We start from the raw sequence: 115,343 nt of genomic DNA, 5'->3' as shown, positions 1-115,343 counted from the left end.
ACCATCGTCCTTGCCGCCACCGACAAGCCGGAGGCCGGCGGCCTTGCCCATGCCGCCAATGCCGGCATCCCCGTGGCGGTGGTCGACCGCAAGGCCTATGGCGACCGTGCCACCTTCGAGGCCGCGCTCGACAAGGCGGTCCGCGCGTCAGGCGCCGAGCTTATCTGTCTCGCCGGCTTCATGCGCATCCTGTCGGGCACCTTCGTCGCTGCCTGGGTGGACGCCATTCTCAACATTCACCCGTCGCTGCTGCCAGCATTCCGGGGGCTCGACACCCACGCCCGCGCGCTTGCCGCCGGTGCCAAGATTGCCGGAATTACCGTCCACATCGTGACCGAAGAGCTGGACGACGGCCCGATCCTCGCCCAGGCCGCTGTCGCCGTGCGGCCCGACGACACGCCCGAAACCCTCGCCGCGCGGACGCTTGCCGCCGAACACAGGCTCTACCCCGCCGCGCTCGCCCAGCACCTGATGCCGCGCGAGGCAACCGACTACGGCAAAACCCTGTTCAGCCCGCCACTGCCGGACGAAGGCTGACGCGGCTGTCGTGAAATGCGGCCCCGCCGTGCGGCGCAACAGGGTCCGCCCCGATCAGCGTGTTGATCCCCTTCCCGCCCGCAAAGTCGGCATTCTGGAACAGGCCTTCTGAAACCACCGTGCCGCGCTGCACACCGTCAAACAGCCGCGCGGTCAGCGTTACCGCGCCCCGGTGGTTGGCCAGCGTCACGGCCATGCCATCGTCGATACCTTCGGCCGCGGCGTCTTCTGGGTGGACCAGCACAAGCGGCGCCCCCTCTTTCCTGCGCGAACCCTCGGTCTCGTTGAAGCTCGAATTGAGGAAGGAGCGGGCCGGTGCCGTCACCAGCCGGTAGGGCTCGGCAGCACTCGCCCCTTCGGTCACGTCCCACTGGTCCGGAAAACGCGGCATCGCTGCAACCGGCCCCATGGCAACGCTGCCCCCCGTCGGCACCGCCCCCCAGTCCGGACTGAAGCGAAAACGCCCGTCCGCATAACCGAACCCGTCCAGAAAATGCGCTTCGGCAAAAGGCGGCTGCAGGTCGACGAACCCTTCGAGCCACAGCGCCTCCCCGTCCAGACCTGAAGCGTCCACCAGCCAGTCCACATGCTCGCGTGCGCTCATCTCGAAGCCCGGATGGGTCGCGCCCACCCGCCGCGCAATCTCGGTGTTGACCCAGTGGTTCTCCCGGCACTCGCCCGGCGCCTCGACCAGCTTCGGGCCGATCAGCACATGCTGGTGCCCACCGCCGCGGTAGATATCATCGTGCTCCACAAACATCGTCGCCGGCAAGACGATGTCAGCCATCCGCGCCGTTTCGGTCATCACCTGCTCGTGCACGGCAACAAACAGGTCGTCGCGCGCAAAGCCCTCGCGAACGCGTGCCTGTTCCGGCGCCACCACCATGGGGTTGGTGTTCTGAACCCACAGCGCCTTCACCGGCGGCCCGCCCGCCAGCGCGTCGGCATCCCCGCACAGGACCGCACCAATGCGCGACTGGTCGAGCTGGCGCACGGCCGGGTCGCGCATGTCCTGCCCCTCGATCATGCTCTTGTCGAGCTTGTAGATCGCGCCGTTGTTGTGGAAGGCGCCGCCGCCCTCGTGCTGCCAGCTCCCCAGCACCGTGGGGATCGAAAGCGCCGCGTGCATTGCCGTGGTCCCGTTGCGGGACCGGGTGAACCCGTAACCGAGGCGAAAATACGTGCGCGCCGTGCGACCCACCAGCGCCGCAAAGGCCTCGATCTCGTCCACCCCCAGCCCGGTGATCCCCGCCGCCCATTCAGGCGTCCGACTGACCAGGTGCGCCTCAAGCCCAGCCGGATCGTCGGTGAACCTGTCCATATAGGCGCGGTCGGCATAGCCATCGCGGAAGGCAATGTGCATCACCGCGCAGGCCAGTGCCGCGTCGGTGCCCGGCCGCAGGATCAACGCCATGTCGGCCTGCCGCGTCGTGTCGTTGTGGTAGACGTCCACCACCACAATCTTCGCGCTGCGGTTCTTGCGGGCGGCAATCGCGTGGGTCATCACGTTGACCTGCGTGGCCACCGCATTGGTGCCCCAGATCACGAGGCAATCCGTCACCCGCATCTCGCGCGGATCGACACCGGCCAGCTTGCCCGTGCCGGCAACGAAGCCCGCCCAGGCCATGTTGGTGCAGATGGTGTCGTACTGCCGCGAATAGCCCTTGGCGTGGCGCAGGCGGTGGATGCCATCGCGCTGCACAAGCCCCATCGTGCCGGCGTAGTGGTAGGGCCAGACGGCTTCGGCGCCATGGCTCGCTTCGGCCGCCAGCAGCGCCTCGGCAATCCGGTCCAGCGCCTCGTCCCAGCCGATCTGGCGGAAATCGTTGCCGCCCTTGGGGCCGGTGCGCAATAGCGGCGTCAGGAGCCGGTCCGGATTGTTCACCCGTTCGGCATAGCGCGCCACCTTCGCGCAGATGACGCCGGCGGTATAATCGTTGGCGGCGGACCCGCGCACGCGCCCGATCCGCCCATCTGCCACCTCAATCTCAAGGGCGCAGGTGGAGGGGCAATCGTGCGGGCAGGCAGAGCGGTGGCGGACCGGCGCGTTCATCGAGGTGAGTTCCAGTGTTGCGGTGCGCCAGCCTAACCCATCATCCCAGCGATGAGAACGCCGGGGCGTGGGCAACCTGTCCGCCGCCGGCAAGCCCCTCGGGCCGCAACGCCAGCGCCAGAAAATACGGCCCCTCATAGGGGGAGGAAAACGGCGCGGCCGCCGCTGCCGAAAGCCCGAACCGCGCATAATAATCAGGATCGCCAAGGATGAAGAGGCCGGCAAACCCTGCCTCCGCCGCCCCCGCAATTGCCGCGCGCACCAGAGCTGCGCCAATGCCGCGACTGCGCCACGCCGCGTCGACGGCAACGGGCGCCAGCGCGCAAAATCCTCCCGTCATCGGGGAAATTGCCACATGCCCGATGACCCGGCCGTCGGCCCGCGCGACCAGCGAGAGCGCAAGGTCACCATCGGCGCGCAGGGCATCCACCAGGTCCGCCTCGGCCGAACCGCCGAACGCCTCTGTCACCACTGCCCTGATGGCGTCTTCGTCACCGGGGCCCTCCGGCGCGATCGCCGCATTGTCCTTTGGCATCACTCTACGCTAGGTCTCCTTGCAACCGCTTCCCACCCAAGGCCCTCGCGTGACCGACCTTCCCCAATCCATCGACGCGACCGAAACCATGCTGGCCGAGGCCGACTATGTGGCCGACCGCTCGCTCGCAACCGTCCTCTTTCTGGCCATGCGCCTCAAGCGCCCGCTCTTTCTGGAAGGTGAGGCCGGCGTCGGCAAGACCGAGATTGCCAAGGTCCTGTCCACGGCGCTGGGCCGCAGGCTGATCCGGATGCAATGCTACGAGGGCCTCGACACCGCGTCCGCCCTTTATGAGTGGAACTACCCGGCGCAGATGCTCGCCATCCGCCAGGCCGAAGCCGGCAGCACGGCGGCCGACGTCTTCGACCCCCGTTTCCTCATCCGCCGCCCCATTCTGGAAGCGCTCGACACCCCGCCCGAAGGCGCCCCCATCCTGCTGATCGACGAGCTGGACCGCGCCGACGAGGCCTTCGAGGCCTTCTTGCTGGAGGTGCTCTCGGACTTTCAGGTGACGATCCCGGAGCTTGGCCCCATCAAGGCCGCCGAACCGCCCATCGTCATCATCACCACAAACCGGACGCGCGAAATTCACGACGCGCTCAAGCGCCGCTGCCTCTATCATTGGGTGGACTACCCCTCCATGGCGCGGGAACGCGAGATCGTCCGCCGCAAGGCGCCGGGCGTCGGTGAGCGGTTGGCCGACGAGATTGTCGCCTTCGTGCAGGAGCTGCGCAGTGGCGACCTCTTCAAGCCCCCCGGCGTTGCCGAGACGCTGGACTGGGCACAGGCGCTGGTGGAGCTGGACCAGATGGTGCTGGAGCCCGGCACTGCGGACGACACCCTCGGCGTCCTTCTCAAGTATCAGGACGATATTGCAAAGGTTCGCGGCTCGACCGTGCAGCGGATGATCGACGAGATCCGCAACCGCCGCCCGCCCATGTAGCGGCGCGGCGTTCGCGTCAGGCGCGCATTTTGCCCCGCCGCAATCAGGCGGCGGAGTTTGGCGTGTGGGTGCCGTTGATGCGGCGCAGCGGAATGATCTTGGCGCAGGCCTGCTGGGCCTCGTGGTCACGCACCGCAGTCAGCGCCTTGGCGTTGATCGACGGCAGTGCCTCAAATGCTGGCTTGGCAAACAGGTCGCCCTGAAAGAGGCGGACCCCGAAGCCCGCCAGCGCCTTGAACACCGGCACGCTGTCAACGCCCTGCCCCACCAGCTCGATGTCGAGCTCGCGCGCCATTCGGGCAATGCTTGCCACAATAGCCCGGCGCCGATGGTCGGTGTCGATGTCGCGGACCAGATGGCGGTCGAGCTTCAGCATGTGGGGGGCAACGTCCACAAGGGTGGCCAGATTGGCGTCGCCGACACCGAAATCGTCAATGGCGGTGGTGAAGCCGACCGCTGCGTAGTGGCTCATCGTGTGCGCAAAGCGTGCAGGCTCGGCCACCCGGTCGTAGCCCGATGCTTCCAGCAAAAGCCGCTTGTGGCCGAAATTCATATGCCGTGCGGTTTCCAGAGTCGAGCGCAGGCCGCGCACCGGGTCTTTGACCGCATCGGGCATGAAGTTGATGGCGAGCGCCGGCCCCGCCTCACCCGGCATCAGCGATGCCGCAAGCTCCACCGCGCGGATCCGCAAGGCCTGGTCGAACGCCGAGCGGTCCACCGGATCAACCTTGGACAGGACGCTGATGGCCGGCTCACCGTAGGCCCCGCGCACCAGAGCCTCGTAGGCAAAAGGGGTCCCGGCCTTGATGTCGAAGATCGGCTGGAATGCGAACGAGAAGCGAAGCCCGGCGTGTCCTGCGTCCGGATCTCTGGCGCACGGCGGGGTGGCGAACGTGTCCTCTGGCATTGCGAACTCCAGTACAACTTGTCCGGAGATTACCAATTTCACGGACCGCGCATAAGGCAGCGGGATCCGCGGGGGCCAGCCCCGCGCAAGTTTTGTGCGTCGGCGCCTTGCCTTCAGCGGGGCGGAACGAGTGCGCCTGCAGCGTCTTCCAGAGCCCGTGCCAGCGGCATCAGCCCCGCTTCGTCGAACGGGCGGCCGATCAGCTGAAGCCCCAGCGGCAAGCCCGTGTCCGACAGGCCCGCCGGTACCGAAATGCCCGGCAAACCGGCCATGTTGATCGGCACCGTGAAGATGTCGTTGAGGTACATTTCCACCGGGTCGAGATTGGCACCGAGGCCGAACGCCGGACCCGGCGTCGTCGGCGTCAGCAACGCATCAATGCCATCTGCAAACACGGTTTCAAAGTCGCGCTTGATGAGAGTGCGTACTTTTTGCGCTCTCAGATAGTACGCATCGTAGTAGCCGGCGGAGAGCACGTATGTGCCGATGAGGATGCGCCGCTTCACCTCGTCGCCAAAGCCGGCCGCCCGCGATTCCTCGTAAAGCCCCGCAATATCCTCGGCCGGCACCCGCAGCCCGTAGCGAACGCCGTCGTAGCGGGCAAGGTTGGACGATGCCTCCGCAGGCGCCACAATGTAGTAGGCGGGCAGCGCGTACTGGGTGTGCGGCAGAGACACCGGCACGATCTCTGCTCCCGCCGCCTTCAGCCAAGCCTCGCCCTGCTGCCAGAGCTTGGCCACGGCTTCCGGCATCGGGTCGACGCTGTATTCCTTCGGAATGCCGATGCGCTTGCCGGCGACACCGCCCTCAAGCGCTGCCTCATAGTCGGCCACCGGAAGGTCCACCGAGGTGGAATCCTTCAAATCGACCGACGCCATGTGCCGCAGCATGATCGCGGCATCGCGCACCGTGCGGGTGATCGGCCCCGCCTGATCCAGCGAGGATGCGAACGCCACCGTGCCCCAGCGCGAGCAACGCCCGTAGGTGGGCTTCAGACCGACCGTGCCGGTCAGTGCTGCCGGCTGGCGAATGGAACCGCCTGTATCGGTGCCGGTTGCCGCTGCGCAAAGCCGTGCAGCCACCGCCGCAGCCGATCCACCGGACGACCCGCCCGGCACCAGCTTCTCGCCCCAGGGGTTTGTCACCGGGCCGTAGGCGCTGGTCTCGTTGGATGAGCCCATGGCAAATTCGTCGAGGTTGAGCTTGCCGAGCAGCACTGCGCCCGCCGCCCACAAATTGGCCGTGACGGTGGATTCGTAGGGCGGCACGAAGTTGCCGAGGATCTTCGATCCCGCCGTGGTGCGCACGCCATCGGTGCAGAACAGATCCTTGATGCCGAGCGGCACACCGGCGAGCGGACCCGCCGTGCCCGCAGCAACCGCGTCATCCGCAGCGCGCGCCATGTCGCGCGCCTTGTCCGGCGTCACGGTGATGTAGGCGTTGAGGCTGGAGGCCTCGATGGCCGCAAGATAGGCGTCGGTCACCTCAAGGGCGGTGACGTCCTTGGCGGCGATCCGGTCGCGCGTCTCGGCAACCGTGAGATCGGTCAGCGCGCTCATTCCACCACCTTCGGCACCACGAAGAAGCCATCGTCGGATTCGGGCGCATTGGACAGCACCTTCGCCGGCACGCCGCCGTCGGTCACGACGTCCTCGCGCTGGCGCAGTGCGGTTTCCACTGCCGACGTCATCGGCGCAACGCCGTCGACGTTCACCTCGTCGAGTTGCTCGACGAAGGCCAGAATCCCGTTCAGCTCATTGGCGAGGCGTTCGGCCTCCCCCTCACCCACCTTGATGCGGGCAAGGTGCGCCACGCGGCGCACCGTGTCGATATCGACAGACATTGGCTAGATCGCTCCAATCGGATGTCGCCCGCCTAGCATCGCCGCCGCCATCTGCGCAACGCTGTTGGCCTCAGGCGGGACAATCCGGCGTCAGTTCTTGTAGGGGTCCGCAGCGTCGCGCAGCCCGTCGCCCAGGAAGTTGAACGCCAGAACCACGATCACGATCGGCACAACAGGCGCCATCAGCCACGGATAGATCGTCACCACCGTGATGTTCTGCGCCTCGTTGAGAAGCACGCCCCATGAGATCGCAGGCCGTTGAAGCCCGAGGTTGAGGAACGACAGCGCCGTTTCGCCCAGGATCATCGAAGGAATGGACAATGTTGCGGACGCGATGATGTGGCTGGAAAAGCCCGGCAGGAGATGTTTGACGATGATCCGCCGCGGCGGCGCCCCCATCAGGACGGCGGCGCGTGCATAATCCTCTTCGCGAAGCGAGAGGAGCTTGGAGCGTACCGCGCGCGCAAGCCCCGGCCAGTCCAGGAGGCCGAGAATCACCGTGATGCCGAAATAGATCCACAACGGCGACCAGGTGACCGGCAGCGCCGCCGAAAGCGCCATCCACAACGGAAGCTCCGGCAGCGAGCGCAGGATCTCGATCAGCCGCATGATTGCGCCGTCCACCAGCCCGCCCACGTAGCCCGCAATGCCGCCGAAGAACATGCCGAGCAAGATCGAGATGGTGACGCCCACCAGCCCCACCGTCAGCGAAATTCGCGCGCCATAAATCAGGCCGGACAGCTGGTCGCGGCCGAGCCGGTCGGTGCCGGCGAGGAACAGCGTGCCATCCTGTGCGGGACATACCAGATGGAAGCGCCCCGGAATGAGGCCCCAGAAGTCGTATCCGTCGCCAAGGCAGAAGAAGCGCAGCGTCTGCACCTCATCCCTGTCGGTCACATACTCCCACTGCAAGGTGTCAAGGTTGATCTCGGCGCGGCTGCCATAGACGAACGGCGCCCGGAGGCTGCCCTCGTGGAAGATGTGCACCATCTGCGGCGGGGCATAAAGATGGTCCGAATGGCGGGCGTTGGGGTCGTAGGGCGCAATCACCTCCGCGAACGGAACGCAGAGGTAAAACAGGATCAGGATCACCCCGGACCACAGCGCCAGCTTGTGCCGGCGGAAGCGCCACCAGATGATCTGCCACTGCGACGCCTGGAAATATCGTTCCTGCTCGGGCGTCAGCCGTTCGGCCTCGCTAGGATCGAACGGCGCGTTGTCGATATAGTGGTCTTCGCCGGTGATGTTGGCGTTGGTGGCGCCGGGCTCGCGGGCGGGGTCGGTGCGGGTTCTCTCGTTCATGGTGCCCTCCTCAGCCCGCAGCCTGCTTGCCGAGCCTGATCCGCGGATCGAGCAGGGCAAGAAGAAGGTCGGACACCAGCATACCAAACAGAGTGAGTACGGCGACGAACAGCAGGATGAACCCGGCCAGATACTGGTCCTGCGACTGGAGCGCCGACAGGAGGATCGGCCCCACAGTCGGCAGGTTGAGCACGACCGACACGATGACCGAACCCGAGACCAGCGACGGGATGAGGTTGCCGATGTCGGCGATGAACGGGTTGAGTGCCATCCGCAGCGGATATTTCAGCACCACCCGCCGCTCCTTCAGCCCCTTGGCCCGCGCCGTCGTCACGTACTGGCGGTGAAGTTCGTCCAGAAGGTTGGCGCGCAGGCGGCGGATCATCGAGGCAGTGCCCGCCGTGCCGATCACAACGGTCGGCACGATGAGGTGGGACAGGATCGACAGGAACTTGTCCACGCTCATCGGCGCGTCGATGAATTGCGGCGCCATCAATCCGCCCACCGAAACGCCGAAATACTCGTTCATCAGAAACAGCATCACGAGGCCGAGCAGGAAGTTCGGCACGGCAAGGCCAATGTAGCCAAGGAAGGTGAAACCGTAGTCCCCCCACGAATATTGCCGTGTGGCCGAGTAGATCCCGATGGGAAACGACACGATGTAGACAAACAGAATGGTCGCGAAGTTGAGAACCACGGTGAGAAGCAGCGAGCCGGACACCACGTCGCCCACCGGCTTCTGGAACTCGAACGACCACCCCCAATAGCCCTGCAGGATGCCGTTGAAGCCGTTGGGGCCCGGATAGGCCCCGAGCCAGATCGCATAACGCTCCAGGAGCGGGCGATCCAACGCGAACTCGCGGCGCATGAACTCCAGCTTCGCGATTGAGGCGGTTTCGCCCTGAGCGCGCAGCTGCTCCATCTGGTTGGACAGATAGTCCCCCGGCGGCAGCTCGATGATCAGGAAGATCAGGAACGATATCACCAGAAGCGTCGGGATCATCCCGACGGTCCGACGCAATACATAGGTGATCATCGCTCGCCCAACCCTTGTCCGCTCATGGCGCCGCCCCTGCCCTACTGGCCGGCTTCGAAGTAGAACTCATCGGGATGGTAAAGGCCGAACTGCGCACCCGGATCCCAGCCGTACACAGCCTCTTCCGGCACGTTCTTCAGCGTATCACCCACAACAACAGGCTGAACAACGCCCTGCACGGTGCCGATGGTCAAGACCTCATCGGCATGGACCTTGAGAATTTTCTCCCAGATCGCCCCCCGCTCTTCCGCGGTCGCCGTGTGCATCCAGTCGTCAAACAGCTGCATCAGCTCTACCGCAGGCGGATAGTCCGGCTGTTCGCCGCTGTCACCGCCGCTCATCGACCAGGCGCCCCAGGCCGGCCCGGTGAAGAACATGGTCGACACCGGGACGCGTTCGTCAGGCGGCATGTTGGCCGAAGGCAGACCGTTGTCGTAACCGGCCCAGACGCTGAGCGCCAGATCGCCGGAGAAGGCACGGTTGCGCAGCACATCGCGCTGCGACGGGCGCGGGTAAAGGTCGATGCCGATCTCGTTCCAGGTGTCCTTGATCAGCTCCAGCGCATCAATCTCGATCGCCCGCTCGCCTGCGGTTTCCGCAATCAGCTCCAGCGGCCGCCCGTCGGGCATGAGACGGATGCCGTCGGAATTGCGCTCGGTCAGTCCCATCTCGTCCAGCAGCGCGTTGGCCTTGGCAATGTCGAACGGCATGACCGTGTTCTCAAAACTCTCCGAAAGCGGGCTTTCCGGCAGAACCAGGTTGGCTGAAGGCTGCCCCAGTCCGAAATAAAGCACCTTGTTCAGGAGTTTGCGGTCCACGGCCAGAGACATGGCCTGCCGGAACCGCCTGTCGCGGAACAGCTTGCGCAGCTCGGGATCGTTGACGGTGAGGTTCGGGTAAAGCGCGATCGCGGCAGCATTGGCCTGCGGCCACAACCGCACCGAATAATGCCGCTTCTTTTCTCCGCGCTTCAGCACCGGCAGATCGCCGAACACAAGCCCGCGTGCCTGAAGGTCCGCGTCGCCGGCCTGCACCTTGGTGGCAATCAGCGAGCCGTCGACGACGCTCATGATCACCCGGTCGATGTAGGGAAGCTGGTGGCCGGTGCTGGTCACACGGTGAAAGTAGGGATTGCGGGCCATCACGAACCGGCGATCGGTGGCATTTTGCGTCGCCACCCACGGCTGCAGCGAAGGCAGGTCCGGGTTGGTGGCGTCGTACATCTCGTCCTTGAGATTGTGCAGTGGCGCCCAGGAGCGCACCCGCGCCTCTTCCACCATCGCAGCAATCTTCGCCTCATCGCCGTACTTGGGATTGAACTGCTTCAGATAGTGGGACGGGCGATAGATGAACGGCGGCGAGGCCTGCGCCAGCGTCGGCAGGAACCGCGGGTTCGGCTCGGCAAACGTGTAGCGCACCGTTACCTCGTCCAGCACCTCAAAGTCCGGCAACATGTTGCCGCTGAGCAGAAATGGCGGCGGTGTTGGCGACAGCTCGGTGTTGGTGGCAACCTCGTCGAAATAATAGCGGAAGTCTTCAGCGGTGAACGGCGCCCCGTCAGACCATTTGTGGCCCTCGCGCAGATGGAACGTGAAGACGCGGCCATCCTCCTCCTCGACATCTTCGAGAATGTCCGGCACCAGCATGAATTCCTTGTCGAAGCCGACAAGGCGGGCGTAGCCCCACACGTTGATGAGGCGCACGTCCTTGGATCGCCCGATCATCGTGCGCAGATCGCCGCCGTAAACGCCTTCGCTGCGCCCCTCTGCGGCAAGGTCCACCACCAGCGGCTGCAGCGGAATCCGCTCGGCGACCGGCGGCAACCCTTCGTGGGTGTTCGCAAGTGTCGGGATTTCCTGCATCTGCGGGACGTCGCCGGACTGCGCAAAGGCCGACGAAACCCCCGCCATCGCAATCAGGGCAACAAGGGCTGTGCGGATCATCAGGCAGCTTCCTTCGAACTCGTGCCTTCACCGGGCGCACACACGAAATGCCCCTGCGAGACCTCTATCATTGTTGGAATGGCGCCCGGTTCGAGCCGGTACGGCTCAGGCCAGGCGGTCGGCGTCGACGCACGCCCTTCGGCCAATCTGGCAAAATCCAGCGGCCGGTCGAGGTTGGCATCCGGCACCGCCGCCAGAAGCGCCTTGGTGTAGGGATGCTGCGCGTTGTCGATCACCTCACGCGTGGTGCCGAGTTCCACCAGCCGCCCCTTGCACATCACCGCAATCCGGTCGGCAAGGTAGTCGACCACGGCAAGGTTGTGGCTGACAAACAGATAGGTCAGCCCCAGCTTGTCCTGCAGGTCCCGCAACAGGTTGAGCACCTGCGCCTGCACCGAAACGTCGAGCGCCGAGACCGGCTCGTCGCACACCAGAATATCGGGTTTGAGCGCCAGCGCCCGCGCAATGCCGACGCGCTGGCGCTGTCCGCCGGACAGCGAATGGGGAAAGCGGCGCAGCATCTTGGGGTCGAGGCCGACGAGCCCCATCAGGTCGCGCACCTGTGCATCCCGGCTTTCCGTCGTGCCGATCTTGTGGATCACCAGCGGCTCCCGCACGATCTGGTTCACCGACATGCGCGGATTGAGGGACGAGAACGGGTCCTGGAAGACGAGCTGGATGCGCCGCCGGTAGGCCATCAGGTCATCGCCCTCAAGCTCGGCAATATTGCGCCATTCGTTGCCCTGGCGGATTTCCACCTGGCCCGTGGTGGGGGGATAGGCGCGCATCGCCATCAAGGACACGGTGGACTTGCCGGATCCCGATTCGCCCACAAGGCCGAGGCACTCGCCTGCATTGAGGGTGAGGCTCACCTGATCCACCGCGGTCAGCATGTTGGGCTTGCCGAGGAGGCCGCCTTTCTTCAGGCGGAAGCTCTTGGTGAGGTTGTCGATCCGCAGGAGCGGCTCGCCGCGCGCAACATCACAAGGCGCGCCGAAGGCCGAGAGCTGCGGCTCGATGGGCCGGATCGGCTCCAGCCGCTCGCTCATGTCGAAGGTTGGCACGGCATGCAGCAGCGCCTTGAGGTAGGGATGCTCGGGATGCCGGAAGATATGTGACGAGGAGCCGCGCTCCATCACCCGCCCCTGGTAGATCACCACCACCTCATCCGCCACGTTGGCCACAACGCCGAAATCATGGGTGATCAGCAGGATGCTCATCCCCAGTTCCTGCTGAACCTCGCGCAGGAGCTTCAGGATTTCCGCCTGGATGGTCACATCGAGCGCGGTGGTCGGCTCGTCGGCAATGAGAAGCGCAGGCTTGCACATCATCGCCATGGCGATCATCGCGCGCTGGCGCAGCCCTCCCGACAGCTCGAACGGGAACTGGTCCACCGCCCGCGCCGGATCGGGAAAATGGACGAGCCGCAGCATCTCGATGGTCGCTTCGCGCGCCTCTTCCTTGCTCATCCCGCTGTGCAGGCGGCCCGATTCGCCAATCTGATCGCCGATCGTGTGGAGCGGCGACAGGCTCGTCATCGGCTCCTGAAAGATCATTGCAATGCGGTTGCCGCGAATGCGCCGCATGGCCTTGCTGTCACGCTTCAGCGATGCAAGGTCGGTTTCCAGGCCGTCGGCCGGATCGCGGAAGATTATCCGCCCATCGGCAACCTTGGCGGCTTCCGGCAACAAGCCCATGACGGCCTGACTGATGGTGGACTTGCCGGAACCGGACTCGCCCACGACCGCAACAGTCTTGCCCTTTGGCACATCGAACGAAATACCGTCGACGGCGCGAGTAACGCCTTCGGCATGATATTCGACCACCAGATTTTCGACGCTGACGACGTTCATTCGTCTCCTGCTGTCCTGGATGGTGCCAAGCTCTTCTGCTGATTGCATGTTTCGTTCATAACCACAACGCGAAAGGTCCACGGAACGCGGCGCCACGGACAGACCAATTGTCAGAGCCCATCGGACGAGATGTTGGCCACCCGCGTCAAGTGCACTTGACGGAAGGAAAAGCGAAAGACGCTCTTTCGTCACCAAAGTCGGAGCCGACCCGTGGTCCTTTCACACCTGCCGGGAACAGGAATAACGTCACACTATGCTGACTGGAGACCCCGAAGCCACCGTTCGCCTCGGCCAGCTCTGATACCAGCAATTGCGTGACATATTTTCGTCAGTCGTGACCTGTTTGCGCGCCACTGACCTCGAAAATGAAAAAAAGCCGCTCCGGCGGACCGGAGCGACTCATCATTTTACCAGCGCTGCTTCAGCATCCTTTCAGAGCGATCAGAAGAACGCCTGAATGCCGGTCTGGGCCCGTCCCAAAATCAGCGCATGAACGTCGTGCGTTCCCTCGTAGGTGTTTACGGTCTCGAGGTTCACCATGTGGCGCATCACATGGTATTCCTCGGAGATACCATTGCCGCCGTGCATGTCGCGGCTCACACGGGCAATATCCAGCGCCTTGCCGCAATTGTTGCGCTTGACGAGAGAGATCATCTCCGGCGCCATCTCGCCATCGTCGAACAGGCGTCCGACACGCAGCGACCCCTGGAGGCCGAGCGCGATTTCGGTCTGCATGTCGGCGAGCTTCTTCTGCACCAGCTGCGTCGCGGCCAGCGGCTTGCCGAACTGCTTGCGGTCCAGCGTGTACTGGCGCGCGGCGTGCCAGCAGAATTCGGCCGCGCCCATCGCACCCCACGAAATGCCGTAGCGTGCCCGGTTGAGGCAGCCGAACGGCCCCTTGAGGCCCGAAACATTCGGCAGGAGGTTTTCCTCCGGCACGAACACCTCGTCCATCATGATCATGCCGGTGATGGACGAGCGCAGCGAGATCTTGCCGTCGATCTTCGGTGCATCCAGCCCCTTCATCCCCTTTTCCAGCACGAAACCGCGGATCGCCCCGTCGTGCGCCTCGCTCTTGGCCCAGACCACAAACACGTCCGCGATCGGCGCGTTGGAGATCCACGTCTTGGAGCCAGACACCATGTAGCCGCCGTCCACCTTCACGGCGCGGGTCTTCATGCCGCCGGGGTCGGAACCGGCATCGGGCTCGGTGAGGCCGAAGCAGCCGATGAACTCGCCGGTCGCAAGCTTTGGCAGCCACTTTTTGCGCTGCGCCTCGTCGCCGTAGGCGTAGATCGGGTACATCACCAGCGAGGACTGGACACTCATCATCGAACGATAGCCCGAATCGACCCGCTCCACTTCCCGCGCAACCAGCCCGTAAGACACGTAGCTGGCGCCAACGCCGCCGTACTCTTCCGGCACGGTGATCCCGAGAAGCCCCAGCTCGCCCATCTCGTTGAAGATCGAGCGGTCGGTGGTCTCGTTGCGCCAGGCCTCCAGGACGCGGGGCTGCAGCTTCTCCTGTGCATAGTCGTGCGCAGTGTCGCGGATCATCCGCTCGTCTTCGCTCAACTGGTCGTCCAGCCGGAACGGATCGTCCCACTGGAAGGCCACTTTCTTGTCCTTGACGTTGTGCAGTTCAGCGGCAACCGACATGCCCACTCCCACTTCGAGATGTTTTACACCTCAAAGATAGCGCGACCGCTCCGTGAGAGCAAAGTGCCTGCCCTATCCGGCAGCTGGCGCCGATTGCCGCTTCCAGATCTGTACCGCCCCGGCACTGTCGACACGGGTGAGCCCGGCCGCGCTGAAGGCGCCTTCCACCTCTGCCAGGTTGTCGGGGCCGATCCACCAGTGGACCTCGACCATCACCGTATCGAACCGTTTGAGCGCGTCGCCGAAATCGCGCACGAAGTTCACCTCGCCGCCCTCGATGTCCATCACCAGCGTGTCGAACGCCACGCCGAACCGCTTTTCCAGCCCGTCAATGGTGTGCGCGGCAACCGCCTCGCCTTCCTTGCCGTGGACAATCCGGGTGCTGACGACGCTGGGAAGGCGTTTTACCCGCGCGTTCCTGCGCCTGGACACCGCCCCCGCGACAACGTGGAAGCCCGCATTGTTGCGCCTGCCGTTGGCTGCCAGGACCGTCGCAACATCGGGGTCCAGCTCCAGCACCACGTGCTGGCCCGGGTCGTCGAGGTGTCGGTTGAGCTTGCAGGCCACCACGCCGATGCACCCGCCAAGTTCCAGCACCCTGGCACCCTTCGGAACATGACGGGTGACGAGACCGCGCTCGCTCAGCTCATATTTGCCGCTTTGCAGCCGGCGGTGAAAGCGCGGCGAGGCCCCATCCGGCGCCTCGAAAACCATCCCGTCGATCTCGTAGGGGCCCCGCCCGCGGAGCAGAAGCGCGCTCCAGGCCGTTTCCGCGCGCAGCATCCATCGCCCTTTGACAATCTGCCATCTGGTGAATTTCATCCGCTGAGCGCGGTTGTTCTGATGCGGCTGCGGCTCGGAAGACAATGAGATCTCTCGCTGGTCGGGTCGAACGTCTCATAGCAGGTCATGCCCGGCAATCGGCGTTCCGTGTCGCCGCCACTCCCGTCTCGGCGCGGGGATGGCGCGACAAGTCTGATCAAACTGGCTGCCATTCGAGCCGGGCGCTTGCGCCGTTGCGCGGCGCGGGTCAACCTGCCGGAGAAACAGGTCGATGTCCGGCCTGCCCCAAATTCCATTTCAAGGCGCCCCCATGCGAACCGACACCGGCACCACCGTCCGCCTGGAGGACTACGCGCCAACGCTTTTCGACGCCAAGCACGTCACCTTGATGATCTCGCTCCACCCCAAGGCGACCGTCGTGCGCAACTCGACCGACTATGCACCCCGCGGTGTGGTGGACGACCCGCTGGTGCTGGAAGGCGACGGCCTCAACCTCGTGGCTGCCGACCTCAACGGCGCCCCGCTCGACCCCCGCGCCTATGAGGCATCGCCCGACCGCTTCGTCCTGAAGAACCCGCCGAAAAAACCCTTCGAGCTGACGCTGACCACCATCGTCGCGCCGGAGGACAACACCGAGCTGATGGGCCTTTACCGCTCCAGCGGCATCTACTGCACCCAGTGCGAGGCCGAAGGCTTCCGCCGGATCACCTACGCCTACGACCGGCCGGACGTTCTCTCCACCTACGATGTCTGGATGCTGGCCGACGGGCCCGGAGAGCAGGTGCTCCTGTCCAACGGCAATCTCGTTGCGGAAGGCCAACAGGACGGCCGGGCCTATGCGCAGTGGCACGACCCCTTCCCCAAGCCCACGTATCTGTTTGCGCTGGTGGCCGGTGCGCTCGGCGCGGTGCGTGACACCTTTGTCACCGCCTCAGGCCGCCGCGTTGCGCTCGCCATCTACGTGGAACCGGGCAAGGAAGCCCGCGCCGGCTACGCGATGGATGCGCTCAAGCGCTCCATGGCGTGGGACGAGGAGCGCTTCGGCCGCGAGTACGATCTCGATGTCTTCAACATCGTCGCCGTGTCCGACTTCAACATGGGCGCCATGGAGAACAAGGGCCTCAACGTCTTCAACGACCGCTATGTGCTGGCCGACCCCGCCGTCGCCACCGACCTCGACTATGCCGGCATCGAAGCGGTCATCGCACACGAGTATTTCCACAACTGGACCGGCAACCGCATCACCTGTCGCGACTGGTTCCAGCTCTGCCTCAAGGAAGGCCTCACCGTCTTCCGCGATCAGGAGTTCACCGCAGACGTGCGCTCGCGCGGCGTGAAGCGCGTGCAGGACGCCAAGCGCCTGCGCCTGGCCCAGTTCCGCGAGGACGCCTCGCCGCTGCGCCACCCCGTCCGCCCGTCCACCTATGACGAGATCTCCAACCTCTACACCGCCACCGTTTACGAGAAGGGCGCCGAGCTGGTGCGGATGATCCACACGCTCATCGGCGAAGCGGCCTTCCGCAAGAGCATGGACACCTACTTCGACAGGTTCGACGGCACCGCCGCCACGGTGGAGGACTTCCTGTCCTGTTTCGCCCCGCTCGACGTGAACGCCTTCATGGCCTGGTATCAGGAGCCCGGCACGCCGAAAGTTGCCGTCGAGGAAGATTTTGCAGACGGGGTTGCCACCATCACCCTCACCCAGCATCCGGCACCGAGCGCCACCGTCAAGCCGGTGCCGATCCGCATTGCAGCGTTCGGTGACAGTGGTCAGCTGGATCTGTCCGCTGCCAAAGTGAAAGGCGCCGAGCTTGACGGCGACCTTCTGGTTCTCAAGGGCGAAACCGCCAGCCTGACGCTGCGCGACCAGGGCGCGGCGCCCATCGTGTCGGTCCTGCGCGCGTTCTCGGCGCCGGTCATCCTGGAGCGCGCCGACGCGCCGGCACGCGACATTGCACTCCTGACCCGCGAGAGCGACCCGTTCAGCATCTGGGATGCGGCCCAGCGCCTTCTGATCGGCGCGTTGCTCTCCGCCTACGCCGGGGACGAGCCGGACCTTGCCGCCACCGGCGAAGCCCTCAGCGCCGTGGTGACTGACGACGCCCACGAAGCGGCCCTCCGCGCCCTTCTTCTGGAGGTCCCGTCCCGCTTCACCCTCATCGAGGCGATCGGCACGGATGTGGACGCGGACAAGGTGGATGCCGCCCACCGCACCGTCAGCACCGCACTGGGAAAAGCCATGCAGCCCGCGCTGACCGCGCTGCATGACGCGCCCGCCCCCGCTGCGGACGATGTGTCCGCAGGCGCAGCCGGCGCCCGCGCCCTGCGCAACTGCGCCCTCACGCTGCTCGCCGCTGCTGGCGACACCGCCCGCGCCGCCAAGCAGGCGGACGAGGCCGGCAACATGACAGACCGGCTCGCGGCCCTTGGCGCCCTCGCCGGCGCCCGAGCTGACGAAACCGACGCAGCGCTGGAGACCTTCCACGATGCGTTCAGCCACGAGGCGCTGGTTCTGGACAAATATTTCGCGCTGCAGGCCCTGCGCGGCGATGGCGACCCCAAAGCCCGCGTCGAGGGCCTGATGGCGCATCCCGCATTCAGCCTCTCCAACCCCAACCGCACCCGCAGCCTCATTGGCGCCTTCTCCCAGAACGTGGCCGCATTCCATGCCGCAGACGGATCGGGCTACCGCTTTCTGGCAGAAACCGCCGCCAAGCTCGACGCGCAGAACCCGCAGGTGGCCGCACGCCTCCTCACCGCCTTCGGCGATGTGCGCCGGTTCGATCCGGCACGCCGCAGCGCGGCCAAGGCGGCGCTGGAAGCAACCTTCGCCAAGGTAAAATCCTCCGATGTGGCGGACATCGTGCGCCGGCTCCTGTCCGCCAACTGAGAGACTGCGCCGCCACCACGCATCACGCTGACGCTCCCGGAAACCCGCATTTTCCGGGGGCAATATTTACCTCTCATTAACCTTGGTTGGCTGAGGTAGATCGCAGGCGCATACTGGCGTGCGAATCGAAGGCGGGGCAGCACCTTGGCGTCCGGAACATTGAGCGCAGCGCAGCTGGAGCGTGCCGCGGCGGGGGCTGCGCAGGGACCCGTACGCCCGGACGCAGCGCCAGCGCCGCCGCCCGTGCGACCTGTCCGCCAGCGACCCGCGCGACCCGAACCGCGCCGCGCGCCCGACACCAAGCGCGCCGCCGCCCGGAGCGACCACGACCGCACTCCGCGCAAGCAGAACGAGATGAACGGCCACGTCCGCCTCTTGGCCGCCCCCGGCTACGGCCAGCTTCTGGCGCGCGAGCCGATCCTGCGCCGCGCCATCCCGTTTCTCACCATCATCTTCATTCTGGTAATCGGCGCCTACCGCATTGCCATCACGGTCGACCAGCGGGCCGATACGCTGGATGCCGCACGCAGCGAGATGACGCTCCTCGCCACCGCCATGTCCGCCGAAAGTGCGCGCATCGCGTCCGACAGCGGCGCTTCGCTCGGCGCGATCCTGGGCGAAGTCCTTCCCGACAACGCCACCCAGAATGGCAGGCAGGTCGCCCTCATCGAGGGCGACACCATCACCGCCACATTCCCGTTCCGGGGCGACCTGGTGCGCGAGGCCCCGTCAAGACTGCTCGGCCAGAATCAGCCGCTCACCACATTCGGCAAGCGTGCCGGCGTGATGGAGCTGACCGTCGGAGACGTGGCGCGTCTTGCCACCGTCCACCACATAGAGGGGACGGACGCGATGGTGGCCGTCACTCAGCCCATCGCGTCGATCCTGTCCAAGTGGCGCGAGATGCTGTCCACGTCCGCCGTCCTGTTCATGTGCACGGCCGGCGTCATCATCGTGGTGGTCTACGCGTTCTACGCCCAGTCCGCCCGCGCCAGATCCGCCGACACAATCTACACCTCGACCCAGACCCGGATCGAAACCGCCCTCGCCAGAGGCCGCTGCGGCCTGTTCGACTGGGACGTTGCCCGCGGCCGGATGTTCTGGACGGGCTCGATGTTCGAGGTTTTGGGAATGCCACCGCGCGACGAGCTGATGGGCTTTCGCGAAGTCTCGGCGCTGGTCCACCCCGACGATGGCGACCTTTACGAAGTGGCCGAACGCCAGCTCCGCTCCGGCGCCAAGGTGCTCGACCGCACGCTCCGCATGCGCCATGCGGATGGCCGCTGGATCTGGCTCTCCATGCGCGCCGAGCTGGTGAACCACGAGGAGTCCGGCCGCCCGCACCTCATCGGCGTCGCCCTCGACACCACGGAGCAGAAGCGCCTTGCCGAACTCTCCGCCACCGCCGACATGCGCCTGCGCGACGCCATCGAGACCGTGTCCGAAGCGTTCGTCCTGTGGGATGCGCAAAACCGCCTCATCATGTGCAACACCAAATACCAGGAGATGCACAACCTGCCGGACGACGCGGTCCAGCCGGGGATGCCCTACCACGAGGTCATCAGCGCAGCGCTCCAGCCGGTCGTTTCCACCCGCGCCATCATCAAGGGCCGGCAGAACGAGCACGAGCGCTCCTACGAAGCCGAGCTTGCCGGTGGCCGCTGGCTGCAGATCAACGAACGCCGCACCAAGGACGGCGGCTTCGTCTCCGTCGGCACCGACATCACCGCGCTGAAAAACCATGAGGAACAGCTCATGGACAAGGAGCGCAGCCTCAAGGCCAACGTGGTGGAACTGTCGCGCGCCCGCCGCACGGCAGAAAATCAGGCCAACCAGCTTTCGGAGCTTGCCAAGAAGCACGCCGAGGAAAAGACCCGCGCCGAGGATGCCAACCGCGCAAAATCCGAATTCCTCGCCAACATCTCGCACGAGCTCAGAACACCGCTGAACGCCATCATCGGCTTCTCCGAGATCATGAAGAGCCAGATGTTCGGCCCCCTCGGCGCGCCGAAATACGAAGAATATTGCGGCGACATCCACCACTCTGGCAGCTATCTCCTCGGCGTCATCAACGACATTCTGGACATGTCCCGCATCGAGGCTGGCCAGGTGGACCTCTCGGTCGAGACCGTCGACCTTGCCGAGCTGTTCTCCGAGGCGCTGCGGATCATGACGCCGACCTCGGCGGAGAAGAACATCACGCTGGCGTCCGCCATCTCCAAGGACATGCGCATCCAGGTCGACCGCCGCGCGATGAAGCAGATCCTCCTCAACCTCATGTCCAACGCGGTGAAGTTCACGCCCAACGACGGCTGCGTCACCACGCGTGCCTGGCTGGAGCGGGACTGGGTCGTCGTCGGCGTGGAGGACAACGGCATCGGCATTCCCAAGCGGGAGCTCGACCGTCTCGGCCAGCCGTTCGTGCAGGTGGAAAACCAGTTCACCAAGACGCACCAGGGCTCCGGCCTCGGCCTTGCCATCGCCCGCTCGCTCACCGAGCTGCACCGCGGCAAGATGGAAATCCAGTCCGAAGTCGGTCAGGGCACGACGGTGACGGTGCGCCTCCCCCGCGAGGGCTGATCGTCACCAGCCGCCCCGCTGGCATCCTGCGCCCGCCAATCACCGCTTTTGTGATCCCGGTCACATCGGCTGCGACGGCGGATCTCTATTTCAAGCTATCCAGAAACGAATTGCTGATCGCCGGGGAGATTCCACGGTTCTGCGTCATCTCCCCGCGATCGAATTTGCGCTCTGCCTGAGTGCGGCGGTGTCTGTCACCGCCGCACTCAGGGCCAATCTCAGCCTTGAGGATTGCCGTCGTCCGGCGGGTTCAGCGGACCGACGATCTTCTCGAACAACGCGCGCACCGCGGTGCGACGCTCTGCAAGATCGGCCTCAAGAAAATCCATGTCCGGTGCATCGGCGGCGCGCAGCAGGAGCGGCTTCAACGCAGCCGGCGCCTCTGCGGGACGGGCCGGAACGCCCGCAGCAGAAAACAGAAGCATCAACTTGCGCAGGAGCCGGTGGCTGTCCACCAGAAGCTCTCGCGCCGCATCATCCAGCATTCCCGCTGCGGCCAGCTCGTTGAGGAGCTTGCGCGTCATTGTGGTGCGCGTTTCTAGGCCCGATTTCAGCCGCAGAAACTGCACGATGAACTCAATGTCCACCAGACCGCCCGGCGCGTGCTTGGCATCCTGCCGGGACAGCCCGTCCAGCTTGCGGCGCATGGCCAGCACTTCGCCCGCCAGCGCATCCGACCCCTGGCATGCGGCGAGCGAACGGTCGATCGCGGCCATGGCACGGGCGCCCACCGCCTCATCGCCCGCCACAACGCGCGCCCGCGTAAGCGCCATCTGTTCCCACACCCACGCGCTTTCCGCCTGATAGCGCTCGAAGGACCGGATGTGCGTGGCCAGCGGCCCGGCCCGCCCGGTCGGCCGCAGCCGCAGATCCACCTCAAACAGCCGTCCCCGCGCGGTCGGTGCGCTCAACGCGGCGATGAAGCGTTGCGCCAGCCGCGCAAAATAGTGGCCGGGTGTCAGCGATTTGGCGCCGTCGGAGCCGTTCGATTCGTCGGCCGCATCGTAGATGAACACAATATCGAGGTCGCTGGACGGCGTCATTTCGCGGCTGCCGAAGGAGCCGAGCGCCAGAAGCGCCACGCCGCCACCCTCCACATGGCCGTGCCGTTCGGCAAAGGCATCGCGCGCAATCGACAGCGCGCAGCCGGCAAGCCGCTCCGCCAGCGTGGTGATTTCCACCCCCGCCTCTGCGCTGAGCAGCGAGCCGGTCAGAATGCGCACCTCTATCAGCAGCATCTGCTCCTGACCCACCACCCGCAGCGCGTCGAGCCGCTCCTCGTAGTCCTGCGCTGCCTCCAGCGCGGCGCCGAGCGATGCCTCCAGCGCAGCGTCGTCATGCGCTCTGCCGTAGAAGGTGGGGTCGATGAGCACGTCGAGGAGCCGCCCGCGCCGGGCAAGCTGCTCGGCAAGCCGCGGCGAGGACGCCGCAATCAGGACAATCACCCCCACAAGGTCCGGATGGCGGTCGAGCCGGGCAAGGAAATCGACGCCGCGGGTCACCGTCGCGAGAAATGCGTCGAACCGCTCCAGCGCCACAGCACTGTCGGGCGAGGACGCGATGGCGGTGCGGATGGCCGGCTCCAGCCGCGCCAGCAGCGTGCGCGCCTGTTCTGTGCGCAAGCAGCTATAGCAGCCTGCCTGCCAGGCGTCCCGCCGCTCATCAAACGCTTCGGCCAGCACTGTACTCAGTTCCGGCCGGTCGGCCTGCAAGGCGCGCAGCATCGGATTTTCCGGCATCGGCCCGTCGGCCAGCGCCATGAAGCGCGCATGGACCGCACGCAGCGTTGCCTCCAGCGTCTGGGTGAGCGCCTCGTCACGCATCATCACGGCAATGCGCTGTACCCCGGCGGCATCGGGCATGGTGTGCACATGGTCGTCGCGCACCATCTGCAGCCTGTGCTCCACCTTGCGCAGCGTCTCGTACGCATCGGTCAGGACCGCGCAGTCGGTCTCGCTCACCCAGCCCCGCTCACACAAGGCAGCCAGCATCGGCACGGTCGCGTGGCCGCGCAGCGCGAGGTCGCGCCCGCCCGCAACCCGCTGCAGGCTCTGCGCAAAAAACTCGATTTCGCGAATTCCGCCGCGGCCCACCTTCACGTTGTGGCCGGGCACGGTGATGGCGCCAGCCCCCTTCACCGCGGCAATCTGCTCGCGCAGCGCCACCGTTTCGTCGATAGCGGCAAAATCGTAGCCGACACGCCAGATGGAGGGCTCCACCGCATCCATGTAGGCGGCCGCCGCCGTCTCGTCGCCGGCCACAGCGCGGGCCTTGATCATCGCCTGCCGCTCCCACGGCCGGGCGCGCGACTGATAATATTTGATGGCAGCCGGCGTGGAGACCGCAAGCGCAGTGGCGCCAGGGTCCGGCCGCAGCCGCAGATCCACGCGGAAAACATAGCCGTCCGCCGTGCGATCCTGCATCAGCTGCACAAAGCGGCGCACCAGCCGGACGGCCGTATCCCTGGCCAGCCCGACATTTTGCGCCCGCACCGGGTCAAACAGGATGACGAGATCGACATCGCTGGAATAATTCAGCTCCCGCCCGCCAAGCTTGCCCATGGCAAGGACGAAGAGGCCTGCTTGCGACGGATCGTCGGTGGACACCTGCCCCTTTTCGCAAAGCTCTGCGAAGGCGGCGTTGAGGGAAGCTGCGATGGCCGCATCCGCAAAATCCGACAATGCGTTGGTGACGGCCTTGACCGTTGCGTTGCCCAGAAGATCGGCGAGCCCCACAGCCAGCGCCACCCGTTGCTTGCCGCGCCGAAGGCTTGCTGCAACGTCATCCCCGGTCACGGCGGCGGCGGCCACACTGTCATTCAGAGACGCGGCAAGCACAGCGTCCAGCATTGCCGGATCGCCCAGCATCAGGTCGGCCAGGAACGGAGATACCGCTGCGACCGTGCCGAGCGCCTCCGCAACCGGCTCCGGCAAGGGGGCAACCCCGGCCTCCGCGCGGGCATCTGCCATCTTTTCGGCAAACGCCGTGTCGGGGGCGATGGGAAGCGGCGTGAAATTTTCAGCCAGCGCGCTCATGCCGGCAGCGGCAGGGCGATTGACACGCGGAAGCCGGGGCCTGCGTCATCGAGCGTCAGGCGGCCGCCGTGGTGGCCGACCACTGCCTTGACCATCGCAAGGCCGAGGCCAGCGCCAGGCTTGGTGCGGGCGGCATCCATCCGCACGAACCGGTCCGTCAGCCGGGGAAGGTCTTCGTTTGCGACGCCGGTGCCGAAGTCGCGCACCACAATCGTCGCCTCCGCATCGGTCCGCTCCAGCACCAGGTCCACCTGGCCGGTCGGCGAAGCGCCATATTTGAGCGCGTTGTCGAGTAGATTTGCCATCATGGTGCGTAGAAGCGTCGGCTCGCCGTCAATGACAACCCCCGGCGCGATCTTTGCGACAAGACTCATCCCGGCATCTTCCGCCGCCGGATCGTAAAACTCGGCAATATCCTCGAGCAGCGCCGAAAGGTCGGTCCGCGCCAGCGCCACACCGGCGGCATTGCTTTCCACACGCGCAATGGTGAGGAGAGCCTCGAAGGTGCGAATGAGATGGTCGCATTCCTCGATGGCCGGCCCCAATATTTCGGGCGCCCGGCTCGCGGCAGGCGGGCTGCGCATCGCCTCGTCCAGGCGGTTGCGCAGCCGCGTCAGCGGTGTCTTCAGGTCGTGGGCGATGTTCTGGGAGACTTCCTGCAAGCCGGAATGCAGGCGGTTGATCTCGTCCAGCATGGCGTTGACGCTGTGGGCCAGCCGGTCGAACTCGTCGCCCGAACCGTCCACCGGCAAGCGCCGGGCAAGGTCGCCGCCAATGATCTTCTGCGAACTTGCCGCCACCGCATCGACCTTGCGCAGGACAGAGCGCGACAGGAAGATCCAGGACAAAAGCCCCAGCCCCACCACCACAATGATCGCACCGCGGATGGAGCGGCGGATGATGGTGGCGAACTCGATCCTGTCCTCAACGTCCCGGCCGACCAGCAGCCGGTAGCCGCCGCCCAGCACCGAGAGCTTCACCAGCGCGCGGTGCGCCTCCTCGTTGTTCTCCCCCTCTCCGGGCTTGAAGCGCATGTAGCGCACTGGAAAGGCCACATTCTCGCTCACCACCGCCGGGTCGTACATCAGCTCCGACACGTTGCCCGCCAGCGGGTTGCCGGAAAAATCGGTCACGAGGTAGACGCTGGCGTCCGGCTGCATGGCACGGCGGCCAATGGTCCGCATTACCTTGAAGAGGCTGGACGCCTCATACTCGGCGTTGAGTTCGGCAATTTCGCGGTCGATCGCTGTTTCGAGCTGCCGGTCGAACAACCTAGCCGTGGTCGATGAGATGTACGCGATCAGGCCCAGTGACAGGACGACGATCACGCACAGGTAGGCGAGAGAGAGCTTGAATGCCGTGGTGCGGAAGAGCCTAGTCGGCGTCGGCACGGATCACATAACCCGCGCCGCGCACCGTGTGCAGCAGCGGTTTGTCAAAGCTCTTGTCGATCTTGCCGCGCAGACGGGAGATGTGCACGTCGATCACGTTGGTCTGCGGGTCGAAGTGGTAGTCCCACACGTTTTCAAGCAGCATGGTCCGGGTCACGACCTGACCGGCGTGGCGCATCAGATATTCCAGCAGGCGGAATTCGCGCGGCTGAAGAAGCACCTTCTCGTCGTTGCGGGTCACCGTGTGGCTGAGCCGGTCGAGCACAAGGTCGCCGACCCTGTAGATGGCCTCGAATTCGGCGGTCTGCTTGCGCCGCCCCAGCGCCTCGACACGGGCCAGAAGCTCGGTGAAGGCGTAAGGCTTGGTGAGATAGTCGTCCCCGCCCGCACGAAGGCCCTTCACCCGGTCGTCCACCTGGCTGAGAGCGGACAGGACCATGATGGGCACCTGCTTGCCTGCATTGCGCAGCTCGTTGATGAGGGTGAGGCCGTCCTTCTTGGGCAGCATCCGGTCGATGATCAGGACATCGTAGTCGTTGCTGGCGGCGTAGTCGTGGCCGGTTTCCCCGTCACCCGCAACGTCGGCGCTGTGGCCGGCTTCGCCCAGACCCCGTGAAAGGTAGGCGGCTGCATCCACATCATCTTCAACGATCAGGACTTTCATCGGGCAATCCACCAGTCATGCAAATTCTGTATCAAATCAAAGCGGTTCACTGCAACTGACAGTGCCGGAAAGAAAGAGGGCCGGACGGTCACGCCCGGCCCCCTCTCCCGCGTCCGATCGGTGGATCAGCCGCGGTCTTCTTCAACCGGCAGCGCGACGAACCGGGTGTTCTCGCCGGACTGCAGCTTCAGGAGCACGTTCTTGCGCCCTTCGCCGGTGGCCGTGTCCACGCCGGTCTTCAGGTCGCCGGCCGAGGCAACGTCCATGCCCGAGGCCTGCAGGATCACGTCGCCGACGCGGATGCCGCTCCTGGCCGCAGCGCCATCGGGGTCAACCTCGACCACGGCCAGACCGTCACCCTCGATGCCGACTTCGCCGGCGGGAGCGAGGGTCATGCCCAGCGTTTCGGTCGAGTCCTGCTTGGCGGGTTCTTCCTCGTTGCCCCGCGTGCTGCTGGCGGCCGCAGTGTCGGTCAGCTTGCCGAGCTCCACCTTCACGTCCATCGCCTTGCCGTCGCGCCAGACCTGGAGGGTGACCTCTTCGCCGGGTGCACGGGTGGAGATGGTGCGCGCCAGATCGCGCGGGCCGTCGACATCTTCGCCGTCCACGGAGATGATGGCATCGCCCGCCTTCACGCCGGCCTTGTCGGCAGGGCTGTCGCTCTGCGGATCGGTCACCAGAGCACCGACAATGTTGTCGCGGCCAAGGCTTTCGGCAATTTCCGGCGTGATCGGCTGGATCTGAACGCCAAGCCAGCCGCGGGTGACGTTGCCGTCATCCTTCAGGTCCTCGATCACGTCCTGCGCGATGGAGGCCGGAATGGCAAAGCCGATGCCCACCGAGCCGCCCGACGGCGAGTAGATGGCGGTGTTCACGCCGACCACGTTGCCGTTGAGGTTGAACGTCGGGCCGCCGGAATTGCCACGGTTGATGGGCGCGTCGATCTGGAGGAAATCGTCGTAGGGGCCAGCACCGATTTCGCGGCCGCGTGCCGAGACGATGCCCGCGGTGACCGAACCGCCGAGGCCGAACGGGTTGCCGACAGCCATCACCCAGTCACCGACGCGGGTTTCCCTGCTGGCGAACGTGACGAACGGGAATTTCTTGCCGTGCTCGACCTTCACCAGAGCAAGGTCGGTCTTGTCGTCGACGCCGATCACTTCGGCGTCCAGCGTTTCGCCGTCACCCATCACCACGGTGACTTCCTCGGCACCGTCGACCACATGGCCGTTGGTGACGATGTAGCCGTCATCGGAGATCAGGAAGCCGGACCCCTGACCCATGGAGAAGTTGCGACGGTTGGGGGTGCGCTGGCGGGGCTCGTCGTTCTGGCCGAAGCGTTCGGCAAAATCGTCAAAGAACTGCTCGAAGGGAGAGCCGCGCATCCCCTCCATGCTGGAGAGCTGCTTGCGTGCCCGGCTCTTGACCTGGATCGAGACGACGGCGGGAGAGACACGATCCACAATGTCGGCGAAACCCGGTGCGTTCTGGCTTGCGGCAGCGGGCACCTGATCGGACAGGTTCTGCGCGTAAGCCGGGGTCACCGTGCGTCCGTCGAGGAAATTGGCGCCAACCGCGCCGGCAAGGAACGTGCCCACGAGGAGGACCGCTGCCCGTCCGCGCGACTTCTTCAGCGTGAGTGCCATGATTACTCCTGTTGGCAGTGGCCGTTCAAAGGCCTCGAATGCCAAGATAGGAGCCGTCACATTACGTTGCGCTTTCTGCGGTGTGACAATTTGGTAAGCTCGCCGGACGTCCACAGCCCCGTGCCGGGCAGCGTCGCTTCGCGTCAGCTCTGGCGTTTGCGCGCATCCAGCATCGCAGCCAGCGCCTTTTCCTCGTCGGCCGAAAGCGCGGGGGTGTCGGCCACAAGGCGCCGCCGACCGCGCAGGTAGACCGCGGCCCCGATCCCCGCAATCAGCACCACCACCAAGGGTGCCGCCCACAGGGCAATGGTTGCAGCATTCATGGGCGGGCGCAGGCGCACGAAGGCGCCGTAGCGGTCTGTCAGATAGGAAAGCACCGCCTCGTCGCTGTCGCCGGCCGAAATGCGTTCGCGGACCAGCAGGCGCAGGTCCTTGGCAAGTTCGGCGTCAGACGCGTCGATGGACTGGTTCTGGCAGACGAGACAACGCAGCTCCTGCCCCAGCGCCCGCGCCCGCGCCTCCAGCGCCGGATCGGCCAGCTGCTCGCTGGGGTTGGCCGCCAGCGCCGCACCGCCCACAAGAAGCCCCAGCGTGAGGAGCGCTGCAACAACGCGCCTCATTCGCCCGGCTCCGGAACCAGACCTTGCGGCGGGGACCGCCGGGCCGGCGCCGGCAGCCCGATCCGCAACCGCCGGTCGAGCAGCGACAGCAGCCCGCCGAAGGACGCAATCACGGCCCCGAGCCAGATCAGAAGCACCAGCGGCTTGTGGAACATGCGCACCACAATGCCGCCGTTTTCGACCGCGCCCAGCGTGACGTAAAGCTGCGTCATGCCGGTTGTGTAGATGGCGGCTTCGGTGGTGGGCATCTGCCGGGCGGGGTAAAAGCGCCGCGCCGGCGACAAGGTGGTGACCACCTTGCCGTCCACCGTCACCGTGAAGTTGGCGATGGCGTCGTTGTAGTTCGGCCCCTCGGCTTCCGCCGCGCTGTCGAATGTTACGGTGTAGCCTGCAATCTCGATGGCATCGCCGGGCTTCATGTCGGCAATCCGTTCGGTCTCGAAGGCGGTGAGAGAGACGATCCCCAGCGCCGTCAGGCCGACGCCAAGGTGCCCGAAGGCACTCCCCCACATGGAGCGCGGCAACCCGGCCGCCCGCCGGATGCGTCCGGAGACCGTTTTTGCCGATGCCGTGCGCAGCGCAATCTCCGCAAAGGCGCCGACAATGAGCCAGACCGAGAGTGCGAGGCCAAATGTTGCCGTCAGCCGCGTTTCCTCTCCGGCCAGCCATGCCCCGAGCCCGCCGGCAAAGATTGCCACCACCCCAACGGCCACCAGACGCTCGGCCGCGGCGGCAATGTCACCCCGCTTCCAGGCCAGAAGAGAGCCGAAGGGAATGGCAAGGAGCAGCGGAACGGTCAGAGGAATGAAGGTGAGGTTGAAGTAGGGCGGGCCGACGGAGATCTTCTCGCTGGTCAGCGTCTCCAGCACCAGCGGGTAGAGCGTTCCCACCAGCACCGTGACGCAGGAGGTGGTAAGGAACACATTGTTGAAGACCAGCGCCCCCTCGCGGCTGATGGGCGCAAACGCGCCGCCCGCCTTCAGGGAACCGGCCCGCATCGCAAACAACGTGAACGCGCCGCCGATGAAGATCGACAGGATCGCGAGAATGAAGAGCCCGCGCGTTGGGTCGGAGGCAAAGGCGTGGACGGAGGTCAGCACGCCGGAGCGCACAAGGAACGTGCCGAGCAGCGACAGCGAAAATGTGATCAGCGCCAGAAGCACCGTCCACACCTTTAGCGCATCGCGCTTCTCCATCACCGCGGCGGAGTGAAGGAGTGCGGTGCCTGCCAGCCACGGCATGAACGAGGCGTTCTCCACCGGGTCCCAGAACCACCAGCCGCCCCAGCCCAGCTCATAATAGGCCCAGTAGCTCCCCATCGCGATGCCGAGCGTCAGGAAGATCCAGGAGATCAACGTCCACGGCCGGACCCAGCGCGCCCAGGCCGCGTCGATCCGCCCCTCGATCAGCGCCGCCACCGCAAACGCGAACACGATGGAGAACCCGACGTAGCCGAAATAAAGCAGCGGCGGATGGATCGCGAGACCCACGTCCTGCAGGAGCGGGTTGAGGTCCCTGCCCTCGATGGGCGCCGGCAACACGCGCGCAAACGGGTTGGACGTGAGGATGATGAAGAGGAGGAACGCGCTCGCCACCCAGCCCTGCACGGCAACGGTGGTTGCCCTGAGGCTGGCGGCAATGTTGCGCCCGAAGGTCGCCACCAGCATGCCGAAGACCGAGAGGATCAGCACCCACAGGAGCATCGACCCCTCGTGGTTCCCCCAGACGCCGGAGATCCGGTAGATCATCGGCTTGGCCGAGTGCGAGTTCTCGAACACGTTGAGGACCGAGAAATCAGACCGGACATAGGCCGCAGTCAGCGCTGCAAAAGACAGCGCAATGAGCACGAACACCATCAAGGCGGCCGGGGCGGCCAGCGCCATCAAGCGCGCGTCGCGCAGCTTGGCGCCGGCAATCGGCAGGGTGGACTGTATGAGCGAAACGCCCAGCGCCAGCACCAGGGCATAATGGCCCAGCTCATTCAGCATGGCCGGCCTCCGTCATCTGTCCATCTTTCCAGCGGCCCTGCGCCTTCAGGCTGTTGACCACTTCCTTGGGCATGTAGCGTTCGTCGTGCTTGGCAAGCACCGTGTCGGCGTCGAGCACGCCGCCGGCCGTCATCACGCCCTCGGTCACAACGCCCTGCCCCTCGCGAAAGAGATCCGGCAGAAGGCCGACGTAGGTGACCGGAATGCGGTTGGCCGTGTCCGTCACCGCAAACGACACCAGCCCGTCCGCGCCCCGCTGCAGCGAACCAACTTCCACCAGGCCGCCAAGACGCACCCGTGTGCCGACGGCATGGCTGCCGGATGCAAGCTCGGTGGGTGTCGGCGCATAGGTGATCCGGTCGCTGAGCGCATAAAACACCAGCGCTGCCGCCCCGCCGAGAGCAACGCCGGCCAGAGCGATCAGCGACAGGCGGCGCGTCTTGCGCGCGCGGCGATGGGGCGACGTCATTGCGCGGTCTCCTTCACCTCTGGCGATGCAGCGAATGCTGCGCGATCCGAGCCATCGAGCGCGGCCAGACCGTCGCGCACAGCCTGCTGTGCCTCGTCCGTACGGCCGAGAACGTTGAGCGAGCGCACGAGCCGCGTCCACTCGTCCACCGTGCCGCCGCTCGCGGCAAGCCGCGCGGCAAGGCCCTCAACCATCGCCACCACAGCCGGCGGCGGCGCACCGCCCGGAAAAGTCCCGCTCGGCGCAGCAGCAGTTCCGGCGCCGGAGGGCGTCGCCTGCGTTGGTGGCGCAGTGCCGATGCGCGGGCCGCCCTGCGGTGCAGGCGCGTTGATGCGCGGACCGGCGTCCACCGAGGTCGGCGCGCCGCTTGCCTCTGCAATGCGCATGAATTCCGCATTGGCGATCTGAAGCCAGGGCTCCGTGCCATCGCTGCGGGCCAGAATGTGGCGCCAGCGCTCGCCCGCTTCCATGAAGTCGCCCGCCTGACGCGCGGCGATGGCAAGGAAGATTGCCGGCCGCAGCGCCTGCGGGTCCAGTGCCAGCGCCCGCTCGAACAGCGCTGCCCCCTCGGCGGACACTTCACCGCCTTGCGCAAAGGCGAGGTTCTCGCCCTCCGCGGTCAGCCATTCGGTCCGCTCGCCCAGCAGATCGTTGACCTTGCCGTAAGCCTTGGCACTGTCGGCAAAGCGCCCGAGCCGTTGATAGACCGGCGCAATGGCAAGCCACCCCTCGGCGTCATCAGGCTCGGTTGCAAGTCTTTGCTCGGCCTTCGCCAGCATCTCCTGCAAGGTGTCATCGTCAATGGGCGCGAGGCGGGCGGCAAGCGGCTGGTCGCCATATTGCGGCGTCCCCAGCCAGACATATGCACCAACCGAAAACACCGGCACGAACAGGGCAACGGCCAGTGCCACTGCCGTGAGCCGGCCGCGCGACGGGCCAGACCCGCGCGCATCGCGCGAGCGCAGGAGGCGGCGCGCAATTTCGGTGCGCGCGGCGGCAGCTTCCTTGTCGGCAATCAGGCCGCGCTCGACATCAGCCTCGAGTTCGGTCAGCTGGGCGGCGTAGACCTCGCGGTCATCGCCGCCGCCAACCTCAACGTTGCGTGCCAGAAGGGGCCGCAGCAGTGCAACGACGGTGAGCGTGGCCAGAACGGCAAGTGCAATCCACAAGATCATGGCGTGCAGCGTTCAACTTTGCGCGGCACGGTCCTGACGGACCCCGCCAATCCGGCCGCAAACCATCGCATCCCTCGACGCCATCTCGCCCCCAAAAACAATTCCCGCGCCACTGTAACAGCCGCGGCTTGTCCATTGGGTTTCTAACTGCGCCCCATGGCACAGCAGCGCAAGAGTTTGACCGCTCGGCCGGCGCGGCTCAACAGCGCAGCCCGCAAGCCGTTCAGCGTCCGCGCGTGCTCACGCGCTCGATTTCCTGGCGAACCTGCCGCTCGACGATTTCGCCGAGATTGGCCTCCAGCCATTCGCGCAGGAGCGGCCGCACCATGTCGCGCACCAGATCTTCCACGGTGCGCGGATTGTTGGTGAGGACGGTGCGGGAGAGGCTGTCGAACGCCTGATTCACGTTGGCGCGCGTTTTCTGGCTGGTCAGCCCCTCGTCAGCCGCTTCGGGCCGGACGGCCTGAGGCTGCGGTGCGGGCGCACGGCGGAACGCGTTGCCCTGTGCATCGGCATGAACCTGCGCGTCTGCGACGGTCTCGCTCATTTCGGTGGTCCTTTGATCAGGGTCCAGGCGGTAGACGTTTGATGGCAGCGATTCGGCCGTCACGGCCGATGGTGCGGTCTTTTCCGGAGGTTTGGTCGCAGCAGCCTCGCGGCCGGGATCAATGACACCGTCCGACGACAGCCGTTGTTTCAGCGCCGCCAGCCGTTCCAGCGGCGAATTGCCGGCAACGGCAACCTCGGGGGACGCGGCACGGGGCTGGCGCGCGGGCGCATCAAGCCCCGGTTCGGTCAGGACAACTGGCGACCAGCTCGCTTCAGGCGGTTCGCTCAGCGAGTTCGCAACGCTGCGCTGCGCTGCAATCGCACTGGCGATGGAGCGCATGATTTCGTTGTGGTCCGTGTCGTCCTCGTCCAGGCCGTCAGCCGGCGGGTCGGTGTCGTCGTCGCTCACCGGCTCATACTCGCCATAGTCGTACGGGCCGGGATCGGGCTCCACCGCCCCTTGCGCAACCGAGTCGAACGCCCTGGCGACAGCGCCGGACACCTGCGCGTCCATTTCCGCGTCAGCGTCGAGTTCACTGTACACCGGCCTGTGACGCGGCGGCGTTCGGGTCTCTGAACCGGCACGCTCCGGCTGCGGCTTTTCGCCGAAATCATCTGCGATGATCTTGCGGATCGATGCCAAGAGGTCGTCCATCGCATGTCTCCCCCCGGCCACTCAGGGCCGCGAATCATCCTCAACACACACGATGGTATCATCCGGGTCCGGCAAACCGCCCTTGTAACAGGCCAAAAGCGCCGCCGTTCACAGCTTAAACGTCGATTAAATCACAGAAGAGAGGTCAGAGCGCCGGGGAAGGTCCGCGCCACGCCGCCCGCAGGTCACCGCCGCGGCATGGGTCGCAAAGGCCAGCGCCTCACGCGCGTCATCTGCGGTGAGCGCACCAAGAGCCGCGCTGTTCGCCTTGCCGGCATCGACCAGATGCACCAGAAGCGCGGCCAGAAAACTGTCGCCGGCGCCCACCGTGTCCACCACGGCAACCTTGTCGGCGGCAACGGTTACATCCACGCCGGCAGCAAAGAGCCGGACACCGTCTCCGCCGTTCGTCACCACCACAACGGCAGTGCCGCCGTCCCGCCAGGCCGCGGCCCGCGCCTCCACCGTCTCCCCCGGATACAGAAACGCCAGATCCTCCGCACTCACCTTGATGATGTCGGCGTGCTGCGCGAAGGCATCCACGCGGCTGCGCCATACGTCTGCATCCGGCTCCACGGTCGGCCGCACATTGGGGTCCAGCGCCACCAGCTTGCCGGCCTCCGCCGCCCGGCCCGCCAATGTCAGAAAACTGTCCCCCGTCGGCACCGTCAGCAGCGAGAAGCAGCCGAACACCGCCACGTCGAACACGTTCACCGGCGGAAGATCGGCCAGCGTCACCGCTCGGTCGGCTGCGCCTTCGCCATAGAACTGGTACTGCGCGGACCCGTCCGCCTGCAGCGAAACCATGGCCAGCGTGGTGGTGGCGTCCTTGCGCGCCAGAAATCCGGTGTCCACGCCCTCGGCGTCGAGGGTCGACACCAGCTTCTCTCCAAGCCGGTCGCGGGACATGCCGGTCAGAAGGCCAACGCGCGCACCAAGCCGCGCAACGCCCACCGCCACGTTGAAGCAGGAGCCGCCGATCCGCGCATCGAGGGTGAACCCCTCCGGCCGCTCGCCATCAAAGAAAACGTCGTATAGCGCCTCGCCGCACACCAGGATTGTCATCCCCGCCCCCGCTTGTCATCGGCCCGAAGGGTGAGCCGGATTCTCGGCCCGGCGCAAGCCGGTTGAAACCTTGCCGCCGCTGTCGCACCGTCCGCCCAAACACGAACGGGAGGATTTCGCAGTGGAGTTTTCGGGCAGGACAGCGCTGATCACCGGCGGCGCCACGGGCATCGGCCTTGCTACCGCACGGCTTCTGGCACGCGGCGGCGCAACGGTGGCGCTCATCAACCATCAGGAAAGCGACCTTGACGCCGCACGCAAGACGCTGGCCGGCGAAGGCCTCGACGCCATCGCCCTCGTCGCCGACGTGTCCGACGAGGCCTCGATGACAGAAGCCTTCCAGACGCTGGACGCCAGGGCCGGCCCCTTGCGGATGATGGTCTGCAGCGCCGCAATCCAGCCCTTCGGCACCGTGGAGGCCATGGCGCCGGCCGAATGGGACAGGGTCCAGTCCATCAACCTCAACGGCGCCTATCTCGCCTCCCACCTTGCCGTGCCGCGGATGCGCGCGGCCGGCGGCGGCGCCATCGTCCATCTGGCTTCCGTACAGGCAACGGCAACGCAGGCCCGCATTGCCGCCTACTCCACCTCCAAGGCCGCCATCCTCGGTCTCGTCCGCGCCATGGCGGTGGACCATGCGCCGGACAACATCCGCGTCAACGCCGTCTCCCCAGGCTGCATCGACGCGCCGATGACCCGCTACAGCGCCTCCCAGAACGCCGCCCCCGAAGACCAGGACGCGCTGGTCGCCCATTGGGGTGCGGCCCAGCCGCTCGGCCGCCCCGGCCGCCCCGACGAAGTGGCCGAAATGATTGCCTTCCTCCTCAGCGACAAAGCAAGCTTCTGCAGTGGCGCCGACTACAAGGTCGACGGCGGCCTCCTCGCCAAGCTCGGCGTTGTCCTGCCCGACTGAGCACCGTCCGGCACGGCCGCCGGTGGGCGGGCGGGTCAAGGGCGCCGCAGGCGGGCGCAGCCTTCACCCTTGACGCGCCCGCGCACCGGCCAAAGCTCGCCCCAGGGGATCAGAACAGCCGGTCGCGAAGCGCCCGTCTGATCTGACCCCTGCCACGTGGCGAACGGGAGGAGCGCGAGGGGGAACCCCTCGCACCGGCAAGTAACAAAAGCCGGCGCAACGCGCCGCCCGTCCCTAGTTCAGCCGCGCGCCGCTTTCGGCATCGAACAGGTGCAGCTTGGCGGGGTCGAACGCGAACCCCACGTCAGCCCCTTCGGCAAAGTCGGGACGATCCAGCGTCAGCGCAGTGACCCGCACCCCATTCGCCTCGCCGTGGACGAGGCTGGTGAGCCCGGTGTGCTCCACCAGCGTGGCCGTTGCGGCGATGACGCCGTCTGCGCCCGGCTCGGCGAGGGTCACGTCCTCCGGCCGCACGCCTACCGTCACAGTTTTTGCAGCGGGGAGCGCTTCCGCCAGGGTCAGCACTGTGCCGGAAGCCAGCCTCAGCGTTTTACCCTCGACCGTCCCGCCGATGAAATTCATCATCGGTGCGCCGATGAAGCCCGCCACGAAGGTGTTTGCCGGCCGGTCGTACAGCTCCAGCGGCGTGCCGACCTGCTGGACGATCCCGTCGTGCATCGCGACGATCCGGTCCGCCATGGTCATCGCCTCGATCTGGTCGTGCGTCACGTAGATGGAGGTGGCGCCGAGCCGCTTGTGGAGCTGGCGGATCTCCGCGCGCATCTCTTCACGCAGCCGCGCATCGAGGTTGGAGAGCGGCTCGTCGAACAAAAAGGCGGAGGGTTCGCGCACGATGGCGCGGCCCATGGCGACGCGCTGCCGCTGCCCGCCCGACAGTGCCTTCGGCCGCCGCGCCAGATAGGCGTTCAGCCCCAGAATGCGGGATGCGCCGGCCACCGCCGTCTCGATGGTCTCCTTCGCGGCGCGCTTGAGGCGCAGCGAATAGCTCATGTTATCGGCGACATTCATGTGCGGGTAGAGCGCGTAGGACTGGAAGACCATGGCGATGTCCCGCTCGCGCGGCGCCAGGTCGTTCACGATGCGCTCGCCGATGCGGATGGTGCCGGCGGAAATCTCCTCGAGCCCCGCGATCATCCGCAAAAGCGTGGACTTGCCGCAGCCGGACGGGCCGACCAGCACGATGAACTCCCCGTCCGCCACATCAAGGTCGACGCCATGGAGCACATCGACGTTGCCGTAGCGCTTGCGCGCGCCTTCGATTGCGATGGTTGCCATGGATCTATCCCTTCACGGCGCCGGCCGTCAGGCCCTGCACCAGGTAGCGCTGGATGAATGCGAAAAAGAGACACGCCGGGATCAGCGCCAGCACGCCCGCCGCCATCATCTGCCCGAAATCGACCGAGAATTTTGACACGAACGAGAGGAGCCCCACGGGGAAGGTCATCGTGTCGGTGGAGTTGATCAGCATCAGCGCGAACAAAAGCTCCGACCATGCCGCGGTGAAAACGAAGCCCAAGGTTGCCGCGATCCCCGGCAGGGTCAGCGGCAGGACGATGCGGCGGAACGCGCCGAAGCGGGTGTCGCCGTCAATCATCGCAGCTTCTTCGAGGTCCTTGGGGATGCCGTCGAAGAAGGACTGCATCAGGAAGGTCGCGAATGGTACGTTGAACGCCACGTAGACGATGATGAGACCGGTGAGCGTGTCGGTGAGCCCGAGCGGCTGCATCAGGCGGAACATCGGTGCGATCAGCATGACGATGGGGAACATCTGCGTCATCAGCATCAGCGCGGTGATGATGAGCTTGCCGCGGAAGCGGAAGCGCGAGAACGCATAGCCCGCCGCCGCCGCCACAACGGTGACGATCAGCGCCGTGGAGCCCGACACGATCACCGAGTTCAGGAAGAACAGCGGAAAATCGCTTTTTGTCAGCACGAAGACGTAGTTGGCCCAGGTGGTTGCCGACGGCCACATGCGGATCCCCTCCGAATAAAGGAGATCGTTGGGCGTGACCGACACTTTCAGGAGCCAGAACAGCGGAAACAGCGCAAAGCCGAGATAGAACGCGATCGCGGTGTATTTCAGCGACCAGAACAGCACCCGGCCGGGCAGTGAGCGGCGTCCTCCGATCATGACGGCTCCCTCAGCATCATCCGGCGCAAGGTGATGATCGCCAGCGCGTAAAGCATCAGGAGGACGAGGAGCACCAGCGCGATGGCCGACGCATAGCCGAAGTCGAGCCGCCGGTAGGCCTGCGTGAAGATGTAGCTCGCGACGATCTGCGTGGTGTCCGCCGGCCCGCCGCCGGTCATCACGACAATGAGGTCGGCGAAATTGGCGATCCAGATGGTGCGCAGCATCACGGTGATGGCGATGGTGGGCGCCAGGAACGGCAGCGTGAGGTCGGTGAAGCGGCGCCAGGCGCCTGCCCCGTCGATGGCGGCGGCCTCGTAAAGCTCGTCCGGGATCGACTGGAGGGCGGCCAAGAGCGTGATCGCAAAAAACGGCACGCCGTACCAGACGTTGGCGGTGATCGGCCCCCACATGGCAAGGTCGGGGTCCGCAAGGATGTTGCGCGGCGTGTCGAGGATGCCGAGTGCTGCCATCCAGTGCGGCAGCGGGCCGACAACGGGGTTGAACAGCCACGCCCAGTCGAGGCCGGTGAGGAATGTCGGCACCGCCCAGGGCAGGAACACCAGCGCCTGGACGATCTTGCGGCCCGGAAACGCGTCGCGCAGCAGGAGCGCAAGGCCAAGGCCCATCAGGAACTGGATGAACACCGAGCCGAACGTCCACCACACGGTGTTGACGAGGGCCCGGCCGAAGTTGGCGTCCCCGGCAAGCTCGCGGAAGTTTTCAAGGCCGACGTAGCCGCCGGAAAACGGGTTGAGAAGTTCGATGTTGCGGAAAGCGTAGGAGACGCCCACCGCAAGGGGCACCAGCATAACCGCCACGATGAGGATGACTGCAGGCGCCGTATAGAAATACGCCTCCAGCCGGGTGAACACCCCGCGCCGCCGACGTGGCAGCGGCGCGGCATTGGCGGCGGCGGTCAACGCCGCCGCCTCATCGTGGCGATGGTCATGTCAGTCCTTACTTCGACGACTGGTACTGCTGCTGCGACTTGGTGAGCGTCTCGGCCCACTCCTTCGCCATGTCCTCGACCGTGCGGCGGCCAAGCAGAGCCTCCTGGCTGGTGCGCGGTACGATGGAGTCGGCAAAGAACGCGAACTCCGGCAGGTAGGTGGGCATGGAGGTCGGGCTGACGTCGGGGTCGGACAGCTCCTCGAACCAGCCGGCGAACTGCGGGCCGGAATAGAACTCGTCGCTCTCGGCGGCCGTGTAGATCGGCAGCGCGCCGATCCGCTTGTTCCAGGTGATGTTGGCCTCTTCGCTCTCAAGGTGCTGGATCAGCTTCCAGGCGAGGTCCTTTTCCTCGCTGTCGGCGAACATCGACCAGCCGGCGTAACCGATGGTCGGGAACGCCTTGCCGTCCGGCCCCTTGGGGAACGGCGCGACACCGAAGGCATCGCCGTCCATCCGCTCGGCAATGGCGATCAGCGCATCGGGGTCCTGGTCCAGCATCGCGCAGGTGCCGGAATAGAAGCCGCCGACGATCTCGTTGAAGCCCCAGTTGATGGAATCCTCAGGGGCGAGCTTGTCCTTGTAGAGGTCGGCCAGGAAACTCATGCCCTTCACCCAGCCCTCGCTGTCGAGGTTGGAGGTGCCGTCCTCGGCAAAGTAGTTGTCCGCGCCGTTCATGGTGGCGCCGAACATCATCCAGCCGTTAAGACCGCCGGGGCCACCGCGCAGGCAGTAGCCGTACTTGCCATCGAGTGCGGAAACCTTCTCGGCGGCGGCGCGGAATTCTTCCAGCGTCTTGGGCGGACCGTCGACGCCGGCCTCCGCGAACAGCTCCTTGTTGTAGAACATTGCGCGCAGATAGAAGCCGTAGGGCAGCATGTACGCGGTGTCGTCGTAGGCGCGGGCGAACTCAAGCGCCCGGTCGTTAAGGCCGGAGGCGGCGTCCCAATCCTTGATGTAGGGTTCGAGGCTCTCCAGCGCGTTGTTGCTGGCGTAAAGGGAGAGCCAGCGGTCGGGCATTTCCACCACGTCGGGGGTCTGCCCGGCGGACACCATCGTGGCGAACTTCTCGAACGCCTGGCCCCATGGCAGCGAGGTGATTTCCACCGTCACGCCGGGGTTGGCTGCCTCGAACTCGTCCACCATCGTCTGCAGCGTCTCGGTGCGCTGCGGGCTGGTGATGACTTCCACCAGCTCCAGCGTCTGCGCCGAAACTGCGGCGGTGCCGGCGCCCAGCGCAAGCGCTGCTGCGGCGGTAAGCGTCAGAAATTTCATGATCTCTCCCCTTTTGTTGATTGGGTGATGGTCGCGCCTTCGAGCGCCTGCGACAGGTCGGCCCAAAGCGCATCCGTGCCTTCGAGGCCGATGTGCAGGCGCACCATCCGCTCCGGCACGCCGAAGGCGAATGTCGGGTTCGGCCCGCCCACCTGAACGCGGGTGACAAGCGCCGGACACACAAGGCTCTCGTGCCCGCCCCACGACACGCCGAGCTTGAAGAGCCGCAACCCGTCGCAGAACGCCTTGATGTCCACGGTCTCCTCCAGCTCGATGGAGAAGAGCCCGGATGTGCCTTCCAGCCCCGGCGACAGCGGCCCGGCCAGACGCGGGTGGTGCACACGGCTGACCGCAGGGTGCGCTGCCAGCCGCTCCGCGATGGTGAGGGCGGCGCGCTCATGCTCGGCAAGGCGGGTCGGCAGCGTGCGCAGGCCGCGCAGGAGCAGCCACGCCTCGAACGGTCCGAGCTTGGCGCCGAGATAAGGCAGGATCTCGCCGCGCACCTTGTTGATGCGCGCGGTCGGCCCGGCAATGACGCCCGCAACCGTATCGCTGTGGCCGGAGATGTATTTGGAGGCGGAGTGGACCACCATGTCGACGCCTAGGTCCAGCGGACGCTGGAACACCGGGGTTGCCCACGAATTGTCGGCGATGGTCACGGCACCCGCCGCCCTTGCGATGTCGGCAAGGCGGGCAAGGTCGTGGGTTTCCATCATCCAGCTGTTGGGGCTTTCAAGGTAAAGCACCTTGGCGCCGTGGACGGCCTCGGCCACGGCCCCCTCGTCCCGCCCGTCCACGTACGAAACGCTGACGCCGAAATTGTCGAGAAACGTCTCGAAGAAGCGGTAGGCGTCCGGGTAGACGTGGGTGACGCTGACGAGCCGGTCCCCCGGCCGCACGATGGAGAGGACGGCGGACGAGATCGCCGCCATGCCACTCGCCGCCGCCAGCGCGTCCTCCGCTCCCTCCAGCGCCGCGATCTTTTCTTCAAAGGCGCGCACCGTGGGGTTCATCCCGCGCGAATAGACCGGACGCGGCGCCTTGCCGGCGTAGGTCGCCATCATCGCGTCGACGTTGGGGAAGGTGAACAGCGAGGTCTGGAAGAGCGGCGGGACCACGGCATTTTCGAGGTGGGTGTCGTCGTGGGCGACGATCTCCTGCGCACGGGCCATGTTGGGCCGGGTCTGGCGGGGGTTGGTGGGGTTCATGTCGTTCATTGCGCGGCCTCCGGCCGGCTTGCGTCCGGGAGGGCGACCAGCGCCATCTCGATGAGATCCTCGCGCACGATGTCGAGGATGAGGTGGGTCTGGCGGCGCGCATCGTCGGCATCGCGCCTTGCGATGGCCTCGAACAGGGTGCGGTGCATGGGGAAGGAGCGGCGGGCAAAGTCCTCGCGGTTGAACGGCTTTGCAAAAAGCTCGTCCAGCGCGCCGCGCATCAGCTCCAGAAACTGGCCGAACAGCGGGTTTCCGCTGGCCGCGTAGATGGAGAGGTGGAAGGCAAGGTCTTCGGGCCCCGCCGTCCCCTGCGCATGGAACGCGGCTTCCATGGTCGTCAGCTTGTCCTCGATGCCGGCGATGGTGGACGCGCTCGCCCGCTCCGAGGCCAGCGCCGCAGCCTCCGCCTCCAGCCCGCGGCGGACTTCCACGAGGCGCAGGAAATCGTCGCGCTCTGCCTCGATGGCGAGCGGCATGACGAGGGTGTGCTGGGTGATCGGCCGGCGCAGGTACGTCCCGCTGCCGTGCCGGACTTCGAGAACGCCGACCGCGGCCAGCCGCCCGATGGCCTCGCGCAGCGAAGAGCGGCCGACGGAAAGCTCGGCCATGAGGCGCCGCTCGCCGGGGAGCTGCGCACCGACGGCAAGGTCCGACGCTGCGAGGAAATCCCTCAGCGCCGTGATGCTGCCGTCCCGCTCGCCCAACGCTCTGCTTGCCACAAAGGCCCTTCCCTCAAGAGGTCAGACCAGTTTGCAAACTTCCGCGCCGCTGTCCAGCGACGCGTGCATTCATTCCTGTACGTTCACCGTGATTTTCATCTCTTCCATCGCGTGGCAGTGAATCACGAAAGTTCCCGGCTCCACGACCTTGAAGTCGTAATGGTCGCCATGCTGCATTCCGGTCAGATCGAAAGTATGCGCTTCGTCAGTGGCATAGAGGTCGTGTTTGGCGTCGGTTTCGTCCTCGTGCGTGATCTCGATAGTATCTCCGACGTGCGCTTCGATGTTGTAAACGGACGCTTTTCCTGCTTCGAGCACGATTTTATGGGAATCGGCTGCAAGTGCCGCACTGCCCACAAACATCGTTCCAACAGCTGCAATAATGATGGCACGCATTTTCAAGTTCTCCCGTTGTTAATTGCCACCGCAGGATAGCACGGGATGCAGTCACTTTCCGTCCGACCTCGGTCAATTCAGAAGCCGGGAGGCAACGACCCGAAATCAGCTTGTCTTGGAGAGGAGAAATGCCGCGGAGCCACCGCCGATTGCATCGGGCGATACAGTGTCGTCCTTCAGCGCCACGCCCGAATGGCCGCGGGACAGCGCCTCGCTGACGAGATAGTGCGCGCGGTAGGCGGCCTGTGGATAGGCGAGCCCCTCCGGCCGCACGTTGGAGATGCAATTGCGCTCCGCATCGGAGCGACCGGGCCGCGGCCCGTGAGTGATGTAGATGCCGAGGCTGTCGCTGGCCGAAAGTCCCGGCCGCTCGCCGATCAGCATCAGCACCAGATCCGCCCCCAAGGCCGCGCCGACCGCATCGCCCACCGCAACGCGCCCCTCGGTGACGATGGTGAGCGGGCCGACCGTGATGCCATCCGCCGAAAACCGCGGCAGGAGATCGGCGAGGAGCGGCGCGGCGTGCGCGGAGACGGCGCGGGCGGACAGGCCGTCGCAGATCACCACCGCGACATTGCACGGCGCGGGGGCGAGGCTCGCCCTGCCCGCCGCGCTCAGCTTGCGGCCAAGGTCCGGCCGCTTGAGGTAGGTGGTCCGGTCCGGCGCCTCGGTGGTCACGGCTGCAACGCCGGGGAAGCTCTCCGCCAGCGCCTCGGCCAATGCGTCCGCATCCAGCGCCTCGTGAACCGCTGTGCGGGCGGCGGCGTGGGCGGCCTGGAACTCCAGCGCCCGGTCGGTGGGAAGCGACACGCCGGTGCGGCCAAGGCCGATCCGTGCAGCGGTGAAACGGCGAAGGGTCCGCCAGGCATCGGGCTCGCTCATAGGCTCAGGCGGCCGCCTGCTCGATGGCCCGCGCAAAGGCGCCCTGGCGCCCGTCCGTCAGCCTGAACGCACCGTCCCCGCGCATGATCCCCGCCTCCTCCAGCCATGTCTCGAACTCGGGTGCAGGGCGCAGGCCAAGCGCGCGGCGAAGGTAAAGTGCATCGTGGAACGAGGTGGTCTGGTAGTTCAGCATGATGTCGTCCGACCCCGGAATGCCCATGATGAACGTGACGCCGGCAGCGCCCAGAACGGTCATCAGCGTGTCCATGTCGTTCTGGTCGGCCTCGGCGTGGTTGGTGTAGCAGACGTCACACCCCATCGGCACGCCGAGGATCTTGCCGCAGAAATGATCTTCAAGACCCGCCCGGATGATCTCGCGACCGTCGTACAGATATTCCGGCCCGATGAAGCCGACCACGGTGTTGACCAGAAGCGGATCGTAGGCGCGCGCCACCGCATAGGCCCGCGCCTCCAGCGTCTGCTGGTCGACGCCGTGGTGCGCGTTCGCGGACAGGCACGACCCCTGCCCCGTTTCAAAATACATGACGTTGTTGCCCACCGTGCCGCGATTCAGCGACAGCGCCGCCTCCCGCCCCTCGCGCAAGGTCTCCAGCCCGAACCCGAAGCTGCGGTTGGCCGCCTCCGTCCCGGCAATGGACTGGAACACCAGATCCACCGGTGCCCCCGCCTCGATTGCAGCAATGGTGGTGGTGACGTGAGACAGAACGCAGGACTGGGTGGGAATCGCGTAGGTGTTGATGATCTCGTCGAGCAGTTTGAGGAGGCCCGCGACAGCGGCGGTGTTGTCGGACGCCGGGTTGACGCCGATCACCGCATCGCCGCCGGCATACATCAGCCCGTCCAGCGTGGACGCTGCGACCCCGCCCGGATCGTCGTTCGGGTGGTTGGGCTGGATGCGGGTCGACAGCCGGCCCCTGAGGCCGATGGTGTCCCTGAAGGCCGTGGTCACCTCCACCTTTCTGGCGGCGAGGATGAGGTCCTGATTGCGGCTGATCTTGGCCACGGCGGCCACCATTTCCGGCGTCAGCCCCGGTGCCAGCGCGGCAAGCGTTGCGGTGTCCACCGCGTCGGACAGGAGATGGTCGCGCAGGCCGCCCACCGTGAGGCCGGCCACGGGCGCAAACGCCCCGGAATCATGGGTGTCGATGATGAGGCGCGTCACGTCGTCGTCTTCGTAGGGGACGACGGCCTCCGTCAGGAACGTGGCGAGGGGCACGTCGGCCAGCGCGATCTGGGCTGCGGCGCGCTGCTGCTCGCTTTCCGCCGCGACCCCGGCCAGCGCATCGCCGGAGCGCTGGGGCGTCGCCTTCGCCATCAACGCGGCCAGACCGTCAAAATTGTGCCGCTCGCCAGCGACCGTTGCGCGATAGCTCATTGCCACGTCTCGCCTTATGATGTGCCCGCCTTAGTTTGCCCATGACGGCAACGATGGTAAAGACGCGCGCAGCCCTGCCGTTCGGCGCCGTCACGCTCCGCTCACCTCTTTGCGTTAACCCGCTGGCGTCCGTTGCGCCGCGAAGGAAGGACCGCTGATGGCCGACGTCGCCGACCGCGCCGAGCAGACAGAGGATGAAATCGACGACGCTGTCGTCGCTGAAGTGTCCGCGCTCGTCGAGAATGGCGACGCTGAGACGCTGAAAACGCTCGTGGCTGACTTCCACGAGTCGGATGTGGCTGAGCTCATCTCCCGCCTCGGCGTCGACCTGCGGGTGGAGTTCGTGCGGCTCCTTGGCGATGCGTTCGACTTCACCGCCCTCACCGAGCTTGAAGATGCGGCGCGCAACCAGATCCTGTCGGAGCTGGAACCCAAGGCTGTCGCCGAGGGTATCGCCGAGCTGGATTCGGACGACGCGGTCTACATTCTGGAAGATCTCGAGGACGAGCAGTCCGAGGCGATCCTGGCGCAGCTGCCCTTTGCGATGCGCCACCGCCTCAAGCGCTCGCTCGACTTTCCGGAGGAAACCGCCGGCCGGCGGATGCAGACGGACTTTGTGGCGATGCCGCCCTTCTGGACGGTGGGCCAGGTGATCGACGCGCTGCGCGAAGAAGAGGACCTGCCCGACAATTTCACCCAGATCTTCGTCGTCGATGCCACCTTCCGGCTGATGGGCACCGTGGCGCTCGACCGCCTGCTGCGCACCCGGCGCCCGGTGAAGATCACCGAGATCATGGATGACGAGCCGCGGACCATCAAGGCGGAGGAGGACCAGGAAGAGGCCGCGCGCATCTTCCAGCGCTACAACCTCCTCTCCGCCGCCGTGGTGGACGAGGCCGACCGCCTCGTCGGCATGCTCACCATCGACGATATTGTCGACGTCATCGAGCAGGAAGCGGACGAGGACATCCGCGCGCTGGCCGGTGCCGGTGACGCCGAGCTTTCCGATACCCCCTTCTACGTCGCCAGGACCCGCATCCCGTGGCTGATGATCAACATGGTCACGGCGTTCCTGGCGTCGGGAGTCATTGCGCTGTTCGATGCCACCATCTCGGCCATGGTGGCGCTTGCGATCCTGATGCCGGTGGTGACGGCGCTGGGGGGCAACGCCGGCATTCAGGCAATGACGGTGACCGTGCGCGCCATCTCCCAGCGGCAGATCAACAAGCGCAACGTGCTGAAGGTGATCGGCCGGGAAATTCTGGTGGCGATGATGAACGGCACCGCCGTTGCGGTCTGCGTCGGAATTGTCGCGTTTGCGTGGTTCGGCAGCATCGACCTCGGGGTGGTGATTGCGGTTGCCATCGTCTTCAACATCATCTGCGCGGGGATGTTCGGCGCCGCGCTGCCGATGCTGCTGGACAAGCTGGGGGCCGACCCCGCCGTCGCCTCCTCGGTGTTCCTCACCACGCTGACGGACGTGATCGGCTTCTTCGCCTTTCTCGCCATTGCGCAGTGGTGGTTCGCGCTGGCCTGACGACCGCTCAGCCGAGTTCGGCGGCGGGTTGCAGCAGACCAGCGACCGCACCGCCCGGCTCCTGCACAATCGCGAACTGCCCGACACCGGCCACCTCGAACGGGGGACGGATGGTGCGCCCGCCGGTCCGGTCCGACGCTGCGACCGCGGCTTCGATGTCGTCCACCGCGAGGTACGTCATCCAGTGCGGCTCGACGCCGGGGCTGTCCAGAGCCGCAAGGTCCATGATCCCGCAGACCGGAACGTCTCCCAGCATGGCCATGGTGTAGGTAAAGCCGTCCATCGGCTGGTCGGTGAAGGTCCACCCGCAGACGGCGCCGTAGTGAGCCTTGGTGGCCGCAACGTCCCGCGTGACACACTCCGACCAGCACACTGTTCCGTGACTCATTTGACCGTTTCCCTGAAACGCCGCCCCGCGCCGGGCCGCTCCCACACAGCCTGCCTTAAATTCAGCCGCCTTGAAAGGTTCAGCGTTCTGGCCGAAGCACCTATGTATGCCCGATCGATCAAGGATGACGGCCCATGATGAAGCTGCTGCGCTTTCGCGATCTGGAGTATTTTATCGCGATTGCCGAACATGGGAGTTTTTCGCGTGCGGCGGAGGCGTGTGGCATCTCCCAGCCCACCCTGTCGGCCCAGCTGAGGCGGATGGAGGAGCTGCTCGGACTGACGCTGGTGGAGCGGCGCCATGGGGCGGCCACCGTCACCGCCGAGGGTTCGGAGGTGTTGTCCGCCGCGCGCGAAATCATGGATTCGTTTTACCGCGTGCAGCGCACCACGTCCGGCGACGGCATTCTGCTCGGCCGCCCGGTGCGCTTCGGCGTGCTGCCGACCATTGCGCCCTATTTCGCGCCGCGCTTTCTCGGGATGCTGGCCGCACTCAACGAAGACTCCAACATCGACTTTGTGGAGGACAAGACCGACGCGCTGGAGCTTGCCGTGGGCGGCGACAGCCTGGACTTTGCCATCACCGCAACGCTGCCGCGCGTGCAATCGCTCGTTGCGCTGCCGCTGGCCGAAGAGCGGCTGGTGGCGGTCTCCACCGCGCCGCTGCCCTCGCCTGCCACCGTCGACGACCTCACCGGGCCGCTCCTTCTGATGCAGGAGGGGCACTGCTTTCGCGAGGTGGTGAGCGAGGCAATCCGGCGTGCCCGCGCCCGTGACCTCGAAGCGCTGACGACGCGGATCGGCCCGTCCTCGTTCGCGACGTTGCTGTCGCTGGTGCGCTCGGGCATGGGGCAGACGATCATGCCCGAGCCGTTTGTGCGGGAGAACCACGCGGCGATGGCGGGGCTTCACACCGCGCTTCTGGAGCCGGCCGGCGAAGGGCGGCAGTTGCAGCTCATCGTACGCCGCGGCCGCGAACGCTACCGCGACGTCCAGCGCCTCGCCGACGCATCGATGCGCGCGCTTCTGCCGGACGCTGCGGCGGCGTGAGGTTTTTGGGCGAGCCAGTGCGGGCGCGAACAGGTTTCGGCGCTGTGGCCGGGCCTACTCGCAATTGCAGGAAGCGCGCGATCCGCATTGAACCCGTGCCAGCGGCGAGCCGCCGACCAAGCCATGGCAAGGCCGATGGAGGTGGTCTTCAGCGACGACCAGAGCACCGCCTTATGCAAACGGCCGCGACGTCGTTCAGCGTCGCGGCCCGTGCAGGTAGGATCAAAGTCTTCCGGTCATGTACTGGGCCTCACCATTGGCGAAACTCCAGTCGCCGACGCCGTTGGGAGTGACGGCGACGAAAAGGTCGGTCTGCGCGATGCCGCAGTTGCTCTTTAACCGGTCGGCGAGAAGGCGGTAGAATTTCTTTTTCATCTCGGGCGTGCGCGGCGAGGTGAACACATGGACGATCGTGACCTTGTCGGTCCGCTCGAATCCCAATCCCGTATCCTTGGCGATCAGCCGACCCGGCTTGTGCTCGGTGACGATCTGGTAGCGGTCGCTGTCGGGAACTTCGAATGCATCGACGGCACAGGATTGAACCGTATCCAGCATGGTTTCGATCTCGGCGTCGCTACGGCCTTCAAGGATGTCGATTCGGATGAGTGGCACAGATTTTACCTTTTTATTTAACGTATCCCGATAACGACAACTATGCTTCGTAGGTTCCGCTGTTATCAGCCATGCAAAAAGAACAGCCGGCTCGAACTCTCGGAAGCTGATTGAGAATTGCGGTCAGTGGCTGATGTATCGGAGGAGCAGGCCACCCATCGCGACATGAATCATGACGTCGACGCGCTCTTCAAGATCGTGGATGAGGCGACGCCAGCGGGTCATTCAGCTTCAGGTGCGGCCGGCCACCCGACGCCTCGGCAAGACCACGCCGGGATCACCGGCAATCCGGCGCACGATCTCGATCAAAGCCTTGAACCCCGCCTTCTCTGTCAGCTGTCATCGGCGACATCGGCGAACAAGCGCTTTAGCCCACGCCGCCGCTTGCGGATCGCATCGGGGATGTGCTGTGCGCCGGCGCTGTCCGAGATATCGGCTGGGGTGAGGTTGACCATCAACAGGCCACCGTCGGTGTCGACGGCAATGTGGCGCTCGCGGCCGGTGATCTTCCTGGCGCCATCGAAACCGCGGAAGGCGCCTGCTGCGTGACGGCTGCCGGCTGCGGCGGCTTCATATCCCATGCGCACACACTCTCCGACCGACCAGATTTTTCCGGCATGGTCGCCAGCGCTCTTCAATAACAGGCCGACTCGGGCGCTCAAGGTTGACGCTCGGACACCGTCCTTTTCGCGCGCTGTGGGATCAGCGTCCTAGAATCAAGGAACGATATGTCGGTGATCCCGTTGGTTTGGTGAAGACGAAACAAGGAGCTTACATGCGCTTTCTCACAGCCACCGCAGCCGCGCTGATCTTTGCCGCGACTCCGGCACTCTCGCAGCAGGCCGCACCGACCAGCACGACGGCAATGACGGAAGCCGACTACGCACAGCTTATCCGGACCCGCGACATCACGGGCGGCCCGATCTACACGACCAATGAAGCCCATGACGAAGGTTCCTGGGGCCGTGACGGCGACACCATCTGGGGCTGGTCCGAATATGACGGCGTTGGCGCTGACTGGAACAAGATCGGCGAAATCGAAGACATCATTCTCGATCGTTCGGGCAAGATGGTCGGCGTCGTGGCCGAAGTCGGCGGTTTCCTCGACATTGGCGACAAGCACGTGATGATCCGCGTGGGCGACCTCGATCTCGTCCCGATCGACGACGGGACCTTCAGCCTCATTACGCGCTACAACGAGGAGCAGCTCGAGGAGCTGCCGAGCGTCGACGAAGGTTTCTGGGACTGATCTGTATCGCCTGATTGGTGATGGTTCGATTTTCCAGAGAAAATTGAACCTTGATGGAAAGGCCCGCCTCGGGAAACCGGGGCGGGTCTTTTCCGTTTTCCAGCTTGATGGGCTCAGGAAGATCCCGGCCCAGTACCCGGCTGGAACTGAAAGGGCGCCGAAGTGCCTTCACAAGGAGTTTGCCTTGGCTCGACGCTTTGGACGCACGGGGGCGATCCCGCGCCGTTACCGGCCGGGCTGGGAAAGGCGGGACGCGGTTGCGGCTCGCTTGAAATTAAAAAATGAGCCGCAACCGCGTCCCATCCTTTCGGCTTTTTGCGGGTGGTGGCGGTAACGGCCGGCCGGTTTCCCGGCTGCTGCCTCCGGTGCCTTGGCTCGGGCGTCTTGTTGCCCGTCCTTGCTTTCGTCCTCCGCCCGCGACGGCGGAAACTGGACGCGCACGCGGCCTCGCGGGCCGGCCGGTTTCCCGGCACGGCAGACAGCACACCCGGTCCACCGCGAGTTGTTGGGTCCGTTAAGCCCCGTCCCTCACGGCAACCGAAGCCCCTGGCTCTCGCAGCGGACGGTCCGGCACGCCTCCCTTGAGCCAGGCGACGGGAGGGAGTTTAGGGGCGCTGTGGGGGGCGGGGATAAGTTTTCCGTGTCGGCGGCGAGCGACCGGACACAATGGCAACAAATGTTGTCAATGTGGGCGCCCGGCGCCTATGTTGACTGGACGTGCCAGAGGAGTCCGTCATGCCCCGCCTTTCGATCGACATCAGCGCCCACGAACACCACCAGCTGAAAGCGATGGCCGCGCTGAAGGGCCTCAGCATCAAGGACTATGTGTTGAGCCGTGCTCTGGTCGACATGCCTTCGCCGGAGACGATGACCGACGCCGAGGCACTGGCGGCCTTGAAGGCGCTGCTCAGCCCCCGCCTTGCCGAGGCCGATGCCGGCGATCTGGTGACGACGAGCGCCGACGACATCAAGAGCGAGGGACGACGTCCTCACGTGGTGTAAAAGCGGATCCCTTCCGATTTGGATCAATTTTGCGATAAAGAAGATCGAGGCCGGCAGCCAAAGTGAGTTAATCAAAAATGAATAATCAGTACCTCTTAAGTATATCAAAGGGCGCTGACGCAGTTACTAACATAGTCGCCCTTAAAAAATATGGACAAGACGAATCCGTTAAAATTAAAGAATCTTCTAGAGCGGTATGCGCATCGTACAACCTTTTAAAGGTCGTGAATTACCTTGATTCTAATATAGATGACTTCCATCGCGCTGCTATCGCGTTAGCCGAAAACCAGATTAGTCAAAATAATCTAGTAAGCACACAAGTTTTTGACATGGCAACAGATTTCGAAAGGATTTTACTAAATATATCAGCATCATTTTACACGCTTATTAACCAGCAATCCAAAGCAATTTCTGCAGATTTTGGCCGAGAGTCGATTGAACACAAACGTTGGCTAGAATTTAAAGACAAACTTCGTGAAAATTTTGAATGCTATGACACTCTTTGGCAAATTAGATCATACATCGAGCACGAATCGATGCCAGACATCAAGCATTCAGTGCAGATAAAAATCGGATCGCAGGTTGATATTTCCGTGGATGTGGAAAAAATACTTAGTAATAATCACCTTTCAGGACGAAAAAAACGTCGGCACTCGAGATCTTCTTCCGGATCTTATATATCTGCAATTGCGATATTTAATGAAGCCTTAGAAATATCTAACCTAATTGCCGGTTTCATTGCCGTGACCCGATCAAATACATTTGAAACGCAGGCAAATACCCTAATAGATCTACGGAAAGAGTTCAGTTTGGAGCCTTCTGATAGCGTTGCACTAGTCGATGAGAGCGAATTGCCTAGTCCCGCAGCAGGTAAATTAAACTTAAATTTGTTCAACCTACCTCTACCGTGGGCGCAACGGCTAGTAGAGTTAACAGCTGCAGGAAGGGCCAACGACTGGATAGGGGGCGCAAACTCATAGCGGTTATGAAATATGTCAACTACGCCCGCACCCGGAAACAACGCTCAGACACTTGCTTAGCCAACGGAACCCTTCTCCCTCCCACCCCGTTGATGGGGAAAGGGCCCGCACTCAGCAGGCCCCGGAAGGAGTTACATTCTATGCGTAAGTTCAGCACCATGACCGCAGTGGCCGCCCTGGCTTCCACTCTCGCGATCCCTGCCTTGGCGCAGACCGCTGAATTCACCGCCCCTCAGACCGACGTCGTCTTCACGGCGCCCACGGTCACGGTCGACGGTTATTCGGCGTACAGCTACGACGATCCGACCACGCTCGGCGACATTCTCGACGATGCGGAGCTTTTCTCCTCGATCACCAACGAAGAGATCGGCGAAGTCGAGGACGTATATCCGGGCGCGAACGGCGGCGCGACCTATGTCGAGCTTGAGATCGGTGGCTTCCTCGGCCTCGGCGAGAAGGAAATCGTCGTGCCGCTCGACCAGCTGACGATCGTTCGTGACGTCGCCGATGAAGACTATCGCGTCTACATCGCGGCCACCGAAGAACAGCTCGAAAACTACCCCGAATACGACGACTGATCGGCCTCACGGTCAATCACAAGGGAAAGGCGGTCCGAAAGGGCCGCCTTTTCTCGTACGGGGAAGGCGCAGGCTGCCACCCCCCGCCCGCGAACCGATCAGGTCGCCACTCCCCTGGCCGCGAAGCGATCAGGTCGTCGCTCCCTTTCTGGCAAGGCGATCAGGTCGCCGCTTTCCTTCTGGCGAGGCGATCAGGTCGCCTCGCTGCCCCGCGTGATCGCCGCAATTCCCGTGCGCGACACCTCGACCATCCCGACCGAGGCCATCAGCCGCACGAAGCGCTCGATGTCCCCCGTCGCGCCGGTCACCTCGAACACGAAACTTTCCAACGTCGCGTCGATGGTGTTGGCGTCGAATGCCTGCGCCAGGCGCAGCGCTTCGAGCCGCTGCTCGCCGCGGCCGGACACTTTTACCAGCGCCAGCTCGCGCTCGATGGCGTCGCGGCTGTCGGTGGTGAGGTCGGCGACGCGGTGGACCGGGACGAGACGGGCGAGCTGATGCTTGATCTGCTCGACCACCATCGGCGTGCCGGTGGTCACGATGGTGATGCGCGACAGGCTGCGCTCGTGCTCGGTCTCCGACACGGTGAGGGAATCGATGTTGTAGCCGCGGCCCGAAAACAGGCCGATGACGCGGGCAAGGACGCCGGGCTCGTTGTCGACGAGGACCGATAGGGTGTGCCGCTCCTGTGCCTCTTCGGGGCGAAGGGCGGGGGCGATGCCGATGGGCTGGTTCATGGGTCGTTTCCTAGGTCTGCCGCGCGGGCGCACAACTGGGCCGCATCGCCGGCAATCTTGATCAGTTTGAGACGGGAGGTGGTGCCGGACGCAACGGTGACGTCGCTTTTCGGCACTTTCAGGCGCTTGGCGATGAGGGCGGTGACGGCGCGGTTGGCGCGGCCGTCTTCGGGCACCGCGCGCACCTTGAGGCTGAGGGCGGGCCCGCCGGCCCCCTCGCGGATGCCGGCGAACGCGTCAGCCCTGGCATTGGGCGTGACGCGCACGGAAAGGGTGATTTCCCCCTCGCCCACCCGCAGCCAGTCCGCGCCGGTCATGGCTCAGACCAGCGCCGAGCCCACCTCGTCGATCGCGTTCTCCACCTGCTCGGCCTGCAGATCGTCCTCGGGGGTGAGGAGGATCTCGTTGTGCGCCTTGCCCGACGGGATCATCGGGAAGCAGTTGGTGAGGTTGGCGATGCGGCAATCCATCACCACCGGCCCCTTGTGCGCGATCATCTCCTCGATGGCAGCGTCCAGCTTGTCCGGGTCGGAAACCGCCATGCCCTTCACGCCATAGGCTTCGGCCAGCTTCACGAAGTCCGGCAGCGCCTCGGAGTAGGAGTGCGAGTGGCGGTTGCCGTGGTTGAGCTGCTGCCACTGGCGCACCATGCCCATGTACTGGTTGTTCATGATGAACACCTTCACCGGCAGGTCGTACTGAACCGCCGTCGACAGCTCCTGGATGTTCATCTGGATCGACGCGTCGCCTGCAATGCACAGAACCAGCGAGTCCGGATGCGCAATCTGGGTGCCGATGGCAGCCGGCAGGCCGTAGCCCATGGTGCCGAGACCGCCGGAGGTCATCCAGCGGTTGGGCTTGTCGAAGCCGAAGAACTGGGCGGCCCACATCTGGTGCTGGCCCACGTCTGTCGTGACGTAGGTGTCCTTGTCCTTCGTCAGCTCGTAAAGGCGCTCGACCGATTCCTGCGGCATGATGGTGCCGGGCCGGGTCTTGTAGCCGAGAGACTTTTTCGCCCGCCAGGTGTTGATGTCGTCCCACCACGGCTTGAGGCGCGCCTTGTCGTGCGGCCCGTTCTCGGACCAGACGCGGATGATGTCTTCCATGGCGTGGGCTGCATCGCCGATGATCGGCAGATCCACCTTGACCGACTTGTTGATCGACGAGGGGTCGATGTCGATGTGGATCTTGCGGCTGCCGGGGGAGAACGCGTCGATGCGGCCGGTGATCCGGTCATCGAAGCGGGCGCCGATGTTGATGAGGAGGTCGCAGCCGTGCATCGCGAGGTTGGCCTCGTAGGTGCCATGCATGCCAAGCATCCCCAGCCACTGCGGGTGGGTCGCCGGCAGCGCGCCAAGGCCCATCAGCGTGGAGGTGACGGGAAAGCCCGTCATGTCCGCCAGCTCCCTGAGCAGGTGCGAGGCTGCCGGGCCGGCGTTGATGAGACCGCCGCCGGTGTAGAAGACCGGGCGGCTTGCGGCCTTCATCAGCGCAACCGCCTGGCGGATGCCCGCCATCTCCGGCTCGATCTTGGGCTGGTAGGTCTTGTGGCGCGTGCCGCGGGGCGGGTTGTAGAGCCCTGTTGCGATCTGCACGTCCTTCGGCACGTCGATGACGACGGGGCCGGGGCGGCCGGACGTCGCGACGTAGAATGCTTCATGCAGGATGCGCGGCAGGTCCTCGACCCGGCGGACCAGCCAGTTGTGCTTGGTGCAGGGGCGCGTGATGCCGACCGTGTCGCATTCCTGGAACGCATCGGAGCCGATGAGGTGGGTCGGGACCTGGCCGGTGATGCAGACAAGCGGGATGGAATCCATCATCGCGTCGGTCAGCGCGGTGACGGCGTTGGTGGCGCCGGGACCGGAGGTGACCAGCATGACGCCGGGGCGGCCGGTGGAGCGGGCATAGCCTTCGGCCATGTGGCCGGCGCCCTGCTCGTGCCGGACCAGGATGTGGCGCACGAAGTCCTGCTGGAAGATCTCGTCGTAGATGGGGAGGACGGCCCCGCCCGGATACCCGAAGATGGTGTCGACGCCGTGATCCTTCAGCGCCTCGATGATCATTTGCGCACCGCTCATGCGGCCGTTGTTGCGCTCGTCCATTGTGGTGTCTCCCGAACCGCCATTTTCCAAGCGGTGTTCCCATCGGACCCGCTCAAGGTTCAGTCGGAGAGCGGGCAACAAAAAAGGCCCCAGAGGGCCTTAAATTTTCCGCGCATCATCGTTTCCGGGTCTGGTCAACAGACCCCGATGATGCGCCTTACTACGATAATAAGCTTCGTGGCCATGTGCTTGCCCGTCAGTTTGATCAGGAGCGGTTAGCATGCCCTGCCCCGCCGCGCAATCCTCTTTTGGCACAACTTCACCACCAGAAGCGGCGGGCGTGCCTTGCCGGCGCATAGCCGGCTGCTCCCGAATGTACCGATGGCTTCGGAGTCGCGCGCGCCTGCGCCCGCGCCTTGCTGGCCGATGGTAATGCCGCAGGGCTGCCGCTTTGCGCAGGTTCCGATACCCGCCAAGCCGTGCACCAGCAGATTGCGGCGCAATCAGGCCACGTGTTTCCGAGAATCTTGAGCCGCGCTGAAGGCCTTTTCAGATCGCCTGATCGGCGGCCGCATCGGCGCTTTCGTACCGCGGCCAGTCTCGAAAGCGGTTGCGGAACCAGGTGTCCTGCCGCTTGGCGTACTGGCGGCTTTCGGTGATGGCGCGGGCCATGACTTCTTCGGCGGTGAGTGCACCGGCGGCATGGGCGATGAGGGGCGCAACGCCGATCGCCTTCATCGAAGGCAGCGCCGGGTCCAGCCCGCGGGCCGCAAGGGTTGCCGCTTCCGCCAGCGCGCCGGATGCCATCATCGCCTCGAACCGGGCCGCGATGCGGGCGCGCAAAACGGTGCGGTCGGGCGCGAGGACGATTCTCGTCGACGCCGCGGGGTCAACCAGCGGCGGGCTTTTCTCGGCCTGAAATTCCAGCAGCGACCGGCCGGTGCCGTCCACCACTTCCAGCGCGCGAACGATCCGCTGAGGGTCGCCGGGGTTGAGGCGTGCGGCCATCGGCGGATCGCGACGGGCAAGCTCGGCATGGAGCGCCTCGCTCGGCGCCTCTTTCTGGCGCTGGCGCCAGAGCGCGCGCACGTCTGCCGGGACCTGCGGCGTGGGCGACAGACCCTCGGTCAGTGCTGCCAGATAAAGCCCCGTGCCGCCGACGATGACGGGGCGCTGGCCGCGCTCGCGGGCTGCGGCCAGTGCCCCCGCCACATCTGAGAGAAAAGCGGCGACGGAGTGGGCGGTGGCAGCGTCCACGTGGCCGTAGAGCGCGTGGGGCACGCGCGCCTCATCGGCAGGGGACGGGCGGGCGGTCAGGATCGCAAGGTCGCCATAAACCTGCATGGAATCGGCATTGATGACCACGCCGCCCAGCCGCGCCGCCAGCGCCATTGCCAGCGCGGACTTGCCCGAAGCGGTCGGACCGGCGATGAGAATGGGCATGGACATCGTCATCACACTCGTTGCCCCCGGGCTCCTCGATCCGCGTGCTGTGGCGCGCGTCGTTTCCACTCTCGGCGCCGATCATGCCGAGCGCCTGTCCGATCAGGCCACGGACATATTTGCAAGCGGCCTGCCGGGCCAGTTGCGCGCCGCCGCCGCCTCCGCCCTTGCCGACGAGGCGGTGGACATCATCGCGCAACCGGTCGCCGGCCGCCGCAAGCGCCTCCTCATCAGCGACATGGATTCCACCCTCATCGGCCAGGAGTGTATCGACGAGCTGGCGGCCGTGCACCACCTCAAGCCGAAGGTTGCGGCCATCACCGAGCGGGCCATGCGCGGCGAGCTGGACTTTGCCGCCTCGCTGGTGGAGCGGGTTGCGCTGTTGAAGGACATTCCTGAAGCGTCGATCGAAAGGCTGCTGGCCGAGACGATCACGCCCTCCCCCGGCGCCGCGACCATGGTCGCGACATTGAAGGCCAACGGGGTGCGCACGGTGCTGGTGTCGGGCGGCTTCACGCAGTTTGCCGAGCCGGTTGCCGAGCGGCTGGGGCTGGACGCGATGTTCGCGAACCGGCTGCTTGTGGCGGACGGCAAGCTGACCGGCGCGGTGGCCGACCCCATTTTGGGCGCCGATGCCAAGCGCGAACGGCTTCTGGCGGAATGCGACGCGCTCGGCATCGCGGCGCCCGACGCCATGGCGCTGGGCGACGGCGCGAACGATCTGGCGATGATCGGGGCCGCCGGACTTGGGGTTGCCTACCGGGCAAAACCCGCCGTTGCCGCCGCTGCGGATGCGGAAATCTGCCACGCGGACCTGACCGCGGTGCTTTATGCGATGGGGTTCAAGGCCGGTGAGTTTGTGTCCGGCTGAACGGTCGGCCTTCTACAAAAGGCCTATGCTGATGGCGAAAATGAATGCCATCGCGACGCTGACTGTAATGAACGCGGCCCGATCGCCCGCGAGCAGAGTACGAACTCGTCCCATAGCGTTCTCTCCTACGTTGTTTTTTGCCGCCACTCTCGTTGACGTAGAGGGGAGCGTATACCCGCCGCCCGGCGCTGTGCAAGCGTTTGGCATTGCTACCTGCGATGCTACAGGAGCGGCAGAACAAAAGGCCTGCCATGCGAAACTGTTACATCGTCGACTATATCCGCACCCCCATCGGCCGGTTTGGCGGGGCCCTCGCCTCGGTGCGTGCAGACGACCTTGCCGCCCTCCCCATCCGGGCGCTGATGGCCCGCAATGACGCTGTGGATTTCGCCGCTGTGGACGACGTTATCCTCGGCTGCGCCAACCAGGCGGGCGAGGACAACCGCAACCTTGCCCGGATGGCGGCGCTGCTGGCGGGACTCCCCACGGCGGTCACCGGCACGACCATCAACCGGCTCTGCGGCTCCGGCATGGACGCCGTGGCCATGGGCGCCCGCGCCATCAAGACCGGCGAGGCGGAGCTGATCGTGGCGGGCGGATCGGAATCGATGTCGCGCGCACCATTCGTGATGCCGAAGGCGGAGACGGCGTTTTCGCGCAACGCCGAAATCTACGACACCACCATCGGCTGGCGTTTCGTCCACCCGCAGATGAAGGCGCTTCACGGCATCGATTCGATGCCGGAGACCGGCGAGAACGTGGCCGAGGACTACGATATTTCCCGCGCCGACCAGGACGCGTTCGCACTGCGCAGCCAGCAGCGGGCCCTTGGCGCCCGCGACCGGCTGGCCGAAGAGATCACCCCTGTCGAGATCAGCCAGCGGCGGGGCGATCCGCTGGTGGTCGACACCGACGAGCACCCCCGCGAAACAACCCTCGAAAAACTCGCCGCGCTCAAAACCCCGTTCCGGGCTGGCGGCACGGTGACGGCGGGCAACGCGTCCGGCGTCAATGACGGGGCGGCTGCGCTGCTGCTGGCCTCCGAGGAAGCGGTGCGGAAATACGGGCTGACGCCGCTGGCAAAGGTGGTGGCTTGCGCCACGGCGGGCGTTGCGCCGCGCATCATGGGGATCGGTCCGGTGCCTGCGACGGCCAAGCTGATGGCGCTGACCGGCACGACCATCGGCGACTATGACGTGATCGAACTCAACGAGGCTTTTGCCGCACAGGCGCTTGCCTCACTGCGCGCGTTGGGACTGGCGGACGATGCGGCCCATGTGAACCGCCATGGCGGGGCCATCGCGCTCGGCCATCCGCTTGGCATGTCCGGCGCGCGGCTTGTGGGCACGGCGGCCATGGAACTTGCCGCCGGGCGCGGCAGCCGGGCGCTGGCCACCATGTGCATTGGCGTTGGCCAGGGCATTGCCATGGGCCTTGAAGCCGCGTGAGCGCATCCCCCTCCAAAGCCGAAACCGCCGCGGTGGCCCGCACCCGCTCCGGCGCCCCCAAGGTGGCGACGGAACGGCTGATGCCCCTCGCCCGCCGCTTCTGGCACGATCACCTCAAGTCGCACCGCCGCACCTTCGTGCTGGTGCTGGTGGCCATCGTGATCGTCGCTGCCTCCACCAGCCTTTATCCGCTGATCATCAACTGGGCCTTCGAGGCGTTTGCCGACAAGTCCGTCTGGGCGGTCAACACACTGCCATTTCTCATCCTGTTCACGGCCGTGCTGAAGGGGGGCTCGCTCTACGGGCAGGTCGCGCTGACGCAGACCATTGTAACCCGCGTCGAGACCGACATGCAGCGCAGGCTCTACCGCCACCTCGTTGCGGCCGACCTTGCCCAGATCGGCGCCCACAACCCCGCCACCTGGACGCAGCGCTTCACCACCGACGTCGATTATGTGCGACAGGCGCTGACCCGGCTGATCGGCGTTCTGGTGCGCGACGGGCTGACCATGGTCGCCCTTCTGGCCACCATGATCTACCTCGATCCGGTCCTCTCGCTGATTGCGCTGGTGATCCTGCCGCTGGCGCTGATCCCCATCTCGCAGATCGGCAAGCGGATCCGCACGGTGGCCCGCCGCACCCAGGAAGAGGCCGGCGGGATGGCCGCCCTCACCTCCGAAACCTTCGGGGCTGCGCGCGTGGTGAAGACCTTCCGGCTGGAGAGCTACCTCACCGCCAAGGCCGATACCGTGTTCGAGACGCTCCGGAGCCTGCGCCGCAGGGCTGCGCTCCAGCGCGCCTTGATGGAGCCCGTGACCGAGGCGCTGGGCGGGGCGGCGGTCGCGGCCATTCTGGTTGTGATCGGCTGGCGGATCCTGTCCGGCGACAGCACCATCGGCGAGTTTACCGGTTTTCTCGGTGCGCTGCTCATCGCGTCCCAGCCGCTGCGGGCGCTCGGCAACCTCAACGCAGTGGTGCAGGAGGGGCTGGCTGCCCTCTCGCGCTACTACGCCACGCTGGACGCCCCGGCCACGGTCCGCGAGGCGCCTGACGCAGTGCCCGCCACCTTCGGCGCCGATGCTCTGAAATTCGACGACGTGTCCTTCTCCTATGGCGGGTCGGATGCGCCAGCGCTGCACGGCATCTCGTTCGAGGCCGTGGCGGGCGGAACCACCGCGATCGTCGGCCGGAGCGGGGCGGGCAAATCCACTGTCTTCAACCTCATCGCCCGGCTTTACGACCCGTCCAGCGGCACCATCCGCATTGGCGGCGAAGATCTGGACGCGCTGACATTGGCCTCCCTGCGCGACCGGATTGCCGTGGTCAGCCAGGACGTTCTTCTGTTCGACGACACGGTGGGCGCCAACATCGCGCTCGGCCGCGCCGGTGCGACAACGGCCGAGATCCGCGCCGCGGCCGAAGCTGCGGGGGCGAGCGCCTTCATTGCGCGCCATCCGGACGCGTTCGACGCGCCCGTCGGGGTGCGGGGCGGCAATTTTTCGGGCGGTGAGCGGCAGCGCATCGCCCTCGCCCGCGCCTTTTTGAAGGACGCGCCGGTGCTCCTTCTGGATGAAGCGACCAGCGCGCTGGATGCCGAAACCGAAGCTGCCGTGCGCGACGCACTGGCGCGGCTTTCCACCGGGCGCACGACGCTGGTGATTGCGCATCGCCTCTCCACAGTGCGCGCAGCGGACCGGATCATCGTGATGGATCAGGGCAAGGTGGCCGAGGTCGGCACCCACAAGGAGCTTGTGGCCGCAGGCGGGCTTTATGCCCACCTCCACCGCATCCAGCTCTCGGACGACTGAGGCCTATTCGCGGCCGATCGCATCCAGAAAGCGGTCGGCCGTGCGGCTGGTGCGAAAGCCGGCCAGCAGCGCCTCGGGATCGTAGACGGTCTCCACCCACTCGGAAAAGCTCAGGCCCGCCGCCTCCCCCGTGGTGGCGTATGCTCCGATGAAGGCATCCAGAATGCCGGTCTTGCCGCGGCTGAAGTGCCCGTAGCGCAGCGACAGCGCCTCGGCTGCGGTGGCGGCGGACGCGCCCTCCACGATGATGAGATAGAGCGCGGTCGCAAGGCCCGCCCGGTCCGCCCCTGACTTGCAGTGGAAGAGGACGGGGCGCGGCAGCAGGGGAAAGCGCGCAATCGCCTCGCGCAGCATGGCGGGCGCCGGTGCCTCCCGCGAGCGCATGATGATCCGCTCGAAGTGGAGGCCTGCCTTGGCGCACGCTTCGCGCTCCAGCGGATCGCCGCCGAACGTTTCCTTGCGCAGCGAAATGACGGTCCTGATCCCGGCGCGCTTTGCAAAGCGGATGTCCGCCGGGGCAGGCTGCGAGGAGCGCCACAGATTGTCCGTCACCTTGAAGCGGTTGGAATGAACGAGGCGCAGGAAGCCGTGGTCGACCAGCATCAGGCTGAACCATGCGGCCCGCCGGTCGCCGGGGGTGGCAAGCTCACCGGCCCAGCGGGCACGCCGTTCGAAACGCCGTGCGGTGGCCGCCGGGGTCTTGCTGCGCCGCGTTCTCATGGATGGGGTTCCGTCGCCTCAATCGGCGGCCCGTGTCATCGGGTCGCCGTTCGCCGCCTGTGTCCGGCGCTTTGGGTCGCCGCGTCAAGCCCGCTCAGTTACCCGCGGCAAGCCCGCCGGGACGGCGCGGGTCGCTGGCCCCGTAAAGCAACCCGTCCGGCCCGCGCATGATCGATTGCGCGGCGCCCATGGACGACTGAATGCGCACATCGTGGCCCTTCTCTTCCAGAAGGCGGATGGTGTCGTGGGAGATGCCTTCCTCAATGCGGATATAGTCCGGCAGCCACTGGTGGTGGACGCGCGGCGCTGCCGTCGCGGTCATGATGTCGCGCTCGTGGACGGTGGCGTTGAGGATCACCTGCATCACCGTGGTGATGATGCGGCTGCCGCCCGGCGAGCCGGTGACGATGAGCGGTGCACCATCCTTCAAAACGATGGTCGGCGTCATCGAGGAGAGCGGCCGTTTGCGCGGCCCCACCGCGTTGGCCTCCCCGCCAATGAGGCCATAGGCGTTGGGGACGCCGGGCTTTGCGGAAAAATCGTCCAGTTCGTTGTTGAGAAGGATGCCCGTCCCTTCGGCTGCAAACCCAACGCCGAACGAGAAATTGAGCGTGTAGGTGTTGGCCACCGCATTGCCCGCTGCATCCATCACCGAATAATGCGTCGTCTCGTTGCTCTCGTGCGGCAGGTTTGCGGGATCGGCCATGATCTCGCTGCTGGGCGTCGTCGTCTCCATGGAGATTTTGGCGCGGATGGACTCAGCATAGGCTTCGGACAGGAGCTTTGCGACCGGAATATCCACAAAATCCGGGTCGCCGAGGTAGAGCGCACGGTCGGCGTAGGCATGTTTCGCGGCCTCCGCCATCAGGTGGATCATGGCGGCGCTGTTGAGGCCGTAGGTGCCGAACGGCGCGTCCTCGATGATCTTCAGCATCTGCACCAGATGCACGCCGCCGGAGCTGGGCGGCGGCATGGAGGCAATCTCGTAGTCCTTGAAGGTGCCGCGCGCCGGCTCCCGCACCATGGCCTCGTAGGTCTTGAGGTCGTCGAGCGTCATCCGGCCGCCCCTGTCGGCCACGGTCTTCACGATGGCTGCCGCGGTGGGGCCTTCGTAAAAGCCTGCGGGGCCGTCTTCGGCAATGCGCCTCAGGCTTTGTGCAAGGGCCGGCATGGGGAGCCGCGACCCGGCCACCGGCACCGCGCCGCCGGGGTACAAAATGGCGGCAGCTTCCGGGTCTGCCTCCAGGAGCGTGCGGGTCCGCTCGCGGCCAAGCGCGGCTTCAAGGTCGGGAGAGACCACAAAGCCGTCCGTGGCGAGCGCGATTGCAGGCGCGATCAGCTCGGACAGCGTGAACTTGCCGGAGCCGTATCGCTCATGCGCGAGTGCGAGGCCGGCCACCGTTCCGGGCACGCCGACGGCAAGCCCGCTGCGGCGCGATTTCTGCGCCGAAGCTTCGCCCGCCTCGTCCAGGAACATGTTGCGCTCGGCTGCACCGGGGGCGCGTTCGCGGTAGTCGATCGCCACGGTTTCGCCGCTGCCGGCCATGTGCACGACCATGAAGCCGCCGCCGCCGATGTTGCCGGCCCGCGGCAGGGTCACGGCCAGCGCGAACCCCGTTGCCACCGCGGCATCGACGGCATTGCCGCCTTCGGCCAGAATGCGCTCGCCCACCAGGCTGGCCTGCGCTTCTTGGCTGACCACCATGTGCGACCGGGCGGGCACCGGATGAAAGCGCTGTCCGTCCGACATGATCTGTGCCTGCGCGGCGCTGGCCACCCCACCAACCGCCAGCGCCACGGGAACGGCGAGGCTGCGGACCCGACTCAACAGCTTTTTCATGGAAACGCTCTCCTTGTCGCTCTGGCAGATTTCTGATCGACGAAACAAACAGGCTACCGCAAACCGGGCTCTCGCCAGCGGATGCAAACAGGTGGCAGCGCCAGGTGCCCACGGCCAGACGACGCCGAATTTGCGTGACTGCGCGTTTGACACGGTCTGACCACCCCTCATAATTAACGTCGCTTTTCGCACTGAAGCAAACGTGCGGTTTTGGCACTCCGGCGCCTGAAACGATGTACCGATTGCTTGGGTCCCGCTCTGTCCTTCATTTGAAAGCCGGCATGACGACAACAGGAAAACAGTTGCACGAACAGGTGCTGGACAATGCGCCGGTCTCATTTGTGGTCACCAATCCGGCCCTGGGCGACAATCCGATCGTGTTCGTCAACCACGCCTTCACCCAGATGACGGGCTACTCGGTCAACGACTGTATCGGGCGCAACTGCCGTTTCCTGCAGGGCGCCGAGTCTGATCCGGCAGCAATTGCCCTTCTGCGTAAAGCCATTGAAGACAAGGCGGAAACCGCTGTCACTCTCACTAACTACCGGGCCGATGGCACGGCGTTCGCCAACCGGGTTCACATCTACCCGCTGTGGGACGATGCCGGGGCGCTGGAATATTTTGTCGGCATCTATCAGGAGACCGCCGACAGCGAGGCGGCGGAAGCCGAAATTGCGCTGCGCGAGATCCATCACCGGGTGAAGAACCACCTTTCCATGGTGGTCGGCATGATCCGGATGCAGGCGCGCGCCAAGAATGCGGCGTCCACGGACGATTACGCCACCCTTGCCCGCCGCATCGAGACCCTTCAGCTCCTTTACCAGGAGATGACCATGGGCGGGACGGACAGCGTCAATGCTGAAGACATCTCGCTGGGGGCCTACGTCTCGCGGATTGCGTCCACCATTGCGTATCTGGACGGGCGGCAAAGCGTGCGGCTGAACGTGGATCTGGATGCGGCCCATACGGCGGTGGATACCGCGGCGCAGATCGGCCTTCTGGTGTCCGAACTTCTGACCAACACCTATCAGCATGCCTTCAAAGAGCAGACCGAAGGGCTGGTGGAAATCCGCCTCAAGGAGCAGAGCGAAGGCGGTGCGATCCGCCTTCAGGTGAGCGATGACGGCGTTGGCATCGATCCGGAGATGAACTGGCCGGACGGCGGCAATCTCGGCGGCAAGATCATCCGCTCATTGCTGACCGGGCTTGGCGCTTCGATGACCGTGGCAGGCGGCAACGGCACGGTTCTCACCATCGACATTCCGCAGCGCACGACGCCCGCAGACGCCCCGGCATAGGGTGGAGCCCGGGCCGCGACGGCCCGGCATGTTGCCTCGTGGCGGCGTGTCTGCGACAGCCGCCACGAGATCGTTGTCAGCGCGGGGTGCGCTTGGTTTCCTTCTTGGGACGGGCGGGACCGGCACGCGTTGCCGCGGCAGCATCCTTCGAAGCGCTGGAACGGCCCGACGAGAACGGACCGGTCGGCTTGGGCGTGTACGGAATGCGGCTGCGGGCCGGCTTCTTGTCCTCGGATATTTCTTCCATCACCTGGACGTAGGCAAGCACTGCAAACAGGGCCGTACCGCCGATCATGTTGCCGACCAGCGCCGGAACAATCAGCCCGTAAACGAGCCACGCGCCATCCACCTTGCCGTCGAGGTAGAGCAGGAAGCCTTCGCCGGAGCCGGCAATGACGTGGGTAAAGTCGCCAAGAGCGATGAGATAGGTGATGAAGAAGATCATCAAAAACTCGCCGCCACGCAGCGTCGGCATGCACCACACCAGGGCCGCAATCAGGAACCCGGCGATGATGCCGTAGCGCAGCGTCTCGAACGGGGTGTTCTCCATCACCTTGCTGGACACTTCCAGGATGGCATGAAGCTGGTCGGGCCGGACGATCTCGCCGTAGGTGAGCGTGAAGGCGGCCACGAACGTGCCGATGAGGTTTGCGGTGAAGACCACGCTCCACAACCGACCGGTGCGCATGAAGGCGCGCTTGGTGGGGTTGGCGAGGAGCGGCAGGACGGGGGTGATGGTGTCCTCGGTGAACAGCTGCATCCGCCCGATGATCACGATCAGGAAGCCGAATGTGTAGCCGATGTCCGCAATCAGCTCGGCGCCCTGGAACTTGGGCAGCTCGTGGTGGATGAGCCCCTCGCCAATCACCGACATCATCAAGATGAGGCCAGCGGAGATGCCGGAGCCCATGAGCGAGATGAACGGACGGTTGAGTTCTTCAAGACCCCGTGCACTGATTGAAGCATAGACAACTGGCGCGCGCGGACCCGCACGCTCCATTGCATCAATTTCTTCGCCCTTGCTCAGACTCTGGATCGCGGGATCCACGTCTTCGCCATTGTCTTTGGGGGGCGTATTCTTTTCCATTCGGCTCCGCCTATTTTATATCTTGGCACGGACCGACGGGGAAGCGCCGGCACAGCACAGTTCCGGCCACACGACTGAAAACGAGGTTTGGTTTGTTTCGTTCCGCATGACTTAGCCCTGTCGTGCCGCTGCGGCATTGTGCCATCGCTGCCGACCGCGATGGATGGCGCCGCAATTTCGCGTGTCTTGGTGCTGGTCGTCCGGGCTGGACGATGGGCCGCAGCCGTCCGCTGACAGCGGGGTCCTGCCAGCGTTCTTGCGGCGCAGCCGGGGCGTGGCTGGCGCACGGTCAATGGAAATTCCGCCCCTTGGGCAGCGCCTTGCGAACCCCGCGCTGCCCCTGTCGCGGTGCCCCCAGATTTGACAGGTCGGCGGCCGCCGAACGCGCCGTCCCCCAGACCGCGGACGGGGCCGCCCCGCCCTGCGCCAGGGCACGGTTTTCCGCCAGAAGAGCCGCCACATCGTCGGTGAGTTCGGGAACATCAGTGGCAAGACGCGCCAGCTTGGAGCGCGGTTTCACCACCGTGCGCATGTCGACACTCGGGCGCTTCACCTCGTCGGCCCGGTCCAGAACGTCGATCTCCGCGCTGCCTTCCACCATCTCGTTCAGGAGCGGCGTGCAGTCTTCCAGCGCACTTGCAACAATATGGACGACCCCGTCCTGGCTCTGCACACGTCCCGTCACCTTGATGAAGCGCGCGCCCAGCACAACCTGCCGGTGCGCCTCGAACACCTTCGGCCAGATGATGGCATTGGCGATGCCCGTCTCGTCCTCCAGCGTCATGAAGATCACGCCCTTGGCCGACCCCGGCCGCTGACGGACGAGCACAAGCCCGGCCACCTGGAGCGTGCGCCCGGCCGCCCCCCGGCGCGACAGGACCTCGGCCGGTACCACGCGGCGCTGGCGCAGCGCATCGCGCACGAAGGATGCCGGGTGTGCCTTGAGGGAGAGCGACAGGAAGCGATAGTCGTGGATCACCTCTTCTCCGGGCGGCATCGGCGGCAGGACGGCTGCGGCTTCCTTCTGGAGGTCGTGCCATTCGGCCGCTGCAAAAAGCGGCAGGTCCTCTGCCCGGCCGGCCTTGTCGAGCCCGTGGGCGGCCCACAGCGCATCGCGCCGCGAAAGGCCGAGCGAGCCGAACGCGTCGGCATCGGCCAGCCGCTCGATGGCGGCACGCTTGAGGCCGGTGCGCAGCCACACGTCGCGCACGGAATCGTAGCCCCGCCCACGCCGTTCCACCAGCACGGCCATGTCCGTCTCGGCCAGCCCCTTCACCTGCCTCAACCCCAGGCGGACCGCCCGCCGCGAGCGGATCGCCTTTTCCATGGAGAGGTGGTCGCGGGCAAGGCGCGTTGCCGCTGGGGGTCCTGGTTCAAGCGTGCAGTCCCAGTCGGAGTGGTTGATGTCGACCGGGCGCACCGCGACGCCGTGCTGGCGCGCATCGCGCACGATCTGCGCCGGGGCATAAAAGCCCATGGGCTGGCTGTTGAGGAGCGCTGCGCAGAACACGTCCGGATAATGGCACTTCAGCCAGCACGAGGCGTAGACCAGCAGCGCAAAACTCGCCGCATGGCTTTCGGGAAAACCATATTCGCCAAACCCCTCGATCTGCTTGAAACAACGCTCGGCAAAATCGGGATCGTAGCCCTTGGCCTTCATGCCCTCGACCATCTTGGTCTGGAAGGTGCCGATGGTGCCGACCTTCTTGAAGGTGGCCATGGCCCGGCGGAGCTGGTCAGCCTCGCTGGGGGTGAAGCCTGCCCCGACGATCGCAATGCGCATGGCCTGCTCCTGGAAGAGCGGCACGCCCAGCGTCTTGGACAGCACCGCCTCCAGTTCGCGCGAAGGATAAGTGACCTTCTCCAGCCCTTGCCGGCGCCTCAGATAGGGGTGCACCATGTCCCCCTGGATCGGCCCCGGCCGCACGATCGCCACCTCGATAACGAGATCGTAGAAGGTGCGCGGCCTGAGACGCGGCAGCATGGTCATCTGCGCGCGGCTCTCGATCTGAAAAACGCCCAGCGTGTCGGCCCGGCAGATCATGTCGTAGACTTCTGGGTCTTCGGGCGGGATGGTCGCCAGCGTCACCGGCCAGCGGCGGTATTGGGGCACGCCCTCGCCGTCCGCCGGCGGCGGGGCGTCGTTTTCGTAGTCCGGCGCAGGCTCGCTAGCGTTTGCCGGCGTTTCCATGGTGCCAGCCGGCACGGCACGGCTGAAGGGCGCCGCGTGATCTGCGGCCACGATGTTCGGAAAATCGCTCGCATAGTGCTTGGCAAGGAGGGTGAGGCCCTTGCGCAGACAGGTCAGCATCCCGAGGGCAAGCACATCGATCTTCAGGATGCCGAGGGCGTCGATGTCGTCCTTGTCCCATTCGATGTTGGTGCGCCCATCCATCGCTGCTCTGGTGATGGGCACCAGCTCGTCAAGCCGCCCGCGCGTGATCACGAAACCGCCCACGTGCTGGGAGAGATGCCGCGGAAAGCCTGCAATTTCGTGAGTGAGGCGCACCAGATGCCGGATCCGGCTGTCGTGCGGAGAAAGGCCGGCGCGCGCGGCATCCTGCGCCGCCACTCCCTGGCTCGACCAGCCCCAGATCGTGCCCGACAGGGCCGACACGGCGTCTTCCGAAAACCCCAGCGCCTTGCCCACCTCGCGTGCTGCCGAACGGGCGCGATAGGTGATGATGGTGGCTGCGATGCCGGCCCGTTCGCGGCCATATTTCTCGTAGATGTACTGGATCACCTCCTCGCGCCGCTCATGCTCGAAATCGACATCGATGTCCGGCGGCTCGCGCCGCTCGGGCGAGATGAAACGCTCGAACAGGAGATCGCCGCGCACGGGGTCCACCTCCGTGATGCCAAGGCAGAAGCAAACGGCGGAGTTGGCGGCCGACCCGCGCCCCTGCGCCAGGATCCCGCGCGAACGCGCAAAGCGCACCACATCGTAGACGGTGATGAAATAGGGAGCGTAATCAAGGTTTTCGATGAGAGCGAGTTCGTGCTCCAAAGCCCTCGCCACATGGATGGGGAGCGCGTCGGGATAACGTTTGGCGGCGCCGTCCCAGGTGAGGCGCACAAGCGTTTCCTGCGGTGTGCGGCCCGGATCCGTCGGCTCTTCGGGGTATTCGTAGCGCAGCTCATCCAGCGAAAAGCCGATCTGCGACAACACCCTTTGCCCCTCGCCCAGTGCATCCGGGACGTTGTGAAACAGGCGCGCCATTTCGGCTGCACTCTTGATGTGGCGCTCCGCATTGGCATTGAGGAGCCGGCCCGCCCGCTCCACACTGGTATGCTCGCGGATGGCGGTCAGCACATCTTGCAGCTGCCGCCGTTCAGGCGCGTGGTAAAGTGGCAGGTTGGTGGCCAGCGGACGCAACCCGAACGCCTGGCAAAAGCCTGCCTGGGCGGTCAGTAGCCGCGCGTCGGCGCCATTGTAGGTGGGGGACATGGCAAGGCGCAGCGGGATGTCGTGATCGCAAAGACGGCGCGCCAGCAGCGCGATCGCCTCCGGACCGGCACTGCCAGCAATCGGCGCCAGAACAAGGCCGGCAGACCATTCCTCCAGATCGCCCATGTTGAGGCGGCAGTCCCCCTTGCCGCCCCGCATGTTGCCGACCGTGAGCATCCGGCACAAACGGCCATAAGCGGCGCGATCGGTTGGCCAGGCGAGCACATCCGGCGTGCCATCGGCAAAGGAAAGCCGCGTGCCGACAGCACTTTTGAGGCCCACGTCCCGGGCTGCCAGATGGCAGCGTACCACCCCCGCAAGCGTGTTGCGGTCACACACCGCAAGACCGGCGTAGCCCGAGGCAGCGGCGGCAACCACCAGCTCCTCGGGGTGGGATGCCCCGTGCAGGAACGAGAAATTGCTTGCTGCCCCAAGCTCGACAAAAGTCTCCCTCATGCAAACAGACCATGCATGAACCACCGGTTTTCCTGAGGCTCACGCCCGTAAAGCCCCTGCCGGAAAATCCAGAACCGGCGCCCCTCCTGATCCTCCACCGCATAATAGTCGCAAGTTCTGTCTGTTTCGCTTTGCCACCATTTGGGGGCGATCCGCTCAGGTCCCTCGGCTGCCACAACCTCATGATAGACCCGCCGCCAAATGAAGCGCATCGGCGGCCCGTCCGGCACACTCACCAGCGCCTCGATGGGCTCTGGCGGCGAGAACAACGTCACCGGCCTGCGCGGGCGCCCCCCTTCGCCGTGCGCGCTCCAGGCCGCATCCTCCCGCATACGGCAGGCCTCCGGCCAAGGCGGCGGCACCAGCATGTCCTGGGCCGGTACGCGGCAGTCAGCCTCGATGGGGTCGTGGGTATCGACCGGAACGAAGCGCTGCACCGCATGCTTGCCGAGGCGAACGCTCAACGTATCGATCAGGCTCGAAAGACCCTCCAGAATGGCTGCATCACCGTAAAGATCGTTCTGAATGCCTTCGGTCCGTCCAGTTTCGCTGGCGCTGAGACGGATCAGATCGATGCCGCTATCGGTCTCGATCCGGGCTGAAAGCGCTTCGAGTTTCGGGGCGAACAGCGCGGCGATGCGGGCAGGATCAGCCAGAGCTTCGCTGGCGCCGATGCGCGCATCGCGCACGACCCCGTCGCTATGGAAAAGATGGAGCACAAACCGCCGCGCGCCCTCCCCGCGCCCCTGAAGCGACTGGCAAAGGGTGCCGGCAAGCGTCTTCACCGTGGCGCCGATGCCGTCGATGCTGATGAGCGGCTCGGGAAAACGGCGTTCTGCCAGCATGGGCGCCACGGGGGATAATGGCGAGATGGCTTCGCGCTCAAGTCCGCTCACCTGGTCGATCCGGCGCGCCACCGCAGGTCCGAACCTGCGGATCAGCGGACCGCGGGGTTGCGCCAGAAGCGCGCCCACTGTCTTGATACCAAGACGGTTCAGAACCCCTGCAGCCTCCACGTCGAGCCGCAGCGCCTCGACGCGAAGGTCCTTTATTGCGGCAGGGCCTGCCCCGGCAGCAAGGACCCCGCCCGGCCCAAAGCGCGCCTGCGCCCAGGCGAGCGAAGGATTGTCCGCAATGGATGCCGCCGCCTCGATCCCCCAGCCGGCAAGGCGTTCTGAAATATCAGCCAACATGCACGCCTCTCCCCCGAAAAGGTGTGCGCAGCCGGTGACATCCAGAAAAAGCCCAGAGGGCCGGTCCAGACCAACGAAAGGGGTGTAACGCTCCAGCGCGGCGCCAAGCGCCGTCAACGCTGCAAGATCGGCCTCCGGATCGGCAACGTCCACTCTGATTTCGGGACAGAGCGCGCGTGCTTCGGAAAGGCTTGTTCCGGGGGCGATCCGGTTTGCTTCACCAAGCGCATCGACCGCTTCGACCAGGAAGGCCCCCTTTATCTTTGAAACAACCACTTGCGGCCGCACAGTCGGCATTGCCTGAACCGCACTGCCGGCAAGCCTTTCACCCGTTTCGAAACCTTGCTGGGGCTGCTCGTGAAATCCAGCGGAGGATGAAACACAATCCCTCCCTTTAATGCCGACTATGTCTCCGCTTGCCCGCTCCTCCTGGCGCTTGCGCAAACGCGCAAGACGGTCGGTCGGCAACCTTCGCAGCCAGACATGCATAATTCTTCGCGCATCGTTTTTGTCTGCGGACAAGGCCACCATCACAACCTCTCCGCAGACGGAACACGCCGCCGCATCGTTTTTGCAAAAGGCACCACGACGGTGTCGACGGCACTTCTTTCGGGAAGAGCACTTCCGGCCCAGGGGTCTCTTTTGCACTGAACCGCACCCGCGACTGCCTCGCGCCTGAAATTAACCTCAGATTGCATTTCGTATAGAGATGACGCCACAGGATCATACCCCAAAACAAAGCTTCGACATGATCCCTTTTTGTTCTTTATCTGATCCAGCTTCCAGCACGGATTGCCGCCGTTGATCCATTGCCGCGAAGAGGTCACGCCCTGACTTGGTGCATGGGATATATTCCAGTGGGACACGGCTGACGTCGGAAATTGTGGGCTATCAATCGCAAGAAGATAAACAGGCAAACTGCTTTTCTCACTGCGCAGCGATATTCTCCGCGTGAATTTCAGGTCTAGTGACGACTTACAGTGAAAAACACCTGAAACACCTGTCACCACGGGTGATGCAATCGCCTCTTCCATGACCCAGAACATTTCCACTAGGGTTCTGACTGCAACAACAACAGTCTGACCAACTGTTCTGGAAACATCATATAATCCCGGGCCGTATAAAGAGCCTGCTTCACCTGACGTGAAGTCATGGAAAACCCAGACAAAAACGCCTTTATTTTTCAGTGTCGCAATCAATGACACGAGAAAGCCAATAGAGGCGGCCGTCTCAGCCATTGTTTCTGAACGCAAAAGGTGAAGCCCCTGACGAAACTCAGTCAGGTCTGGCGCAGCTGTTCGCCCTGACGACGACTGGACGGACCCAGCCGACTGGCCAATTCGAAGCTGGGTCACAGGGCGAGACATGGCGGCCTATTGGTTAATGTTCCTCATATGACCCCACTACCACCCAAAAATAGAACGCTTGTCAAGCGGCCAAATACAATCTAAAAGAGAACAACGAGATCAGGGCAAGAACACGGACCTGCAGGACGCATGCGACATTTTCATCGCCCTCTACAATGCACGCAGGACCTTTGCAGGGGCCTCTCCAAGTGCGCGCCACGTCCCCACCAGGCCGAGACCCACCGTCACTACAACGGCAACAACCGTTGCGCTGATCGCTGTCAGCGGCATGAAGACAAAGGTCAGCTCCATCAGGTCGACCGCAATGAAGCGCGCCGCCGCAGTCCCCGCAAGGATGCCGAACAACGCCGCGACCAGGCCGAGGATCGCATATTCAAGAGCAAAAGCTGCCACCAGCGTCCGCCGCCGGGCGCCCAGTGTCTTCAAGATGACAGCATCATAAATGCGCGTCCGATGGCTTGCCGCCAAAGTCCCCGCAAGAACCAGGATCGACGAGAAAAGCGTAACGGCCGCAGCGGCGCGGATCGCAATCGTCAGATCCGATATCACGTCGTTGACCGCCTCCAGCGCATCTTTAACGCGGATTGTCGTCACCGTTGGAAAAGCCTCGCTGATCTCGCCCAGCAACGCGATTTCCTGCGCCTCGTCCCCGCCCTCCTTGTAGGTGAGTGTCGCAAGATGGGCGTGCGGCGCCCCGGCAAACACGTTGGGCGAAAAGATCATCACAAAGTTGATCGCAAGGGACTCCCACTCCACCGTTCGCAAATTGGTGATGGTCGCCTCCACCTCGCGGCCCAGCACGTTGACGCGCACCACGTCGCCAAGCGTGACCCCAAGTTCGCGGGCAAGCTCCGCCGCAAACGAAACCTCGTTGCCTTCCGGCATCGGCGCGCCCCACCACTCCCCTTCCACAACCTCGCTTTCAGCTGGCAGGTCCGCAGCGTAGGTGATCCCGCGGTCCCCCCTCAGAACCCAGGACGCCTCGGTGTCCGGCCAGTCTTCACTCAGCGTGCCGTTCAGCGACACGATCCGGCCCCGCAACATCGGCTGCGCACGAACCTCGGCCTCCGGCGCCAACTCATCCAGTTTCTGTACGAAGGCGTCCTTCTGCGCATTCTGAATGTCCACGAAGAAAAAGCTTGGCGCCTGCTCGGGCAAGCGAGACAGCAGCGTGCTGCGCAAATTGCCGTCCACCAGCGAGAGCGTGACCAGCAAGGTCAAGCTGAGCCCGAGCGACAGCACCACCGTCGGCGTGAGAGCGCCGCGCCGGTGAATATTCCCGACCGCCAGCCGGACCACAGTGGACTGGCTCTTGGGCAAGGCTCGGAAAATGACCGTAACGAGCGAGGCAACAAGCCTGAGGCAGACAAATACGCCAATCGCACCCGCAATATACATTGCCGCCAACCAGCGGTCATATGCGGCAATCACCGCAAGCCCGCCCAGAACAGCCAGCGAAACTGCGCTCGCAACCATGAACATGGTTGTCTGCGCCCCGGCACCGCCCTCCTGGTCGTCCCGGAACAGCGCAGACGGACGAACGGCATAGACCGTGCGCAGCGGCCAGATTGCAAACGTGACCGCTGTCAGGAGGCCGTACAGCGCAGCAAGCCCCAGCGCCCCGGGAAAGAGCCGAAAAAGCCCCGATACAGGCAAAAAATCTGCCAGCAACCAACCCGCAAACGGCGGAGCAAGTGCCCCCAGACACAGCCCGATCGCAATCCCGATCGACGCCAGGATCAGGACCTGAATAAAATAAGTGCCGAGCACGATCCGGCCGGACGCCCCCATTGCGCGCAGCACCGCAATCGTTTCCCGTTTGCGCGACAGGTAGGCGCGGACCGAATTGGCGACACCAACGCCGCCGACCGCCAGCGAGGTCAGGCCCACGAGTGTCAGAAACTGGGCGAACCGGTCGATGGACCTTCGCAAACCGGGCGCTGCTTCGGTGCGGGTCTCGATCCGCCAACCGGCCGACGGAAAAGCCTTTTCCGCGTCCGCCACCAGTGTTTCGAGCGATTGGTCATCGAACGGACCGTCCTCGCCGGCAACCCTGTAACGCCAGCGTACGAGACTTCCCGTGTCCACAAGCCCCGACCCCGCCAGAGCCTCCACCGGCAACATCACGCGCGGCCCGAAACCGATCCCCCCGGAAAGCCTGTCCGGTTCACGCTGCATGACATCGGCAACGTAAACATCCAGCCGCCCAAGCGAAAACGGATCCCCGACCGCAATCTTCATCGTCTCCAGAAAGGACGGCTCCACCACGACGGGGATAGGACTGCCGTCTTGCGCAAACACCGCGCCGAGGCGCTCGCCAGACTGAAGGACCGTGTCGCCATAAAGGGGATAGGCGCTGTCGACCCCCTTCAGCTCGACCAGGGTCTGACGGCGGTCGGCCGTCCGCGCCATCGCGCGCAATGTTGCAACCGTGGACACCTGACCGCGCTGCTGAAGATAGCCAAGTTCCTCGGGGCTTGCTTGCCGGTGCACGAGCGAAAAACTGACGTCACCCCCCAGCAGAGCCTGGCCTTCGGCCCGGATCCCGTCGGTCAGCCCATAGGCCAAGGAGTTTACCGCAGCGATCGTCCCCGTTCCGAGCGCGATGCAGGCCAGAAAGACGTAGAAGCCGCGCAAACCACCGCGCATCTCGCGCAACGCAAGGCGCAAAGAAAGCGCAGAACGGGGCCGGCTCACAGCAACGCCCGGTGCAGTGTCGACGTTTGCAATCGTCACGCGGGCTCTCCCGCTTTCAGGTGCGGGGAAAGCTGGCCCTCGCTGACACGCACGGTGTGGTCACAGCGTGCCGCAAGTGCCAGATCATGCGTGACGAGAACAAGCGTCTGGCCCCGCGCCGCCGCTGTCTGGAACATGAGGTCTGCAATATCTTCGCCGGTCTTTTCGTCGAGGTTGCCGGTGGGCTCGTCTGCGAGAAGGACTGCGGGGCGCGGGGCGAGCGCGCGCGCGATTGCCACGCGCTGCTGCTCGCCACCGGAAAGCGCCCCCGGATAATGGGATGCACGCTCTGCCAGCCCCACCTGTGCAAGCTCCTCGGCGGCGCGGTCAAACGCATCGCGCGCGCCTGCAAGCTCCAATGGAACAGCCACATTTTCAAGCGCCGTCATTGTTGGAATGAGGTGGAAGGACTGGAAGACGATCCCGAGGGAGCGCCCCCGAAACGCGGTGAGTTCGTCCTCACCCATGGCGGCAATATCGGCCCCGTCGATCAGCACCTCGCCCTTCTGGGCGCGTTCAAGGCCGCCCAACACCATCAGAAGCGTGGATTTTCCCGAACCCGACGGCCCGGTGACCGCGACCGACCGGCCGCGCACCACGGAAAGGTCAGCGCCCTTCAGGATCGAGACTGCAGCCGGACCACGACCGAGCGTCAGCCAGACATTTCGCATCTCGATGACGTTGTCTTCTGCCATGATTATTTCCGACCTGACCTGCTGATGACGATCCTGGCGCCGCTCCCGCAAGAAGCCGCTCAGACCCAGACATATCCCGCCAGCTCTCGAGCGCAATTGCGGCCGACCGTCTCGCTGCACGCGCGCCCCTGTTTCCGCCTGCCTGATGCTGCCGCACCGGGCACGGCGCGAGCGAAGCTGAAAGCACGCAGCGCGCCAGTTTCCGAGGTTACCGCTGTCAGGCAGAGAGTGCCTATGGAAACCGACTTGCGTCCGGCCTTCGTGCAGGGAAGGAGAATGCGCCGCTGGCGGCCACAACCGCATGGGTGGCACAATTGGCAAGAATCATGTGGCTTATCGGACACGTTCCCACGAGAACGGTCGGCACGGCTTGCAGCGGGCGTTGGCGTTTGTGATGACAGGCTGTGGCTACAGCAAACGGAGGTCCATCATGATCGTGCGATTAGTCCTCGCCCTTCTTTTGACGATGAACCTTGCAGTTGGCACTGCCAGCGCGGCGGATCTCGCGGCCGAACCCATTCAGAAAAAGCGCAACATATTCGGCCGGTGCAGCACGCTGAACCAGATCTGGATTTTCGGCGATCCGACCGAGTGTCCCGGCGACGAAACCGTTCCCGAATGCAGCGCCAAGAGCGTTGTCAGCGCTGCATTGCGGTTCGCAAACCGGGCAGACCCTGCCTACCGGGTGCCGCGAGTGCGTACTCTCGTCCCCGTGCGCGAGGTTCCCGATACCGTCTACAATCCGAGCCCGCTCACACGGCGCTACTGCCTTGCATCCGTTGCGCTGGACAATGGCGCACACGCCACTGCCCACTACTTCATCGAAGAAGACTCCGGCTTTGTCGGCCTCTCCTGGTCGGTTTATGTCTGCATCTCCGGCTACGACGACTGGCGCGTCTACGACGGGCGCTGCCGGGTCACAAAGCCTGCGTCGGTGAATTAGATCGAGCCGGTTTCGTCCTTCCGCAACGCCAGCGCTTTCCTTGCAGCGCTGGCGTGGCTTTGCCTTCTTCCGGCAATGGCTGCGGGCGCCGACGATCCTGTCGATCACTACATTCTGGCACTGTCGTGGTCGCCAACCTATTGCGCGGGGCGCGCGCCGTCGGATGCCCCGCTCCAGTGTGCGCTGGATGCCGACCGGACATTCATCGTGCACGGCCTCTGGCCGAACACCCGGAGAGATGCGCCGGAATTTTGCCGGACGCGCGAACGCCGGCCGAGCCGGCGCCTGATCAATTCGATGCTGGACATCATGCCGAGCCGCGGGCTCATCGGGTACCAGTGGAAGAAGCACGGGACCTGCTCCGGCCTCCGGCCAGACGCCTATTTCGACCTGATGCGGCGTGCCGCGGCGAAGGTGCAGATCCCGGCGGGGCTTCAGATGATCAACCAGCCCCTCTCCGTACGGCCGGCAGTCTTGCGCGAAGCATTCCTCCGCGCCAACCCGGCGATGGACGAGAGCGATTTTTATGTTCGTTGCAGGGGCGACGATCTGATCGACGTGCGGATCTGCCTTTCGCCGGCGCTCGGCTTCGTCGCCTGCCCCAACGTGCGAGCCCGCCGATGCCGCAGCCGCCTCCTCGAAATCGATCCGCCGCGGTAAGAAAACAGCGCCCCAACCGCATTTGCCGCCGCCCCCCATCGTGCGGCAAGCGCTCTGGTGAGACCGGCACAATCGGTCCTGCCGTTCTGATTTCGAGCCCGTTCGATCTGCTTTCGGAACTCTTCAACAATCCCCCCACCGGGCGAAAGCCTTACTGTCTGCCCCGCATCTGCCGGACGTGGCGAAACTCAGCGCAGGCCGCGCAAAGACCTCGCCCGGACCGAAACCACCGAACAAAACGTCAGCCACAAGGCGTTGTCGGGAGAGATATTGGCCGTCAGGCGGCGCATCCTTGCGCGAGATCGCTGAGCGGCATGATGTTCAGCAGTTGAACGAACACCGCCACGTCGCCCGATAATCAAGCGCTTGGTGTTGAGGCGCTCCTACTCGCGCATGGCACGGTGAGGCGCGCCCTCCAGCCAAGGGTGGGTTCACGGCCAACCCCGGCTTCGCAAGCGCATTCCTTTCCGGCCCAGCCGCCAATCAGGCCGGTCCTGCCGCAGGTATGGACGGCACCGGCCGATGCTGATTTTCCATCGGATCCGCCAGAGGCAATGTTGCGTTGCAACATCATCCCCGTTACCAAAGGGTTCCGCCGCTGACAGGGGTGCGACCGGCTGTCGTGCATCGTCGGCCGACATCAGATCCCCATTTCCGCAGATACGGCACCGCGCCTGGCGCGCCCGGCCGCTGCGACTGCAGTCTGGACCGCCATGCCCTCCTTGCAAGCCTACCGTCAGCAATGGTTCGGGAACATCCGCGGCGATGTTCTGTCCGGGCTCGTTGTCGCGCTGGCGCTGATCCCCGAAGCGATCGCCTTTTCCATCATCGCCGGCGTCGACCCCAAGGTCGGCCTCTATGCCTCCTTCTCGATCGCTGTCATCACCGCGTTCGTTGGCGGCCGTCCGGGGATGATCTCGGCAGCAACAGCCGCCACCGCCGTGCTGATGGTGACCTTGGTGCGCGACCACGGCCTCCAGTACCTTCTGGCCGCGACCGTGCTTGCCGGCGTCCTTCAGGTGATTGCGGGGCTCTTCAAGCTAGGCGGGCTGATGCAGTTCGTGTCGCGCTCGGTGATGACCGGGTTCGTCAATGCGCTCGCCATTCTCATCTTCATGGCGCAGGTGCCCGAGCTGATCGGCGTGCCCTGGCTCACCTACGTGATGGTCGCCGCGGGGCTCGCCATCATCTACCTCTTCCCGCACATCACCACGGTGATCCCCTCGCCGCTGGTGTGCATCGTCGTCCTCACCAGCGTCGCTATTTTCTTCGGCTTCGATCTGCGCACGGTCGGCGACATGGGCGAACTCCCCTCCACCTTCCCCGTGTTCCTGCTGCCGGACATTCCGCTCAACCTCGATACGCTCCTCATCATCCTGCCCTACTCTGCCGCGGTTGCCGCGGTGGGCCTTCTGGAATCGCTGATGACGGCCACCATCGTCGATGAGCTGACCGACACCCCGTCCGACAAGAATCAGGAGTGCGTCGGCCAGGGCGTTGCCAACTTCTTCACTGCCTTCATTGGCGGCATGGCGGGCTGCGCGATGATCGGCCAGTCCATGATCAACGTGAAATCCGGCGGCCGGGGGCGGCTCTCCACCTTCTGCGCCGGCGTCTTCCTCCTGTTCATGATCGTGATTCTGGGCGACATCGTCAGCCAGATCCCGATGGCGGCGCTGGTGGCCATCATGATCATGGTGTCCATCGGCACGTTCTCCTGGTCGTCGATCAAGAACCTGCGCAGCCATCCGCGCTCGTCTTCGGTGGTCATGCTGTCCACCGTTGCCGTCGTCGTCCTCACCCACAATCTTGCCATCGGCGTTCTGGTGGGCGTGCTCCTCTCTGCGCTTTTCTTTGCGTGGAAGATCGCGCAGATCTTCCGCATCTCGTCGAAACTCTCGCCGGACGGGACGCACCGCACCTACACGGTCGAGGGCCAGGTGTTCTTTGCCTCAGCCGACAAGTTCACCGCAGCATTCGACTTCCGCGAAGCGATCGAGCGGATCACCATCGACGTCAGCCGCGCGCACATCTGGGACATCTCCAGCGTCGCCGCGCTCGACATGGCGGTGCTGAAATTCCGCCGCGAGGGCGCCGAGGTGGACATTCTCGGCCTTAACGAAGCCAGTGAAACCATCGTCGACAGGCTCGGTGTCTATGACAAGCCGGGCGCGCTGGACGAACTCCTCGGCCATTAACAGACTCATTCGTCCGACAATTCGGGCTGGCGTTTTGCGCACCAGCCTACTTAAGTTGCAGTGCCGCGGGTGCCGAACGCGGCTGCGCATCGGGAGACATTGATGAAGCTAGTCGCGCTGGTCGACGGCTCGACCTACACACGCAGCGTTGCCGACCATGCCGCCTGGATTGTCGGGCGGACCGGGGCAACGCTGGATCTGCTCCACGCCATCGGCCGCCGGGAAACCTCCAGCGCGCCGACGAACCTGTCCGGCAGCATCAGCCTTGGTGCCCGCACGGCCCTGTTGCAGGAGCTTTCGACGCTGGACGAGCAGCGGGCAAGGCTGGCGCAAAAGCGTGGCCGCGCCATCCTCGACGATGTCGCCGAGCTTTTGTCCGAAGCCGGTGTGACGGCAACGCCAAGGCTTCGCACCGGAGACCTCATCGAGGCCATCGAGGATGCGGAGAGCGACGTCGACATGATTGTGGTCGGCAAGCGCGGCGAAGCGGCCGATTTTGCCAAGCTCCACCTCGGCTCCAACCTGGAGCGTGTGGTGCGCGGCAGCAAGAAGCCGGTTCTCGTCGCCTCGCGCGCCTTCAAACCCATCAACCGTTTCCTGATTGCATATGATGGCAGCGCAAGCGCCATGCGGGCAGTCGACCATGTGGCCCGCAGCCCGCTGTTCTCAGGGCTCGAATGCCACATCGTCACCGTCGGCGAGGACAAGACCGAGACGCGCCGCAAGCTGGAGGGCGCTGTCGCACTCCTGAAAGGCGGCGGCCACACGGTTACGGCCTCTGTCGTACCCGGCCAGCCGGAGCGCGCCATCTCCGCCTACGTGGAGAATGAAGGGATCGACCTTCTGGCGATGGGCAGCCACGGCCACTCGCGCATCCGCCAGTTGATCATCGGTTCGTCGACCACGGCAATGCTGCGGTCCTGCAAGATCCCGATTGTGGTGTTCCGCTAGCAGCAGCAGCACTGGCACCGGCCAAGCGCCGGTGCTGACTAGACCTCCGCCATGTCGGTGCGGGTCAGGCGAAGGCGGGTAACGCGGTTGCGCTCCCTTTCCGCCACCTCGAAGCGCACCCCGTGGAAGGTGAACGCCTGGTTCACCTCCGGGATCATCTGCGCCTCGTGAATGACGAGGCCGGCCGCCGTGGTGGCCTCATCGTCCGGCAATGACCAGTCGAGCGCGCGGTTGAGGTCGCGGATGGTCACGGTGCCGTCGACCAGCACCGAGCCGTCGGTCTGCGGCAGGACGCCCTCGACCACAACGTCGTACTCGTCCTCGATCTCGCCGACGATCTCTTCCAGAATGTCTTCCAGGGTGACGAGGCCCATCACCTCGCCATACTCGTCCACCACCAGCGCAAAGTGGCTCTTGCGCTTGAGGAAGGCGTTGAGCTGGTCGTGCAGGCGCGTGGTGTCCGGCACGAACCAGGGCGGCTTGGCGATGGACGGCACGTCGATCTTCGTCATGTCGCCATGCGCCGCATGAACCGCGCGCAAAAGGTCCTTGGCGTGGAGGACGCCGATGAGGTTGTCGGTCTTGTCCTTCCACAGCGGCATGCGCGTATAGGGCGAGGCGAGCGCCTCCTTCAGGATTTCATCGGCGCTGTCGTCGGCATTCAGCATCCGCATCCGGGTGCGGTGGACCATTACGTCCGACACCTCGATCTCGGCAAGGTCGAGCAGCGCGCCGAGGCGGTCGCGCTCTGCCTTGTGAAGGCCGCCCTCGGCGTGCTGCAGATCCACCGTGCCGCGGATTTCCTCGCGGGCGGACTGAACCGTGTCGGCATCGGCGCGGACGCCGAAGATGCGCAGGATAAGGCGCACGATCTGCTGGACGGTGGAGGTCACCGGCGAGAAGACAACGACGATGACGCGCACGACGGGCGCCACCACCAGCGAAAAGCCCTCGGGTCGCAGGATCGCCAGGGTCTTGGGCAGAACTTCGGAGAAGATCAGCACCAGCGCCGTCATCATGAAGGTGGCGTAGACGATGGCTGCATCGCCGAAGATGCGCAGAAGCGCGCTGGTGGCGAGCGCGGACGCCAGAATGTTGACGAGGTTGTTGCCCACCAGCAGCGCGCCGATGAGCCGCTCGCGCGTCTGCATCAGCTTGGCGGCAATGGCGGCGCGCTTCATCCCCTGCTTTTCCAGCTGAAGAAGGCGCGCGCGGCTGGCCGCCGTCAGCGCCGTCTCCGAGCCCGAGAAGAAGGCCGAAAGGACGAGCAGCACGACGATCGCAAGGCAGGTCAGGAGCAGGTCGATGTCCAGGGTCATGGGATGGGCCTCAACAGGCAGCGCACGTCATGACGGGGCAAGCCCCTCGGCGGCGAGGAATGCCGCAATATCTTCCGGCGGCACCCCGTCCGACACGAAGGCCTCTCCGATCCCGCGGGTGAGGACGAAGCGGATGATGCCATCGGCCACCTTCTTGTCCTGGTTCATCGCGTGCTGCACCGCCTCGGCGCCAAGCGGCACGGGAACGTCGGCAAAATTGGTCGGCAGGCCGACAGCCTTGAGGTGCGCGGCAACGCGGGCGGCATCCTCCGCCGGACAAAGGCCGAGGCGGACCGAAAGACGGAATGCGAGGGCAAGGCCGAGACCGACGGCCTCGCCATGCACGATCCGCCCGTCATACCCCGCGCAGCGCTCCACGGCGTGGGCAAAGGTGTGGCCAAGGTTGAGGAGCGCGCGTTCGCCCGCCTCCTCCTCGTCGGCCACCACAATCTTTGCCTTTGCGGCCACCGCGGTGGCAATGGCGCTTGCAAGGTCGTCGCGGATAACACGCGCACCCAGCGCCTCCAGCCGGGCGAAGAAAGCCGGGTCGTTGATGAGGCCGATCTTGACGATCTCGGCATAGCCGGCGCGGCGGTGACGCTCCGGCAGCGTCTTCAGGGCATCGGTGTCGGCCAGCACCAGCTTGGGCTGATGGAACGCACCGACCAGATTCTTGCCATGGGCGGTGTTGATCCCGGTCTTCCCGCCGACGGCCGAATCCACCTGTGCCAGCAGCGTGGTGGGGATCTGGACGAACGGCATCCCCCGCCGTGCGATTGCCGCGGCAAACCCGGTGAGGTCGCCGACCACGCCGCCACCAAGCGCAATCACCACGTCGCGGCGTTCGAGCTTGGCGTCGAGGATGGCATCGACGGTGGCGGTCAGCGGCTGCCAGGCCTTGGAGGCTTCGCCCTCCGCCACAACGTGCGTGGTGGCGCTGATCCCGCCTCGCTCCAGCGCGTGCATCAAGGGCTCGAGATGGAAGGCGGCGACCGCGGTGTCGGTCACCACCAGCGCGCTTCGCTGCCCGCACACGCGCGCAATCTCTTCGCCAGCGCCGGATATGAGGCCAGGGCCGATCGCCACGTCATAGGCGCGGCCGGGCAGCGGAACGTGGACGCGGTGCGGCGTTTCGCTGGTCTTCAGCATGGTGCGTTACCGTTGGGGGCGCCATTTTGCTGGCGTGCGCGCAGGGCGCGGACAATCCTGTTCACCACCCGCTCATGCGGGCCGAACGAGGATGCGACTCGAATGTTCGCCTCGGCGAACAAGGGGTCTCGCACGGCTCGCAACTCCTTCAGCTTTTCATTGGGGTCGACGCCCCGGAACAATGGCCTGTGGTTCCGCTTGGCAATGCGCGACACCAGCACTTCGTTCGATGCGTCCAGCCACACCGAGATGCCGAGCTCCGCCACGGCTGCACGGGTTTCGGCCGACATGAACGCACCGCCGCCGGTGGCGACCACCTGCGGCCCGTCGCGCAGGAGGCGCGTGATAACGCGGGTCTCGCCTTCGCGGAAGGCTGCTTCGCCGTGCGTTGTGAAGATATCCGGAATGGACATGCCGGCCGCATCCTCGATGGCGTTGTCCGCATCGACGAACGGCAGGCCAAGCCTGTACGCAAGGCGGCGGCCGACGCTCGACTTGCCGACGCCCGGAAGCCCGACCAGCACGATGTTCTGCCGAACCCACCTGTCGGTGCCCCGCCGGCGGCGGGTGCCGGCACTGTGTGCGAGCCCCTGTGTGTCCATATCTCCAATTCCGCGGCGCGCGGGCGCCTTGACCCGCTCAGCGGACACAATCGCGCGCCGGAGTGCAAGGCCTTGCATCCGTTCCGTCGACTTTTGCCGGAAATCTCCACCATCCTGCAAGACCCGGCAGGCCACTGTGCACCCTCTGGAGGAGGTCGCGCCCGTGGATATCGAAAGTTTTCTGGAGATGATGGCCGTGGAGCGGGATGCTTCACCCCACACGCTGTCGGCCTACCGGCGCGACCTCACCAAGTTTTCCGCCCACTGCGACGCCCGCGACATCGCGCTTGAAGCCGCTGGCGAGGCGGAAATCTCCAGCTTTCTGGCGTCCCTTTCGGCGGATGGCGAGGCGCGCACCACCCAGAACCGCCGCCTGTCTGCGGTACGGCGGCTGATGCGCTTCCACTACAGCGAGGGTGCGCGAAACGACAATCCCGGCGCGCTGGTGGCCGGCCCCAGGAAATCCAAGCCGCTGCCGAAAATCCTTTCGGTGGATGAGGTGTCCCGGCTTCTGGAAACGGCCGCCGGCGCTGCGGAGCGCCGGGAGCCCGGCGCACTCCGCCGCCATGCGCTGATCGAACTCCTTTACGCCGCCGGCCTGCGTGTGACCGAGCTGGTCGGCCTGCCGGACAGTGCAATCAAGGCGGGTGCGCCGGCCATGATCGTGCGCGGCAAGGGCGGGCGTGAGCGCATGGCCCCCCTCACCGACGCTGCCCACCGCGCGGTCGCCGCATGGCGCACGGCAAGGCCGGGCCCGGCGGGCAAGCACCTGTTTCCGGCGCAATCGGCCAGCGGGCATCTCACGCGTCAGGCGTTCGGGCGGGAGCTGAAAACGCTTGCCGCGGCTGCCGGCCTCCCCGCGCACAAACTTTCACCGCACGTTCTGCGGCACGCATTCGCCACGCATTTGCTGGCTCGCGGCGCCGATCTGCGCGTCGTCCAGACACTTCTTGGCCACCGCAACATTGCCACGACCGAGATCTATACCCACGTTCTGCCTGACGAGTTGCGCACCGTTCTGACCGATTGCCATCCGCTGGGCGACCACCCCCACGCTTGACAGCGCCGCTTGGGGCGGTAGCAAGGTCCGCCGCACGCGCCACGCCGCACCGCCCGAGCCACCCTGTCAGCCAGTTGGAAAATGCGCACCTTCCTTGAATTCGAGAAACCTGTCGCCGACGTGTTCGGCAAGATCGAGGATCTGCGCACGCTGGGCAACGATTCGGCCGTGGACGGTTCCGATGAGATCGCCAAGCTGAAGGACAAGGCCGAGAAGGCACTGGCGGAAATCTATTCCAAGCTGACGCCCTGGCAGAAGACCGCCGTGGCGCGCCACCCGGACAGGCCGCACGGCTCACACTACATCCACCAGCTGATCGAGGACTACTCGCCGCTGGCCGGTGACCGCTCCTTTGCCGAGGATGCTGCCGTTCTGGCCGGTCTCGGCCGCTTCAGGGGGCGCTCGGTCGCCGTTCTGGCCAACGAGCGCGGCGCGGACACCGAGGGCCGCATCAAGCACAATTTCGGCATGGCCCGGCCGGAGGGCTACCGCAAGGCCAAGCGGATCATGCAGCTGGCCGAACGCTTCCGCCTTCCCGTCATCACGCTGATCGACACCGCCGGCGCCTACCCCGGCATCGGCGCCGAAGAGCGCGGACAGGCCGAGGCCATCGCCCGTTCCACCGAACAGGCGCTGATGCTGACCGTGCCGTCGGTGGCCGTCATCATCGGCGAAGGTGGCTCGGGCGGCGCGCTGGCGCTGGCGACGGCCAACCGCGTCCTGATGCTCGAGCACGCAGTCTACTCGGTGATTACCCCGGAGGGCGCGGCGTCGATCCTGTGGCGCGACTCCACCCGCGCGCAGGAAGCCGCCGCCAACATGAAGATCACCGCCAGCGACCTTCTGAAGCTCGGTGTGATCGAGGAAATCGTGCCGGAGCCGCTCGGCGGCGCTCACCGCGACATGGACAGCGCCATCCAGTCCGCCGGTGCGGCCATCGAACGCGCCCTCGCGGAGCTTGACGGAACCGACCCGGCCGCGCTCAAAAGTGCCCGTGCTGCGCGGTTCCTTGCCATCGGACGGACGCTCGAGGCTTAGGCCTCGCGCAGATCACGTTCAATTGTTCACTGGGGGTAAGCCCCCGGCAAGCAGTATTGACGATTTGTAAAGACGGTCGGCACAGGCTAAACGCCAATGGATGGCGTGAATGTTCGTGCCGCCATGGACCGCGGGAGTTCGGATGACCTTGAACGCTGTGCGTCTCGATGATTGCAGGCGCCGACTGCGCCGCAGCTTGCGCGTTCTTGCGGGCGCGTCCCTGCTGTCTCTGACCATTGCCGGCTGCCAGGTGAGTGAGCTTGCCCACGGCGATGCTGCGCACCTTGCCCCGCTGCCAGCCAGCCTCAAGGGCAAGATCGGCCGCTTGAACATGGACGAGCGCTCGCCGATCCTCCTGCGGATCTACAAGGAGGAAGATCAGCTCGAAGTCTGGAAGCGGGACCGCTCCGGCAACTACAAGATGCTGAAAGAGTACGATATCTGCGCCTGGTCAGGCAAACTGGGGCCGAAGTTCAAGGAAGGCGACCGGCAGGCGCCGGAGGGCTTCTATACGGTCACGCCCGGGCGCATGAACCCCAACTCCAGCTACCATCTGTCGTTCAATATCGGCTTCCCCAACGCGTACGACCGGGCCAACGGCCGCACCGGTTCCAACCTCATGGTCCATGGGGACTGCTCTTCCCGCGGTTGCTACGCGATGGAGGATCAGCAGATTCAGGAAATCTACGCCCTCGCCCGCGAAGCGTTCCGCGGCGGCCAGCAGGGCTTTCAGATCCAGGCGCTCCCCTTCCGGATGACGCCGGAAAACATGGCCCGCCACGCCGACAGCGAACATCTCGAATTCTGGGAGATGCTGAAGGTCGGCACCGACCATTTCGAGGTGAGCGGCAAGGCACCGAAGATCGACGTTTGCGGCCGGCGCTACGTGTTCAACGCGACGCCCAGCGGCGGCTCCTTCTCCTCCACCAGCGCCTGCCCCACCTACGAGGTTTCGCCCCAGCTGAAACAGCTGGTTGCCGCCAAGCAGGCGTCCGATCTTGAGAAGCGCAACGTGCTCGTGGCCAAGGCCAAGATCAAGGAAGAGCGCCAGAAGAATTTTGAGGCGCGCGACGAGGCGATTGCCGCGCTCTTCAAGCGGGAACGTAACGACACGACGGCCGAAGACGTGTCCGACGCCGCGGTGGCAAGCGCCGATCCCTCGGTCCTGGTTGGCGGCGGCACGCCCTTCCCCAAGCCTTCGCCGATTCGCCGCGCATCCACCTCCGCCGCTTCGCAGGACAAGGGTATCGGCTTCCGGATTCCGAGCCTATTCGGCAATGGCGACAAGGACGATGCGCCCGCAGCGGTCGCCGCCACAACACCGCCGGCTGCCTCGGCCAACGCCCCGGTCGCTTCCACCGCTGGTGTGATTTCCACGCCGCCGCCGGGCGTCCCCGCATCGCCGGAAACGCCGGAAGTGGCGGTCGCGCCTCAGCCGGCCGCGCCGCCGCAACCGCTCGGCTACGCGTCCGAAGAGGAGAAGGAAGGCTTCTTCTCCAGCATCACCAAAGGCAGCCGCAGTCTGTTCGACCGCGCCGGTTCGCTTTTCGACTGATCGGGATCGGCAGTGGCCCGCGCCAGGATTGCGCGGCAAGAGATGCGGCAGGTCCCGAGGGCTCGCCGCATCATCCGTTGTAGCGAGGCTTTCTAAACCCGCAGGACAGAAAGCAAAGCAGCGGCGGCATTGAGGCCGCTGAGATAGGCGTCTTCCACGTTGGGGCCGGCAGTCCAGTCCCCCGCGACAGCGATGCCCGAGACATCGGCCCCTGCGGCAGCTGGCGCTGGCGTGAGCACTCTGGAATAGCGCCAGCGGTGCGCGGCGGCATGCACCGGCACCGGCAGGTCAAACCGCCCGCACACCGTGGCGGTCATCGCATCGGCAATGTCTTCGCGCGGGCGCTCGAGATTGTCGGTGGACCAGACGCCGTCCGCATGAACCATCAGCGTTGCCCCTCTGCGGCCCGGCTTGCCCCCATCAAAAGCGACCCAATCGAAACCGTCGGCGGCCAACGCATCGTGCGCGATGCCCTCAAGCTGCGCGGCCGTGTCGGGCGCAAAGGCCAGCATCAGCGCCCAGCATGGCGCGTAGCGGGCCGCGTCGGCAGCTTGCGCCCGGGAGGGCACATGGGGTGCGGCGAGCGGGCCGAATTGCGGCGCAGGAAGCGTGGAAAGAACACCATCGAACGGGGCGTCCACAGGCCCGTCGGCATCTGCCAGGTGCCAGCCGTCCGGCTGCCTGTCGAGCTGCGAAATGGTGGCGCCATACCGCGCTTCGGCGCCGCCGAGTGCATGGCGGACGAGCGCGTTCATGCGGGGTGTGCCGACCATCGCCCCTCCGGGCGCATCGCGCCATGGTGCCACGGCGCCGGCACGTTCGGCGTCGGCCACAAGGGCGGCAAACCGCGGATCGCACGGCGCGAACCACTGGGCGCCATGGTCGAAGGTGGTTTCGGTGCCGTCCGGGAGCGTGACCCGACGGCTTGCCATCCGCCCGCCCGGCCCTCGCGCCTTGTCGAATACACGCACGGACGCACCGGCTCTTGTCAGCGCATCCGCCGCCGCAGCCCCGGCAATCCCGGCGCCCAGAACGGCAACGCGCGGCCCTCCCGCGCTGTCAGGCATGCCGGCTGGCGTTGGCGCCGTAATAGTTGATGTAGCGGTGGGAAATGCCGGAGACCGGCAGGACGATCATCACATCGGTGGTGCCGAACTGCTCGTCCACCACCGCGCCGTCGGCCACAAAGGCCCCGAGGCGCAGATAGCCCTTAATCAGCGGCGGCAGCGCCCGCAGCGCCTTGCGCGCATCGACATCGTCCACCTTCAACCGGTCCATGGGGACATAGCGATCGTCCAGCGCCCGCACCCGCCATTCGGGCGGCGCCAGATGGTTGTGGTGGAGATAGGACAGCGCCGGGGCCAGCGCCTCGAGGTCGGTCCCGCCCAGCGACGCGCACCCGAACATCACGTCGATCTTGTGGCGCAGGACGTAGGACCACGCACCGTGCCAGAGCAACTCAACCGTGCGCTTGTCCCGGTATGGCTTCAAGACGCAGGAGCGGCCCATCTCGAGGAACCGCTTGTCCTCGTGTCCCTCGAACAGGGGATCGATCTCGAATTCCTGCTTGGAGTAGAAGCCGCCGTGGTTCTGGGCAATTTCCTGCCGCAGGAGCCGATAGGTGCCGACGATGCGCGGACGCGGTCTGCGGAAGGGGCGCGGGTCGACATTGTGGTCGAGCACCAGGAGGTGGTCGCAGATATTGTCGAACGAGTCGCGGTCCCGCCGGGTGGCCATGGCGTACGGATCCGGCTGGGCGGCCAGCTCCTCGTAAAACACCTGATAGCGGATCTGCTGGGCGCGCTTGATCTCGCCGGCGGTGCGGGCAAGGCGGACTTCCAGCGTCCCCAGCTGCCCGAACGTCGGCGTCTTGCGGTCCAGCGGCTCGGTCCGCTTGCCGTGCAGACGCGGCTGCACGCCGAACCAGGGCCCGGTGGTGGTGGACTTGTTGCGGCCGCGGGGCACGAAACGGCGCACCACCGGCGACAGGGAGCGCAGCTTCGCCATGGTCCGCCGGCGGCGTCGGGGTCGGCCGTCGACGATCAACGCCCGGTCCTCGGCCCGTCCGCCGATCTGGGAAATCGCATGTTCGCTCCGCGCCTCTTCGCTCATTCTCGTCAGCCGGTTCTGATGCGGCCGACCACGGCGCGACGTTATTGCGAGCGCACCCGCTTCGCAATGTCGCCAGGCAAACTCTATGGCTCGCAGCAAGGGTTCGCTCATATCATAGCTTGTACGTTCACGATATATCTACTATAAGTTGCCAACCATGAACAAGTGCAGAGTTCGAAACCGTGCTGAGCCGCGTCACAACCATCGCCTTCCGCGGCATCGAAGCGGTTCCCGTTGCGGTCGAGGTTCAGGTCGCCGCCGGAGCCGTGGCGTTTACCATCGTCGGTCTGGGTGACAAGGCGGTGACGGAAAGCCGGGAGCGGGTGCGCGCGGCGCTGTCGGCCATCGGACTGGCCCTCCCCCCGCGGCGGATCACGGTCAACCTTGCCCCCGCTGATCTTCCCAAGGCTGGCAGCCACTACGATCTGCCGATCGCGCTCGGGCTGATGGCCGCACTCGGCGCCATCCCGGCAGAAGCCGTCGAGACGTGCATCGTACTTGGCGAGCTGGGGCTTGACGGGCGCGTGGTCGGCGTCTCCGGCGTGCTTCCCGCGGCCGTGGGCGCCAATATCATGGGGATGGGGCTCATCTGCCCGGCCGACAACGGACCGCAGGCGGCCTGGGCATCGGCGGACATGGAAATTCTGGCGCCGCGCAGCCTTGCGGCCCTTGCCAACCATTTTGCCGGCAAGCAGATCCTCTCCCGCCCGGACCCGAAGATCAGCCTGCCCCCCGGCCGCCTGCGCGACCTCAGTGACGTGAAGGGCCAGGAAAGCGCAAAGCGCGTCCTCGAAATTGCCGCAGCCGGCGGGCACAATCTTCTGCTCACCGGGCCACCGGGGTCCGGCAAGTCCATGCTGGCCGAACGCCTCCCGTCCATCCTGCCCCAGCTCGATCCCGAAACCCTTCTGGAAAGTGCCATGATCCGCTCGGTGGCAGGCCAGCTTTCGGACGGGCGGCTCAGCACGTTCGCGCCGTACCGCGCGCCGCACCATTCGGCCTCGATGGCGGCCCTTGTGGGGGGTGGTCCCCGAGCACGCCCGGGCGAAATTTCCCTGTGCCATGGCGGCATCCTGTTTCTGGACGAGCTCCCCGAATTTGCGCCGCAGGTGCTGGACGCCTTGCGCGAACCGCTGGAAACCCGCAGCGCAACCATCGCGCGGGCACAGCACCGGGTCACCTACCCCTCGCGCTTCCAGCTGGTCGCGGCAATGAACCCCTGCCGCTGCGGCCTTGCCGGCGAGCCGGGCCACTCATGCAAGCGCGGAAAATCGTGTGAGGCAGATTATCAGGCCCGCCTGTCCGGCCCGCTCCTGGACCGGATCGACCTTTCATTTCGCGTCGGCGCCGTCTCCCCGGCGGACCTTCACGCCCCCTCCGGAGAAGCATCGGAGATGGTGGCGTCCCGCGTGGCAGAGGCGCGCGAAAGGCAGCACGATCGCTTCAGAGATTATGCAGGCGTCAAGACCAACGCCGACTGCGGGCCGGAGCTGATCGAAACCACGCTGGGCACCGAACCCGAGGCAATCGGTCTGCTCGACCAGGTTGCCTGCGAGCGGCGCTTCTCCGCCCGCGCCTATCACAAGGTCCTCAAGGTCGCCCGCACCATTGCAGACCTTGCCGCCAATGAGTCCATTCAGCGCCAGCATGTTGCCGAAGCGCTGGCCTACCACCGGACATCGTAACCATGCTGCAGGAAACTGCATTGCCCAAACGCCGGAATTCAACCTTTAAAGAAGACATGTCGTACCGGATCATCACCGAACAGACCGAAGGTTCAGCCGCACTCGCGCGGCAATTGGCCGATTCGACCCGTACACTGGTGCTGACCGGCGCCGGCATCTCGACCGAATCGGGTATTCCGGATTTCCGCAGCCCCGGCGGCCTCTGGTCCCGCATGGAGCCGATTTCCTACGATGCATTCGTCGCCGACGAAGACGCACGGCTGGAAGACTGGAACCGCCGTTTCCAGATGCATGAGATTTTCATGCGCGCTGACCCGAACCCCGCCCACAAGGTCATCGCGCAGATGGCGCGAAAGGGTCCGGTCGCGCACGTCGTCACCCAGAACATCGACGGGTTGCACGGCCGTGCCGGCACCCCCGCCGAAAAACTGACTGAGATCCATGGCACATGCGCCCACGCGCACTGCCTGTCCTGCGGTGAACGGACCAACATCGCCTATGCGCGGCAGTATATCGCGAGCAACGAAATTTCGCCGCGCTGTCCGGTCTGCGGCGGCCTCGTCAAGGCCGCAGTGGTTTCGTTCGGCGAAACCGTGCCGATGGAAAAGCTCGCCCGCGCCCAGCAGGAAGCGGTGTCCTGCGACCTCCTGGTTGCGGTGGGATCGTCGCTTGTCGTTTACCCTGTCGCCGCGCTTCCGGCGATGGCGAAGGCCGCCGGCGCAACAATCGTGATCGTGACCGGAACGGCGACGGAGCAAGACGAAATTGCCGATATCGTCATAAGAAGTCCGATTGCCGGGACATTTTCTCCTTTGGAAGAGATCGGATTTGATTAAAAGTCTGTGTCTCTTTCGCAACATCTGGTCACCCGGTGCGAAAGAGCATCGCGAAAAGGGTGAATGAATGGTAACCTTATCAAGTGCAATCACGATTCGATTGGTGATGTTGGTCTTGGTTCCGATGTGGCGGGTAGCGTGGTGAACGACAACAAGATGATGCAATATTTCGAAGACTATTCAGTCACCGATCGCGATGATGCTCCTGGTCTTGAGGGCCTCGAAGGGCTCAGCGAGATGTCGGGTGCCATCAAGTGGTTCGACGTTGGCAAGGGCTACGGCTTTATCATCCCCGACGATGGGGGCCCGGACGTTCTTCTTCACGTCACCTGCCTTCGCCGGGACGGCTACCAGAGCGCCTACGAGGGCGCCCGCGTGGTCTGTGAAGTCACCGACGGTCCGAAGGGCAAGCAGGCGTTTCGCATCCTGTCGATGGACGAATCGAGCGCCGCGCATCCCTCGCAGCTTCCCCCCTCCCGTGCGCACACGCAGATCATTCCGGAGGGCCCCGCCGAGATTGCCCGCGTCAAGTGGTTCAACCGCAGCAAGGGTTACGGCTTCCTGACACGGGGTGACGGCACGCCCGACATTTTCGTGCACATGGAAACGCTGCGCCGCTTCGGTGTTGCCGAACTGCGCCCCAACCAGCTGGTACGCGTGCGCTTCGGCAACGGCCCCAAGGGCCTGATGGCTGCAGAAATTCTGCCGGAGAGCGGCGTGAACGTGCCGCAGTCGCACTGAGTTGATGCACTCTTCCCGCTGGCGCAAAGCCAGCCATGGCGAACCTGCGTGGCGCCGGAATACTGAAGCATCCTTGCGGGTGTGGCACCGTTCCGGCACGCCCGTCCTTGCGCTGATTGCTGGAGCGTTGACATTGTCGCCGCATCGCCAAGACACCACGCGCTCGGAGAGTCAGTTTCGGCGCAGGTTTTCGGCGCTGGTGGCCGCTTCCATCGTAGCCGCTTTCCTTGCTCCGGACGCGGCCAGGGCAGATGCGCTAGCGCATGGCCGCAATCAGACAGCGGCCAGCGAGCCAGGTTTCCCGGGATGGACCCCAGCCCCATGGAAACACAGGCAAGATGGCACCGACGCGTTGAACCCGGTCTTTGTTTCCGAAGGTGCCGGACTGCCCGTGTCCAGCCGCAATCAGTCTCCCCAGATTGCCGCAGCCGGCCTGCCGATCACGGCACGGCCCGCCGGTGCGCTGCCGGCCAAAACACTGGCTGCATCCACAATTGATAGCCCTGCCGGTGCCCCGGTGGCCACGCCCGCCCGCGCCAACGAGGCGCGTCTCGTTGCGGCAAGCGGTGTGCACGACTTCACGATCGAGATTGCGGACGACCCGCTGGAGCGGGCGCAAGGGCTGATGTACCGCCAGGAGATGGCGCGCGACCACGGAATGCTGTTCGACTTCGGTAAGGAAGCGCCGCGCTCCTTCTGGATGAAGAACACGCCGCTGCCACTAGACATCATCTTCATCAAAGGCGACGGCACCGTGGTGTCCATCGCGGCAAACACGACGCCATTCTCGACCGATCCGGTCCCTTCGGAGGGGCCTGCGCGATTCGTCTTCGAGGTTAATGGCGGGGTCGCGGCGGCCATCGGGCTTGCTCCGGGAGACCGTCTCCTGCACCAGCGTGTTGAAGATTGACCGGACATGGCATCCGGTGGCTCGCAGCAGTTGCCCGCGCCGCAAGGGCGGTGTAGGGCAAGGGACGTGGTGAGCGGGGCATAGCTCAGCCTGGTAGAGCACCGGTTTTGGGAACCGGGGGTCGTAAGTTCGAATCTTGCTGCCCCGACCATCTCGTAATTTCCAATTTCCAAGCCACGTCCGGAGCGGACGTGTGCTGCCCCTCGGAGCGTCTGGAGTTTTTCATGCGAGCCCGGATCTTCAAGCCCGCCCGTACAGCCATGCAGTCAGGCACCCGCAAGAGCCGCCTCTGGCGGCTTGAATTCGTGGCCGACAGCCCCCTCGGCGTGGACCCTTTGATGGGATGGACCTCCAGCCCCGACACCATCCGCCAGGTCCACCTCGAATTTCCCACAAAGGAAGATGCCGTCGCCTACGCCGAGCGTCGCGGCATTGCCTTCCGCATCGAGGAAGCCAACACGGCCGTCGACAAGAAGCTGTCCTACTCCGACAATTTCCGGACCGACCGCGTCGCACCCTGGACCCACTGAGGGTGTAGCCTCGCCTTTGACGCGGGGCTCGAATAGCTCTCATAAGCCGCGGCAATCCCAACGCTGACGCGAGGGTCGTTTGCGCCGATGGCCGCATCATGCGCCGGAAATTGCTCTGCTTTTCCGGCCCCGGCAAAGATGCGAACCCTGACCCCAGACATCCAGACTTAGTTGGATTGCGGTCCCCGGCGGCTGATTGGGGCGAGCTCGCGGGAACCAGATCGCCAGGTCCCTGCCACCAATCCACCGTTGCGCCGCGGACAGCTGCGCATTGGCCCCGGCAAAACCCCTGCCCGTCGGCTGCTGCGGGTGGCGCAACGGCGAGGCCGCCGCGGCGAACCGCCCTCCCCGCCTTTACATCAGCAGCGCGGGAAGGCCGAGCGAGAGCGCGGGGATCATGACCAGAAGCGCGACGCGGATGAAGTCTGCCATCAGGTAGGGAACGACACCCCGCGCAACGGTCTCGAACTTGAGGTCGTCCGTACTTGCCGTGATGACGAAAAGGTTCATGCCCAGGGGTGGTGTGATCAGCCCGATCTCCACCACCGAAACCACCAGAACACCGAACCAGATGGGGTCGTAGCCCAGCGCCGTCACCAGCGGGAACACGATGGGGAGCGTGATCAGCATCATCGACAGGCTGTCGAGAAAGCAGCCCAGAATCACGTAGATGAGGAGGATCATCACGATCACGCCAATGGGCGGCAAGCCGATGGTCCCGATCCAGTCGACAATCACCACCGGCAACGTGGATGTTTCGATGAAGAACTGGAGGACGGACGTGCCGATGAGGATCATGAACAGCATCCCCGTGGTCCCGGCCGTCTCGATCAGCGCATCGCGGATCACTTGCCAGGTGAGGACGCGGCGGTAGGCGGCGAGCAGAATAGCCCCGAATGCGCCGACCCCCGCGGCTTCCGTCGGCGAGAACACGCCCACATAGATGCCGCCCATGACAAGGCCGAACAGGCAGACCACCGGCCACATGTCGCGCACTGCCGACACCATCTGCGCCCCGGATGCGCGCGGCACCAGTGGCGCACGCGATGGCTCGAGGCGCACCACCAGCCAGGTCGCCCCCACATAAAGAACGGCCGCCAGAATGCCCGGAATGAGGCCTGCCAGAAACATGCGGCCAATGGATTGCTCGGTGAGAAGCGCGTAGATCACCATGATGATCGACGGCGGAATGAGGATGCCGAGCGTCCCGCCCGCGGCAAGGGCGCCGGACGTCAGGCGCCGGTCGTAGCCGATTGCGGTCATCTCGGGGATGGCGACGCGGGCCATGGTGGCCGCGGTTGCAAGGCTGGAGCCGCAGACGGACCCGAAGATGGCGCAGGCGCCGATCGTTGCCGACGCAAGCCCGCCCCGCCAGTGCCCGATCAAAGCATGGAGGGATCGGTAGAGCGCGGAGGACAGCCCTGCCCGCGACGCGAACGCCCCCATCATCACGAAGAGCGGAATGACCGACAGCGCGTAGGACGATGTTGTGACGAAGGGCTGGGAGCCCAGAACGAAGCCGAGGCTGAACCAGCCATTGAGAATCACGCCGCCCACAATGCCGACCGTGCCCATGGCAATGGCCACCGGCACCCGCACCGCAATCAGAACGAGGAGAGCGACGAGGCCGAGGACGCCGATGATGGGCGGGGTCATCGGGCGTCCGCCTCGACGCTCTGTGCGGTGTCGGTGATGCCGCGCAGGATCCGCACGATCAGCCAGAGGTTGGCCAGCGCCGCAATGCCGAGACCGATGAGAAGCGGCAGCCAATAATAGACCATCGGAATACCGATGGACTGGCTGCGGTCGCCGTAGCCCCATTCCATCAGCATCTGCTGGCTGGCAAACCATGTGGCCCCGGCGAGGAAGACCAGCCCCAGAAGTGCCGCGAACAGCGCGCAGGCGCGCTGGACGCCGGCGGGCAGCCGAACGGTGAAGACGTCGATCGACACATGCTCATCGTGCGCGAAGCCGTAGGGGATCGCCATCAGCGCGCCGATCATCGTGCACAGCGTCACGATGTCGGTAAGGCCGTGCACCGTCAGCGTACTGACCGAGCGCAGCACGATGTCGATCACCGTCAGCACCACAGCCACAAGAAAAGCGCTCGTGCCCAGAAGGGCGAGCGCCGTCGTGAGTTTTCGCATTGCTCTCCCCCTCGACCCGGCTGGCGGGCGCCGTCAGGGCGCCCGCCGGTCAGGCCTACTGCTGGCAGTTTTCGACTGCTTGCTGGATTTCAGCATACAGGCTGCGCGCATCATCCGCGTCCATGTCGGAATTTTCGGCGAGGTAGGTGTCGATCACCGGGGTGAGGCGCTCGCGCCACGCGTCGCGCTCCTCATCGGAGAGGGTGATGACCGTGTTGCCGTTGGCCTTGGCCGCGTCGATCGCCTCCTGATCGGTCTCCTGCCACCAGCGGCCCCAGTTGGCGAAGGTTTCGGCGCTCACGTCGTCAATGATGGCCTTGAGATCGTCAGGCATCGATTCGTAGCGGCGTTCGTTCATGAGGATGTACATGCTCACCGGGTTGATGGCCGCATCGACGTGGGTGTTCAGCACCTCCCACAGCTTGAACGCGCCGACCGGCCCCCACGGCATGATGTTGCCGTCCACAACACCGCGCTCCACGCTCTCGTAGATTTCCGTGGGCGGCATGCCGACAGGCGTGGCGCCGATGGTTTCCAGCATTGCCGTGATGGCAGGCGACGGAGTGCGCACCCGCATCCCCTTCAGATCATCCAGCGACGTGACCTCGCCGCGAAGGTGGGCCGCGCTCGGCTCCGTGGTGGTCAGCGACAGGATGTGGGTGCCCGGAAAGTCCGGCTGAAGCGTGTCCTTCATCGCCATCAGCGCGCAGGTGCCGACTTCCGCGTCCGGCACGACAAAAGGCAGCTCCACAAGCACCGTGCGCGGATGGCGCCCACGCGGGATTGGCGGAATGCCGACAGAGAAGTCCACCACGCCGGCGCGCACCTGGTCGAACTGGCGCGTTGCGTCACCCAGCGACGAACCTGCGGGGAAGAAGGTGATGTTGATGCGCCCGCCGGATTTCTCTTCGATCTCGGCGGCCCAGGGGTCCAGCGCCAGCGTCTGGATAAAGTGGGTGGACGGAAACATGGACGAGAATTTGAGCTCGTAATCCGCCGCCAGTGCGCCGTTGGCCGTTGTTGCCAGCGCGAGTGCGCCTAGAACAGTTGCTGTCCGCTTCATCGTCGTTTTCTCCCTGTTTGTTATTTTTTGGCCGTTTCGATCCGGCCCTTGTTCAGCTTGCGCCGGACCAGTCGATCAGCTTGGACTTGTAGTCGGTCCGCGGCAGCGTCCCCTCTGGCACCAGCGTGACCTTTGTGGTCACGAGGAGCGTATCGCGGATGCGCGTGCGGATGGCATCGGCCAGCGCGTCCGTGGGGGTCACGCCTTCGGACACCTCCACCGTCACCGGCAGCGGGGGCGCCTGCCTGGGGCCCTTCACCGTGGGACGGATGGAAATCACACCGGTGACGTCCGGCACGAAGGCATTGACGAGTTCGCGCAGCGCTGTGGGAAAGAGGTTCACGCCGCGCACGATGAGCATGTCGTCGGTGCGGCCGATGCAGCGAACCCGCGGTCCCGTCCGCCCGTCCGGGCATGGACCCATGGAGATCCGCACATGATCGCGGCTGCGAAAGCGCAGCAGCGGAGCGGCCTGCTGGCGAAGGTGGGTGTAGACAAGCTCGCCCTCCGCGCCATCCTCGATGGGAACGGGCGCGCCGGTTTCGGGGTCGATCAGCTCGAAATGAACCTCGCCCGCGCCAGAGAAGTGCATGCCCTTTTGCGCCTGACATTCGCCCCACAGCGAAACCGAAATATCGCCGATGCCCATGGCTTCGGTGACCTTTGCGCCCCACGCCTCCTCCAGCGCGGCGCGCATGGCAGGCTCGCCGCCGCCGGGCTCGCCGGCCACCATCAGCCGCACCACGGAGGACGACGGCAGGTCGATGCCGCGGGCAGTTGCCCATTCGGCAAGGTGGAGCGCGTAGGACGGCGTGAGTGCAACGGTGCTCGGCTTCAGAAGCTGCACGGCCGTCATCAGCCGCTCGGTGTTCCCGGACCCGACAGGAATGTGGCAAAGGCCGAGATGGGCGAACGCATCCAGCGCAGCGCCGGCAACAAACGGGCCGGCGTTGTAGGTGGAGACGATCCGCTCACCGCGTGTGATGCCCGTTGCGCCGTAGGATCGGGACGAAATGGTGATCCAACTGTCCAGATCCTGCCGGGTCAGCGGAATGTAGCTCGGCGTTCCCGTCGTTCCCGAGGTGGAGAAGATGCGAACGATCTTGTCCATCGGTGCAGCAAGGTGGGCGCCGATGGGCCGCTCTTCGGTCCGCGAGGCGCGCAACTCGTCTTTTTCGGTGAACGGAAGCGCGGCAATGGCATCGATGCCGCCGATGGCGTCCGCATCGCCACCGAGCTTTTCGGCATAAAACGGCGAGTTATGGAGGAGATAGCGGATCTGCGCACGGTAGAGCGCATCATCGCCCTCTGCGCGAAACACGCCGCCGGTCACGGTGCCGTCGATGCTCATTGGCCTGCCTCGTAGCTGATTGCAGCTTCGGCATGGCCTGCCATCAAAAAGCCGATCGGACGCTGCTGCTCCTCACCCAGATGGGCGATGAGACTTGCCGTGCGCGCCAGTATGGGAATGCCCTTCAGCATGGCTGGCGGAAAGCCGAGGTCGAGGAGAACGGCGGCGATCGCCATGGACACGTTCATCGGCAGCGCCCGGCCCCACACCTCCGGCACCAGCGTTTCGGCAGCACGGGCCAGCGCCACATAGGGGCCGGCAGCGCCGCGCGCCTCGGCCAGCGCCATGATGCGCTGTGCGCGTGGATCGGACGGTTTGTGCAGCGGGTGGCCGAAGCCGGGGGCTGGTCCCTTGACGGCGCGGATCGCCTCGAGTTCGGTGCGCAGCGCATCTTCGGGGCTGACGCCGGTCTCGTCGGCACGGGCCAGCGCACGGCGCAGGCAGTTGCCGGCCGTCTGCGCGGTTCCGAGGACAACCGTGCCGCACCCCAGAATGCCCGCGGCAACGGCGGACTGGATCGAGTCCGGGTCGGCAGCCAGCGTCATCCGCGCCGCCTGGTTGGTGGGCACAAGGCCATGCTCGGCAATGGCGATCAGCAACAGGTCGAGAAATTCGCGCTGGAGCGGCGTCGGCTCATCGCCCGTGACCAGCAAGAAGAAATAGTCGGTGAAGGTGAGCCGGCCCATCACGTCGCCGCACAGGTCCCGGCCGCGCACGGTGATACTGGCGGCATCCGCAGTGCTGATGGAAGTGGTGGCTGGCCCTGCCCGTCCGATCATCATGGCTGACGTTTCCTTATTTTCAGACAGCATTGTCGGACAATATTGTAGTTGTCAACGGGGCGCCGCGACCGTAGGGTCGAGCCATGCTTGAGACCAAAGCCCGTACGCGCGCCGCCGGTGACGTCACGCGCCCCGCCGAAGCCCACGGCGGGCGCGGCGATCTCGTGGCACAGGCCATCCGCGAGGGCATCTACCGCTGCCGCTATGTCCCTGGGCAGCGGCTGGTGGAGGCGGACCTGACGGCGGAGTTCGGCATCAGCCGCAGCCTCTTGCGGGAGGCGTTCCGCCGGCTCGCCGCCGAAGGCACCATCGAGATCGTGCCGAACCGGGGCGCGCTGGTGCGCCGGCTCACGCTCAAGGATGCCGAAGAGCTGTTCGAAATCCGGCTGGAGCTGGAGACACTTGCCGCCCGCAAGGCTGCGCAGAATGCCGCCGATCCCTTGGTGCGTGCAGCTTTCCTGGCGGCGGTCTCCTTCCTGTCGGATGAGACACCCCGGCTCGCCACCGCCGCCTACATTGCCGAGAACCAGTTGTTCCACGGCGCAATGTTCGAGACTGCCGGCAACGCGCAGCTGGTGAAGGTGAACACCAACCTTCAGCTGTCGCTGATCATGGCGCAGATTTCGACCGCGTTGACAGCCGAGGTGGTTGCAACCTCGCTTGCCGAGCATCGCGTGATTGCGCAGGCCATCGAGGCTGCCGACGCCGAGGGCGCCGCAACGGCGACCCGCGCCCATCTGGGCAGAGCCCGCGACATGGTTCTGTCGATGCCGGCCGCCGCCTTCACCAGAGGCCTGCACGGCGACGAGATCTTCACCCGCGCAAGCTGAAGTGCCCTGCCCGGAACAGGTTGAGCGATGTCCGGCAAGCCCCGGTCAGCGCCGCCTTGCCGCCTCCTTCGAGACCATGCTACCGGACATGCCAAGGCCGTTGTCTGTCGGCCAGACGATTGATTAGCAACGCTAGCAACACGGCCCCGTAGCTCAGCTGGATAGAGCAACGGACTTCTAATCCGTAGGTCCCAGGTTCGAGTCCTGGTGGGGTCGCCAGTTGTTCCCGTCGCGGGTGAGCTTCGCCCACCGTATCGGCGGCGCGGTCGCCCCGGATGCGCGGGGCGATGGTCCCGCGCGCCATCCCGCTGCGAACCGAAAAAGGCTTGAACATGCCTTCGCCGGCTGTTCTGCCACCGGGTGACCGAGCGGCTGAGACAGCCGGATTTTCCGCTTTGCCCGCGCCGTACCCACGCAGGAGATCCGCTTGAACCAGCAACACGACTATCATGGCATCTGTTCGATCTGCGGTCAGAAGGGTCTGTTCGTGCGGGGCGACGAGCGATCGATCCGTGAGGCCTACGCCTGTCCATCGTGCCGGTTTACCCTGCGCTGGCGCGATCAGGCCGCGGTCATTGTCGATGAATTCGGACGCGGGCAGGCCCTGTCGGTCGCCGACCTGATGTCGCGGCGCATGCTGGACGACGTCGTCATCTAAGAGCCGGCCCTGCGCAGCCCCTTCGTCAGCCGTTTCCGGACACTCCCGAATTATTACCGGTCCTACCACTGGCCGCACAGACCGCTCGGCGTCGAAGGGCCGGACAGCGTTCGCAACGAGAACCTCCCCGCGCTCACATTTGGCGACGATACGTTCGACCTCGTCATCACGTCCGACGTGCTGGAGCAGCTTTTCGATATCGAGGCAGCGTTCGCGGAAATTCTGAGGGTGCTGAAGCCGGGCGGCCGGCACATCTTCACTATTCCGAACGCCTATCCCTTGCCGGACAAGACCGAAAAACGGGTGGCGATGGAAGATGGCCGCGAGATCCTCCTCCAGCCTGCCCGCTATCACAATTCAGGCGATGGCACGCGCTGCCTTGTCTATACCGACTATGGGGCCGACCTGGTGGACATGATCCGCGATCTTGGCGGCGAAACGTCCATACTCCGGCGCAGCGCCGCCATTGACCCGTGCTACATGAATGCCACGTTCGTGACGCGGAAGCCGGCCACCGGCACGCGGCCCCCCTCGGTTTCCCGCACGTCGGAGCCCGCTGCGCCGAAGCCGCCTGCCGAGGTTCTGGAATGCCCGATCTGCAAGGGCAACAAGTTCGAAGCCTTCAACGGACGCGCCAATGCGCGGTGCAGCACCTGCCGTTCGGTCGAGCGCAACCGCATGATGTTCATGGTGCTCGAAAACCTGGGCGCCTTCGAGCCGGACAAGCGGATCCTGCATTTCGCACCCGAAGCCGGGATCGGCCGTCGCTTTTTGAAAGCGTCGGGCGAGAAATATCATGCCCGTGATCTCGATGTGTCCCGCTACAAAAGCCGCATTCTGGACGTGCGCGAATTCGATCTGTGTCGTGATCTGGGCGGTGTTGCAGACGAGAGCTATGACGTCATCTTGCACAGCCACGTTCTGGAACACCTCCCCTGCGACGTGAATTACGTCTTGCAGGAATTGCACCGGATCCTCGCGCCGGGCGGCCTTCACATATTCTCCGTGCCAATCCGCGGCAAGGACACCATCGAAGACCTGTCCCCGAACCTTTCCGAAGCCGACCGGCTGGAACGGTTCGGCCAGGAAGACCACTTCCGCATCTTTGGCGCCGACAGCCTCACCGCAATGCTGGCCGAGGTATGGGGCGAGGGCGACCATCTGATCGAACCGCTCAAGCTGTTCGGAGAGGACGCGCTGCGCCGGGCCGTCATCCCCACCGCGGCATGGGCCGGCATTTCCAGCCACAGCCTGTTTTACTGCCGCAAGGCTTTGGCCCCCGCCGCTGCAGCACGCGAGGAAAGCGTTTCGGCCTGAAGCGTGGCCCCGGGTCAGGCGACCTTGGCGGCCGCCGGGATTTCGCCGAGGGCAGTCAGCGTCTCGTCGACATTCATCACGTCGCCGAACAGCATGTAGAAGGCTGACAGGGCAGCGTTGTGCTCGGCGTCGGTGTAGGTCGCCAGCGCATCGGCCACCATCACGGTGCGGAAGTTCATCATCATCGCATCGCGCGCGGAGCTTTCGCAGCACACATTGGTGGCGGTGCCGGCAATCAGCACCGTGTCGATCCCGCGCGCGTGAAGGTGTTCGATCACCGGCGAAGAACCCTGAATGAACGCGCTGAACCGCTTCTTGACCAGCTGTGCATCCTCGGGCCGGGCATCCAGCAGAGGCCAGAGCTGGTGGCCTTCATGGGCCATGTCCATGGTGCGGTAGCGCTCGTCACGGCGCTCGGGCGTCATCAGGTCGTTGTTGAAGACGGACCAGCTTTCCATGGTGTCGTTGGTGGCGTTCTTCACCCAGACCACGTGGCCGCCACGCTCACGCAGGCCGGCAGCAAGACGGTTGACCGCAGGCACGATCTCGCGCGCCAGCGGCACTTCCCCCTGGTAGCCGGGCTTCATGAAATAATTCTGCATGTCGATGACGACGAGGGCGGTGCGCGACGGTTCGAGGTCGTCGAACGGATGGACCTTCCCCGTCCGCGCCACCACCCGCGCGATGATGTCCGGGCTGATTTCGAGCTTGTGCATGGGTTCACGCTCCGTGCGTTGCAGCTTTGAAACGTGCAGCAAGTCACACGCCAACCGGGTGGCACGCTGCTTGCTCTTTCATTTTTCAAACGCCCCCATCCGGAGAAAGAGCCATGCAATACCGTCTGCCCGTGCTGATGTTCGCTGCCGCCGCGGCCGCTCTCTCGGTGCCCGCCGCCGCGAAGGACCTGAAGCAGGTGAAGATGGCCGAGGTTGTCCGGTCGCAATTCTACGTGCCGATGTATGTGGCGCTGACCAACGGCTACGTGGAGGACGAGGGGCTGGACGTGGAGCTGGTCACGGCCAATGGTGGCGACCGGGTCGGCGCGCTGCTGATTTCCGGGCAGGTGGACTTCGCGCTGTCCGGCCCCGAGGTCCCGATCTACATCCGCAACGGCGAATCGCCCGACAAGCCCACCATCTTCTCGGCGCTGACGGCGACGGACGGGTTCTTCTTCGCCTCGCGCGAGCCCATCGAGGATTTCGACTGGTCCATGGTCGACGGCGAGAAGGTGTTTGGCTGGCGCCCTGGCAGCACGCCCGAGCTTTATCTTGAATATGTGTTGAAGGAGCATGGCCTCAGCGAGGATACGGTGGCCGGCATCACCACCAACGTCGGCATGGCAGCGCGTGACGGGGCGTGGATGTCGGACCAGTGGCCGTTCGGGATCTTCACCGAACCGTCGCTGTCCAAGCTGGAGGCGGCGGGCGAGCTCCATGTGCTCGCTTCCATCGGCGCCGAAATCGGCCGGGCGGACTATACCGTGTTCTTCGCCATGGATGACTGGCTGGCCGAGAACAAGGACGTGGCGCAGGGCTGGACCAACGCCATCGCCCGCGCACAGGCGTGGATGGAGACCGCCTCCAAGGAAGAGATTGCAGCGGCTGTCGCTCCGTTCTTTCCCGGACTTTCGGAAGAGAACAATTTTTCCGTGGTGTCCCGCTTCCTCGAAAACGCCGAGCCGATCTGGTCCAAGTCCACGGTGGTGAGCCCCGAGGGCCTAGCCAAGGCGCAGGAGATCATGGTCGAGGGCGGTGTGCTCCCCAAGGACGATGTGCTGGCCTATGACGCCATCGTCGACGCATCCTTCGCCGAAGCGGCCGAGGCAGAGTTCAAGTGAGCCTCGCCACAGAAGCGCACGGCGATCCGGCGGCCGCGCTGAACAACCCGGCCGTGCGGCTTTCCGGGGTCACGCTCGACTATTTCACCCCCGAGCGCGAAACGCTGGCGCTGTCGGACATCAGCCTGGAGGTTGCCGCCGGGGAGTTCGTTGCCATCGTAGGCCCGTCCGGTTGCGGCAAGAGCACGCTGCTGTCGCTTGTCTCCGGGCTGATGGTCCCGGCTGAAGGGGTGGTCGAAGTGGAGGGCAAGCCGGTGAAGGGGCCCTCCCCGCGCGTCGGCTACATGCTGCAGAACGATACGCTGTTCGAGTGGCGCACCGTGCTTGAAAACGCGCTCCTCGGCACGGAGATCCTGGGCCAGGGCGGCGCGGCGGCAAAGACCCGCGCCAAGGACCTCCTTCGCCGCTACGGCCTCGGCGAGTTTCTGGACAGCCCGCCCGCACAGCTCTCCGGCGGAATGCGCCAGCGCGTGGCGCTTGCCCGCACATTGTGCCCCGACCCCGACATCCTCTTGCTGGACGAGCCGTTTTCCGCGCTCGACTTTCAGACCCGGCTTTCCCTGTCCGACGAGATTGCCGAACTCCTGAAAGCGGAGGGCAAGACCGTCATCCTCGTCACCCACGATATTGGCGAGGCGATCTCCATGGCGGACCGGATCATCGTGATGAGCCGCCGGCCGGGCCGCATCAAGACCGAGCACCGGATCGCATGGCCGAGCCATGACGGCGGCCGGCCCACCCCCTTCGAGGCGCGCAGTGCCCCGGAGTTCGACGCCTACTTCCAGAAGATCTGGGACGAACTCGACGTCCACCGTCAGCACTGAGGACAGGACATGGAACAAGCCGCCGAAATTTCGTCCGCCGCCGCCGCGCCTCAGAAGCGCGAACAGGCGCCGCACCGCACCGCCCGCTATGGCGCCTATCTCGCCGGCATCCAGAGGGAGAAGCGCAAGATCATCCTTTGCCAGATCGCGCTGATTGCGGGCTTTCTGGTGCTCTGGCAGATCGCCCCCAAGGCCGGCTGGGTGAACCCGATGCTGACGAGCTACCCCACCGCCGTCATCGCCACCCTCTCCACCATGGCGGCCGACGGCACCCTGTTCACGCACACGCTGGCAACGCTGAAGTCCACCGTGATCGGGTTTACCGGCGGGATGGTGCTGGGCATTCTGGCGGCCGTGGCGCTGTGGTGGTCGCCCTTCATCTACCGCACGCTCGACCCGTTTGTGGTGGTCCTCAACGCCTTGCCGAAGATCGCGCTGGTGCCGATTTTCTACATCTGGCTCGGCGACAAGAGTTCGATCTACGCGATGGCGATCGTCATCAGCGTGTTCGTGACCATCCTGATGCTCTACACCGGCTTCTGCTCCATCGACCCGAACAAGATCAAGCTGGTGCGGATCTGGGGCGCGTCGCGCTTTCAAGTGCTGACCAAGGTGATCCTGCCGGGCAGCGTGCCGACGATGATCTCGACGCTCAAGGTCAATATCGGCCTGGCGCTGGTGGGCGTTGTGGTTGGCGAATTTCAGGCAGCCAATGCCGGGCTCGGCTTCCTCATCAACTATGGCAGCCAGATCTTCCAGATGAACCTCGTGATGGCCTCCATTGTCAGCCTCGCGCTTTTATCCACCCTGCTGTTCATCGCAGTGCAACTGCTTGAGGGCTTCATCATGCGCCGCCGCAGCGCTGGCGCATGATTTTGGAGTTGCCGGAATGATCAGTCAGGAAATCATCGACCGGGTGATGGCCCGGCGCGGACGGCTGCATCTGTTCGATGCGTTCGATGCAAGGCGCACCGCGCTCATCGTCATCGACATGCAGCACACATTCTGTGCGCCGGGTGCACCGGCGGAGGTGCCGGCCGCACGCGACATCGTGCCGGCCATCAACCGGCTGGCGCGGGGGCTGCGGATGGCCGGCGGCAACGTGGTATGGGTCACGCACGCCAACAGCGGTGCCGGCGACGACAGCGACTGGCGCGTCTACTACAACAATTTCGTCAGCGACGAGGTGCGCGCCCGCACCGTTGAAAGCCTCAACCCCGGCGGCTCGGGTCAGGAGATCTGGGACGGGCTAGAGGTCGGCAATGCTGACCTGAAGCTGTTCAAGAACCGCTACAGCGCGCTGATTTCGGGCGCCTCGCAGCTGGAGCGGGTGCTGCGCAGCCGCGATATCGACACGCTCCTGATCACCGGCACCAAAACCAACGTGTGCTGCGAATCCACGGCGCGGGACGCGATGATGCTGGATTTCAACGTTGTGATGGTTTCGGACGGCACGGCGGCCCTGTCGGAGCGCGAACACGTGGCGACGCTGGAGAACATCATCCAGCAATTTGGCGATGTGCTGACCACTGACGAGATCCTCGAACGGCTCAACTGAGCCGCGGTCGGCGCTTCTCACTTCAAGGCATCTGTCCACGCCAGCGGGTCACCCGCTGGCGTCAACCGTCATCACAGCGGTAAACATGAATGTGAACGCACGGCGGCTGCCGCTTGTAAAAGCGCAGATGCGCGCAAATCTTCGGTTCACTGATTTTCAAGATCCGACAGAGTCTTTTTCCAAACCCGAATAGAGAATTCAGATGAATACGAACAAGAGCATTTCAGCCGCCAAATATCGCATTCCGCCCCTCAACGCCCACACACTCGGGTTGATGTTCATCTCCGGCTTTTTCGCGACAATTGCATTCGACTTCTGGGGGCAGATTGTCAGCCCCGGCATCGGCTTCGCAAACCTGTCGCCAGAAGGTCTTGCCAGCAGCCTTCTCGGTACGCTCGGTCTGCCCAACGGCAGCTTCGCCGGCTTTCTGGTCCACTTCTACCTCGTGGGGCTGATCGGCTATCCGGTGGGCTGGCTCTTCATCTTCGCCCCCATCTGGTCGCGGGTGATCGGACCGCCGGACCGTTTCCTGCCCTCCGCAATCTATGGCTTCGGTCTGTGGGTGTTTGCGATCGGCGGCGTCACATGGTTTGCGGGGCTGCCCCTGTTCCTGAATTTCACCGGCATCACCTGGGTCGCGCTGGTGGGCCACGTTCTTTACGGGATCGTGCTGGTCCTGGTCCTGCGCATGATCAGCCGCCCCTCTGCCCCGACTGCGGATTGATCACGGCGTAAAAAAGCGTACTGTGCGCACGTGCCGATGGCGTCGGCGCGTGCGCGTCCCAGAAGCCCTGTCCTGTACGCCCGGACGTCTCGAACGCGATCGTTCGACGCGACCGGACCGGCCAATGCAGACAACAAAAGCCTCCCGCCCACAAATGTTTCGCGCCCCGCTGGGCGAAAAGGCCGCGCTTCCATTCTCCTCGGCCGAGTACGAGCGGCGTCTTGCGAACCTGCGCAAGATCATGCGGGCGGCGGACCTGCCGGTTGTGGTGCTCACGTCGATGCACAACATCGCCTACCACAGCGGCTTTCTCTACTGCGCGTTCGGGCGGCCCTACGCCTGCGTTGTCACCCACGATAACGCCACCACGGTATCGGCCAACATCGACGGGGCGCAGCCCGCCCGGCGCAGCCACGGCGACAACCTCGTCTACACCGACTGGCAGCGTGGCAATTTCTGGCGTGCCGTCGCGTCGCTCACCGGCAGCGAGAACCGGATCGGCATCGAGCGCGACCATCTCACCCTCGCGCAGCGCGATGGATTGCAGGACATTCTGGGCGTTCGCGAGCTGGTCGACATTGCGCCCGCCGCGATGGCTGCGCGGATGATCAAGTCCGCCGAGGAGGTCGCCCTCATCGAGGCGGGTGCGGCCATTGCCGACATCGGCGGCATCGCAATTCTTGATGCGATTTTCCTGACGCAGCGCGAGATCGACATTGCGATGGCCGGCCGCGATGCGATGGAGCGCGCCATTGCCGAGCGTTTCCCGGACAGCGAACTGCGCGACACCTGGGTGTGGTTCCAGTCCGGCCCGAACACCGACGGGGCGCACAATCCGGTCACCACGCGCCGGCTGCAACACGGTGACATCCTCTCGCTCAACGCCTTTCCAATGGTCAGCGGTTATTATACCGCGCTGGAACGCACCTTGTGGATGGGGCAGCCGGATCCGGCCTCACTCGCCCTCTGGGAAGCCAATGTCGCCACCCACAGGCTGGGCCTGTCGCTGATCCGGCCGGGCGCGACCTGTTCCGGCATCACCGCCGAGCTCAACCGCTTTCTGGCCGAGCGCAATCTCCTGCAATACCGCTCCTTCGGCTACGGCCACTCCTTCGGCATCCTCTCGCATTATTATGGCCGCGAGGCGGGCCTCGAGCTTCGCGAGGATATCGACACGGTGCTGGAGCCTGGCATGGTGGTGTCGATGGAGCCGATGCTCTGGGTGCCGCACGGCACCCCCGGCGCAGGCGGATACCGCGAGCACGACATTTTGGTGGTGACGGCCGACGGCGCGCGCAACATCACCGGCTTTCCCTTCGGCCCCGAATATAACATCATTGGTTCCTCGTGTGCCGGGCGGGGACGCGAAAACCGCCAGGCAACCCGCGGCGAATCATAACAATTCGGCGCAAATGCCGTTGAATTCGTTAATCAATCCCAATTGGTCTTAACAATATGGTTCGCGGCAATGACACCGGCGTTCGTCGCCGGTGTCAAAACGCGCGATACTATTTTTGATTGCGCTTCTGGTGCAGCATTCGCGTAGCGTGCAACGGCGACAATTCCGGAAGGCTTCCATGGGCGAACCCGTCACCCCCGCGGACCTGTCTGACAGCGAGACCACCGCCGAGACTGAGAGCGCCGCCGTGCCGGATAGCAGTGAACCCGCCGCGCCGGCGCTCACGCTGGAAATCCGGAAGACCGTTCGCGTGAACGCAGCATCCGCGCAGAACAACGTTGGCGTTCTGCACGCGATCACGCTCACCAACCACACCGAACGGCCACTGGAGACCATCACCCTCTCGATGCGCGCAGAGCCGCCGCTCCTGCGCTCGAAGACGTGGCAGCTCGACCGGATCGCAGCGGGAACCTCCCGCACGCTCGAAAGCCTCTCCACCGCGTTCGACACCGCCCGCCTTTCCGCGCTGAACGAGGCGGAAGTGGGTGCTCTGGTCTTCACCGTCGACGGGCCGGACGGGCCGCTTTGCGAAGAGCGTCACACCATCGAATTTCTCGCCCGCGACGAGTGGGGCGGCGTCGGCGACATGGCGCACCTCCTGGCGGCGTTCGTGTCCCCCAACGATGCGGTGGTGGCCGCATTGCTGCGCGATGCCTCGGAGCTTCTGGAGCGCAGCGGCTATCCGGGCGGTCTTGACGGCTACCGCTCGGGCGACCCGCAGCGGGCCTGGCTTCTCGCCGGCGCCATCTGGTCCGCGGCCACCGGCATGGGGCTGCATTATGCGCACCCGCCAGCGTCCTTCGAGACGGCGGGGCAGAAGGTGCGCGGGCCGGGCCGGATCAAGGCCGAGGGGCTGGCCACCTGCCTCGATACGGCGCTCCTTCTGGCAGCCGCGTTCGAGGCAGCCGGGCTCAACTCCGTGGTTCTGTTCACAAAGGGCCACGCCTTCGTCGGCGTCTGGCTGGTGCCGCGGGATTTCGGCTATGTCACCGAGCCCGACATCGTTGCCGTTCGCAAGGCGGTGCAGGCGCGCGAGTTCGTCCCCATCGAAACCACGCTTCTCACCCGCCGGCCAACGGTGGGGCTGGAACAGGCAGTGGCGGAGGGCCGCCGCCAGCTGTCCGAAGAGCACGAGGACAGGTTCGTGACTGCGGTGGATGTGGCACGCGCGCGCGCGGCCCGCATCCGTCCGCTGGCCACCACCACCGCAGAAGCCGTGCCGGAAGACCATGCCGAGGCCGCCCCCACAACGCTGCCGAAGCCGCTGGACGGCGCCTCGCTTCCAGCCGACGCGGTGGACGATGTCCCGCAGACGCCGCGCGGGCGGATCGAGCGGTGGCAGCGCAAGCTTCTCGATCTGTCGCTGCGCAACAGGCTCCTCAACTTCAAGGCCACCAAGCAGACTGTGCCGCTCATGGCACCCGACATGGCGGCGCTGGAGGACGCGCTGGCGGGCGGCAAGCGCTTCAAGACCTACGCCCTCATCGAGGACGACCCGGTCGGCACCCGCCAGTTTTCCGCCGAGGAACGCAAGGCCATCGAGCTTGAGGCAGCCGGTCACGCCTACGGGCGCGGACAGGTGGCAATCCCGCTCACCGAAGGCGACATGAAGAACCGCCTCCTCGCCCTCTTCCGCCGGGCGAAGAGCGACATGCAGGAAGGCGGCACCAACACGCTGTTCCTGGCGGCGGGTTTCCTGCGCTGGAAGCGGGACGGCGAGGCAAGAACCTACCGCGCCCCGCTCCTCCTCATCCCGGTCGCCCTCGACCGTCGCTCCGCCCAGTCCGACTTCACGCTGACCCACCACGAAGACGACGTGCGCTTCAACGCCACGCTGCTTGAGTTCCTGCAGCGCGATTTCGATCTCACCATCCCCGAGCTTTCCGGTGAGCTGCCGCGGGACGAAAGCGGCATCGACGTGCCCGGCATTCTGGAGATAGTGCGGCGCAAGGTGCGCGATGTGGCCGGGTTCGAGGTGGTGGAAGACCTCTTCCTGTCCACCTTTTCGTTCGCCAAATACCTGATGTGGAAAGACCTTGTGGAGCGGACCGACCAGCTTCGCGAAAATCCGCTGGTGCGCCATCTGGTCGACAACCCCGAAGCCGCGTTCAGCAACGGCGAGACCCCGCCCCTCACGCCCCGCGAACTGGACACCAAGCTCACCCCGCGCGATCTCGTCACCCCGCTGCCGGCCGACAGCTCGCAGCTTGCCGCCGTGGTGGCGGCTGCCGAGGGGCGGAACTTCGTGCTGATCGGCCCGCCGGGGACCGGCAAGAGCCAGACCATCTCCAACATCATCGCCCAGTGCCTTGCCACGGGGCGCACCGTCCTGTTCGTTGCCGAGAAGGCCGCAGCGCTCGACGTGGTCCACCGGCGCCTCGCCGCCTACGGGCTCAGCGATGCGGTGCTGGAGCTTCACTCCAACAAGACCGACCGCAAGGCCGTGCTCACCCAGCTCGGCAACAGCTGGCAGCGGGCCACCGGCGCGCCCGAAGACGCCTGGATCGACGTGACCGACCAGCTGCGGATCGCACGCGACAGCCTCAACGCCTATGTGCAGGCGCTCCACGCCAGGGGCCGGCAGGGCTTTTCCATCTTCGAGGCCATCGGCTGGCTTGCCGCTGCGCCGGACGGCCTCACCATCGGCTTCAGCAACAAGGATGCGCATGACGCCGCAAGTTTTGCGGGCCTTGAGCGGATCGCGCGTGAACTCTCCCGCACCCATGCGGTGGCCGGCGATGGCCCGCCGCTCACCCTGGTTGCGTCCGGTGACTGGTCCCACGCCTGGGAGGCTGCGTTTCTGGATGGCGCCGCTGCACTCCTTCGGGCGGTAAAAGCCGTCCGCGCGAGTGCATCGCAGCTTTCCGCGATGATCGGCCTTTGCGCAGACCCGGCGCTTGGCCCCGAGCGGCGCAAGCTTCTGGCGGCCTTCGCCGCCCGCACCGACCAGGCAGCGCTCGACGTCAGCCGCATGCCGGACCTGCCACCTTCTGCAATCCGCCAGCATGTGGAGGCCTTTGCCGCCGACGCCAATGCCATCGAGACCGCACGCCGCGCGATGGCGGCGCGCTACCCGGACGCGATGCTGCCGCGGATCCCCCTTGCGGCGCTGGATGGCGAATGGCGGCAGGCGGCAGCCAGCTTCTGGCCGCTATCGTGGCTGTCGAAGCGCAAGGTGCGCAAGCTTCTGCAAACCTATGCCGATGCCGGTGTCAGCGACCCTGCCCGCGACCTACCGGCCCTCTTCACCATCACCGCACGGCAGGAGGCGCTCGCCGCAAGCCCCCTCGCCGCCGCGGCCGGCAGCAACGCCGAGCCCGCCCGCCTTGCCGCAATGGCCGAGCAGGCGGCGGCGCTCCGTCATGCGCTGCGCGCTGCCGCAGAGAACGCAGCCGACCATGTTTGCCTCGGCTCTGCCGCCGCAGCCCTTGCCGCCGGGCCGGACGGTCCGCTGCGCGATGCACTCCTTGGACACACGGCTGCCGAAGCCGCACTCGCCCATGCCCTTGCGCACTTCAACAGCATCGGCGGCGCTGCTGATCCCGCAGGTCCTCTCGCCGCGTTGAACGAAGCGCTGGATCTCCTGTTTGCGCAAAAGGCCCGCATTTCGGACTGGACGCGCTGGATGGAGGCCCGCCACCACGCGCTCGCCGGCGGTCTTGCCCCGCTGGTGGAGGCCGTGGAGAACCGCCGCGTCGATGATGCCGCCCTCACCTTCCGCCGCGCCTATGCGCGCTGGTGGCTGCCTCTTGCGCTGGATGCCAGCCCCGAGCTTCGCCGGTTCGCCCACTGGGACCACGAACACATCGTAGAGACCTTCCGCCGTCTCGACGAGGAAGCAGCACGCGTTGCCCCATCCGAAATCATGCGCCGTATCCAGCACGGGTTGCCCGAGCCGGACGGGGTCGCGCGCAAGTCGGAGCTTGGGGCGCTGCGCCATCAGCTGGGGCTCCAGCGCCCCTCCATGCCCATTCGCACGCTTCTAAGCTCCATCGGCTCCACCCTCCCAAAACTCGCGCCGTGTGTTTTGATGTCGCCGCTGTCCATTGCCCAGTATCTGCCGGCGGGCCAGGCCGCGTTCGACGTGGTGATCTTCGACGAAGCGTCCCAGATCACCACATGGGACGCCGTCGGCGCGATTGCGCGCGGGCGGCAGGCCATTATCGTCGGCGATCCGAAACAGCTGCCGCCCAGCAACTTCTTCGGCCGCACCGACGATGACGAGGAGCTGCCTGAGGTGGAGCGCGATCCCCTCTCTATTCTGGACGAGGTGGCCACCGCCGGCATTCCGACGCGCGAACTGACCTGGCACTACCGTAGCCGTGACGAGGCGCTGATCGCCTTCTCCAACCACTTCTATTATGGCGGCCGGCTTGTCACCTTCCCGGCGCCCATCGACGGAACGAGCGCTGTCGCCTTCCACAAGGTGGACGGCATTTATGCGCGCGGCAGCGGGCGGACCAACCAGATCGAGGCCAAGGCCGTGGCCACCTTCGTCAGCCAGCGGCTGACCGCGTGGCTGACGGCGCCGGAAAGCGAGCGGCAGACCCTCGGCGTCATCACGTTCAACTCGCAGCAGCAGGGGCTGATCCAGGATCTTCTGGACGACGTGCTCAGGGACGATCCCCGGCTTGAATGGTTTTTCTCGGACGACCGGGACGAGCCTGTCATCGTGAAGAACCTGGAAAACATCCAGGGCGATGAGCGCGATGTGATGCTGTTCTCCATCACGTTCGGCCCGTCTGTCACCGGCACGCGGTCGATGAATTTCGGCGCGCTCAATGCCGAGGGCGGCGAGAAGCGGCTCAATGTTGCCGTGACGAGAGCACGGCGGGAGCTTCATGTGTTCTCGTCGATCGACGCGGACTGGATCGACCTGTCGCGCAGCGGCAAGACCGGCGTGAAGCACCTCAAGGCGTTTCTGGATTATGCCGCGCGGGGCCCTGTGGCGCTGCCTGCCGCGGACGAAGGCTCGCTCGGCCCCGCGGAAAATCCGTTCGAGGCTGCCATCGCTGACGCATTCCGCCGCCGCGGCTGGGAGGTGCGCACCCAGATCGGCGTCTCCAACTTCCGGATCGACCTTGCCATCGTCCACCCGGACCATGGCGGCGCGTTCATTGCCGGGATCGAGTGCGACGGGGCGAGCTACCATGCCTCTGCCACGGCGCGAGACCGCGACAAGATCCGCCAGGCGGTACTGGAGGGGCTCGGCTGGACGATCCTGCGCATCTGGTCGACGGACTGGTTCCGTGCGCCGGATGCCGTGGCCGACCGGCTGCACGAAACATTGCAGACACTTCTGGAAAGCGACCGTGACGCCCGCGCACAAAAGGACGCCGCGGCGGCGGCCGCACGCGCCGTCAGCGAGGCAGATGATTCACGGCCGGGCCATCTGCCGGAACGCCTCGCGCTGGCTGCACCGCTGAGCGCTGCGCCCGATCCGGCCCCGCCGCGCGAACTTCTGGAAAGTGCCTCGCCCTTGCCCTTGTCGGCTCAGGCCGCTGCGCCCGGCCCTTCCGCAGCGCCGGCGCAGCGTCGCGGCCGCGTTTCGCCCGAAGAGCTGGAGGCGGCTCTCGCGTCGATGATCGAGCAAGCGCCACCGGAACGCCCTGCCCCGGCCAGCGCCGCCACGGCCGAAAGCGGGCTCGACGCCGACCGCTTCTTCGAGCCGGATTATGCCGGCACGCTTGGCAGCCTCGTTGCGCAAATTGCCCAGGCGGAGGGGCCACTGCCACTTTCCGTCCTGTGCCGGATGGTGGCCGCAAGGCACGGCTGGCAGCGCACCGGGCGGCGGATTGCCGCCCGAGTGGAAAACTGTCTGGCGCTGGTCAGCGTGGTGGACGAGTTCGGCGTGCCATTTGTGTGGCCGCAGGGCGCATCACTGGATCGCGTGCCGTTCGGCGGCCTGCGCGGCCGTGCCGTTCGCGATGTGTCGCGCACGGAAATTGCGGATGTGATCGCCAACAGCCGGCGCGCGATTGCGTCGGCGGAAGACGGCACGCTGGAGCTGGCGCGCGCCATGGCCATCGCCCGCCTCACCGCCGACACGCGCGCCTATCTCGACCTGTGCCGGGCATGGGCTGTGGAGAGCGGCCCGCAGAAGGAAAGCTTCAGCGATTGGCGAGAAACAGACGCCTCAAAGTAAAGACCGCCGAAATCAGCTCCTCGGTGTCCTTTTCGCTGAATTGTGTGCATTGCAGCACATCATTCGGAATGGTCTTGACCTTTTCGCGCATTTCGAGGCCCTCGGCCGTCAACCCGATCAGCACGCGGCGTTCGTCGTCGCTGTCGCGGCGGCGCGATACCAGCCCGTTGGCCTCAAGCCGTTTCAGGAGCGGGGTCAGCGTTCCGCTGTCCAGCACTAGAAGCCTGCCGATTTCGCCGACAGAAACGGGGGCATGCTCCCACAAGATGAGCATGACCAGATATTGCAGGTAGGTGAGACCCAGAGGATCCAGCAGCGGACGGTAAAGACGCACCGTTGCATTCGCCGCGGCGTAGATTGGAAAGCAAAGCTGCTCTTCCAGTTTCAAGGCGTCATCTGACGAACGATCAGCAATACGTTTCATGTTTCCTCGTCCCTCGAACGGGGAGCGGTGTCAATGCGTCCAGCTATCGTGTTCGTACACTCGGAAGTTCCCTCATTTAAACATCATGCGAAATGGATGCCATCTCAGAGCATCAGGTTCATTGCGCGCGATTGAAACGGACCCGACGGCCAATCGTTACCACCTCACCAACGTGGGGTGACCGAATGCCGGAACTTGAGTGCGATGTGGCGATCATCGGGGCTGGAACCGCCGGTTTGTCCGCTGAACGGCGGGCGCGGGCCAACGGCGCGCGAACCTTGCTGATCGATCCGGCATTTGCGGGAACCATGTGCGCCAACGTCGGCTGCATGCCGTCAAAGCTGCTCATCGCGGCGGCGGAGGCCGCGCATCGCGCCCGCAATGCCCCGGTCTTCGGTGTGGAGCCCGGCGACATCACGATCAATGGCAAGGATGTGATGAAGCGCCTGCGCGCCGAGCGCGACCGTTTTGTCGCAGCCACCCGCAAGTCGTTCGACAAACTGCCGGAGGGGACCGCAATCAAGGCGACCGCCCGCTTCACCGGCCCCACCAGTCTGGCGCTGGACAACGGCGATACGGTGCGCGCCCGAGCGGTCGTGATTGCGGCAGGCTCCACCCCGCGCCTCCCCTCGCCCTTCGAAGCGCTGGGCGACAAAGCGCTGACCAACCAGACCATTTTCGAGCTGGAGGACCTTCCGCGGTCGCTGGCAGTGGTGGGTGGCGGGGCCATCGGACTGGAGCTGGCGCAGGCCATGGCGCGCCTTGGTGTGGACACCGCGCTGTTCAACCGCGGCGAGACGTTGGCCGGCATCGACGACGAGGACGTCCAGTCCGCCCTCGCCACCATCATCGGGGACGAGCTGAAGCTGCACCGCGGTGTGGATGTGACGCCCGAGCCTTCGGACGACGGCATACGCTTGCACTGGACCGGCGCGGACGCCGGCGAACGGCTTTTCGACAAGGTGCTGGTTGCCACGGGCCGGGTCCCCAAGGTCGGCGGGCTTGACCTTGAAAGCGCCGGTCTCCCGCTCGATGACAATGGCATTCCCCTCTTCGACCGCGAGACGATGCAGTGCGGCGACGCGCCGGTCTTCATTGCCGGCGACGTGGATGGCGACGTGCCGATCCTGCATGAAGCCTCCAACGAGGGCGCCGTGGCGGGCCGCAATGCCGCGCTCTACCCCGCCATGGAGGCCGAGCCGCGGACACCGCGCTTCACCATCACCTTCACCGACCCCCCGCTGGCGGTGGTGGGCGCAGCGCCTGGGCGCGACACCGTTGTCGGCTCCGCGTCCTACGAAAACCAGGGCCGCGCCAGGGTGGAAGCCC

The 115,343-nt window shown here is 65.3% G+C and carries 94 protein-coding genes, 2 tRNA genes and 1 pseudogene (2 of these 97 running past the window's edge); 40 read left to right on the top strand and 57 right to left on the bottom strand.

The window, feature by feature from the left end; translation table 11 throughout:
• Positions 1 to 537: the 3' portion of a phosphoribosylglycinamide formyltransferase gene (purN, locus tag RDV64_RS16505; protein WP_309196032.1), read on the top strand. The gene continues 93 nt to the left of window position 1, outside the view; the window shows 537 of its 630 coding nt (coding positions 94-630); its start codon lies beyond the left edge, outside the window; it ends in the stop codon at positions 535 to 537.
• On the opposite strand, the gene RDV64_RS16500 is transcribed toward purN, so the two are convergent.
• Both RDV64_RS16500 and RDV64_RS16495 read right to left on the bottom strand, forming a co-directional pair.
• Complete coding sequence (locus tag RDV64_RS16500; protein WP_309196031.1) at positions 509 to 2,590, bottom strand: molybdopterin oxidoreductase family protein; 2,082 nt, start codon at positions 2,588 to 2,590, stop codon at positions 509 to 511. The genes purN and RDV64_RS16500 overlap by 29 nt on opposite strands.
• Before the next feature lie 40 nt (positions 2,591 to 2,630).
• On the bottom strand, positions 2,631 to 3,125 hold the full coding sequence (locus tag RDV64_RS16495; RefSeq protein ID WP_309199530.1) for an N-acetyltransferase: 495 nt from the start codon (positions 3,123 to 3,125) through the stop codon (positions 2,631 to 2,633).
• Between the two features lie 88 nt (positions 3,126 to 3,213).
• Between RDV64_RS16495 and RDV64_RS16490 the strand changes: the two genes are divergently transcribed.
• Positions 3,214 to 4,068: a MoxR family ATPase gene (locus RDV64_RS16490; protein WP_309199529.1), complete on the top strand. Its 855-nt coding sequence runs from the start codon at positions 3,214 to 3,216 to the stop codon at positions 4,066 to 4,068.
• A 43-nt stretch (positions 4,069 to 4,111) separates the two neighbouring features.
• Here RDV64_RS16490 and RDV64_RS16485 read toward each other — a convergent pair whose 3' ends face one another.
• The 9 genes from RDV64_RS16485 to RDV64_RS16445 all read right to left on the bottom strand — a co-directional run bounded on the left by RDV64_RS16485 (position 4,112) and on the right by RDV64_RS16445 (position 15,394).
• Positions 4,112 to 4,975, bottom strand: coding sequence for an EAL domain-containing protein (locus RDV64_RS16485; protein WP_309196030.1), 864 nt, complete (start codon positions 4,973 to 4,975; stop codon positions 4,112 to 4,114).
• 113 nt (positions 4,976 to 5,088) lie between these two features.
• Positions 5,089 to 6,534, bottom strand: coding sequence for an Asp-tRNA(Asn)/Glu-tRNA(Gln) amidotransferase subunit GatA (gene gatA, locus RDV64_RS16480; RefSeq protein ID WP_309196029.1), 1,446 nt, complete (start codon positions 6,532 to 6,534; stop codon positions 5,089 to 5,091).
• Positions 6,531 to 6,818 (bottom strand): Asp-tRNA(Asn)/Glu-tRNA(Gln) amidotransferase subunit GatC, encoded by a 288-nt coding sequence (gatC, locus tag RDV64_RS16475; protein ID WP_309196028.1) that lies wholly within the window; start codon positions 6,816 to 6,818, stop codon positions 6,531 to 6,533. The genes gatA and gatC overlap by 4 nt, the downstream gene beginning before the upstream one ends.
• Positions 6,819 to 6,908: 90 nt before the next feature.
• Complete coding sequence (locus RDV64_RS16470; protein ID WP_309196027.1) at positions 6,909 to 8,120, bottom strand: ABC transporter permease; 1,212 nt, start codon at positions 8,118 to 8,120, stop codon at positions 6,909 to 6,911.
• Between the two features lie 10 nt (positions 8,121 to 8,130).
• A complete protein-coding gene (locus RDV64_RS16465; protein ID WP_309196026.1) occupies positions 8,131 to 9,156 on the bottom strand; it encodes an ABC transporter permease in 1,026 nt (341 codons plus the stop codon).
• 41 nt (positions 9,157 to 9,197) lie between these two features.
• Positions 9,198 to 11,099: an ABC transporter substrate-binding protein gene (locus RDV64_RS16460; protein WP_309196024.1), complete on the bottom strand. Its 1,902-nt coding sequence runs from the start codon at positions 11,097 to 11,099 to the stop codon at positions 9,198 to 9,200.
• Positions 11,099 to 12,952 (bottom strand): ABC transporter ATP-binding protein, encoded by a 1,854-nt coding sequence (locus RDV64_RS16455; protein WP_309196022.1) that lies wholly within the window; start codon positions 12,950 to 12,952, stop codon positions 11,099 to 11,101. The genes RDV64_RS16460 and RDV64_RS16455 overlap by 1 nt, the downstream gene beginning before the upstream one ends.
• 441 nt (positions 12,953 to 13,393) lie before the next feature.
• Positions 13,394 to 14,611 (bottom strand): acyl-CoA dehydrogenase, encoded by a 1,218-nt coding sequence (locus tag RDV64_RS16450; RefSeq protein WP_309196021.1) that lies wholly within the window; start codon positions 14,609 to 14,611, stop codon positions 13,394 to 13,396.
• 72 nt (positions 14,612 to 14,683) lie between these two features.
• Positions 14,684 to 15,394, bottom strand: a complete 711-nt coding sequence (locus RDV64_RS16445) for an FkbM family methyltransferase (RefSeq protein WP_309196020.1) — start codon at positions 15,392 to 15,394, stop codon at positions 14,684 to 14,686.
• Between the two features lie 310 nt (positions 15,395 to 15,704).
• Here RDV64_RS16445 and pepN point away from each other — a divergent pair, with 310 nt between their 5' ends.
• The gene (gene pepN, locus RDV64_RS16440; RefSeq protein WP_309196019.1) at positions 15,705 to 18,284 is read left to right on the top strand and encodes an aminopeptidase N; all 2,580 of its coding nucleotides are present in this window, start codon (positions 15,705 to 15,707) and stop codon (positions 18,282 to 18,284) included.
• A gap of 354 nt (positions 18,285 to 18,638) precedes the next feature.
• Positions 18,639 to 20,864, top strand: a complete 2,226-nt coding sequence (locus RDV64_RS16435; protein WP_309196018.1) for an ATP-binding protein — start codon at positions 18,639 to 18,641, stop codon at positions 20,862 to 20,864.
• 218 nt (positions 20,865 to 21,082) lie between these two features.
• Here RDV64_RS16435 and RDV64_RS16430 read toward each other — a convergent pair whose 3' ends face one another.
• The 10 genes from RDV64_RS16430 to RDV64_RS16385 form a co-directional block, all read right to left on the bottom strand.
• Positions 21,083 to 23,899 (bottom strand): bifunctional [glutamine synthetase] adenylyltransferase/[glutamine synthetase]-adenylyl-L-tyrosine phosphorylase, encoded by a 2,817-nt coding sequence (locus RDV64_RS16430; protein WP_309196016.1) that lies wholly within the window; start codon positions 23,897 to 23,899, stop codon positions 21,083 to 21,085.
• A complete protein-coding gene (locus tag RDV64_RS16425) occupies positions 23,896 to 25,290 on the bottom strand; it encodes a HAMP domain-containing sensor histidine kinase (protein ID WP_309196015.1) in 1,395 nt (464 codons plus the stop codon). Before RDV64_RS16425 ends, RDV64_RS16430 begins: the two co-directional genes overlap by 4 nt.
• Entirely contained in the window at positions 25,274 to 25,954 is a 681-nt protein-coding gene (locus tag RDV64_RS16420) for a response regulator transcription factor (RefSeq protein WP_309196014.1), read from the bottom strand. Before RDV64_RS16420 ends, RDV64_RS16425 begins: the two co-directional genes overlap by 17 nt.
• A 125-nt stretch (positions 25,955 to 26,079) precedes the next feature.
• Positions 26,080 to 27,600 (bottom strand): Do family serine endopeptidase, encoded by a 1,521-nt coding sequence (locus tag RDV64_RS16415; RefSeq protein WP_309196012.1) that lies wholly within the window; start codon positions 27,598 to 27,600, stop codon positions 26,080 to 26,082.
• A gap of 143 nt (positions 27,601 to 27,743) precedes the next feature.
• Entirely contained in the window at positions 27,744 to 28,220 is a 477-nt protein-coding gene (locus RDV64_RS16410) for a cytochrome c-type biogenesis protein CcmH (protein ID WP_309196009.1), read from the bottom strand.
• Positions 28,217 to 30,208, bottom strand: a complete 1,992-nt coding sequence (locus RDV64_RS16405; protein ID WP_309196008.1) for a heme lyase CcmF/NrfE family subunit — start codon at positions 30,206 to 30,208, stop codon at positions 28,217 to 28,219. Before RDV64_RS16405 ends, RDV64_RS16410 begins: the two co-directional genes overlap by 4 nt.
• Positions 30,198 to 30,677, bottom strand: coding sequence for a cytochrome c maturation protein CcmE (gene ccmE / locus RDV64_RS16400; RefSeq protein WP_309196007.1), 480 nt, complete (start codon positions 30,675 to 30,677; stop codon positions 30,198 to 30,200). The genes RDV64_RS16405 and ccmE overlap by 11 nt, the downstream gene beginning before the upstream one ends.
• Positions 30,674 to 31,852 carry a c-type cytochrome biogenesis protein CcmI gene (gene ccmI, locus RDV64_RS16395; RefSeq protein WP_309196006.1) on the bottom strand — a complete coding sequence of 393 codons (1,179 nt, stop codon included), beginning with the start codon at positions 31,850 to 31,852 and terminating at the stop codon, positions 30,674 to 30,676. Before ccmI ends, ccmE begins: the two co-directional genes overlap by 4 nt.
• 223 nt (positions 31,853 to 32,075) lie before the next feature.
• Positions 32,076 to 33,056, bottom strand: a complete 981-nt coding sequence (locus tag RDV64_RS16390; RefSeq protein ID WP_309196005.1) for a DUF2497 domain-containing protein — start codon at positions 33,054 to 33,056, stop codon at positions 32,076 to 32,078.
• A gap of 126 nt (positions 33,057 to 33,182) precedes the next feature.
• Positions 33,183 to 34,121 carry a carbohydrate kinase gene (locus RDV64_RS16385; RefSeq protein WP_309196004.1) on the bottom strand — a complete coding sequence of 313 codons (939 nt, stop codon included), beginning with the start codon at positions 34,119 to 34,121 and terminating at the stop codon, positions 33,183 to 33,185.
• Between the two features lie 121 nt (positions 34,122 to 34,242).
• On the opposite strand from RDV64_RS16385, the gene RDV64_RS16380 reads away from it, so the two are divergent.
• On the top strand, positions 34,243 to 35,034 hold the full coding sequence (locus tag RDV64_RS16380; RefSeq protein ID WP_309196003.1) for an SDR family NAD(P)-dependent oxidoreductase: 792 nt from the start codon (positions 34,243 to 34,245) through the stop codon (positions 35,032 to 35,034).
• Between the two features lie 234 nt (positions 35,035 to 35,268).
• Here the strand turns inward: RDV64_RS16380 and RDV64_RS16375 are convergent, their stop codons facing one another.
• The 9 genes from RDV64_RS16375 to RDV64_RS16335 all read right to left on the bottom strand — a co-directional run bounded on the left by RDV64_RS16375 (position 35,269) and on the right by RDV64_RS16335 (position 44,022).
• Positions 35,269 to 36,330, bottom strand: a complete 1,062-nt coding sequence (locus RDV64_RS16375; RefSeq protein WP_309196002.1) for a sn-glycerol-3-phosphate ABC transporter ATP-binding protein UgpC — start codon at positions 36,328 to 36,330, stop codon at positions 35,269 to 35,271.
• Positions 36,331 to 36,334: 4 nt separating this feature from the next.
• Positions 36,335 to 37,186 carry a carbohydrate ABC transporter permease gene (locus RDV64_RS16370; protein WP_309196001.1) on the bottom strand — a complete coding sequence of 284 codons (852 nt, stop codon included), beginning with the start codon at positions 37,184 to 37,186 and terminating at the stop codon, positions 36,335 to 36,337.
• Positions 37,183 to 38,109: a carbohydrate ABC transporter permease gene (locus tag RDV64_RS16365; protein ID WP_375143758.1), complete on the bottom strand. Its 927-nt coding sequence runs from the start codon at positions 38,107 to 38,109 to the stop codon at positions 37,183 to 37,185. Before RDV64_RS16365 ends, RDV64_RS16370 begins: the two co-directional genes overlap by 4 nt.
• Positions 38,110 to 38,146: 37 nt before the next feature.
• Positions 38,147 to 39,412: a sugar ABC transporter substrate-binding protein gene (locus RDV64_RS16360; RefSeq protein ID WP_309196000.1), complete on the bottom strand. Its 1,266-nt coding sequence runs from the start codon at positions 39,410 to 39,412 to the stop codon at positions 38,147 to 38,149.
• A complete protein-coding gene (locus RDV64_RS16355) occupies positions 39,409 to 40,620 on the bottom strand; it encodes a PLP-dependent transferase (RefSeq protein ID WP_309199527.1) in 1,212 nt (403 codons plus the stop codon). Before RDV64_RS16355 ends, RDV64_RS16360 begins: the two co-directional genes overlap by 4 nt.
• 5 nt (positions 40,621 to 40,625) lie before the next feature.
• Positions 40,626 to 41,348 carry an FCD domain-containing protein gene (locus tag RDV64_RS16350; RefSeq protein WP_309195999.1) on the bottom strand — a complete coding sequence of 241 codons (723 nt, stop codon included), beginning with the start codon at positions 41,346 to 41,348 and terminating at the stop codon, positions 40,626 to 40,628.
• A gap of 69 nt (positions 41,349 to 41,417) precedes the next feature.
• The gene (locus tag RDV64_RS16345) at positions 41,418 to 41,744 is read right to left on the bottom strand and encodes a hypothetical protein (protein ID WP_309195998.1); all 327 of its coding nucleotides are present in this window, start codon (positions 41,742 to 41,744) and stop codon (positions 41,418 to 41,420) included.
• Between the two features lie 105 nt (positions 41,745 to 41,849).
• Positions 41,850 to 42,626 (bottom strand): ethanolamine ammonia-lyase subunit EutC, encoded by a 777-nt coding sequence (gene eutC, locus RDV64_RS16340; RefSeq protein WP_309195997.1) that lies wholly within the window; start codon positions 42,624 to 42,626, stop codon positions 41,850 to 41,852.
• Positions 42,627 to 42,630: 4 nt separating this feature from the next.
• The gene (locus tag RDV64_RS16335) at positions 42,631 to 44,022 is read right to left on the bottom strand and encodes an ethanolamine ammonia-lyase subunit EutB (RefSeq protein WP_309195996.1); all 1,392 of its coding nucleotides are present in this window, start codon (positions 44,020 to 44,022) and stop codon (positions 42,631 to 42,633) included.
• 157 nt (positions 44,023 to 44,179) lie between these two features.
• On the opposite strand from RDV64_RS16335, the gene mgtE reads away from it, so the two are divergent.
• Positions 44,180 to 45,559, top strand: coding sequence for a magnesium transporter (gene mgtE, locus RDV64_RS16330; RefSeq protein WP_309195995.1), 1,380 nt, complete (start codon positions 44,180 to 44,182; stop codon positions 45,557 to 45,559).
• Between the two features lie 7 nt (positions 45,560 to 45,566).
• Here the strand turns inward: mgtE and RDV64_RS16325 are convergent, their stop codons facing one another.
• Entirely contained in the window at positions 45,567 to 45,947 is a 381-nt protein-coding gene (locus RDV64_RS16325; RefSeq protein WP_309195994.1) for a VOC family protein, read from the bottom strand.
• A 134-nt stretch (positions 45,948 to 46,081) separates the two neighbouring features.
• Here RDV64_RS16325 and RDV64_RS16320 point away from each other — a divergent pair, with 134 nt between their 5' ends.
• On the top strand, positions 46,082 to 46,996 hold the full coding sequence (locus tag RDV64_RS16320) for a LysR substrate-binding domain-containing protein (RefSeq protein WP_309195993.1): 915 nt from the start codon (positions 46,082 to 46,084) through the stop codon (positions 46,994 to 46,996).
• Between the two features lie 222 nt (positions 46,997 to 47,218).
• Here RDV64_RS16320 and RDV64_RS16315 read toward each other — a convergent pair whose 3' ends face one another.
• Together RDV64_RS16315 and RDV64_RS16310 are read right to left on the bottom strand one after the other, a co-directional pair.
• Complete coding sequence (locus RDV64_RS16315) at positions 47,219 to 47,608, bottom strand: tautomerase family protein (protein WP_309195992.1); 390 nt, start codon at positions 47,606 to 47,608, stop codon at positions 47,219 to 47,221.
• Between the two features lie 123 nt (positions 47,609 to 47,731).
• Positions 47,732 to 48,138, bottom strand: a pseudogene (locus RDV64_RS16310) (transposase); the annotation flags it as partial.
• Between the two features lie 245 nt (positions 48,139 to 48,383).
• On the opposite strand from RDV64_RS16310, the gene RDV64_RS16305 reads away from it, so the two are divergent.
• The 4 genes from RDV64_RS16305 (at position 48,384) to RDV64_RS16290 (ending at position 51,417) form a co-directional block, all read left to right on the top strand.
• A complete protein-coding gene (locus tag RDV64_RS16305; RefSeq protein ID WP_309195991.1) occupies positions 48,384 to 48,857 on the top strand; it encodes a PRC-barrel domain-containing protein in 474 nt (157 codons plus the stop codon).
• Between the two features lie 735 nt (positions 48,858 to 49,592).
• Positions 49,593 to 49,859, top strand: a complete 267-nt coding sequence (locus RDV64_RS16300; RefSeq protein WP_309195990.1) for an antitoxin — start codon at positions 49,593 to 49,595, stop codon at positions 49,857 to 49,859.
• 77 nt (positions 49,860 to 49,936) lie between these two features.
• A complete protein-coding gene (locus tag RDV64_RS16295; protein ID WP_309195989.1) occupies positions 49,937 to 50,839 on the top strand; it encodes a hypothetical protein in 903 nt (300 codons plus the stop codon).
• A gap of 140 nt (positions 50,840 to 50,979) precedes the next feature.
• Entirely contained in the window at positions 50,980 to 51,417 is a 438-nt protein-coding gene (locus tag RDV64_RS16290) for a PRC-barrel domain-containing protein (RefSeq protein ID WP_309195988.1), read from the top strand.
• A 191-nt stretch (positions 51,418 to 51,608) separates the two neighbouring features.
• Here the strand turns inward: RDV64_RS16290 and ilvN are convergent, their stop codons facing one another.
• The 4 genes from ilvN to miaA all read right to left on the bottom strand — a co-directional run bounded on the left by ilvN (position 51,609) and on the right by miaA (position 55,639).
• Positions 51,609 to 52,154 carry an acetolactate synthase small subunit gene (gene ilvN, locus RDV64_RS16285; RefSeq protein WP_309195987.1) on the bottom strand — a complete coding sequence of 182 codons (546 nt, stop codon included), beginning with the start codon at positions 52,152 to 52,154 and terminating at the stop codon, positions 51,609 to 51,611.
• Positions 52,151 to 52,471, bottom strand: a complete 321-nt coding sequence (locus tag RDV64_RS16280; protein ID WP_309195986.1) for a DUF167 family protein — start codon at positions 52,469 to 52,471, stop codon at positions 52,151 to 52,153. The genes ilvN and RDV64_RS16280 overlap by 4 nt, the downstream gene beginning before the upstream one ends.
• Before the next feature lie 3 nt (positions 52,472 to 52,474).
• On the bottom strand, positions 52,475 to 54,256 hold the full coding sequence (locus RDV64_RS16275; protein WP_309195985.1) for an acetolactate synthase 3 large subunit: 1,782 nt from the start codon (positions 54,254 to 54,256) through the stop codon (positions 52,475 to 52,477).
• Positions 54,257 to 54,745: 489 nt separating this feature from the next.
• Positions 54,746 to 55,639 carry a tRNA (adenosine(37)-N6)-dimethylallyltransferase MiaA gene (gene miaA / locus RDV64_RS16270; RefSeq protein ID WP_309195984.1) on the bottom strand — a complete coding sequence of 298 codons (894 nt, stop codon included), beginning with the start codon at positions 55,637 to 55,639 and terminating at the stop codon, positions 54,746 to 54,748.
• Between miaA and serB the strand changes: the two genes are divergently transcribed.
• From serB to RDV64_RS16255, 3 genes are all read left to right on the top strand, one after another.
• Positions 55,638 to 56,510: a phosphoserine phosphatase SerB gene (gene serB / locus RDV64_RS16265; RefSeq protein WP_309195983.1), complete on the top strand. Its 873-nt coding sequence runs from the start codon at positions 55,638 to 55,640 to the stop codon at positions 56,508 to 56,510. The genes miaA and serB overlap by 2 nt on opposite strands.
• Positions 56,511 to 56,761: 251 nt before the next feature.
• Complete coding sequence (pcaF, locus tag RDV64_RS16260; protein ID WP_309195982.1) at positions 56,762 to 57,958, top strand: 3-oxoadipyl-CoA thiolase; 1,197 nt, start codon at positions 56,762 to 56,764, stop codon at positions 57,956 to 57,958.
• An 80-nt stretch (positions 57,959 to 58,038) separates the two neighbouring features.
• Positions 58,039 to 59,766, top strand: coding sequence for an ABC transporter ATP-binding protein (locus RDV64_RS16255; protein WP_375143837.1), 1,728 nt, complete (start codon positions 58,039 to 58,041; stop codon positions 59,764 to 59,766).
• Positions 59,767 to 59,769: 3 nt separating this feature from the next.
• Here RDV64_RS16255 and RDV64_RS16250 read toward each other — a convergent pair whose 3' ends face one another.
• Both RDV64_RS16250 and ggt read right to left on the bottom strand, forming a co-directional pair.
• On the bottom strand, positions 59,770 to 60,486 hold the full coding sequence (locus RDV64_RS16250; RefSeq protein WP_309195980.1) for a tyrosine-protein phosphatase: 717 nt from the start codon (positions 60,484 to 60,486) through the stop codon (positions 59,770 to 59,772).
• A 94-nt stretch (positions 60,487 to 60,580) separates the two neighbouring features.
• Positions 60,581 to 62,326 carry a gamma-glutamyltransferase gene (ggt, locus tag RDV64_RS16245; protein WP_309195979.1) on the bottom strand — a complete coding sequence of 582 codons (1,746 nt, stop codon included), beginning with the start codon at positions 62,324 to 62,326 and terminating at the stop codon, positions 60,581 to 60,583.
• A gap of 281 nt (positions 62,327 to 62,607) precedes the next feature.
• On the opposite strand from ggt, the gene RDV64_RS16240 reads away from it, so the two are divergent.
• Complete coding sequence (locus tag RDV64_RS16240) at positions 62,608 to 63,624, top strand: PAS domain-containing protein (protein ID WP_309195978.1); 1,017 nt, start codon at positions 62,608 to 62,610, stop codon at positions 63,622 to 63,624.
• Positions 63,625 to 63,700: 76 nt separating this feature from the next.
• Here the strand turns inward: RDV64_RS16240 and RDV64_RS16235 are convergent, their stop codons facing one another.
• From RDV64_RS16235 to RDV64_RS16210, 6 genes are all read right to left on the bottom strand, one after another.
• Entirely contained in the window at positions 63,701 to 64,711 is a 1,011-nt protein-coding gene (locus tag RDV64_RS16235; protein ID WP_309195975.1) for a formate/nitrite transporter family protein, read from the bottom strand.
• Positions 64,712 to 65,000: 289 nt separating this feature from the next.
• Positions 65,001 to 68,615, bottom strand: coding sequence for a DNA polymerase III subunit alpha (gene dnaE, locus RDV64_RS16230; protein ID WP_309195974.1), 3,615 nt, complete (start codon positions 68,613 to 68,615; stop codon positions 65,001 to 65,003).
• A complete protein-coding gene (locus RDV64_RS16225; protein ID WP_309195973.1) occupies positions 68,612 to 70,084 on the bottom strand; it encodes a DNA polymerase Y family protein in 1,473 nt (490 codons plus the stop codon). The genes dnaE and RDV64_RS16225 overlap by 4 nt, the downstream gene beginning before the upstream one ends.
• Before the next feature lie 254 nt (positions 70,085 to 70,338).
• Entirely contained in the window at positions 70,339 to 71,046 is a 708-nt protein-coding gene (locus tag RDV64_RS16220; protein ID WP_309195972.1) for a hypothetical protein, read from the bottom strand.
• 279 nt (positions 71,047 to 71,325) lie between these two features.
• Positions 71,326 to 73,911, bottom strand: a complete 2,586-nt coding sequence (locus RDV64_RS16215) for an FtsX-like permease family protein (RefSeq protein ID WP_309195971.1) — start codon at positions 73,909 to 73,911, stop codon at positions 71,326 to 71,328.
• Complete coding sequence (locus RDV64_RS16210; protein WP_309195970.1) at positions 73,908 to 74,606, bottom strand: ATP-binding cassette domain-containing protein; 699 nt, start codon at positions 74,604 to 74,606, stop codon at positions 73,908 to 73,910. Before RDV64_RS16210 ends, RDV64_RS16215 begins: the two co-directional genes overlap by 4 nt.
• 430 nt (positions 74,607 to 75,036) lie before the next feature.
• Here RDV64_RS16210 and RDV64_RS16205 point away from each other — a divergent pair, with 430 nt between their 5' ends.
• From RDV64_RS16205 to RDV64_RS16190, 4 genes are all read left to right on the top strand, one after another.
• A complete protein-coding gene (locus tag RDV64_RS16205; RefSeq protein WP_309195968.1) occupies positions 75,037 to 75,549 on the top strand; it encodes a hypothetical protein in 513 nt (170 codons plus the stop codon).
• Between the two features lie 75 nt (positions 75,550 to 75,624).
• Positions 75,625 to 76,209 (top strand): ribonuclease T, encoded by a 585-nt coding sequence (locus tag RDV64_RS16200; protein WP_309195966.1) that lies wholly within the window; start codon positions 75,625 to 75,627, stop codon positions 76,207 to 76,209.
• Between the two features lie 713 nt (positions 76,210 to 76,922).
• Positions 76,923 to 78,407: a SulP family inorganic anion transporter gene (locus RDV64_RS16195; protein ID WP_309195964.1), complete on the top strand. Its 1,485-nt coding sequence runs from the start codon at positions 76,923 to 76,925 to the stop codon at positions 78,405 to 78,407.
• A gap of 102 nt (positions 78,408 to 78,509) precedes the next feature.
• Positions 78,510 to 79,358, top strand: coding sequence for a universal stress protein (locus tag RDV64_RS16190; protein WP_309195962.1), 849 nt, complete (start codon positions 78,510 to 78,512; stop codon positions 79,356 to 79,358).
• A gap of 38 nt (positions 79,359 to 79,396) precedes the next feature.
• Here the strand turns inward: RDV64_RS16190 and RDV64_RS16185 are convergent, their stop codons facing one another.
• The 3 genes from RDV64_RS16185 to RDV64_RS16175 are packed head-to-tail and all read right to left on the bottom strand — an operon-like array spanning position 79,397 to position 82,428.
• Positions 79,397 to 80,677, bottom strand: a complete 1,281-nt coding sequence (locus tag RDV64_RS16185) for an HlyC/CorC family transporter (protein WP_309195960.1) — start codon at positions 80,675 to 80,677, stop codon at positions 79,397 to 79,399.
• A 27-nt stretch (positions 80,678 to 80,704) separates the two neighbouring features.
• The gene (aroB, locus tag RDV64_RS16180; RefSeq protein ID WP_309195959.1) at positions 80,705 to 81,826 is read right to left on the bottom strand and encodes a 3-dehydroquinate synthase; all 1,122 of its coding nucleotides are present in this window, start codon (positions 81,824 to 81,826) and stop codon (positions 80,705 to 80,707) included.
• Positions 81,820 to 82,428, bottom strand: coding sequence for a shikimate kinase (locus RDV64_RS16175; RefSeq protein ID WP_309195956.1), 609 nt, complete (start codon positions 82,426 to 82,428; stop codon positions 81,820 to 81,822). Before RDV64_RS16175 ends, aroB begins: the two co-directional genes overlap by 7 nt.
• 163 nt (positions 82,429 to 82,591) lie before the next feature.
• Between RDV64_RS16175 and RDV64_RS16170 the strand changes: the two genes are divergently transcribed.
• The 3 genes from RDV64_RS16170 (at position 82,592) to RDV64_RS16160 (ending at position 86,081) form a co-directional block, all read left to right on the top strand.
• Positions 82,592 to 83,488, top strand: a complete 897-nt coding sequence (locus RDV64_RS16170; protein ID WP_375143757.1) for a tyrosine recombinase — start codon at positions 82,592 to 82,594, stop codon at positions 83,486 to 83,488.
• Between the two features lie 81 nt (positions 83,489 to 83,569).
• A complete protein-coding gene (locus RDV64_RS16165; RefSeq protein WP_309195955.1) occupies positions 83,570 to 84,526 on the top strand; it encodes an acetyl-CoA carboxylase carboxyltransferase subunit alpha in 957 nt (318 codons plus the stop codon).
• A gap of 142 nt (positions 84,527 to 84,668) precedes the next feature.
• Complete coding sequence (locus tag RDV64_RS16160; protein WP_309195954.1) at positions 84,669 to 86,081, top strand: murein L,D-transpeptidase family protein; 1,413 nt, start codon at positions 84,669 to 84,671, stop codon at positions 86,079 to 86,081.
• A 92-nt stretch (positions 86,082 to 86,173) separates the two neighbouring features.
• Here RDV64_RS16160 and RDV64_RS16155 read toward each other — a convergent pair whose 3' ends face one another.
• The gene (locus tag RDV64_RS16155; RefSeq protein ID WP_309195953.1) at positions 86,174 to 87,148 is read right to left on the bottom strand and encodes an FAD-dependent oxidoreductase; all 975 of its coding nucleotides are present in this window, start codon (positions 87,146 to 87,148) and stop codon (positions 86,174 to 86,176) included.
• Positions 87,141 to 88,193, bottom strand: a complete 1,053-nt coding sequence (locus tag RDV64_RS16150; RefSeq protein ID WP_309195952.1) for a GNAT family N-acyltransferase — start codon at positions 88,191 to 88,193, stop codon at positions 87,141 to 87,143. Before RDV64_RS16150 ends, RDV64_RS16155 begins: the two co-directional genes overlap by 8 nt.
• A 182-nt stretch (positions 88,194 to 88,375) precedes the next feature.
• Here RDV64_RS16150 and RDV64_RS16145 point away from each other — a divergent pair, with 182 nt between their 5' ends.
• The 6 genes from RDV64_RS16145 to RDV64_RS16120 all read left to right on the top strand — a co-directional run bounded on the left by RDV64_RS16145 (position 88,376) and on the right by RDV64_RS16120 (position 92,895).
• On the top strand, positions 88,376 to 89,878 hold the full coding sequence (locus RDV64_RS16145; protein WP_309195950.1) for a YifB family Mg chelatase-like AAA ATPase: 1,503 nt from the start codon (positions 88,376 to 88,378) through the stop codon (positions 89,876 to 89,878).
• A gap of 2 nt (positions 89,879 to 89,880) precedes the next feature.
• Entirely contained in the window at positions 89,881 to 90,714 is an 834-nt protein-coding gene (locus tag RDV64_RS16140; RefSeq protein WP_309195949.1) for a Sir2 family NAD-dependent protein deacetylase, read from the top strand.
• A 156-nt stretch (positions 90,715 to 90,870) separates the two neighbouring features.
• Positions 90,871 to 91,455 (top strand): cold-shock protein, encoded by a 585-nt coding sequence (locus RDV64_RS16135; RefSeq protein ID WP_375143836.1) that lies wholly within the window; start codon positions 90,871 to 90,873, stop codon positions 91,453 to 91,455.
• A gap of 391 nt (positions 91,456 to 91,846) precedes the next feature.
• Complete coding sequence (locus tag RDV64_RS16130) at positions 91,847 to 92,365, top strand: DUF192 domain-containing protein (RefSeq protein WP_309195948.1); 519 nt, start codon at positions 91,847 to 91,849, stop codon at positions 92,363 to 92,365.
• Positions 92,366 to 92,439: 74 nt separating this feature from the next.
• Positions 92,440 to 92,516, top strand: a tRNA-Pro gene (locus RDV64_RS16125).
• Between the two features lie 73 nt (positions 92,517 to 92,589).
• The gene (locus RDV64_RS16120; protein WP_309195947.1) at positions 92,590 to 92,895 is read left to right on the top strand and encodes an ETC complex I subunit; all 306 of its coding nucleotides are present in this window, start codon (positions 92,590 to 92,592) and stop codon (positions 92,893 to 92,895) included.
• Between the two features lie 354 nt (positions 92,896 to 93,249).
• On the opposite strand, the gene RDV64_RS16115 is transcribed toward RDV64_RS16120, so the two are convergent.
• From RDV64_RS16115 to RDV64_RS16095, 5 genes are read right to left on the bottom strand one after another with little or no spacing between them, the layout of a single operon-like run.
• Positions 93,250 to 94,551 carry a TRAP transporter large permease gene (locus tag RDV64_RS16115; RefSeq protein WP_309195946.1) on the bottom strand — a complete coding sequence of 434 codons (1,302 nt, stop codon included), beginning with the start codon at positions 94,549 to 94,551 and terminating at the stop codon, positions 93,250 to 93,252.
• Positions 94,548 to 95,042 (bottom strand): TRAP transporter small permease, encoded by a 495-nt coding sequence (locus RDV64_RS16110; RefSeq protein ID WP_309195945.1) that lies wholly within the window; start codon positions 95,040 to 95,042, stop codon positions 94,548 to 94,550. The genes RDV64_RS16115 and RDV64_RS16110 overlap by 4 nt, the downstream gene beginning before the upstream one ends.
• A 55-nt stretch (positions 95,043 to 95,097) precedes the next feature.
• Positions 95,098 to 96,105, bottom strand: coding sequence for a TRAP transporter substrate-binding protein (locus tag RDV64_RS16105; RefSeq protein WP_309195944.1), 1,008 nt, complete (start codon positions 96,103 to 96,105; stop codon positions 95,098 to 95,100).
• A gap of 52 nt (positions 96,106 to 96,157) precedes the next feature.
• The gene (locus tag RDV64_RS16100) at positions 96,158 to 97,456 is read right to left on the bottom strand and encodes an AMP-binding protein (RefSeq protein ID WP_309195942.1); all 1,299 of its coding nucleotides are present in this window, start codon (positions 97,454 to 97,456) and stop codon (positions 96,158 to 96,160) included.
• Positions 97,453 to 98,238 (bottom strand): citryl-CoA lyase, encoded by a 786-nt coding sequence (locus tag RDV64_RS16095; RefSeq protein ID WP_309195941.1) that lies wholly within the window; start codon positions 98,236 to 98,238, stop codon positions 97,453 to 97,455. Before RDV64_RS16095 ends, RDV64_RS16100 begins: the two co-directional genes overlap by 4 nt.
• A gap of 83 nt (positions 98,239 to 98,321) precedes the next feature.
• Here RDV64_RS16095 and RDV64_RS16090 point away from each other — a divergent pair, with 83 nt between their 5' ends.
• The 4 genes from RDV64_RS16090 (at position 98,322) to RDV64_RS16075 (ending at position 101,043) form a co-directional block, all read left to right on the top strand.
• Positions 98,322 to 99,068: a GntR family transcriptional regulator gene (locus tag RDV64_RS16090; protein WP_309195940.1), complete on the top strand. Its 747-nt coding sequence runs from the start codon at positions 98,322 to 98,324 to the stop codon at positions 99,066 to 99,068.
• Between the two features lie 142 nt (positions 99,069 to 99,210).
• Positions 99,211 to 99,287: transfer RNA gene (locus RDV64_RS16085), tRNA-Arg, on the top strand.
• 208 nt (positions 99,288 to 99,495) lie between these two features.
• On the top strand, positions 99,496 to 99,726 hold the full coding sequence (locus RDV64_RS16080) for a hypothetical protein (protein ID WP_309195939.1): 231 nt from the start codon (positions 99,496 to 99,498) through the stop codon (positions 99,724 to 99,726).
• Positions 99,727 to 99,735: 9 nt separating this feature from the next.
• Positions 99,736 to 101,043, top strand: a complete 1,308-nt coding sequence (locus RDV64_RS16075; RefSeq protein ID WP_309199524.1) for a class I SAM-dependent methyltransferase — start codon at positions 99,736 to 99,738, stop codon at positions 101,041 to 101,043.
• Positions 101,044 to 101,057: 14 nt separating this feature from the next.
• Here RDV64_RS16075 and RDV64_RS16070 read toward each other — a convergent pair whose 3' ends face one another.
• Positions 101,058 to 101,759, bottom strand: coding sequence for an isochorismatase family cysteine hydrolase (locus RDV64_RS16070; RefSeq protein WP_309195938.1), 702 nt, complete (start codon positions 101,757 to 101,759; stop codon positions 101,058 to 101,060).
• A gap of 113 nt (positions 101,760 to 101,872) precedes the next feature.
• On the opposite strand from RDV64_RS16070, the gene RDV64_RS16065 reads away from it, so the two are divergent.
• The 7 genes from RDV64_RS16065 to RDV64_RS16035 all read left to right on the top strand — a co-directional run bounded on the left by RDV64_RS16065 (position 101,873) and on the right by RDV64_RS16035 (position 113,590).
• Positions 101,873 to 102,880 carry an ABC transporter substrate-binding protein gene (locus RDV64_RS16065; RefSeq protein WP_309195937.1) on the top strand — a complete coding sequence of 336 codons (1,008 nt, stop codon included), beginning with the start codon at positions 101,873 to 101,875 and terminating at the stop codon, positions 102,878 to 102,880.
• The gene (locus RDV64_RS16060) at positions 102,877 to 103,704 is read left to right on the top strand and encodes an ABC transporter ATP-binding protein (RefSeq protein WP_309195936.1); all 828 of its coding nucleotides are present in this window, start codon (positions 102,877 to 102,879) and stop codon (positions 103,702 to 103,704) included. Before RDV64_RS16065 ends, RDV64_RS16060 begins: the two co-directional genes overlap by 4 nt.
• Positions 103,705 to 103,713: 9 nt before the next feature.
• Positions 103,714 to 104,577, top strand: coding sequence for an ABC transporter permease (locus tag RDV64_RS16055; protein ID WP_309195935.1), 864 nt, complete (start codon positions 103,714 to 103,716; stop codon positions 104,575 to 104,577).
• A gap of 16 nt (positions 104,578 to 104,593) precedes the next feature.
• Complete coding sequence (locus RDV64_RS16050) at positions 104,594 to 105,262, top strand: cysteine hydrolase (RefSeq protein ID WP_309195934.1); 669 nt, start codon at positions 104,594 to 104,596, stop codon at positions 105,260 to 105,262.
• 202 nt (positions 105,263 to 105,464) lie between these two features.
• Positions 105,465 to 105,986 (top strand): hypothetical protein, encoded by a 522-nt coding sequence (locus tag RDV64_RS16045; RefSeq protein ID WP_309195933.1) that lies wholly within the window; start codon positions 105,465 to 105,467, stop codon positions 105,984 to 105,986.
• A gap of 124 nt (positions 105,987 to 106,110) precedes the next feature.
• Complete coding sequence (locus tag RDV64_RS16040; protein ID WP_309195932.1) at positions 106,111 to 107,385, top strand: aminopeptidase P family protein; 1,275 nt, start codon at positions 106,111 to 106,113, stop codon at positions 107,383 to 107,385.
• Positions 107,386 to 107,563: 178 nt separating this feature from the next.
• On the top strand, positions 107,564 to 113,590 hold the full coding sequence (locus RDV64_RS16035) for a DUF3320 domain-containing protein (protein WP_309195931.1): 6,027 nt from the start codon (positions 107,564 to 107,566) through the stop codon (positions 113,588 to 113,590).
• Here RDV64_RS16035 and RDV64_RS16030 read toward each other — a convergent pair.
• Positions 113,556 to 114,014 carry a MarR family transcriptional regulator gene (locus RDV64_RS16030; protein WP_309195930.1) on the bottom strand — a complete coding sequence of 153 codons (459 nt, stop codon included), beginning with the start codon at positions 114,012 to 114,014 and terminating at the stop codon, positions 113,556 to 113,558. The two genes, RDV64_RS16035 and RDV64_RS16030, sit on opposite strands and share 35 nt — an antisense overlap.
• A 185-nt stretch (positions 114,015 to 114,199) precedes the next feature.
• On the opposite strand from RDV64_RS16030, the gene RDV64_RS16025 reads away from it, so the two are divergent.
• On the top strand, positions 114,200 to 115,343 hold the 5' portion of the coding sequence (locus RDV64_RS16025; protein WP_309195929.1) for a dihydrolipoyl dehydrogenase. It continues 266 nt past the right edge of the window; only the first 1,144 of its 1,410 coding nucleotides appear in the window; its start codon is at positions 114,200 to 114,202; its stop codon lies off the right edge, out of view.

Origin of the sequence: Acuticoccus sp. MNP-M23 (genome assembly GCF_031195445.1) — a bacterium.
Lineage (GTDB): Bacteria > Pseudomonadota > Alphaproteobacteria > Rhizobiales > Amorphaceae > Acuticoccus.
The sequence above is the reverse complement of the archived record's forward strand: the minus strand, read 5'-3'. Positions and strand labels throughout refer to the sequence as shown.

What these genes read in the sequence shown, in the direction of transcription:
- RDV64_RS16500 (WP_309196031.1), bottom strand. Translation starts at nt 2,590, where the DNA reads ATGAACGCGCCGGTCCGCCACCGCTCTGCCTGCCCGCACGATTGCCCC.
- RDV64_RS16495 (WP_309199530.1), bottom strand. Translation starts at nt 3,125, where the DNA reads ATGCCAAAGGACAATGCGGCGATCGCGCCGGAGGGCCCCGGTGACGAA.
- RDV64_RS16490 (WP_309199529.1), top strand. Translation starts at nt 3,214, where the DNA reads ATGCTGGCCGAGGCCGACTATGTGGCCGACCGCTCGCTCGCAACCGTC.
- RDV64_RS16485 (WP_309196030.1), bottom strand. Translation starts at nt 4,975, where the DNA reads ATGCCAGAGGACACGTTCGCCACCCCGCCGTGCGCCAGAGATCCGGAC.
- gatA (WP_309196029.1), bottom strand. Translation starts at nt 6,534, where the DNA reads ATGAGCGCGCTGACCGATCTCACGGTTGCCGAGACGCGCGACCGGATC.
- gatC (WP_309196028.1), bottom strand. Translation starts at nt 6,818, where the DNA reads ATGTCTGTCGATATCGACACGGTGCGCCGCGTGGCGCACCTTGCCCGC.
- RDV64_RS16470 (WP_309196027.1), bottom strand. Translation starts at nt 8,120, where the DNA reads ATGAACGAGAGAACCCGCACCGACCCCGCCCGCGAGCCCGGCGCCACC.
- RDV64_RS16465 (WP_309196026.1), bottom strand. Translation starts at nt 9,156, where the DNA reads ATGATCACCTATGTATTGCGTCGGACCGTCGGGATGATCCCGACGCTT.
- RDV64_RS16460 (WP_309196024.1), bottom strand. Translation starts at nt 11,099, where the DNA reads ATGATCCGCACAGCCCTTGTTGCCCTGATTGCGATGGCGGGGGTTTCG.
- RDV64_RS16455 (WP_309196022.1), bottom strand. Translation starts at nt 12,952, where the DNA reads ATGAACGTCGTCAGCGTCGAAAATCTGGTGGTCGAATATCATGCCGAA.
- RDV64_RS16450 (WP_309196021.1), bottom strand. Translation starts at nt 14,611, where the DNA reads ATGTCGGTTGCCGCTGAACTGCACAACGTCAAGGACAAGAAAGTGGCC.
- RDV64_RS16445 (WP_309196020.1), bottom strand. Translation starts at nt 15,394, where the DNA reads ATGCTGCGCGCGGAAACGGCCTGGAGCGCGCTTCTGCTCCGCGGGCGG.
- pepN (WP_309196019.1), top strand. Translation starts at nt 15,705, where the DNA reads ATGCGAACCGACACCGGCACCACCGTCCGCCTGGAGGACTACGCGCCA.
- RDV64_RS16435 (WP_309196018.1), top strand. Translation starts at nt 18,639, where the DNA reads ATGAACGGCCACGTCCGCCTCTTGGCCGCCCCCGGCTACGGCCAGCTT.
- RDV64_RS16430 (WP_309196016.1), bottom strand. Translation starts at nt 23,899, where the DNA reads ATGAGCGCGCTGGCTGAAAATTTCACGCCGCTTCCCATCGCCCCCGAC.
- RDV64_RS16420 (WP_309196014.1), bottom strand. Translation starts at nt 25,954, where the DNA reads ATGAAAGTCCTGATCGTTGAAGATGATGTGGATGCAGCCGCCTACCTT.
- RDV64_RS16415 (WP_309196012.1), bottom strand. Translation starts at nt 27,600, where the DNA reads ATGGCACTCACGCTGAAGAAGTCGCGCGGACGGGCAGCGGTCCTCCTC.
- RDV64_RS16410 (WP_309196009.1), bottom strand. Translation starts at nt 28,220, where the DNA reads ATGAGGCGCGTTGTTGCAGCGCTCCTCACGCTGGGGCTTCTTGTGGGC.
- RDV64_RS16405 (WP_309196008.1), bottom strand. Translation starts at nt 30,208, where the DNA reads ATGCTGAATGAGCTGGGCCATTATGCCCTGGTGCTGGCGCTGGGCGTT.
- ccmE (WP_309196007.1), bottom strand. Translation starts at nt 30,677, where the DNA reads ATGACGTCGCCCCATCGCCGCGCGCGCAAGACGCGCCGCCTGTCGCTG.
- ccmI (WP_309196006.1), bottom strand. Translation starts at nt 31,852, where the DNA reads ATGATCTTGTGGATTGCACTTGCCGTTCTGGCCACGCTCACCGTCGTT.
- RDV64_RS16390 (WP_309196005.1), bottom strand. Translation starts at nt 33,056, where the DNA reads ATGGACGACCTCTTGGCATCGATCCGCAAGATCATCGCAGATGATTTC.
- RDV64_RS16385 (WP_309196004.1), bottom strand. Translation starts at nt 34,121, where the DNA reads ATGACAATCCTGGTGTGCGGCGAGGCGCTATACGACGTTTTCTTTGAT.
- RDV64_RS16375 (WP_309196002.1), bottom strand. Translation starts at nt 36,330, where the DNA reads ATGGCAACCATCGCAATCGAAGGCGCGCGCAAGCGCTACGGCAACGTC.
- RDV64_RS16370 (WP_309196001.1), bottom strand. Translation starts at nt 37,186, where the DNA reads ATGATCGGAGGACGCCGCTCACTGCCCGGCCGGGTGCTGTTCTGGTCG.
- RDV64_RS16360 (WP_309196000.1), bottom strand. Translation starts at nt 39,412, where the DNA reads ATGAAATTTCTGACGCTTACCGCCGCAGCAGCGCTTGCGCTGGGCGCC.
- RDV64_RS16355 (WP_309199527.1), bottom strand. Translation starts at nt 40,620, where the DNA reads ATGAACCCCACCAACCCCCGCCAGACCCGGCCCAACATGGCCCGTGCG.
- RDV64_RS16345 (WP_309195998.1), bottom strand. Translation starts at nt 41,744, where the DNA reads ATGCGTGCCATCATTATTGCAGCTGTTGGAACGATGTTTGTGGGCAGT.
- eutC (WP_309195997.1), bottom strand. Translation starts at nt 42,626, where the DNA reads ATGAGCGAGCCCGATGCCTGGCGGACCCTTCGCCGTTTCACCGCTGCA.
- RDV64_RS16335 (WP_309195996.1), bottom strand. Translation starts at nt 44,022, where the DNA reads ATGAGCTATCGCGCAACGGTCGCTGGCGAGCGGCACAATTTTGACGGT.
- mgtE (WP_309195995.1), top strand. Translation starts at nt 44,180, where the DNA reads ATGGCCGACGTCGCCGACCGCGCCGAGCAGACAGAGGATGAAATCGAC.
- RDV64_RS16325 (WP_309195994.1), bottom strand. Translation starts at nt 45,947, where the DNA reads ATGAGTCACGGAACAGTGTGCTGGTCGGAGTGTGTCACGCGGGACGTT.
- RDV64_RS16320 (WP_309195993.1), top strand. Translation starts at nt 46,082, where the DNA reads ATGATGAAGCTGCTGCGCTTTCGCGATCTGGAGTATTTTATCGCGATT.
- RDV64_RS16305 (WP_309195991.1), top strand. Translation starts at nt 48,384, where the DNA reads ATGCGCTTTCTCACAGCCACCGCAGCCGCGCTGATCTTTGCCGCGACT.
- RDV64_RS16300 (WP_309195990.1), top strand. Translation starts at nt 49,593, where the DNA reads ATGCCCCGCCTTTCGATCGACATCAGCGCCCACGAACACCACCAGCTG.
- RDV64_RS16295 (WP_309195989.1), top strand. Translation starts at nt 49,937, where the DNA reads ATGAATAATCAGTACCTCTTAAGTATATCAAAGGGCGCTGACGCAGTT.
- RDV64_RS16290 (WP_309195988.1), top strand. Translation starts at nt 50,980, where the DNA reads ATGCGTAAGTTCAGCACCATGACCGCAGTGGCCGCCCTGGCTTCCACT.
- ilvN (WP_309195987.1), bottom strand. Translation starts at nt 52,154, where the DNA reads ATGAACCAGCCCATCGGCATCGCCCCCGCCCTTCGCCCCGAAGAGGCA.
- RDV64_RS16280 (WP_309195986.1), bottom strand. Translation starts at nt 52,471, where the DNA reads ATGACCGGCGCGGACTGGCTGCGGGTGGGCGAGGGGGAAATCACCCTT.
- RDV64_RS16275 (WP_309195985.1), bottom strand. Translation starts at nt 54,256, where the DNA reads ATGGACGAGCGCAACAACGGCCGCATGAGCGGTGCGCAAATGATCATC.
- serB (WP_309195983.1), top strand. Translation starts at nt 55,638, where the DNA reads ATGGACATCGTCATCACACTCGTTGCCCCCGGGCTCCTCGATCCGCGT.
- miaA (WP_309195984.1), bottom strand. Translation starts at nt 55,639, where the DNA reads ATGCCCATTCTCATCGCCGGTCCGACCGCTTCGGGCAAGTCCGCGCTG.
- pcaF (WP_309195982.1), top strand. Translation starts at nt 56,762, where the DNA reads ATGCGAAACTGTTACATCGTCGACTATATCCGCACCCCCATCGGCCGG.
- RDV64_RS16255 (WP_375143837.1), top strand. Translation starts at nt 58,039, where the DNA reads ATGCCCCTCGCCCGCCGCTTCTGGCACGATCACCTCAAGTCGCACCGC.
- RDV64_RS16250 (WP_309195980.1), bottom strand. Translation starts at nt 60,486, where the DNA reads ATGAGAACGCGGCGCAGCAAGACCCCGGCGGCCACCGCACGGCGTTTC.
- ggt (WP_309195979.1), bottom strand. Translation starts at nt 62,326, where the DNA reads ATGAAAAAGCTGTTGAGTCGGGTCCGCAGCCTCGCCGTTCCCGTGGCG.
- RDV64_RS16240 (WP_309195978.1), top strand. Translation starts at nt 62,608, where the DNA reads ATGACGACAACAGGAAAACAGTTGCACGAACAGGTGCTGGACAATGCG.
- RDV64_RS16235 (WP_309195975.1), bottom strand. Translation starts at nt 64,711, where the DNA reads ATGGAAAAGAATACGCCCCCCAAAGACAATGGCGAAGACGTGGATCCC.
- dnaE (WP_309195974.1), bottom strand. Translation starts at nt 68,615, where the DNA reads ATGAGGGAGACTTTTGTCGAGCTTGGGGCAGCAAGCAATTTCTCGTTC.
- RDV64_RS16220 (WP_309195972.1), bottom strand. Translation starts at nt 71,046, where the DNA reads ATGGCTGAGACGGCCGCCTCTATTGGCTTTCTCGTGTCATTGATTGCG.
- RDV64_RS16210 (WP_309195970.1), bottom strand. Translation starts at nt 74,606, where the DNA reads ATGGCAGAAGACAACGTCATCGAGATGCGAAATGTCTGGCTGACGCTC.
- RDV64_RS16205 (WP_309195968.1), top strand. Translation starts at nt 75,037, where the DNA reads ATGATCGTGCGATTAGTCCTCGCCCTTCTTTTGACGATGAACCTTGCA.
- RDV64_RS16200 (WP_309195966.1), top strand. Translation starts at nt 75,625, where the DNA reads ATGGCTGCGGGCGCCGACGATCCTGTCGATCACTACATTCTGGCACTG.
- RDV64_RS16195 (WP_309195964.1), top strand. Translation starts at nt 76,923, where the DNA reads ATGCCCTCCTTGCAAGCCTACCGTCAGCAATGGTTCGGGAACATCCGC.
- RDV64_RS16190 (WP_309195962.1), top strand. Translation starts at nt 78,510, where the DNA reads ATGAAGCTAGTCGCGCTGGTCGACGGCTCGACCTACACACGCAGCGTT.
- RDV64_RS16185 (WP_309195960.1), bottom strand. Translation starts at nt 80,677, where the DNA reads ATGACCCTGGACATCGACCTGCTCCTGACCTGCCTTGCGATCGTCGTG.
- aroB (WP_309195959.1), bottom strand. Translation starts at nt 81,826, where the DNA reads ATGCTGAAGACCAGCGAAACGCCGCACCGCGTCCACGTTCCGCTGCCC.
- RDV64_RS16175 (WP_309195956.1), bottom strand. Translation starts at nt 82,428, where the DNA reads ATGGACACACAGGGGCTCGCACACAGTGCCGGCACCCGCCGCCGGCGG.
- RDV64_RS16165 (WP_309195955.1), top strand. Translation starts at nt 83,570, where the DNA reads ATGCGCACCTTCCTTGAATTCGAGAAACCTGTCGCCGACGTGTTCGGC.
- RDV64_RS16160 (WP_309195954.1), top strand. Translation starts at nt 84,669, where the DNA reads ATGACCTTGAACGCTGTGCGTCTCGATGATTGCAGGCGCCGACTGCGC.
- RDV64_RS16155 (WP_309195953.1), bottom strand. Translation starts at nt 87,148, where the DNA reads ATGCCTGACAGCGCGGGAGGGCCGCGCGTTGCCGTTCTGGGCGCCGGG.
- RDV64_RS16150 (WP_309195952.1), bottom strand. Translation starts at nt 88,193, where the DNA reads ATGAGCGAAGAGGCGCGGAGCGAACATGCGATTTCCCAGATCGGCGGA.
- RDV64_RS16140 (WP_309195949.1), top strand. Translation starts at nt 89,881, where the DNA reads ATGCTGCAGGAAACTGCATTGCCCAAACGCCGGAATTCAACCTTTAAA.
- RDV64_RS16135 (WP_375143836.1), top strand. Translation starts at nt 90,871, where the DNA reads ATGATGCAATATTTCGAAGACTATTCAGTCACCGATCGCGATGATGCT.
- RDV64_RS16120 (WP_309195947.1), top strand. Translation starts at nt 92,590, where the DNA reads ATGCGAGCCCGGATCTTCAAGCCCGCCCGTACAGCCATGCAGTCAGGC.
- RDV64_RS16115 (WP_309195946.1), bottom strand. Translation starts at nt 94,551, where the DNA reads ATGACCCCGCCCATCATCGGCGTCCTCGGCCTCGTCGCTCTCCTCGTT.
- RDV64_RS16110 (WP_309195945.1), bottom strand. Translation starts at nt 95,042, where the DNA reads ATGCGAAAACTCACGACGGCGCTCGCCCTTCTGGGCACGAGCGCTTTT.
- RDV64_RS16105 (WP_309195944.1), bottom strand. Translation starts at nt 96,105, where the DNA reads ATGAAGCGGACAGCAACTGTTCTAGGCGCACTCGCGCTGGCAACAACG.
- RDV64_RS16100 (WP_309195942.1), bottom strand. Translation starts at nt 97,456, where the DNA reads ATGAGCATCGACGGCACCGTGACCGGCGGCGTGTTTCGCGCAGAGGGC.
- RDV64_RS16095 (WP_309195941.1), bottom strand. Translation starts at nt 98,238, where the DNA reads ATGATGATCGGACGGGCAGGGCCAGCCACCACTTCCATCAGCACTGCG.
- RDV64_RS16090 (WP_309195940.1), top strand. Translation starts at nt 98,322, where the DNA reads ATGCTTGAGACCAAAGCCCGTACGCGCGCCGCCGGTGACGTCACGCGC.
- RDV64_RS16070 (WP_309195938.1), bottom strand. Translation starts at nt 101,759, where the DNA reads ATGCACAAGCTCGAAATCAGCCCGGACATCATCGCGCGGGTGGTGGCG.
- RDV64_RS16065 (WP_309195937.1), top strand. Translation starts at nt 101,873, where the DNA reads ATGCAATACCGTCTGCCCGTGCTGATGTTCGCTGCCGCCGCGGCCGCT.
- RDV64_RS16055 (WP_309195935.1), top strand. Translation starts at nt 103,714, where the DNA reads ATGGAACAAGCCGCCGAAATTTCGTCCGCCGCCGCCGCGCCTCAGAAG.
- RDV64_RS16050 (WP_309195934.1), top strand. Translation starts at nt 104,594, where the DNA reads ATGATCAGTCAGGAAATCATCGACCGGGTGATGGCCCGGCGCGGACGG.
- RDV64_RS16045 (WP_309195933.1), top strand. Translation starts at nt 105,465, where the DNA reads ATGAATACGAACAAGAGCATTTCAGCCGCCAAATATCGCATTCCGCCC.
- RDV64_RS16040 (WP_309195932.1), top strand. Translation starts at nt 106,111, where the DNA reads ATGCAGACAACAAAAGCCTCCCGCCCACAAATGTTTCGCGCCCCGCTG.
- RDV64_RS16035 (WP_309195931.1), top strand. Translation starts at nt 107,564, where the DNA reads ATGGGCGAACCCGTCACCCCCGCGGACCTGTCTGACAGCGAGACCACC.
- RDV64_RS16030 (WP_309195930.1), bottom strand. Translation starts at nt 114,014, where the DNA reads ATGAAACGTATTGCTGATCGTTCGTCAGATGACGCCTTGAAACTGGAA.